Below are 112,494 nucleotides of genomic sequence, written 5' to 3'. Positions count from 1 at the left end.
CATGGCGGTGATGATGGCCAGCGGCCACCAGTTGGCGTCGGCCAGGCCGAGCCAGGCCGTCCACAGCAGGGGGAGCAGGGCGAGCCAGATCACAGGGCCAGCTCCCAGCCGCGGGGGGCGTCCGGGCTCAGGCTACGGATCACGCGCGCCGGGTTGCCCACCGCCACCGAGTCGGCCGGAATGTCGCGGGTGACCACGGCGCCGGCCCCTATGATGGAACGGGGTCCTATGGTGACGCCGGGGCAGATGATGGCGCCGCCGCCGATCCAGCAGTCATCGCCGATCCTCACCGGCTTGTTGTAGGCGGTCCAGTTGCGTCGCTCCAGATAGTCCATGGTGTGGGTGGCGGTGTAGATCTGCACGTTGGGGGCCAGCAGCACATGGCTGCCGATGTGCACCTCGCCCACGTCGAGAATGGTGATGTTGAAGTTGAAGAAGGTCTTCTCGCCGATGTGGATGTTGCGGCCGAATTCGCAGGTGAAGGGAGTGCTGATCCAGCAGGAGTCGGGGCAGTGACCGAACAGCTCACCGCACAGGCGCTGGCGCAGGGCTTGGTCACCGGCCGGGGAGGCGTTGAGTTGTGCCAGCAGCGCCTGACCGCGGATCCGGTCGTTCGCTATCTCCTCGCTCTGGCTGTCCAGGGCGCCGCCCGCCAGAACCTTGTCCCAATCGCTTGCCATGCTACCGCTCCTCTCATGTGCCAAGAGGAGCCAGTATACGCGAGCACTTTGGCGGCGTCAGGCTGTCACTTGCTGCAAGATCAGGCGCCGGGCCAGATCAGCGGCAGGATCAGCAGGGCCGAGACGAAGTAGGGCAACAGCACCCGCAGCCCCAGCCGACGGCCGCCGATCCCCAGGGCCAGCAGCCCCTTCACCAGCGAGTTGACCAGCCCTGCCAGCAGGATGCCGCGGGCCGCCACCTCCAGCGCCAGCTCCTTGTGGGAGAGCTGGGAGAGCGACAAGGTGATGGCGTCCACGTCGGTGATGCCGGAGATCAGCGACAGCAGATAGACCCCGGAGTTGCCCACCTTGTTCTGCAACAGGGTAGCCATGAAGCCGATCAGCGCCAGCAGCAGGCCGAACTTGATGGCGGTGGCGAGATCGAGCGGGTTGCTGGTCTGGGGTTGCACCGGGCCGTCGGTCAGCTCCTCGCGCTGGCGCCAGAACCAGAAGGCGAAGCCGTAGACGGTGGCCGCCAGCAGCAGCAGGGGCGCCGCCAGGCGCATCGCCAGCTCGTTGTGGATGAGCAGCACCAGCACCAGCAGTCGCAGCCACATGGTGGCTCCCGCCAGCAGGATGCCGGTGGCCAGCAGCCGCTCCAGCCCCCCCTGCTCCTTGTTGAGGCGGGCAAACTGCAGGGTAAGGGCGGTGGAGGAGGCGAGCCCGGCCAGCATGCTGGTGAGCACCAGCCCGGCGCGGGTGCCGAGCAGGCGCACCGCGAAGTGACCGCAGAACGAGATGCCGGCGATCACCACCACCATCAGCCAGATCTTGAAGGGGTTGAAGGCATCGAGCGGGCCCATCTCCTCGTTGGGCAGCACTGGCAGCAGCACCAGGGAGATGAGCAAAAAGCGCAGGGTGGCGTGAAATTCGGTCTCGCTCAGAAACAGCATCCCCTGCTGGATCTTGCCCTTGAGCCCCATCAGCAGCGCCGCCAGCACGGCGCAGGCCACCGCCTCGCTCGGACTGAGCAGCACCGACATCAGCCCCAGCAGATAGGTGAGCAGCATGGCCACCGAGCTGGTGAGGCCGAACTCCCCTTGCCAGCGCTGGGCCAGCCAGACCGAGAGGCCGCAACCAATCACCACCGCCAGCAGGCCGAGCAGCGGCAGCCAGGGGCCCAGGGTGGGCAGCAGCAGGGCGCAGACCCCGCCGAGCAGGCCGATGAGGCCGTAGGTCCGCATCCCGGCGATGCGTTGGTTGTCCCCCAGCTGGCGCACCTGCCAGCCCCGCTCCAGCCCGATGATGAGGCCGATGGCCAGCGACACCAGGGCACCATTGACGGGTTCTGCGTTGATCCACATAACGACTTCCTGTTCGTCATCAGCCTGCCTTGTTTCCATGATGGCACAGCCGGCACCGGGCCAGCGCGGCCTGGCTCACAGAGTGCGCGCATGGCGCCTACGGCCTCCTGATATGAGCAAATGAGATAAGCAAAGCGTTATTTCTTGGTTCTCGGCATAACAAGCCCACGGCATGCTGAACTCAACCCAACGAGATATGGAGTATCCCCATGAAACTGCGAACGACCGCCCTGACCCTGCTCTCCCTGCTGGCCCTCGGTCAGGCCAATGCCGCCGAGATCCGCCTGCTCAACGTCTCCTACGATCCGACCCGCGAACTGTTCCAGGAGTACAACGGCGCCTTCGCCAGGGAGTGGAAGGCGAAGACCGGCAACGATGTTGTGGTCAGCCAGTCCCATGGCGGCTCCGGCAAGCAGGCGCGCGCCGTGGTGGACGGGCTGGAGGCGGACGTGGTGTCGCTGGCGCTGGCCTACGACGTCAATGCCGTGGCCAGGCAGGGGCTGATTGGCGCCGACTGGCAGAGCCGGCTGGCCAACAATGCGGCGCCCTACACCTCCACCATCGTGTTCCTGGTGCGCAAGGACAATCCCAAGCAGATCAAGGACTGGGATGATCTGGTGCGCAAGGACGTGGCCATCGTCACCCCCAACCCCAAGACCTCCGGCGGGGCGCGCTGGAACTACCTGGCTGCCTGGGGCTACGCCCTGAAGAAGAGCGGCAGCGAGGAGGGGGCCAGGCAGTTCGTCGGCGATCTCTACAAGAACGTGAAGGTGCTGGACTCCGGCGCCCGTGGCGCCACCACCAGCTTCATCGAGCGCGGCCTCGGCGATGTGCTGCTGGCCTGGGAGAACGAAGCCCTGCTGGTGCTGGGTCAGCCCGGCAATCGCGACAAGTTCGAGCTGGTGGTGCCGTCGGTCTCCATCTTGGCCGAGCCGCCGGTGGCGGTGGTGGACAAGGTGGCCAAGAAGCACGGCACCGAGGCGGTGGCCAAGGCTTACCTCGACTACCTCTACTCCGACGAGGGGCAGCGCATCGTCGCCAAATATCACTATCGCCCCAGCAACCCGGCAATCCTGAAGGAGACCGCGGCCCAGTTCCCGCAGCTGACCCTGTTCACCGTCAAGGATCTGGAAGGGGACTGGGACAAGGCGCAGAAGAAGCACTTCGCCCAGGGCGCCCTGTTTGACCAGATCTATCAGCCGGGTCACTGAGCGGCCGGCCATCGTCAACTGAACTGGCCCCTGTGCCAGCTGATAGGAGCACCAAGATGAACAAGATCCTCCTGGTTCCCGGTCTGCACAACAGCGGGCCGGATCACTGGCAGAGCCGCTGGCACCAACAATTCCCCCACTGGCAGCGGATGGTGGGGCTGCCGTGGGATCGGCCCGACCTCACGGTCTGGAGCGCCAAGCTGGCGAGCAAGCTCAAAAGCAGGCGCGGGCGGGCTCACCTGGTGGCCCACTCCTTCGGCGCGCTGGCGGCCATCACGGCGGCGCGCCGGCAGCCCGACAAGGTGGCCTCGCTGTTTATCGTGGCGCCGGCGGATCCGGCCCGCTTCGGCTTGCCAGACGAGCTGCTGGCAGGCTCGCTCAAGGTGTCGGCCCAGCTGGTGGCCAGCCGCAACGATCCCTGGATGAGCTTCGAGCGGGCCGAATACTGGAGCCGCCAGTGGCAGGTGCCGCTGTTCGATGCCGGCGAGGTGGGCCACCTCAATGCCCAGTCCGGCCACGGCGAGTGGCACCAGGGGCTCAACCTGCTCGGCACCCTCTATCGGCGGGCCGAGATGGTGGTGGAGCCGACGCCGGCGGTGTGGGAGCGGCGGGCAGCCTTGAGTTTTCGCTGAGCGGCGAGCGTTGATCACAGAGGTTTGGAACAGAGAGGGAGGGCAGGCACCCGACACCACGACAGTCTGATTTGGATAGCTTGGTACATTGCACGACGCTCCATTTTTAGGTCTTTTATTTATATAAAAGACCTTTTTTTCATTTTATGGCTCTAAAAGCCTTGTATGTCGTTGTTAGATAAAAAAGTGCTTAGCAAAGGCGTTATTGGTGTTTGTTGCCCCAAACAGGAATGCGCAGAATCGCTGTATCTAATGTTTTTCATAACAAACGGATGCGTTATGCGATTTGGTTCTTACTCCGTGCTGCCGGGCTTCGGCCCGACCCTCGGCTTCAGCCTGCTCTATCTGGGCGTGCTGGTGCTGCTGCCGCTCTCGGCGCTGGTGCTGTTTGCTGTGAACAATCTGACCCTGGCCGAGTTCTGGCAGGTGATAGGTTCGCCGCGGGTGCTCGCCTCCTTTCGTCTGAGCTTCGGGGCCGCCCTGGTGGCGGCGCTGCTCAACGCCCTGTTCGGCCTGATCCTGGCCTGGGTGCTGGTGCGTTATACCTTCCCCGGTCGTCGACTGGTGGATGCCCTGATCGACCTGCCGTTCGCCATGCCTACCGCCGTCTCCGGCATCGCCCTGTGCGCCATCTTCGCCCCGAACGGCTGGATCGGGCAGTGGGTCGCCCCGTTTGGCATCGAGCTCGCCTACAACCCCATCGGCGTGGTCATCGCGCTCACCTTCATCGGGCTGCCGTTCGTGGTGCGCACCCTGCAGCCGGTGCTGCGGGAAGCCGAGACCGAGCAGGAGGAGGCCGCCGCCAGTCTGGGCGCCGATCGCTGGCAGACCTTCATCCGGGTGCTGTGGCCGACCCTGGTGCCGGCCCTGCTGACCGGCTTTGCCCTGGCCTTCGCACGGGCGGTGGGGGAGTACGGCTCCGTCATCTTCATCGCCGGCAACCTGCCGATGGTGTCGGAGATTGCGCCGCTGATGATCATGAGCCACCTGGAGGAGTACGACTACGCCGGCGCCTCCGCCATCGCCGTGGTCATGCTGCTGATCTCTTTCATTTTGTTACTGCTTATCAACAAGTTGCAGGCCTGGAGCTGGGCCCGTATCGGAGGGAGCCGGATATGAACGCATCCAACGCAAGCCTGGCGCTGGCAACGGGCGAGGCTGCGCCGACCACCTCGGTGCGCCAGCCCCCCGTCATCCGCGAGCCGGTCTGGGTCAAGTGGCTGCTGATCACGGTCGGCCTCGGCTGGTTTGCCGCCCTGCTGCTGCTGCCGCTGGCCACCGTCTTTATCCAGGCGCTGAGCCCTGGTTTGGCCTTCTTCTGGCACGCCATCAGCGAGCCGGACGCCCTCAGCGCCCTCGGCCTCACCGCCCTGGTGACCCTCTGCTCGGTACCCCTCAACCTGCTGTTCGGGGTCGCCGCCGCCTGGGCCATCGCCCGCTTCCGCTTCCCGGGCCGGCAACTGCTCATCACCCTCATCGATCTGCCGTTCTCCGTGTCGCCGGTGATCGCAGGGCTGATGTTCGTGCTGATGTTCGGCAGTCGCGGCTGGTTCGGCGAATGGCTGAGCGAGCACGACATCAAGGTGATCTTCGCCACTCCCGGCATCATCCTGGCCACCACCTTCATCACCGTGCCCTTCGTGGTGCGCGAGCTGCTGCCCCAGATGGAGGCGCGCGGCCCGGAAGAGGAGGAGGCGGCCATCATGCTGGGGGCGAGCGGCCTGCAGATGTTCTGGCGGGTCACTCTACCCGGCATCCGCTGGAGCCTGATGTACGGCCTGCTGCTCTGTACCGCCCGGGCGGTGGGGGAGTTCGGCGCCGTGTCGGTGGTCTCCGGCCACATTCGCGGCCAGACCAACACCCTGCCGCTGCACATCGAGATCCTCTACAACGAGTACCAGACCGGCGCCGCCTTCGCGGTAGCCAGCCTGTTGGCCCTGTTCGGGATCTTCACCCTGCTGGGGGAAACCCTGTTGGCCCGGCTGCGTGCCCAGCCCGTTCACTCTCACTGATCACCGAATTCAAGAGGCTGCCATGAGCATTCAGGTACAAGGACTCAACAAGCATTTCAACCAGTACGCGGCGCTGGCCGACATCAACCTCGATTTTCACGACGGTGAGCTGGTGGCGCTGCTCGGCCCCTCCGGCTGCGGCAAGACCACTCTGCTGCGGATCATCGCCGGGCTGGAGCAGGCCGACAGCGGCCACGTCATCATCCGCGGCGAGGATGCCTCGGATCTGCACGTGCGCGAGCGCAACGTCGGCTTCGTGTTCCAGCACTACGCCCTGTTTCGCCACATGACGGTGTTCGAGAACGTGGCGTTTGGCCTTAGGGTCAAGCCACGCAGCGAGCGACCGGCCGAGGCGGCGATCCGCGCCCGGGTCAAGGAGCTGCTGGATCTGGTGCAGCTCAGCCATGTGGCCGCGCGCTATCCGACCCAGCTCTCCGGCGGCCAGCGTCAGCGGGTTGCGCTGGCCCGCGCGCTGGCGGTGCAGCCCAAGGTGCTGCTGTTGGATGAGCCCTTCGGCGCCCTCGACGCCCAGGTGCGCAAGGAGCTGCGCCGCTGGCTGCGCGAGCTGCACGACGAGCTGCACGTCACCAGCCTGTTCGTCACCCACGATCAGGAGGAGGCGCTGGAGGTGGCGGATCGGGTGGTGCTGATGAACGCCGGCAAGGTCGAGCAGATCGGCACCCCGGCCGAGGTCTACGACCAGCCTGCCAGCTCCTTCGTGCACAGCTTCCTCGGCAGTGTGAACCTGTTTCGCGGCCGGGTGGCCGGGCAGGGGCTCGGCATCGGCGAGCAGCTACTGGGCGGGCCCATCAGCTCCCAGCTGGCGGAGGGCAGCGCCGCCGTCGCCTATGTGCGTCCCCACGAGCTGGAGATAGTGCCGGCGGATGCGCCGGGCGGCATCAGCGCCACCATCACCCGATTGCTGCCCATGGGGCCGCGCATCCGGGTGGAACTGCGTGGCAATGGGGATACAAACGGTGCGCACTTCGAGGCCGAGCTGAGCAAGGAGGCGGCCCGCGCCTTCAGCCCGGGCCAGGGGGTGCGGCTGGTGGCCAGACAGGCCCAGCTCTACCCGGATTACCAGATTTAAGTGGCAGGCCCCTGGCGGGCCGCGCAGGCAAGCAGCGTGACCAGGGCGGGGTCTGCCCGCCTGGGTACAACAGGGTCAGTGTGGCGGTCAGAGTTCAGGCTCGGGCAGCCAGACAAGATAACAACAAGGCGGCGGGGAGGGCCCCGACCGGCCGGTCAGCGCAGGAGGCGATGACGTGAATTTTCAGCAGTTGCGAATCATTCGGGAGGCGGCACGGCGGGATTACAACCTGACCGAGGTGGCCAATGCCCTGTTTACCTCCCAGTCCGGGGTCAGCCGTCATATCCGCGAGCTGGAAGAGGAGCTGGGGATCGAGTTGTTCATCCGCTACGGCAAGCGGCTGCTCGGCATGACAGAGCCGGGCAAGGAGCTGCTGGTGATCGCCGAGCGCATCCTCGGGGATGCCGAGAACATCCGCAAGCTGGCCAGCACCTTTGCCAACCGCGACTCGGGCCGGCTGCTGGTGGCGACCACCCACACCCAGGCCCGCTACGCCCTGCCGCGGGTGGTGAAGGCGTTTCGCGAGCAGTTCCCGCTGGTGCAGCTGGAGCTGCGCCAGGGCGGTCCGGAGGAGATAGTGCGGCTGGTGCAGACCGGCGAGGTGGACATCGGCATCAGCAGCGAGCAGCTCGACAAGAGCGAAGGGGTGGTGGCGTTTCCCTACTACCGCTGGCACCACAACATAGTGGTGCCGGAGCAGCATCCGCTCAGTGCCGAGCAGGAGCTGACCCTGGCGGCGCTGGCCCAGTGGCCCATCATCACCTATCAGGCTGGGCTGACCGGGCGGGCGCGGGTGGACGAGGCGTTTGCCGAGGCCGGCATCGCCCCGCAGATCCTGCTGACCGCGCAGGACTCCGACGTCATCAAGACCTATGTCGAGCTGGAGATGGGGGTGGGCATTCTGGCGGACATGGCGTTCGACACCCAGCGCGACAAGGGACTGGTGCAGCTGGACGGCAGCCGGCTGTTTGCGCCCCACACCGCCTGGATCGGTCTCAAGCAGGGGCAGTTCCAGCACAACTTCGCCTGGCAGTTCATCCAGCTCTGCAACCCTGAGCTGGCGCTGGCGGACATTCAGGCCCGCGCCATGGGGGGCGAGCCCGCCATCGACTTCCAGATCTGAGCGGTCACAGCAGAGAAAACGGGGAGCCAGTGGCTCCCCGTTTTGTTGATGGCGTCATGCTGTGCCTGCGGGTCAGTTGACCAGGATCCAGGCATCCTGCCAATTGCTACCGACCCCGGGTTCATACTGGGTGGCGCTGGCCGACCACTGGCTGCACCAGCCGCGATAGGGGAAGGGCTTGCACTGGTAGATCTTGCCGTTCTTGGGCTGCAGCACCCTGGTGCCGTCGGTGTAGGACTTGAGCCCCTCCGGGAAGGTGAACTGGTAGTCACCGCCGGCGGCCGGATCCTTGAGCATCAGGTCCAGGGTCTGCTGCACCGCCTCGCCACCGGCCCTGGGTTTGCCCTCGATCACCAGCTGGTGGTGACCGGCGCTGAGCCCGGTGAGCGGCATGGTGAAGCTGTGGCTGCTGTCCTTGATGTCGGCGCTGGTCTGTCCCTTGGCGGCCCCACCGTGATCATACAGGGTGTTGGTGACGGTCAGATCGCCCTCGGCGGCCACGGTAAAGTTGAGGGTCAGCTTGCCCTCGTCGAGCAGGTAGTCGCTCTCCAGGCCGCTCACGCTGACGCCGTTGCTCACCGGTGGCTGCTGCTGTTCGAGCTGGATCTCGACTCGCTCCAGCGCGCTGCCGGCCTTGAAGTAGACCGGGTTCTGGCCGTAGACGGGGTTGAACTGGCCTTCACCGCTCTGCTGGCCGGCGCGGATCTGGTTCTGCTCTGCATTGATCTTGCTCGCCAGGGCGTGGGTCCAGTTGTTCTTCTGCCCCTGCTCCGGGCTGGCGATGGTCAGCTCGGTCTGCAGATCGGGGCGCACGCCGTTGGCATCGAACACCAGAGTTCTGGCCTTGTCGCCGACCGCCAGCTCGGTGGAGGGGTAGATGGTGCCGCCCTGGCTCCATTCCAGCGGTGGCTGGGTGCCGCCCTTGAAGTTGGCGTCGATCACGTTATAGAAGCTGTTGCTGGTGTCACCCACTTCCCACACCCCCAGGATCACCTGATAGCCGGTGCGCTCGGGCAGGTTGCACTGGTGGGTGACCTGCTTGGGCGGCTGGGTCATGTTGCCGTCCACCACGCAGAAGGGGGTGAGCTCGAAGGAGGCGCGAGTCAGCGGCTGGTTCGGGTTCCAGTCCTGCTTGGTGAGGTAGTAGCGCCAGTTGCGGGTGACGTGGTTGGCGGTGAAGGTCCAGCTGATGGCGAAGGGGCCGGCCTGTACCTCGCGGCGGGTCCAGCGGTCGCTGGTCTGGGCGTTCAGCTCGCCCCAGCTGGCGCTGCCGGCCGAGGCGATCTGGCCGTCGGCAGGGCCACCATTCGGGAAGCCGGAGGGGCCTTCCACGCTCTGGGGTTCCCATTGCACCGCGCCGCACTGGCTGTTGCCGCCGGTCTTGCACAGGTAGTTGCGCGATTCCGGCTGGCTGATGTAGCCGTGGGCGAGCACGCTGCCACTGACCAGCAGGGCCAGGGTTGCAGCGACGTGATTGAGTTGGATTTTTGCTGCCATACATTCCTCTGTTCGACAGATGTGGGCAGTCAAGTTGGCAGGGGCGTTCCCCGAAACACTGTGTGGCAACCCCGCTATCCTGGACGACATGTCTTTAGACCGGAGGCTTTGCGTCCTGGCCTTTCAACCAGTTTGCCAAATGACTACATAAAGGGTCATGGTGTCGCGTTTGGCGACAACTCATCATGACTATTTTTGATTAAATAATTAAGTGTAAATCTTTACAGCTTGACCTCATCGGAGTAGAGCAAACACTTAACTTTATGTTTTTAAATGGCTATTAACTCGGCGCCACGGCATCAAGTTCGTCGAACAGGTCGACAAGATGCAAATATTTGGCATTTTTTCGCAATGAAAAACGCCCCCGCCAGCCGATCTGGCGGGGGCGTGCGCTGCGACAAGCCAGGACGGATCAGTGGCGGATGCGCGGGCGATCCTCCTGCCGCGGCGGTTGCGGCATCCGTGGCTGGGTTGCCGGCTGGTGGCTGGCCGAGCCCAGTTTGAACAGGGCCAGCCGCTCGTCCAGGCTGCGGGAGAGTCCGGCCAGCAGCTCGCTCTCCTGAGCCAGCTGGGAGGCGGACTGGGACATCTCCAGCGCCGAGTCGTTGATGCCGCTGACGTTGCGGTTCATGTCCTCCGCCACCATGCTCTGCTGTTCCGCCGCGGTGGCGATCTGGGTCGCCATGTCGCTGACGTGCTGGATGTGGTTGACGATGAGGGAGAGATCCTGGCCCGCCTTCTCCGACTGGCCGACGCTGCTCTCCGCCAGCTTGCGGCTGGCGTCCATGGCGTCGGCCGCACTCACCGCCCGCTGCTGCAGCTGGGCTATGGTGCTCTGGATCTCCTCGGTGGACTGGCGGGTGCGGCTCGCCAGCTGGCGAACCTCGTCGGCCACCACGGCAAAGCCGCGGCCCTGCTCGCCGGCGCGGGCCGCCTCGATGGCGGCGTTGAGGGCCAGCAGGTTGGTCTGCTCCGAGATGGCGCTGATGACCGCCGTCACCTCGCTTATCTGCATCACCCCCTCCTTGAGCTGGTTGACCTGCAAGGTGGCCTGCTCCACCTCGCTGGCCAGCGCCTGGATGCCGTGCACGCTGGCGTGCACGTCCCGGTTGCCGAGGCCGGCCTCGCTGGTGGCGTCCTGGGTGTCGCGGGCGGTGTTCTCGGCGTGGCCGGCCACGTCGGCGATGGTGGCGCTCATCTCGTTCATGGCGGTGGCGAGCTGGGCCAGCTGATCCCGCTGGCTGTTGACCGCCTGGTTGGTCTGTTCGGCGGAGGCGGCGATGCGCAGGGCGGCATCCGCCACGTTGCCGGCCCCCTGGCTTGCCTCCAGCAGGGCGTGCCGGATGGCGCTGAGTCCCTGGTTGGTGCAGCTGGCGACGGCCCCCAGCTCATCCTTGCCGTGCACCGGGATGCTCACCACCAGATCGCCGGCGGCCACCTGCTGCATGGCCCGGTTGATCTCGGCCAGCGGGTTGACGATGGAGCGGCTGATGGCAAAGCCCAGCAGCCCCATCAGCAGGGTCACCAGCAGGGTGGCGCCCCCCATCAGCTGGTACTGGGACCAGATGGTGGCCTGGATGTCCTGCAGCAGTACGCCGGAGCCGAGGATCCAGCCCCAGGGCTGATAGCCGGCCACCAGCGACAGTTTCTGGGCCGATTCGCCGGAGGGGGAGACCCACTGGTACTCCAGCCGACCCTGCTGACCCCCTCTACCGAGATCCACCATCCGCTGCCAGTGCGCGCCGGCGGTGGCGGATCCGCTCTCACCCATCTGCTGGCCGACCAGCTCGGGCCGGACGGGGTGCACCAGCATCCGACGGTTCTCGTCCAGCACGAACAGGTAGTTGTCACCGTCAAAGCGCATGCTGTTGAGCATGGCCCTGGCCTCGGCCTGCGCCTGTGGGGCGGGCAGGGTGGCGGCCAGCGCCTGGATCCGGCTCATGGCCAGATCCAGCACAGCCTGCAGCCTGGCTTCCCGTTCACTCATCAGATTGCGCTGCAGGGCACTGGCGGAGATGAGCAGCAGTGCGATGAAGCCGACCAGCGCCAGTGAGAGCAACAGCATCAATTTGCGGCTCACGGCAATATCACCGAGCTTGAACATAGTCTCTTCCTTAACTTTCCCATGCGGGTCTGGTGGTGACCAGTCTGTCGGCTGGCCCTGATTATTTTTCATTTAACATTTAATTAACTTTCAAAGGCTTGGCGCGACAGCACGCCAATTGAGAAGTTTGACACCAGTATAGCCAGCAGACAGAAACCCTCGCTTTTGGTAGCGTGTTCGCGCGCATCCCGGCGCACCATTTGCCGGATTATTTGCAGAAAATGTGAATGAGTCGGCATTTCACCAAAAAGGAGTGGGCACCCCGTGCTGCCCCATAACAAGAGGGAATTTATGAGTTCCATTGCCAGGAATTATCTCAACCAGCTCAACGCCGACTACCTGCAGGTGCACAGGCGCAAGGAGGATCTGTTCTGGTCCACCTACATGGGCACCAGTGACGATCAGGCCGGTTTCACCGCCGCCGAGCAGGCCTACAAGGCCTTCTGCGCCGACCCGGCGCGCCTGCCGGTGCTGCGGGAGATGCATGCCATGGCCGAGGAGACCGAGCTCAAGCGCGGTCTGGCAGGCTGGATCGCCTTCTTCGAATGCAACGTCATCGAGGCGCCGGCCGCTGCCGCCCTGATGGACGAGCTGGTGGCCGCCGAGGCGGCGCTGTTCGCCCGCCGTCGGGAGCTGAAGCTGACCTTGCTGGACGAGCAGGGCCGCGAGGTGGCAGGCAGTCTGCCCGCCGCCAGCACGGCACTGGCCGCCAGTAGCAACGAGGCGGTGCGCCAGAGCGCGCTCGCCATGTTCCACACCCTGGAAAACTGGGTGGTCGACAATGGCTACCTGGCCATAGTCGCGCTGCGCAACCGCTTCGCCCGGGCCATGGGGTATCGCGACTACTTCGACTACAAGGTGCACAAGAACGAGCAGATGAGCCCGGCGCAGCTGTTCGCCATCCTCGACGACTTCATCGCCGGCACCGAGCAGCGGCTGCACCAGAGCCTGGCCGAGCTGAAAGCGGTCAAGGGGGAGGCGGCCCTGCTGCCCCACAACCTGCGCTACAGCGTGAGCGGCGACGTGACCCGCCAGCTCGACCCTTATGTGCCCTTCTCGCGGGCGCTGCAGGATTGGGTCGAGAGCTTTCGCCGCCTCGGCATCCAGTACCGCGGCGCCACCCTCACCCTGGATCTGCTGACCCGGGAGGGGAAATACGAGAACGGCTTCTGCCACGGCCCGGTGCCGAGCTTCTGGCAGGAGGGGGAGTGGGTGCCGGCGGTGGTCAACTTCACCAGCCTGGCCGACCCGGCCCAGGTGGGCAGCGGCTGGAGCGGGCTCAACACCCTGTTCCACGAGGGGGGCCATGCGGCGCACTTTGCCAACGTCACCGGCAACGCCCCCTGCTTCTCCCAGGAGTTCCCGCCCACCTCCATGGCCTATGCCGAGACCCAGTCGATGTTCTGTGACAGCCTGCTGGATGACGCGGACTGGCTCAAGCGCTATGCCAGGAACGCGGCGGGGGAGCCGATCCCGGATGCGCTGATCAAGGCGATGATCGAGGCACGCCAGCCGTTTCGCGCCTTCAACGAGCGCCAGATCGCGCTGGTGGCCTACTTCGAGCGTGATCTCTACGCCATGGACGAGGCCGAACGCACCCCGGCCGCCGTGCTGGCGCTGGCCCGCCGCTGGGAGCGCCAGATCCTGGGGGTGGAGAGCCCGCGTCCGCTGCTGGCCATCCCGCACCTGCTCAACCAGGAGTCGGCCTGTGCCTATCACGGCTACCTGCTGGCGCTGATGGCGGTGGAGCAGACCCGCGCCTACTTCCTGAAGCGCGACGGCTACCTCACCGACAACCCGCGTATCGGGCCGGATCTGGCCGCCCACTACTGGGGGCCGGGCAACGGCATGACCCATGACGAGACCCTGCGCAGCCTGACCGGCAAGGGCTTCAGCGCCGGCCCGCTGGCCGCGGTGTGCAACCAGAGCGTGGCCGAGGCGTGGCAACAGGCCGAGGCCTGCATGGCGGCGGCCCGTCAGCGTCCGCCGGCCGGCGAGGGGGCACCGCTCGATGCCCGCATTCGGGTAGTTCACGGCGACCAGCTTATCGCCGACAATAGCGACTCAGAGGAAGCCATGCTGGCCGGCTTCGAACGCTGGATCCGCCACCACTACCAGGAGGCGACCACCAGTCACTGAGGCGCAAGCCGGTGAACATGCGTTATGTCAGACCCCTGCCACGGCAGGGGTCTGTTTTTCATGGGAAGGAGTCGAGGGTGGGAACAAGATCGCGGTGGAGGTGGCTGCTGGCCACGCTGCTGCTGACGGGGTCGCTGGCGCAGCCGGCCCGGGCACTGCAGGCGCTGACCGAGCAGATGCCCCCTTACAACTACCAGCTGGCCGGCCAGCCGGTGAGCGGTTTCTCGGTGGATCTGCTGCACGCCCTGCTGGCGCGCAGCGGTCTGGCGCTGCGCGGCGACATCCAGCTGCTGCCCTGGGCGCGGGCCTATCAGAATGCCCGCTATCGGGCGGGCAGCATCCTCTTCTCGGTGGCGCGCACCCCGGAGCGGGAGCACCAGTTCCAGTGGGTGGGGCCGGTCGGGCCGCGCACCATCAGGGTGTGGCGACTGAGCTCGCGCACCGATATCCAGCCCCGCAGCCTGCAGGAGGCGAGCGACTACCGGATCGCCGTGGTACGCAACTCGGCCTCGGCCCAGCAGCTGATCCGCCAGGGGCTGGCGCCGGTCAGCGTCAACAGCGAGGAGGACAAGTTTCGCATGCTGCTGCGCGGTCGGGTGGAGCTGGTGACGGCGCTGGAGCTGGGGGCGGCCTTCCACATGCACCAGCTGGGGCACGGCTTCGAGGCGCTCACCCCGCTGTTCGTCTATGACGACAGCGAGCAGTACTACTTTGCCCTCAACCTGGCGACGGAGCCGGCCAAGGTGCAGGCCCTGCAGCAGGCCCTCGACCAGATGCGCCAAGATGGCTCGCTGGAGACCCTGCGCCGGCGCTGGCTCAACCTCCATGCGCAGCCCACCGTCTCGCCCGGCGGGGCCGCCCCTTTCTGATCCCCCGTCACCCCGCCGGGTCTAGCCCTGGATCTTCAGCACGCTGACCGGTTTGCCCTTGAGCGCCACCAGCAGCTGCCGGCCCGCCAGCTTGTGGCCGTCGATCATGATGGAGTTGTGGCTGAAGTTGGCCACCAGCCGGCTGCCGTCGGAGAAGCGGGTCTCCTGCACCCGGCCCACCCCGTCACGCCAGCGAAAGCCCACCAGCGCCTTGTCCCACAGCGCCTCGTGCAGCGGGGTGAACTGCTCGCTCAGCCGGGTCAGCTCCGGCAGGCGACTGGCCAGCGTGCTGCGGCTCAGGTTGACCAGCGGCGGGGTGTTGTAGAGCAGGCCGAGCAGGGCGCGCTCCTCCTTGATGCCGGGGAATTTCAGGTTGTCCAGCAGCCAGTGGTGGCTGTTGAGCACGGAGTCGTGGAACACCGCCTGATAGAGGGGCAGCCGATCCGCCGGATTGAACACCGTCTTCAGGTAGCGCGGCTTGAGCCGGGCGGGCTGGAAGAAGACTTGCGGCGCTTCGTCCGGCCACCACTTGCCGAGGTAGTAGGGGGACTTGGCCTGCTTGCGCATGGCGGCATCCTCCCAGCCAAAGCCCCAGCTCTGGATACCGTGGGCAAACAGCAGCGGCTTGCTGGTGAGGGCGTTGCCATCCTCCGAGCCCAGCACCAGGCCGAGGTGCTCCCCCACCCAGCTCATGCGGGCGTTGCGGTCGGCGATCATGGCCTGGCTGCCCTGCTGGTGGGCCGGGTTGTAGTCGTTGGAGGCCATGGCGGTGCCATCCACGTCGAGGAACAGGCTGTTGATGCCGCTGGCCTTGGCCAGCTCGCTCATGCGCCCCTTGGCAAAGGGCAGGGTGCAGCCTGGGTTGAGATAGACCCCCTCGCCGCCAAAGCCCGGCTTGGGCTTGCCATTGGCCTCGACGATGGCGCAGCGCTTGCCGATCGCCAGCGGCAGCTGGGCGGTGAGCCAGCTGTCGTTGGTGCCGGGCGCGATGGCGGTGTCGTAGGAGTCATAACTGCCCACCAGATAGCCCTGGCGCTGGGCGGCGGTGAGGGCATAGCCCTGCTGCAGGGCCGCCGTCCACTGCGGGGTGCCGAGCCACAGCTTGCGCAGTCCCGCCTGCTGCAGCGCCTCGATCACCGGCAGCGACAGCCCCTGGCCCCAGCGCTCCTGAGGCACCAGCAGATCCCCCAGCTGACCCTTGACCCACTGCTGGCGCAGGGCCAGCACCTTGCTCTGGGCCTGCGGGCCCTGCTGGGCAGGCAGCGGCAGTTGGCTGGCAATCAGCCGGTTGAGGCCGGCCATGATCAGGCTCTGCTGCCAGCTCTCGGGATGGGCGTCGGCCAGCGCCTCCCGCTCCTCGGCATTGAAGGTCTGCAGCCACTCCGGCTTTTGCTGCAATCTGGCCTGCAGGGCGGGCCACGCCTTCACGTCCTGCCGATCGAGCAGGGCATCCCCCCACAGGTAGACATGGCTGGCGCCGATCAGTCGCCGGCCGGCCGGGACGCGGGCAATCTTGTCGGCCAGGGATTGCCAGGCCCCCTCGCTCTGCAACCACGCCCGGTAGCGGCGCGCCCCTGCCAGCCAGTCATCCCCCACGCTCAGCCGCACCACCATGGGCGCCTGAGCGTTGAAGCTGCTGAACTCGTGGCTGGCGCTCAGCTGCAGCCGGCCCCCCTGGCGGCTGAACTTGAGCCGGTTGTCGTAGGGGCTCTGCAGGATCCAGCTGTAGGTCTGCTTGCCCGCATCCTGGCTCCAGAGCGGCAGCTTGAGGTCGTAGTGGGTGTTGAGCTCGGCCAGCTCGTCGCCGACATAGCCGAGCCAGTCGCTGTCGCGCACCGAGAAGCGGCTGCCCTCGCCGATGGCGAGGGAGAGGTGGGTCTGGTTTCTCGGCAGGCTGTACCAGGTCAGCTGACGGGGACTGTCGCTGGCAAGCGTCAGCAGCAGGTCGTCGCCATCCAGCCTGACCTCCACCCTGGCCTCCTGGGCGGGCCAGCGCCAGCTGGCCTGCTGGTCATCCTGTTGCAGTTGATCGACCTGGCGGGCGGGCTGGCCCGCGCTGACCGGGATCCGGTTCACCGCAATGGCCAGGGTATCGGGATCAATACTGTAACTTTGAGTCCCGCCCTGCAGGGTCAGAGGGGCGGCGGCGAGCGGCGCCGCCAGCCATGAAATTGCCAGCCAGCCCAGTGCTGGCGCCGTTATCCGCAAACCGTTCATGCAACATCCTTGACCTGATCAATGCCATCAGGGTACGCCGCAGCCCGCCTCCCGGTACAGCCAAATTTGCTTAACCCATATGGGGTGAAGGGAGTCATGCCGGTCGCTTTCACGGACGTTTTACTGCAGCAAAAAAGCATCATTCGAACCCTTCCTCAGCCCCCGCCAGCGCTGGCTTTGTTGACTCAAATGGATGTGGCCAAACACCAGCGTCGATTTTTCAGACGCCCCATATAGGGGGGTGCCAGCCTTGTCGCCAGTTTCTAGCATGCCCCCTCACTTTTAATGCAATTCATTGTTTTATAAGGATTGTTTTTGACTGGAGTATCAGTATGAAGAGAGCGAAATGGGGGCTTGGGCTGGCATTGTGCGCCCTCTTGGCCGGGGTGATCGGCTGGTGGCTGTGGCCGCAGCCGGTGGCGCCCGGAGCAATGACGACAGGGGATGAGGCGCGTGCGGCAGAGTCGGCCCCGCTGGTGGAGCTGACGCCGCTCGCCGCCACGCCGGTACCCGCGCTCAAACCGGCGCCGGTCACGCCCCCCGCCAAGCCGGATCGGCTGCGGGAAGATGGCAGCCAGCAGCTGGAGACCCCCTGGCAGGCGGCCGAGGTGGATGCGGACTTTCCGCTGGCGGAGCCCGGCGATGCGGTCGAGCAACCCCAGCCGATCGCCCTGCAGGGCAGCGATCTGGAGCGGGCCCAGGTGGGTGACAGCGTGGCCCTGCCGCTGCCGGATGGCAGCACCTTGCAGGCCAGGGTGACCAAGGTCGAGTTGCAGCGGGGCGGGGAGCGCAACTGGCAAGGGGAGATTCGGGTCGACGGTGACAGCTATCCGGTCAATTTCACCGTCGGCAAGCAAGCGACTTTCGGGTTCATCGGCACGCCGCAAGGCAGTTACTCCGTCGAGACCCTGGGAGGCAAGGGCTGGGTTTACAAGAACCCGCCGCTGGATCTGGGTCATGGCGGCGATGACGCCCTGATCCCGACTCACCAATAACAACAGAAAAGGAAGATCACATGCAGAAAACTACCTTGGGGATCATGATTGCGGGATTGCTCGGGGCGACCCCGGTGCTGGCGGAAACCATCGACCTGATGGTGCTGCACAGCCCGGGGCTGGCGGCCCGCTATCAGGGGGATGCGCAGACCCGGATCCAGCACATGATCAACGTCACCAACCAGATCTATGCCGCCAGCGGCCTGGATCTGACGGTGCGGAGCGTGCACGACCAGCAGGTCAATTACCCGGATGGCGGCACCGACGAATCCGCGCTCAACGCGGTGACCTACCAGCAGGATCCGGCTTTCAAGCAGGTACCGACCCTGCGCACCCGTTATGGCGCCGACATGGTGGTGCTGATGCGCCCCCAGACCGGTGACCACGGCAGTTGCGGGCTGGCCTGGGTTGGTGGTTCCGCGACCTATAGCGATGGCCGCAAGGCGTATGCCGACGGGGATGTCTCCCAGGATGCCGGCAGCATGTTCAGTCATGTCACGGCCACCGGCTGTGGCGACGTGGTGCTGGCGCACGAGCTGGGTCACAACATGGGGCTCAACCACTCCCGCCTGCAAGATGGCACGGGGGGCACTTACCACTATGCGCTGGGACACGGGGTGCGGGGTTCCTTCGCTACCGTGATGGCCTATCCCTCCAGCTTCGGGGTCTACAGCCACGAGTACAAGTTCTCCAGCCCGGACCTGGTCTGCAAGGGGCAGCCGTGCGGTGTGGATTATCGGGATCAGGCCAACGGGGCCGATGCGGTGCGGGCGCTGAAGGTGACCACGCCGCAGATCGCCGCCTTCTACCCCACCATGGTGACGGAAGCGCTGCCGGATCTGGGCGAGCTGGAACGCTCCCTCGAAACCCGGCGCCAGGACTTGGCGGCGGCCCAGGAGCACTACAGCCAGCAGGTGGCGGCCAGAACCGCCCTGCAGGATCGCCAGCAGACGCTCAAGGGCAACTTTGATCGCTACCAGCGCGAGCTGAACCAGCTGAACCAGCGCAACCGCCAGACGGTGCAGGAGATCAACCGGCTGGTGCGCGAGCACAACAGCTACAGCGGCAGCTACGGCCCGGAAGAGTATCGCCGGATCCGCGCCATCCAGGCGGGCCTGAGCACCCGCATCGATCAGCTGCACGATGAGAACAACGCCATCATTCGCCAGTCCAACGAGATCAGCCAGCGCTACCAGGCCGAGGTGAAGGAGTACAACGGCAGCTGGGATCGCTACAACCAGCTGGTGGCAGCGGTGAAGAGTGCCGACGGCAAGGTGGACGAGGCGCGCCGTGAGCTGGAGCTGGCCGAGCACAGGTATCAGCTGGCGCTGGCCCGCCAGCCGGCCGAGACGCAGCCGGCCTGATGCAACAAGGGCGCCCCGCAACAGGCGGGCGCCCTTGATGTCTGTCATAGGAGTCGACCGGGCAAGCCCGGTCGGCTCCTCTTTTTATGGCGGACTTATCTGGCCGCCGGTAGCTGGGCGAGGGCGGCCTGCACCGCGGCTGCCAGCTGGGGATCGCGCCCCGCCACCATGTCGGCCGGGGTCAGTGCCACCTGCACGTCCGGGATCAGCTCCTGGTTCTCGTACAGGGTGCCGTCGGGGTTGCGCAGCCCCAGGGTCGGGATGCCGTAGGCAAGGCCCGGGATCAGCCTGGAGGTGTGGCCGTACACCATGGTGCCGGTGCCCGGCACCGGCTCACCGACGATGGGGCCCACCTTGAGGGTGCGGTAGTACTGGGGAAAGGCCGAGCCTTCCGAGTAGCTGCCCGCATTGACCAGCACCACCGAGGGCTTGGTCCACTGGCGGGTGGCGGCGTCCGTCTCACCCTTGCCAAGGCGCGGCCAGCTGCTGGCCATGCCCTGGGCGCTGCCGCTGCCGGTCAGGAACTCCACCAGGGTGTTGGCCAGATAGCCCCCCTTGTTGAAGCGCACGTCGACGATCAGCGCCTCGCGGTTGCGCTGGCGACCGAGGGCGTCGGCCACCACCTCCTCATAGACGGCGCTGCTCATCTCCGGCAGATAGACATAGCCGACCCGCCCCTGACTCAACTGTTCCACCTGGCTGCGGCGCTTGGCGATCCAGCCGTCGAGCTGCAGCTGATACTCCTGCTGCTGGTCGATGGCGGTGACCTCCAGCTGGTGCGGCTCCTTGGCCCCCTTGGGCAGCAGGGTGAGGGCCAGCCGCTGGCCGGCCTGATGGTTGAGCAGGGCATCCAGCTCGTTGAGGCTGTGCAGTTCGGTGCCGTTGATGGCCAGCAGGCGGGCGCCTGGCGCCAGATCCGTCTCCTGCTCCAGCGGGCCGCCGGCCAGCAGGGCGGCCAGCTCGACCGCTCCCTGCCGCTCGCGCCAGTAGCCGCCGAGGCTGGCGGTGTCGTCCGGCATGCGCAGGGAGGAGTCGGGGACGCTGCCCCAGGTGTGAGAAACATTGAGCTCGCCGGCCAGCTCCGCCAGCAGGTTGCCGAAGTCACGCTCGTTGCTGATGCCGGGCAGCAGGCGGCGATAGGCGGCCACGTAGCCATCCCAGTCCACCCCGTTCATGTCGGCCCGGTAGAATTCGTCCCGGGTGAGGCGGGTGATCTGGTCGAAGGCGGCGGTCATCCGATCCTGCCAGCTGGCGGTGATCAGCAGATTGAAGGGGTGGCTGCTGGCCTCGCCGGAGCGGGTATCGATGAGGGCTATTTCCCCCTCCCGCACCAGGGTGGCGAGGCTGGCATCCTGGTTGAGGCTGGCCAGTGCCGGCCCCGGCTGCTCGGCAAACAGCAGCTTGGTCTCGCCCTTGCGCAGATCCCGGGCGTAGCCCTTGATCTCGCTCTCGCCGTTGGCCCCGCTGGTCTCCACCAGATAGACCAGGTGATCGTCGACGATGCGGCTGGCGAGGACGGTGCCTTCTGGCTGCAGCTGCAGCGCCTCGCGGTGTGCCAGCCGATCGGTTTCGAAGCCGTAACCCGTCTTGGGTGGCGCCTGTTCGGCAAGGAAATCGCTTCTGGCGGCGCGGCTGCTGTAGAGGCCGAGCAGGCTGCCGCCGAGGGGCTCGCCATCGGCCCCCAGCACGCCGTACTTGGTGGATTGCCAGTAGAGGATGCCGCCATCCTGACTCCAGGCCGGCTCACCATCCCGATAGCCGTTGAGGCTGACGTTGACCGGCTTGGCCTTGGCATCCCGGGTGTCGATGACGGCGATCTCCTGCTGGCTGGAGTCGGGCTGGATGGTCAGCGCCAGGTGGCGCGAGTCGGGGGCAAAGGCCAGCTCCACTGCATGGCGGGAGGGGTTGAACTCGGCGGCGACCAGCTGGCGCTGCTTGCCGCTGGCCAGATCCAGCAGGTGCACGGCCTGGCCATCCACCACGAAGGCGAGCTGTTTGCCGTCGGGGGAGAGGGTCGGCACGCTGATGGCGGCGCCCGGGATGGCCAGCAGCTTCTCTTCTATCAGGGTGCCGGGGGCGCTGAACAGGGTGTCAGGTTGCTCCTTCTTGAGGCGATACAGCGCCGCCGGCCCCTCCTGTTCGGAGAGGTAGATGAGCGTCTGCTCCTTATCGAGATAACGTGGAGCCGACTGCTCGCTGGGGTGGCGGGTGAGCTGGCGTACCCGCTCGCGCCGGGTGTCGACCGCGTAGAGATCCCCCTGGCTGACCAGGATCACCTCTTCTCCGTCCTGGCGGGCGATGGCCTCGTCGATGGGGCCGGGCTGCCAGCTCTGTTCGGCCGGCACCTTGGCGAACAGCGGCTGGATGGCGAGCTTGCGCGGGGTGTCGCTACCGGCATCGAGGCGGTAGAGCTCCCCCTGCCAGGACCAGACCAGATCCCCCTGGCGGGAGGCACTGAGGCCGCGCACCGGGTGACCCTTGAAGCGGGTGAGCTGGCGATCCTGGCCGCTGGCCAGATCCCGTTGCCAGACGTTGAAATCGCCGCTGCGCTCGCTCAGGTAGTAGAGCTGTTTGCCCTGCTCATCCCAGACCGGATCGCTGGCGGCAACCCTGTCTTCGGTCAGCTGGCGATGCTGTTTGCCGTCGAACAGCCACAGACGGGAGACGGCGAACGAGTGCTGGTGCTTGCGAAACGGCTGATCCATGCCCGGCATCTGGTAGGCCAGCTGGTTGCCGTGGGGGCGGGCCAGGGTGGCGGGCAGGGGCTGGGCCGGCGTCAGCGGGCCGCCGGTAACTGGCGTCCAGTAGAGGTTGCTGGCCCGATACCCCTCTGCCACGAAGTGATCGGCGTCGGGGTCGGTCAGGCGCTGGCTGCTCAGCAGCAGCTGTTTGCCATCGGCGCTGAAGGCCTGGGGCAGATCGGGGCGCGAATCGCGGGTCAGCCGCACCATCTCGCCGCCGCGACTCGGCACCACGAACACGTCCTCGTTGCCGTAGAGGTTGGCGGCAAAGGCTATGAGCTTGCCATCCGGCGACCAGAGCGGGCGCTGGCTCAGATAGCTGCCGTCGGTGAGGGGCACGGCGGGGCCACCATCCCCCGCGCTCAGGTAGATGCGACCCTGCCAGGTGAAGGCAAGCTGCTTGCCGTCGGGGGAGAGGGCGGGCTCGCGCAGCCAGAGTGGCTCGGCCGCCTGCAGGGGGGAGCAGATCAGCAAGAGCAGCAGGGATAGTCGGTATCGCATCGTGAGGTTCCTGAGAGGTGAAAAGCGCCTTATCTTCCCCCAATGTCCCGCCCGGGACTATCCCGAGATAGGGGGGTTATCCCGTTGTTTTGGCAGTTAATTGTAACAATCTATAAAAGATGGCGCGGGATATGTTTCTCTGGATATATTGAGTATTGATGGCGATCCAATATGATGGCGCTCGCCCGCCACACCAGGCGGTGCAGTTCAGATGATTTGGTAACAGAAAAGCCCTTACCAGAGGCTTGCCGAGGGATGGAATGAGAGCCGTATTACTGTGTTTGCTGGGGCTGTGGCCCGCATTGAGTTTTGCCACCCTGTCCGCCGATATGGTGGTGGTGAAGAAATCGAGTTATAGCCTGACCCTGATGAAGGATGGCAAGGAGGTCAAACGCTACTGGATCGCTCTGGGTCCGGCTCCCAAGGGGCACAAGCAGCGGGAAGGGGATCAGCGCACGCCGGAAGGCCGTTACATCCTCGACTACAAGAAGACCAACTCCAACTATTACAAGGCCATCCACATCAACTACCCGAATCTGGACGACATCAAGGCGGCCAACGAGATGGGTGTGCGACCGGGCGGCATGATCATGATCCACGGTCAGCGCAACAGCATAGGCAACACCCGTTTGCAGCCGTCCAACTGGACCAATGGCTGCATCGCCATGCTCAACAAGGATCTGGACGAAGTGTGGAACGCCATCGAACCCGGCACCCCCATCATCATTCAGCCCTGATTCTCAGCAGCGCGCCACCTTCGGGTGGCGTTCTGTTTTTTGGCTCCCTCCTTTCTTTACCCGCAGCCTCTTGGTATCCGTCCCCGTGCTGTGCTAGTTTTTCCGGCTCGCCGTGGCCGCAACAAGGATGATCCCATGCCGTCAGCAACCCTCTCTCCACCCGTCGGGGCCGAGAGTACCCGCGCGCTCTGGTGGCGCGCCTCCATCGATATTCTGCCGCTCTCCGTTTCGGTGATCCCCTGGGGGATCCTGTGCGGCGCCCTGGCGCTGCAGGTAGGGCTGAGCCCGCTGCAGGCCCAGCTGATGTCGCTGCTGGTCTATGCCGGCGCCGCCCAGCTCTCGGCCACCACCCTGTTCGGGGCAGGCACGCCGCTGCTGCCCATCATGGGCTCCACCTTCGTCATCACCTCCCAGCACCTGCTCTACGGCTTTACCTTTCGCCGCGACGTGCTGCCGCTCTCCTTGCGCTGGCGCGCCAGTCTCGCCTTCTTCCTGACCGACGAGATGTTCGCGGTGGCGCTCAAAGACAGGGAGCGCAGCGGCCGCTTCGATCCGGCCTACGCGCTCATCGCCGGCTTCGTCTTCTATCTGTTCTGGAATGTGGCGACCCTGCTCGGCATCGCCGCCGGCCAGTACATCGACGGGCTGGATCAGATGGGGCTGGACTTCGCCATCGCCGCCACCTTCATCGCCATGACCATTCCCGCCATGAAGAACCTGCCCATGGTGGCGGCCACCCTGGTGAGCGGGGCCATGGCGCTGCTCACCAAGCCGCTGCTGGCGGAGGTCTACATCATCATCTCGGCGCTCTCCGGCATGCTGGTGGGTTATGTGCTGCACCGGATGAGGAGGTAATCATGAGCTGGCTGATGATAGGCCTGCTGGCCCTGATCACCTTTTTCAACCGCTTCGCCTTCTTCTCGCGGCTGACCCGCTATCAGCCGGGCGCCGAGATGGGGGCCTTCCTCAGCTTCTCGGCCCAGTCGGTGTTGACCGCCATCTGGCTGCCCATCGTCTTCAGCTACCAGCCGGGCGCTGGGCTGAGCTGGGATCCGGACTACCTGGTCGCCACCCTGCTGGTGACGGCGCTGACTCTGCTGCGGCTGCCGACCCTGCTGGTGGTGGTGGTCGGCATGGGGGGCTTCTTCCTGCTGCGCTGGCAGGGGGGCGTGGTACAGCTGCTCCCCTGGCTGGGCTAGGCCCGTGATCCTGCATGGCGGATGTCTTCATTGGATATCCGCCATGTTGTGAATGTCACTTCAAAAAACACCTCTCAAGTGTGAGGATTTAGCTCCCATTCGTCGAGGAGCGAGCCATGTCCTTCACCGAAACCTGCCAGCGCATCGTGCGCGATCCCCTGTTGTCACCGGCCCAGAAGAGCCATGCCCTGGCGCTGGCCGCCGAGAATGCGCTGCCCTATCCCGCGCTGCCCGCCGAGGTGAGCGAGGCGATGGCCAAGGGTTTTGTCTGCGACATGTTCGAGGGGCACGCCCCCTACAAGCCGCGCTATGTGCTGCCGGATTACGAGAAGTTTCTGCGCCAGGGCTCCGCCTGGCTGGAGCTGGCCCCGCCGCAGGATTTTGACGAGGCGCTCGATGCCCTGCGCATCCTCTACCACCACGTGCCCTCCGTCACCGGCATGCCGGTCTGGCTGGGCCGGCTCGACCACCTGCTGCTGCCCTTCGTCGGTGAGCTGGATGACGAGACCCTCTATCGCAAGCTGAAGGGGTTCTGGATCTACCTGGACCGGGTGCTGCCGGATGCCTTCATGCACGTCAATATCGGCCCGGACGACAACCGTCTCTGCCGCCTGATCCTGCGCATCGACGGCGAGCTCAAGCAGGTGGCCCCCAACCTCACCCTGTTCCACGATCCGGCGCAGACCCCGGACAGCCTGCTGCTGCAGGGGGTGCAAAACATAGCAGCTTGCAGCAAGCCCCACATCGCCAACTACCCGCTGCATCGCAACACCTTCGATGAGCGCGGCTTCGGCATCGTCAGCTGCTACAACGCCCTGCCCCAGGCGGGCGGCGCCAACACCCTGGTGCGGGTCTCCCTCAAGCGGGTGGCCGAGCAGGCCCACGGCATCGACGACTTCCTGGGCTGCCTGCTGCCCCACTACTGCCGCCTCGCCTCCCGTCTGATCGAGGCGCGCGCCGCCTTCCTGCACCAGGAGTCCGGCTTCTTCGACAGCTTCCTGGTGCAGGAGGGGCTGTTGGAGGAGGGTCGCTTCGTGCCCATGTTTGGCATCTACGGCATGGCCGAGGCGGTCAACCTTCTGATGGACAAGGAGAATCTGCCGGAACGTTACGGCCGGGACGAAGAGGCGAACCAGCTGGGCTATCGCATCTCGGCCCAGCTCGCCCGCCACGTGAGCGAAACGCCGCAGCGCTACGCCTGGGGCGGCCGCGCCCTGCTCCACTCCCAGGGCGGGCTCAGCGTGGATCGCGGGGTGACCCCCGGGGTGCGCATCCCCTACGGCGAGGAGCCGGATCCCGCCAGCCACGTGCTGGCGCTGGCACCCCACCACGGCTTCTATCACTCCGGGATCAGCGAGATCCTCACCCTGGATCCCACCATCCGCCAGAACCCGCAGGCGTTGCTGCAGCTCTGCAAGGGGGCGCTCGCCATCGGCATGCGCGAGTTCACCGCCAACGTGGCGGACAGCGACCTGGTGCGGGTGACCGGCTACATGATCCGCAAGAGCGACGTGGCCCGCTTCGCGACCGAGGGCTCGCGGCTGCAGACCACCTGCCTCGGCGCCGAGGCGAGCGAGCTGACCGGGATCCGCCAGCGGGCGCCGCGGGTGGTGGGACGCGAGGCGACCCTGTGTGACTACTGAGTGCGACAGGCGGGCAGGGGCGGCGCGCAGCGCAACGGTGAGCCGCTGGCTGCCCTTCTCCTGCGTGGACGGCCCCGGCAACCGGCTGGTGCTGTTTCTGCAGGGCTGCAACTTCGCCTGCCCCGGCTGCCACAATCCGCACACCATAGGGTTGTGTGATCACTGCGGTGACTGCGTGCCCGGCTGTCCGAGCGGGGCGCTGACCCTGCAGGAGGGGCGGGTCAGCTGGCAGGCGGCGCGCTGCACCGATTGCGATGCCTGTCTCGATGCCTGCCCCCGCAGCGCCAGCCCCAAGACCGCCACCATGACGGTGGCCGAGGTGCTGGCTCTGCTGCGTCGCTACGGCCCGCTGCTGACCGGCATCACCGTCTCCGGCGGTGAGGCTACCACCCAGCTGCCGTTTGTGATTGCGCTGTTCACGGCCATCAAGGCCGCGCCGGATCTGGCCCATCTTGGCTGCCTGCTCGACAGCAACGGTTCGCTCGCCGAGGCTGGCTGGCAGCGGCTACTGCCGGTGCTGGACGGCGCCATGATCGACCTCAAGGGGTGGCGCGACTCTGTGCATCACACGCTGACCGGCTATGGCCGCGAGCGGGTGCTGGCCTCGTTGCAACTGCTGGCGCGGGCGGGCAAGCTGGCGGAGGTGCGCCTGCTGCAAGTGCCGGGGCAGAGCGATTATCTCGCCGCCGACGGCACGCTGGATGGCGGGCTCGCCGCCTTCTTGCACTCTCTGGGGCCCGTGCCCATCCGCCTCAACGGTTTTCGCCACCACGGTGTGCGCGGGGCGGCGCAGGGCTGGCCAAAAGCGGCGCGAGAGGAGCTGGAGCAGCTGGCCGCGGCGCTGGTGGCTGCGGGGCTTGGCCCCGTCAGCCTGCCGCCACTGCTCTGAGTAGCTGGATGCTAATCAGCTGATCGCAAAGGGATTTAATACGACAAGGCAAGATTGGGCGGCGAACCGACCGGTTCGGCGTGGCTTTTATGCTGCCTGAGTCTTGAGATGACGTAACTGTGATTGCTGTCTATTTGAGCTGTGCGAGGGGGCGGCTAGAATGGGTCAATCGCCCACCATCAACAGACGAACATGAGTGAATCCAACGCCTTATATCGAGTGCAGTTCATTTGTCACAACGAGCGTTACGAAGTCTATGTCAGGGAAGTGAGCCAGGGTCAGCTGTTCGGCTTTATCGAGATCGCCAACTTCGTGTGGGACAACCACACGGCGCTCATCGTCGACCCCAGCCACGAGAAGTTGAAGAGTGAGTTTGCCGACGTCAATCGCACCATGATCCCCATGCACCACGTGCTGCGGGTCGATCAGGTGCGCAAGCAGGGGGCTGCCCGCATCACCGAGCTGGGCAACAACGTCTCTCCTTTCCCCGGCCCCATCTACACCAAAAAAACCTGAGCACAGTCGTGCCTGGCACTGCCTGTGCCGGGCATGACCCTCATCATGCCAGCTCGCGGGCCAGCTGCAGGATCCGCTGGCGAAACCAGCGCCGCGCCGGCTCCTCTCCGGCGGGGCCGTACCACACCAGACTGTGGGTGACGGCGCCGTAATCAAACGGTACCGGCCGGCTTACCAGATCGTGCGGGGCCGCCTGCTCGGCCCAGCCGTTGACGGCGGTGAGGATCAGATCGCTCTGGCGCAGCAGGGTCGCTGCACTGCCAAAATCGGGCAGGATGGCGGCGATCTGCCGGCGCACCTGCAACTGGGCCAGGCTCTGCTCGAAGAAGGGGTTGGCCAGCTCCTGATCACGAATGGCGATATGGCGCCAGCTCAGGTAGGCATCGAGATCCCAGGGCCGCGCCAGCGCCGGGTGATCCGCGCGCAGCAGGCAGACCAGCTTGTCCTCTCGCAGCGTCTCCCACACCAGCCCTTGCTGGCGGGGTAGCGGTTGGCTCTGATCGTGGGGCAGGATCACGAAGTCGAGCTTGCCCGCCGCCAGGGCCGCCAGCCCCTGCTCATCCTTGTTGCGAATGTCGGGCACCAGGCCCGGCACCTCGCGCATCAGCTGCGCCAGGATGGGCCCCATGGGCCAGACCATGCCGCTCTCACGCAGGGCGAATTTCAGCTGCCCCTGCCAGCTGGCAGGATCGAAGCCGCCCTGGCCGGTGAGGCCGTTGAGCTCGCTCAGCAGCCGGTGCAGGGTGGGGCCGAGCCGCTCGGCGAACGGGGTCAACAACAGCTGGTTGCCCTGGCGGTAGAGCAGCTGATCGCCGAGCAGATCCCGCAACTGGTTGAGGGTCTTGCTGACGGTGGAGGGAGTGGTGCAGAGCCGCTCGGCGGTGCGGGTGACGCTCTGGCTGTCGAGCAGCAGGTGCAGGGTAACCAGGTGGCGGCCGCCGAGGCGGGAGAGGGCGATGAGATCCATAACGGTTCCACGAGCAAACGGGACAAACAAAAAGCCCCGCCTGAGCGGGGCTGCGGGCTTAGCCCTTGAGCACGGCGGCCATGGCGTCGGCCACGTAGTCGACGTTGCGGCTGTTGAGGCCCGCCACGCACATGCGACCGGAGCGCACCAGATAGACGGCGAACTCTTCGCGCAGGCGGTCCACCTGCTCCGGGGTGAAGCCGGTGTAGCTGAACATGCCGCGCTGGTTGATGAAGTAGCCAAAATCGCGGCCCGGCACCTTGGCGCTCAGCACCTCGAACAGCTTCTGGCGCATCCCCTTGATGCGGGTGCGCATCTCGGTCACTTCACCGACCCACATGGCGTGCAGTTCGGGCTGGCTCATCACGGCCGCGGTGATCTGGCCGCCGTGGGTGGGGGGGCTGGAGTAGTTGCGGCGCACGGTGGCCTTCATCTGGCCCAGTACCCGACCCGCCTCTTCGGCATCCTGGCAGATGACCGACAGGCCGCCACAGCGCTCGCCGTAGAAGGAGAGGTTCTTGGAGAAGGAGTTGCTGACGAAGAAGCTGACGCCGGCGGCCACCATGGCGCGAATGGCGTAGGCATCCTCCTCCAGCCCGTCGCCGAAGCCCTGATAGGCGATATCCATAAAGGGGATCAGCTGGCGTTCAACCACGAGTGTGATGACCTGGTCCCACTGGGCGCGGGAGAGATCCACCCCGGTCGGGTTGTGGCAGCAGGGGTGCAGCAGCACGATGCTCTTGGCCGGCAGGCTGCTCAGGCAGTCGATCATGGCGTCGAACTGCACGCCGCCGGTGGCCGCATCGTAGTAGGGGTAGTCGTGCACCTTGATGCCGGCCCCCTCGAACATCGCCTTGTGGTTGTCCCAGGTGGGATTGCTGACCCACACCTCTGAGGTCGGGAAGTAGCGCTTGAGCAGATCGGCGCCGATCTTCAGCGCGCCTGAGCCGCCGATGGTCTGGATGGTGGCGATGCGACCCGCCTTGACCGCTTCGTGGTCGGCACCGAACAGCAGGTGCTGCACCGCGGTACGGTAGTTGGCGGCGCCTTCCATCGGCTGGTAGGGGCGCGGGGCCGGGGCGGCGGCGCGCTGGGCTTCGGCCTGCTGTACCGAGGCCAGCAGCGGAATGCGGCCCTGCTCGTCGTAATAGAGGCCGATCCCCAGGTTCACCTTCTGCTCGCGGGTGTCTTTGTGGAAGGTTTCGACCAGGGTCAGGATGGGGTCGCCAGCATAGGCATCGACGTGTTCAAACATGGGGGGTCCTTGCGAAATGGAATCCAGGGTATGGCGATCAATGATCGGCGGTCATCATGGCGTAAAGCCGGCGAGGGCTCAAGTCTGAAAGGGGCGCGGGCCGTGGGGCCGACGCCGCCCAGCCGTAAACGGGATGATGCGGCCCGCTCCACCGGCCTTACTTCAGATAGGATCGCAACACCCGCACCACCTGATCCAGATCCTCCAGCCGCTCGGCCGGGGTCGCCTCTTCGGCGCCGAGATGCTCGCGCATGTGGCCCTCCAGCACCTCCAGCATCAGGCCGTTGACGGCGCCGCGAATGGCGGCGATCTGCTGCAAGATGGCGGCGCAGTCGCTCTCCTGCTCCAGCGCGCTCTCCAGTGCCCCTGCCTGCCCCTTGATGCGGCGCACCCGCGCCAACAGCTTCTTCTTGCCGTGAATGGTGTGTGACATGCAGGATCCTCTCGATCAATAAAACTATACTGGGGTATAGTATATTGCATCCTCGTCCTCAGGAGAAATCCATGTCATCCCTCGCCTCATCCCACTGCCACCAACCCGTCGTCCACGAAGGGAATCCGCTGGCGGAACAGAAGACCCGCTGGACCGTGCTGCTGACCGTCGTCATGATGGTGGCGGAGATCGGTGGCGGCTGGTTCTACAACTCCATGGCGCTGCTGGCCGACGGCTGGCACATGAGCTCCCATGCGCTGGCGCTCGGCCTCTCGGTGCTGGCCTACCGCGCCGCCCGCCACTTTGCCCGCGACCACAGATTCAGCTTCGGTACCTGGAAGATCGAAGTGCTGGGGGGCTTCACCAGCGCCCTCTTGCTGGTGGGGGTGGCCGGCATGATGCTGTTCGAGTCGGTGTTCCGGCTGCTGGATCCCAGCCCGATCCACTACCAGCAGGCCATCGCCATCGCCATCGTCGGCCTGCTGGTGAACCTGGCCTGTGCCTGGCTGCTCAAGGATGATCACGGTCATCACCATGGCCACGGTCACGACCATCATCATGATCATCACGACCACGGTCACTCACACGATCATCACGGCCATCAGGATCTCAACCTGCGCGCGGCCTACATCCACGTGCTGGCGGATGCGGCCACCTCGGTGCTGGCGATTCTGGCGCTGGTGGGGGGCATGCTGTGGGGGGCCGACTGGCTCGACCCCCTGATGGGCATAGTGGGCGCCGTGCTGGTGGCGGTGTGGGCCTGGGGGCTGCTGCGCGACTCCGGCCGGGTGCTGCTGGATGCCGAGATGGATGCGCCGCTGGTGGCAGAGATCCGCGAGGTGATAGCCGAGCTGCCACAGACCGAGATCCGCGATCTGCACGTCTGGCGGGTGGGCCAGCAGCAGTATGCCTGCGTGCTCTCCCTGCTGATGGCGGTGCCGCTCTCCGCCAGCGAGATCCGCGCGCGGCTCGCCATCCACGAGGAGCTGGTGCACGTCACCATAGAGGTGGGCACCCCCTGATCCTGGCCGGTGGGTCGCCCGCAACAGCAGGAAGGGGCCAGGGCCCCTTCCTGTTTTCTGGCTCAGTGGGGCGGGCCCTGCACATCGTCCGGTTTGTGCTGCCAGATGGCGCCGAGCAGCAGCTTGAGCAGCAGCCCGGGCGGATTGTCCAGCAGCCGGCCCGACTCCAGCTGCAGCTGGCCGTCGGGATGAAAGCCGAGGCTGGCGTGGACGGTGCCATCTTCGCCGCACACCTGGATGAGACCGCTCAAACTGCCGCGCTCCCCCGGCTGGCAGCGCAGCCGCAGCTCCCGTGGCTCCCCCAGCAGGGTGAAGGCGCGGGCGAGGGGCGGGGTATCCTCGTAATCCGGCCAATTGAAGAAGTGGTACTGCTCGGCCAGGGTGCCCGCCTGCTGGCAGAACTGGTCGAACAGCTGGGCAATCCCCTGATACTCCTGATCCAGCCGCCTGGCCTGCTCTTCAATCCGTTTCATCTCCGGTTGCTCCTTTGCTCGCTCTTGTTCACTTATCCATTTGATCGGAAATCTTTTTTTCCGAAATTGGACGCGCCTTCCGCTGGTATGGGCCGAAACGGACGACGGGTCTGTGAGCCCGATCCGATTTTCGTTATGAAAACGTTATCTTGTTGAAAGAGGTTAACTTTTTTGCCTTCCTGCTCACATTTGAAACGATTTCAGCTGATTAATATGGCCCCGCTCGGCAATGACCGGGTACTCGAATATCGAGACTAACTACAGCGGGAATTATAAAAAAATGGATATGAAAAAGACCAAGGTGGCGCTGGTAACAGCCTCACTGCTCGCGCTTTTGTCCGGCTGCAATGACAACAGCACTTCCCCCACCCCGGAACCCTCGGACGGCCCAGTCGCCCGTCTGCCCAATGTACAACCCCCGGCCGAACAGCTGGTGGCCGGGCCCGATCAGGCGGTGATCGCCCTGGTGGATACCCAGACCAGCGCCGCCCGCGGGGTCACTGGCCCCTTCGCCAACTACAGCCTGCACCTGTGGAACAACGACGCCTGCAACGCCACCGCCGAGAGCGGCCTCAACGCGGGCTGGGACGACAAGGCCAACACCCCGGCCGCGGTTGACGGCTTCGGCCCGAGCTGGGTGGTGCCCCTTAGCAAGGTGGAAGGGTGCATCAACTTTATCGCCCGTAACGGCGATCTGGCCAACCTGACCGGCAGCGACATGAAGGTGGTCTTCAGCGATCACCCGGACCGCACCGTGGCCATCGTCGCCGGTAAGAACGAGATCTTCGGCAGCCGGGCCGAGGCCTTCACCGCCGCCTTCGGCGTGGCGGGTGCCAGTGCCCACCTGATCGACGGCAACACCCTGATCTGGCAAGGGGGCAAGGACAAACCCCATGTCCGCCTCTATTACACCGACTCCGGCACCATCAAGGCCAATGCCGAAGGGGTGTTCGACTTCCCCTACATCACCCTTACCCCGACCAGCCTGACCGCCGAGCAGCAGGCCAAGTATCCGCATCTCAAGGATGCCGCCGCCTTCGCCCTGCCGGCCGGGAAAGATCTCAAGCCGCTGCTCAAGGGTGAGCTGGTGGCCATCGGCACCGACGCCGACGGTATTCTGCAGGGGGCGACCCTGGTGCAGAGCGCCGGTGCCCTCGATGCCCTCTACAGCGAGGCGGCCACCAAGCTGACCTATGGCGCCGTGGTGGAGGGGGGCAATGTCACCTTCCGGCTGTGGGCGCCGACCGCAAGATCGGTCAAGCTGGCGCTGTTCGACGAGCAGCACAAGTCGCTTGGCGAGCGCACCATGACCCTGGACGAGGCCAGTGGCAGCTGGAGCGTGCAGGGCGGCAGCGAGCTGGTGGGCAAGTTCTACCGCTACGACATCCAGGTCTATCACCCGGTCAGTCGCAAGCTGGAATCCTATCAGGTGACCGACCCCTACTCCCTGAGCCTGGCGATGAACTCCGAGTTCAGCCAGGTGGTGGATCTCAACGATCCGGCCCTCAAGCCGGAAGGGTGGGACAGCCTGAAGGCGCCCCACAGCCAGCAGAACCCGGCCGACATCACCATCTATGAGGCCCATGTCCGCGATCTGACCGGCAACGACGACTCCACCCCGGCCGAGCACCGCGGCAAGTTCCTCGGTCTGACCGATACCGACACGGCGCCAGTCAAGCACCTGCAGGCGCTGGCCAAGAGCGGCGTCAGCCACCTGCACCTGCTGCCGGTGTTCGACATCGCCACCGTCAACGAAGACCCGGCCAAGGTGGCCAACATTGGCGACGACTTCGGCAAGCTGTGCCAGGTCAACCCCGAGGTACAGAACTCCAAGTTTGCCGGCTACTGCAGCAGCGGCCAGACCATCGAGGCCGTGCTCGGCGATCTGCAAGGGGGCGACAGCAAGGAGAACCCGCAGGTGCAGGAGCTCTACGGCTACCTGCGCGGCGTCGACTCCTTCAACTGGGGTTATGACCCCTACCACTACACCACCCCGGAAGGCTCCTACGCCACCAACGCCGAGGGCAGCCAGCGCATCCTGGAGTTCCGCGAAATGGTCAAGGCCATCAAGCAGAACATCGGCATGAACGTGGTGATGGACGTGGTCTACAACCACACCAACGAGGCGGGCCTGGGGCCCAAGTCGGTGCTCGACAAGATAGTGCCCTGGTACTATCAGCGCCTCAATCCGGAGACCGGCTCGGTGGAGAACTCCACCTGCTGCTCCAACACGGCGCCGGAACACGCCATGTTCGCCAAGCTGATGGATGACTCCCTGGTCACCTGGGCGCGCGACTACAAGATCGACGCCTTCCGCTTCGACCTGATGGGCCACCACCCGAAAGATCAGATGGTGCAGGCGCTGGCCGCGGTGAAGAAGGTCAACCCCGAGATGTACTTCTACGGCGAGGGCTGGAACTTCGGCGAGGTGCAGGATGACAAGCGCTTCGTGCAGGCGACCCAGAAACACCTGGCTGGCACCGGCATCGGCTCCTTCTCCGACCGGCTGCGGGATGCGGTGCGCGGTGGCAGTCCGTTCGACGGCGGCGACACCATTCGCAAGACCCAGGGCTTTGGCAACGGCGCCCTGGTGGATGCCAACGAGATGGACGGCGTCGATCGCGCCACCGCCCTGCATCAGAGCGACCTGGTGCGCCTCGGCATGGCCGGCAACCTGAAGGACTTCATTCTGACCGACAAGGACGGGATGCCGAAGAAGGGGGCCGACATCGACTACAACGGTCAGCCGGCGGGCTATGCCCAGGATCCGACCGAAATCCAGAACTATGTCGACAAGCACGACAACCAGACCCTGTTCGACAACCTGATCTACAAGGCGCCGCAAGGGGCCGATCTGGTGCGGATGCAGGGGGTATCGCTTGCCACCGCCATGCTGGGGCAGGGCATTCCGTTTACCCACGCCGGTGTCGAGCTGCTGCGCTCCAAGTCCATGGAGCGGGACAGCTACGACTCGGGTGACTGGTACAATCGGGTCGACTACACCCTGGCCGACAACAACTTCGACAAGGGGCTGCCGCGCAAGGACAAGGATGGCGACAATTATCCGCTGATCGAGCAGGTGCTCGGCAAGCACGTCAAACCGAGCGGTGCCGACATGGCGACCATGGTGGGCTTCTATCAGGAGCTGGCCGAGCTGCGCCAATCCTCCCGTCTGCTGCGTCTGGGCAGTGGCGCCGAGGTGATCAAGCGGGTCGATTTTCGCAATACCGGCCCGGATCAGGTGCCCGGCCTCATCGTGATGACGGTGGATGACGGCATCAATGCAGGTGCGGATCTGGATCCGGCCATCGACGGCCTGGTGGTGATGATCAACGCCACCAATGCTCCCCAGAGCATCGGCGACTTCCGTGACGGCAACGATCAGCCCATCGACCTGACCAGCCTGCAGCTGAGCCCGGCCCACCACGGCGGCGAGAGCATCGCCCGCGATGCCGCCGTCAATGGCGGTACCCTGACCCTGGGTGCCTGGTCGGCGGCGGTGTTCGTCAAGCCGCAGAGCGGTGCCCAGGGCAGCGGCCTGCCGGTCGGCAAGAAGACTGACCTGAGCACGGTACCGCCGTTCGGTGACACAGCCGTCTATCTGAAGGGGTTCCTCGATGAGTGGGGCAACACCAACCAGATGACCTTCACCAGCAACTTCATGTACGAGTTCACCACCGAGGTGAGCAGCGACAAGCTGGGCACCACCAACGTCAAGATCGCGGATGCCAGCTGGGGTCCCCTCAACTACGGCAGCTGCAACGCCGGTGACAAGCTGGTGGCCGGCACTCCGCTGACCCTCTGCAAGGGTGGCGATACCGGCAACATCGGGCTCGATCTGGCCAAGGCGGGCAGCTACAAGTTCGTGTTTACCGCCATGAACAAGGACAAGCCCACCCTGAGCGTCAGCTTTACCGAGCCGGTGCAGAGCTGCAAGGTGCTGGACACGGTGGCGGGCAATCCGCTCGGCTACAACCTGTTCGTCAAGGGCGAGCTCTCCGGCTGGGCCGCTCAGCCACAGTACCAGTTGAGCTACAAGGGGATGGATGGGGATCTCGCCATCTATCAGGCGGCCTTCAACTACACCGGCAGCACCGAGTTCAAGGTGGCCAACGAGGACTGGAGCAAGGAGTACCTGCTCAACGGTGGCGGTGCGCTGAAGGCGGAGACCGGTTACCCGTTCGCCTTCTCCCAGGCGGGTAGCGCCAACAACAGCATCACCTTGCCGCAAGGGCTGTGGAGCGTGCTGGTGAAGGTTGACCCGGCTGGTGTCAAGGCGGGTACCGCCGTGATCCAGGAGTGCAGCGCCAAGTAGTCATTCCCATCGAGCCCGGGGCTGGCTCGGCAGCCCAGGGTTGAATTCCACCTTGCCAAGGGTGGGATAACACCGAGAGAGTAAGCAAAGCGCGACTGCCGACCGGCAGCCGCGCTTTTTCTTTGCTCGTGGGCGAGGCAATAAAAAAGCCGCCCCGTTGGGGCGGCTGTTGGTTGTGCCGTCAACGGCCGGCTTAGCGCTTGCGCAGCAGACGCAGGGCGTTGGCGGTGACCAGGGCGGTGGCGCCGGTGTCGGCCAGCACCGCAATCCACAGGCCGGTGATGCCGAGCAGGCTGGTGACCAGGAAGATGGCCTTGAGCCCCAGCGCCAGCGCTATGTTCTGGTGGATGTTGGCCAGTGCCGCGCGGGAGAGCCGGATCATGGCGGCGACCCCGCCGAGCTGGTTGTGGGTCAGCGCCGCATCGGCGGTCTCCAGCGCCACGTCGGTGCCGCCCCCCATGGCGATGCCGATGCTGGCCCGTTTCATGGCCGGCGCGTCGTTGATGCCGTCGCCGATCATCGCAACCTTTTGCGTCAGACCGAGCTTGGCGATCTCATCGACCTTGCCCTCCGGCAGCAGGCCGGCGCGCCAGCCCATGCCGAGCTCGCCGGCGATCGCCTCGGCGGCGCGGGGGTTGTCACCGGTCAGCATGATGCTTTGCAGGCCAAGCTCACTCAGCTCGCGCAGGGCCGGGGCCGCCTCGGGGCGGATCTGGTCGCGCAGGGCCAGCAGGGCCGCCGGGGCGGCATCAGGCTGACCGAGCACCACCACCGTCTTGCCTTGCTGCTCCAGGGTGGCGACCCTGGCCTGCATCGCCGCATCCAGGGTGGCGACCCGGCTCGGTGCCAGCAACTGCCAGAGGGTGCCGTTGATACGACCCTCCACCCCCATGCCGGGCAGGGCGCGCAACTCCTGGGCCGCAGCGGGGCTGAGGCCCCGTTCGCCGGCCGCCGTCACCACGGCGCGGGCCAGCGGGTGGTGGGAGCCCTGCTCGATGGCCGCTGCCAGTGCCAGCAGCTCGGCCTCAGGCTGGCCATTGAGGCTCACCAGTTCGGTCAGCTGCGGCTTGCCCAGAGTCAGGGTGCCGGTCTTGTCAAAGGCCAGGGTATCGATGTGGGAGAGGCGCTCCAGCGCGGCGCCCCCCTTGATGAGGGCCCCCTGCCGGGTGGCTGCCGCCAGCGCCGAGGTGACCGCCGCAGGGGTGGAGATGACTAGGGCGCAGGGGCAGCCGATCAGCAGCAGCGCTAGCCCGCGATAGACCCACTCGTCCCAGCTCTGGCCGAAGGCGAGCGGCGGTACCAGCACCACCAGCAGGGCGACCAGCATCATGGCCGGGGTATACCAGCGGCTGAAGCGGTCGATGAAGCGCTCGATGGGGGCGCGCTGGGTCTCGGCCTCTTCGATGAGATGCAGGATGCGGTCGATGGCGTTGTTGCCGGGCTCGGACACCACTTCGAGACGCAGCACCCGATCCGCCGCTAGGCTGCCGGCGGGCACCTTGTCACCCTGACGGCGCTCCACCGGGATGGATTCGCCGGTCAGGGCGCTCTCGTCAAAGGCGCCGAGGGGGTCGAGCAGGCGGGCATCGGCCGGCAGACGGGCGCCCGGGGCGATCTCGATGATGTCGCCTGGACGCAGTTCATCGGCGGCCACCTCTTCCCGCACCTCGCCCTCGGCAGTGGTGCGGATGCGCAGCGCCTTGTCAGGCACCAGCGCCATCAGTGCGGTGACCCCGGCGCGGGCGCGGCCGGCGGCGTAGGCCTCCAGGTGTTCGCCCAGCATGAACAGCAGCAGCACCATGGCCGCTTCGGCGGTTTCACCGAGGAACAGGGCCCCCACGGCGGCGACCGTCATCAGGGTCTCGATGGCGAAGGGGGAGCCGCTCTTGGTCAGTGCCCACGCCTTGCGGGAGATGGGCCACAGCCCCCAGAGGGTGGCCAGGGTAAACAGTGGCTGACCGATCTGGCTCGGCAGCAGGGCCGCCACCAACATCAGGCCGGCCAGCGACAGCGGTTGCCAATATTTGCCAAGCAGGGTCTGCAGCGGGCCGCGTTCGCGGCCGGACTCCGGCTTGGCAGTTCGCTCGCCCTTGAGCTGGAAGCCGGCGGCCAGCACGGCGGCGGTGACGGGATCGGGGGAGAGGCCGGGGGCCAGATCCACCACCAGCTTCTCGGTGGCAAACAGCACGCGGGCCTGCTGCACGCCGCTCACCCGGCCGACGGCCGTCTCTATCTTGCGGGCACAGCTGGGGCAATCCATCCCCAGCACCTGCCAGCTGTGGCGGCGGCTGTTCTGCTCGGGGGCCTCCAGCGGCGGCTCGTCCGCGGCGGAGGCGTGATCGTGCGCATGACCCTGCTCATGGTGATGGCCGTGGTCGTGTTGGGTGTCGGTGCAGCAGCCCCCTCTGGGGGGCTCTTCGTCGCCGGGGACATCGGCGACCCCGCGCGCCTGATGATCGTGGGGGGCCGGGGTGGCCGCGCAACTGGCCGTTGCCGTGTTGTCACAGCAGTGGCTGGTGTGGCTGTGCTCGGCCTGGGAGGCGGCCGCCTTGCTGACGGCCTTGATGGGGGCGGCGTGTTGATGGCTGCAGCAGGATTTGCTCATGGTGCGTTCCTCTTGAGGGACCCCGCCCCTGCGGGATCCTGGATGACTGAGCCGAGTGTAAACCTTGGTGTTAAGTCCAAGGTCAACCCCCTTTCTCTCCGCTCCTCCAGACGGGTGCTTTGGCGATCCTATATCCCTGTGATTGGCGGGTGTTTGTCCCCGCCCGGCGGGCCTATACTGGAGGCCCTGATCCTCCCTCGATAATCAAGGACATAACATGAGCAATACCGTTACTCTGCAAGGCAACCCGGTTTCCGTCGCCGGTCACTTCCCGGTTGCCGGCGAACAGGCCAAGCCCTTCTCCCTGGTGGCCAAGGATCTCTGTGACGTGACCCTGGCGAACTTCGCCGGTCAGCGCAAAATCCTGAACATCTTCCCGAGCGTCGATACCCCGACCTGTGCCACCTCAGTGCGCAAGTTCAACGAGCAGGCAAGCAGCCTGAACAACGCCGTGGTGCTGTGCATCTCCGCCGACCTGCCGTTCGCCCAGGCCCGCTTCTGCGGCGCCGAGGGTCTGGACAAGGTGGTGAACCTGTCCACCCTGCGTGGCGTCTCCTTCCTGCAGGACTACGGCGTGGCCTTCTCCTCCGGCCCGCTGGTGGGTCTGGCTGCCCGCGCCATCGTGGTGCTGGATGAGCACGACAAGGTGCTGCACAGCGAGCTGGTGGCCGAAGTCGCCGACGAGCCGAACTACGCCGCCGCCCTGGCCGTGCTGTAATCGCGTCGGGTCGACAAAAATCCCGCCGGGGCCATGCCCCGGCGGGATTTTTTTATGGGCGGCTGACGTCAGGGGGAGGTGGCGACCGGCTGTGATGAGGGCTTGGGTTGCCACTCCACATAGGGGCGGTGCAACCTGGCGTAGATCTCGGCCAGCTTGCCGGAGGCGGCGAGCCGGTCAATCGCCTCGCCGAGGAAGCGATCCATTTCGTCGCCGGCGGGCCCCTTGGCGATGATGAAGACATCCTCGAAATCCCCCAGATGTTCCCGATGGATGTTGCTGAGCTTGAGCCGGCGCAACATCAGGTCGGCCTCCTCCTGGGCCCAGATGAAGGCATCGATGCGACCGCGGGAGAGCTTGCGCAGAGACTGCTCTATGCTCATCGACCGCTGCAGCGGAATGGGCAGAAAGCCGGGGGTGGCCTCGATCAGCAGATCCCGCTTGGTGGGCACTATGCCGTAGGCCATGTCGGGGGTGATGATGTGGTCGGTATTGCTGTAGAGCACGTGGGTCACCTTGCCGAAACTGCGGGTGCTGAAGCGATAGGGCAGCAGATCGGCATCCTGCAGGTTGCGGATGGCGGGCAGGCTGAAGTCGGCGGTGCCGGCGATCACCCCGGCCATGGCCCGGGCGAGGGGATAGATGGTGATCCGGATGCTGATATCCGGATAGAGATCGTCGATGGCGCGCACCAGATCCACGAAAGGACCCGTCTTGTCGGCATTGATGAGCCCCGGCAACTCGCCGAGGTGGGCGTTGATGATGCGCACCGGTTTGGCGGCAGGGGCGGCCTGGGGATCGGCGCGGGAGAGCCCCAGGCTGGTCAGCCCCAGCAGGGCGAGCAGCAGCAAGAGGGGCAGGGTGGGGGATCGGGTCATGGTCGGGTCGCTCCGCCTTGAGAGGTTTTCTGAAGTGTAGCCAGCGGCACCCTGTCGCGGCGGTACGGCCCGGAACCGGCATCTGGGCGGATTGGGTTTTACTTATGGGCCCCCGCTCACTAGACTTCGCCCTCCCACTTGCTTATCCGTACCGTGCCATGACCTTTGACCAACTCGCCCTTGCCCCCGCCCTGCTGGCGGCTCTGCCAACCAATCTTCAGCACCCGACCCGGGTACAGCAACTGGCCATTCCCGCCGCGCTGGCGGGACGGGATCTGCTGGCGCTGGCCCGCACCGGCAGCGGCAAGACCCTGGCGTTCGGCTTGCCGCTGCTGCAGCGGCTGGATCCCGCCCTGGCAGAGGTGCAGGGGCTGGTGCTGGTACCGACCCGCGAGCTGGCGGTGCAGGTGAGCGAGGCGTTGCAGGGGCCGGCCGCCGGGCTGGGTCTGCGGCTGGTGACCCTGTGCGGCGGGGTGGAACAGGCGCAGCAACAGGCCGAGCTGGCGCTGGGGCCGCAGCTGCTGGTGGCGACCCCGGGGCGGCTGCGGGATCTGCTGGGCCAGCAGTTGCTGACCCTGGCCGGCCTGCGCACTCTGGTGCTGGACGAGGCGGACCGCCTGCTGGAGATGGGGTTCTGGCCCGATATTCAGTGGCTGATGAAGGCGATGCCGGACGCGCGGCAGCAGATGCTCTTCTCCGCCACCCTGCCCGCCGAGCTGGAGGCGCTGGCTACCGGTTTGCTGAAAGAGCCCGCGCGGGTGGAGGCGGATCCTCGCAACAGCGTGGCCGACGACATCGAGGAGCGGCTCTATCTGGTCAACAAGAGCAGCAAGGTACCGGCGCTCATCAGCCTGCTCAAGGCCCACGAGTGGCCGCAGGTGCTGGTCTTCATCAGTGCGCGGGACGACGCCGACGGGGTGGCCCGCAAGCTGGCCAAGGCGGGCATCGCGGTGGCGGCCCTGCACGGCGAGAAGGAGCAGGCGGTGCGCGAACAGGCGCTTGGCGACTTCAAGGCGGGCAAGGTGCGGGTGCTGGTGGCCACCGATCTGATGGCGCGCGGCATTCACGTGGAGGCGCTGCCGCTGGTGATCAACCTGGACTTGCCCGCCAGCGCCCCCGTCTATGTGCACCGCATCGGCCGCACCGCCCGGGCAGGGCGCAGCGGGCTCGCCATCTCGCTCACCTGCCATGGCGAGGCCGACACCCTGGCGGCGATCCGCACCCTCACCGGTCGCAAGCTGCCGCTGGCCGAGCTCACCGGCTTCCCGGTGACCGACAAGCCAGCCAGCGGGGAGGGCAAGCGCGCCCCCCGCGACAAACAGGCCAACCGTCGCACCCAGGCCAAGCGCAGCGTCAAACAGTTCAAGGGCAAGGCGTAGCGACCCCGTCATGACCGGCGTGACAGGCCGGTTCATCGCAGCACCAGACAGTGAAAGGGTCGGGGCCAAACCCTGACCCTTTCTGTTTGCCCACCTGGTCACTATCAAATAGCGGTCGCTTCGCTATGCTCCATGGGTTTCACCATGGAGGGATGACGAATGACCAGTCTGGTAATGGGCCCCCTGCTGGGCCTCGAGTCAGAGACCGAGTACAGCATCTGTTTTATGGCGCAGGCCAGTTGCAAGAGTGCAGCCGTGCGGATCAACGGCGAGCTGCTGGCCGCCAGCAAGCAGGCGGATACCCCGAGAGGCGGCTTCTGGCGGTTGGTCTGGCAGGCCAGTCCCAAGAGCAAGGCCGGCACCCCCGTCGACTACGAGATCCTGCTGGACAACAAGCCGGCGCAGGATCTGGCGGGATACGACAAGTGGCAGTTCCATCTGCCGGGCAAGAAGGAGCCGGTGCGGATAGGCTACGCCTCCTGCAACGGTTTCTCCGACTTCAAGCTGCTCACCTCCACCCCGGCCCCCTACGTCATGTGGGACAAGCTGGCCGCGGAGCACAAGGCCCATCCCTTCTCCCTGTTGCTGATGGGAGGAGATCAGGTCTATGCGGACTCCCTCTGGACGAGCGTGCCGACCCTCAAGGCCTGGAACGAGCTGGACCGGGCGGAGAAGGTCAAGCGCAAGGTGACCCGGGCCATGGTGGAGCAGCTCGACCGCTTCTATTGCGATCTCTACTGCAAACAGTGGGGCCGCCTCGAGGTTGCCTTCATGCTGGCCCGGGTGCCGAGCGCCATGATGTGGGACGACCACGACATCTTCGATGGCTGGGGCAGCTACCCCGAGGATCTGCAGCGCTGCGAGGTCTATCAGGCCATCTATGCCGCCGCCACCAAGTACTTCCGGCTGTTCCAGCTGCGCACTGGCGCCAACGGGGCGTTGCTGGACAAGACGCTGAATCACCACTCCTGGCGGCTCGGTTTTCGGGGCTACCAGATCCTGGCGCTGGACAACCGGGCCAATCGCACCCGCGACCAGGTGATGAGCCCGTCCCAGTGGGAGCAGGTCAACGCCGCGCTGGCGGCCTGCGACACGGGCCACCTGCTGGTGCTGGCGGGGGTGCCCGTGGTCTATCGCGACTTCTCCTTCACCGAGGCGGCGTTCGATGCCACCCCCTTGGAGGAGGAGCTGACCGACGATCTCAAGGATCACTGGCGGGCCAAGGCCCATCAGGGGGAGCGGGCCCGCCTCATCATGCGGCTGCTGGACAACGCCAGGCAGCGGCGCCAGAAGGAGCCTGGCTGCAAGACCCTGATCCTCTCAGGCGACGTGCACGTGGGGTGCCTCGGGGTCATTCAGGACAAGCGGGAGGGGCTCAACGTACATCAGCTGGTCTCCTCCGGCATCGTCCACCCCTGTCCCACCCAGTTTCAGTGGATGGGGATCCTGGCCATGACCAACGACGATCCCGAATACCTCGACGAGAGCCGGCTGATCCGCGCCGAGCTTATCAAGCCGTTCGGCGCCCCCGTCTACCTGCGTACCCGCAACTTCGCCACCCTGCTGATGGGCAGCGACGACAAGCTGTGGGCCAACTGGCATTGCGAGAACGGCGTGGCGGCCAGCTACCCGCTGGCCTGATGGCCAGGAAAATGCGAAGGGCCCCGACGGGCCCTTTTTTCATTGCGTTGGTGTGGCGGTGTCACGGGCGAAGAAGTCGCGCCGGAACTGGCCGAGCACCGCCTCCCTGTGCTGCTGCCAGCTCGCCTCGTCCATGTTGCCCCGGCTGGCTGCCAGCTGCTGTTCGAGCTCGGTCAATTGCTGCTGGTAGCGGCTGCGCTGATCCAGCTGTTGCTGGCGGCTGGCGGCAAACTGCAGGGTCGCCTCGGCCTCTGCAGCCGGCAGGAAGTGGCGAGCCAGGGTGGCGAGCTCCTCGTCCCCCCACAGCTGGCGTGCCTGCTGCAGCCGGGCCGCCGGGTTGAACAACTCAGTCGCCAGATCCGGGTGCTCCACCGCCCACTCATCCTGCAAGCGGCTGAGGGCATCCAGCCGCTCGGCCAGCGGCAGCTGCTCGCTCTCCTGCGCCAGCTGCTCGAGCGCCAGGGCGTAGCGCCCCTGCAGCCGAAACAGACTCTCCCCCTCGCCAAGCCAGCTGGCCTCTGCACCTTCCAGATTGGCCAGCCGCTCGGCCAGCGGCAGATCGCTGTCGCTTACCTCGCTGGCGAGCTGCTGGCTCAGCGCCTCCGGCATGGCCCGCCAGCTGGCGGGAGGTGGCTCGGAGCCGGTCTGTGTGGCGGCAACCGGCGAGGCGAGCGTCGGGGAGCCTGGCAGCTGTGCCTGCACGGGCGCAGCGGCGCCCGATGGGGGCTGGCTGGTGGAGGCCGGGCGCGCCGGCTCCTCCTGTGCGCCCAAGTTGAGCAGCAACAAGGCCAGCAGCGCCAGCGCCAGCAAGCCGTAACGGCGCTTCATCGGCTGATCTCTCCCTTGACCGGGAAGTGATCGGAGAGGTTGCTGGCGGGCCAGAGGCTGCCGTCGCTGCTGCGCGGGATCCAGACACTGTTGAGGTTGTGGCTTGCGGCGCCGTACTCCCGGCTCACCACCAGATAGTCGAGGTACTCCACGTTGGCACCGCCGGAGAGCGGGCCGCCGGCATAGGGGTTGATCCTGGGATCGAAGGTGGCCTCGGTGTAGCCGCCGTAGGCCGGCTCGTCGGCGTTGAGATTGGCCAGCATGCCGGCGTAGTCATCGGCAAACTTGCGCTTGTTGACGTTGAAGTCGCCGCCGTAGATGACGGTGTCGCTGGCGGGAATATTGAGGCTGGCGGCCAGGGTGCGCATCTGGCCGAACTGGATCTGGCGCAGCCGACGCGCCTCGTCGGTGTCGAAGCTGGCGGTGTGGGTGGCGAACAGGTGCCAGGCCTTGCCCCCCTTGATCACCTCCGCATACATCACCCCCTTGTCGGCGAAGCAGTCGGTGCCGGTGCACTGGGGATAGACCAGCTGGGCCTCGCGCACTATGGGGTAGCGGCTGACGATCACCACGCCGCCGTCGTGGATGTTGACCCCCGGCTTGTCGAGCACCTTGGTCTGGTAGGGGTACTCTTTGGCCAGCGCTTGCAGGAAGCCCTCGCGGCGGCCGTCGAACACCTCCTGCAGCAGCAGGGCGTCATAGCCCTTGAGGTGTTCGGGCAGCAGCGCCAGCCGCTCGCCGATGCTGGAGGCGATCACCGGCAGCGCCCAGATGTTGTAGCTGGCCACCTTCAACCTGGTTTCGGCAGGCTCGGGTTGCTCCACCTGTTTGGGCGGGGTCAGCATGTAGTGCAGATCGTCGTAGCGGCCGGTGAACTTGGCGGCGAAGGCCAGCTCCTGAGGCCCGTTCAGGCGGTGGATGGCGCGATCGCTCTGCCAGCCTGAGTTGTCTGCCGGCGTCTCGCCGCCGTGTTGCAGGGTGCTGTTCCACCAGGTGCCCTCCATCTTCTGGTTGAGGCGGTAGGTGTCACCGCCGGGGGTAGTGACCCGGGTTTCGAACAGATAGCTCTTGCCCGCCTTCACCCCCTCGTAGCGGTTGAAGCTGAGCACCATGGCGCTCTCCCAGGGGCCCAGCTCAGTCCTGTGCTGGATCCACTGGCTGCCGGCCTGCAGCTCGCCGGAGCCGCTCTGGCGGATCTCCAGCTGGACCGGCTCCGGGCTGTTGTTGGTGAGGTAGACATCGGTATCGGCCAGCGCCTGCAGCGGAAACTGGCTGGCCAGCAGCAGGGCGGCATAACTGACGGGCTTGTGCATCATGAAGTCCTTTTGGTTGAGACACGCAGGAAAGTGACTGTTATGGCGGGCACAGAGGTCATTTCATTTACATTTTTGTTACAAATAAATGAAAGGCCCCATATGGGGAGGCAGGGCGAGCGGACAGGTTGGCGAAGAGGCGGGGCGTGCCGGTTGGCACGCCCCCGAGGGGCTCAGCGGCTGGCCAGCGGGTAGGTAAAGAGGGCCAGGTGGGCGAAGTTGAACAGGAAGTGGATCGCGATAGCGACGCTGAGGCGCCCGCTCAGCAGGAAGGCCAGGCCATAGCAGGCCCCGGCCAGCGCGGCGAACAGCACCAGCAGCGGGTCACCGGCCAGGTGGGCGGCGCCGAACAGCAGGCTCGCTACCAGCACCCCAAGCCAGCGCCGGCTGCGCTCGGCGATCCCCTGCTGCAGGAAGCCGCGAAACAGTGCCTCTTCCGCCACGCAGGTGAACAGCAGGTTGTTGAGGGCAAACAGCCACCACCAGCCGGGCAGGCCCACCTCGGGCTTGAGGGCTCCCAGCTGCCAGGCGGCGACCAGCAGAGCAGCCAGCGGCACCAGCAGCAATGCCAATCTGCGCCACTGAACGGCGCCGCCCGGGCCCAGCAGGGCGGGCCAAGCCAGCAACAGGCCGAAGAAGACCAGCGGCTTGTCGAGGTTGAGGTACATGTTGAAGGGCACGCTGGCGGGGCCGGCCTGCACCTGATCCAGCACCTTCAGGTTGGTGAAGCCGGGGATGAGGTGCAGCATCAGCGCCACCGCCCACAGCAGCACGGCGCCCAGGGCGACGGCGCGCCAGGGCTGGGGCAGGGTGGGGGTACGCCAGGCCAGCAGCAGGCCCACCGCGCTGGCCAGCAGGGCGACAGGGCTCAGATGGCCGAGGCCGAGAGCCGCCAGCAGGGCGACCGCCAGCATGATAAAGCCGGGCAGACGCTGCCGGGCCAGACAGAGCAAGACGGCCAGCGCCAGTGCTCCCCAGATGAGTGAATCAGGTAGAGGTAACATTGAGTCTCCAGGGCCGATGAAAGTGCCGCACCTTAACAATGGGACATCCCATGAGACAAGGCTCAATAAGCTGGTCGGATCCCCACGCGGCAGGAGAGAGCAGGCGAGCGGCCATAAAAAAACCGGAGCTGGGCTCCGGTTTTGGCAAGGATGCGACGCTATCAGCGGCCGGATTCGGCGATCACCCGGGCGATGATGTCGGCCCGCAGGTTGGCGTCCAGCTCGCCCAGGGCGATCAGGCCGGCCTTGAAGATCACGTTCTTCGGCAGGCTGACGTCGTCCAGGGTGGTGATGGCCTCTACGTGCAGGCCGTTCAGGCGGCTGGCATCGCGCGGGCTCAGGTTGACCTGGGTGTTCAGCACCTGCTTGCCCTTCTTCTTGGGCTGGGCGGGTTTCTTCGGCTGCTCTTCCAGCTCGTCTTCCGGCAGTTCGTCATCAAAATCGTAAATAGACATAGTCAATCCTGTTGGTTGGGCGAGGGGCCGTGAGCCCGACGTGGTTGTTCCGATGGGGTCAATCAGCCCATATCCTCGTTGCGGATAAAGGCGCGCCAGGAGACGAGCACCTGGGCAAAATCTTCCAGCCCGCACATGGCCAGCTGTTCATCATCGTAGTAGGCGAGATCGTCGAGATCCTCATCCTGCTCAATATTGAGGACGTTGGCCTTCACCTCGGCCTCCTCGTGGGTCAGCAGCAGGGAGTAGTCGCCGCCAAGCAGCCGGTATTCGGTGCGGGCCCGGCTGGAGAGCTGATCGATGATGGCGAACAGCTCGTCGAGTTTCTCCTCGTCCTTGCCCACTTCGTCGATCAGCCACTGACCGATGGCCTCGTGGCCCATGGAGAACCGGGCGCGATAACCGCCGAACGGATCGCGGCGAAATTCATAATCCATAGTTCAGTCCATAGCGGAAGGGTGAGTCGTCATGGGCAGGGGAAAATCCTGCTCCATGGCGGGGCGCATATAGCGTAAAGTGGCCTATTCTAGCGAGCCCCCCCTCGCTTGTCTTGAAGATGTGGCATCTTTGCCCCGGTGCAGGCGCTTTGTGGCCGGTCCGGCCCCCGCTTTGGAGATGTGATGCAGCTAAACGATACCCTCGCACGCCAGAGAGTGAGCCGGGCGATACAGATCCTCTCTTCTTCGGTCAAGGTGATGGATGAGCCACAGCGACTCATCATCGCCTCAAGCTATGCCCTGTTCGTTCAGCGGAGTGCCTATGCAGCTCAATGACACCCTCGCACGGCAAATCGTCAGCCGGGCCATGAAGATCCTCTCTTTCTCGGTCAACGTGATGGATGAGCATGGCCTTATCATCGCGTCCGGCAACCCGGAGCGGCTCCATCAGCGTCATGAGGGGGCTGTGCTGGCGCTGACCGAGAACCGGGTGGTGGAGATCAGCGACGCGACCGCCCGCGAGCTCAAGGGGGTGCGCCCCGGCATCAACCTGCCCATCGCCTATCAGGGGGAGCTGCTCGGGGTCATCGGCATCTCGGGCGATCCGGACGAAGTGCGCGCTTACGCCGAGCTGGTGCGCATGACCGCCGAGCTTATTCTGGAGCAGGCGGCGCTCACTGAACAGCTGCAGTGGGACAAGCGCCACAAGGAGGAGCTGGTGCTGCAGCTCATCCGTGGTGAAGGGCGCGAAGATCAGTTGCAGCAGGCGGCCCGCTTCCTCGGGCTGGATCTGGCCCAGCCGCGGGTGGTGGCGGTGCTGGCGCTGGAGGAGGCCGACCCGGCCCGGCTGCGGGAGCTGGTACACCTGCTGGAAAACCCGGAGCGGGACAACTTGGTGGCCATCAACGGCCTGGACGAGATAGTGGTGCTCAAGCCCGCCCAGCTCAGCGACGGCGTCTGGCAGTCAGAGCAGGAGCGCAGTCGCATCAAGCAGTTGCTGGCCCGCATCCCCCACTTTCGGGTGCGCATCGGGGTGGGTGATTACTTCGCTGGCACCGGCGGGCTGGCGCGTTCCTACCAGACGGCGCGGGACACCTTGCGCCGCGGCATGCGGCAGGCGCCGCGCAAGCAGGTCTATTTCTTCGAGGATTACCGGTTGCCGGTGCTGCTCGGCAGTCTGGCGGACTCCTGGCAGGCGGATCAGCTGCGGGCCCCGCTGCACAAGCTGGTGCAGGAGGATACAAAGGGAACACTGCAGAAGACGCTGCGCCAATATTTCTTGCAGGATTGTGATCTGCATCCCTGTGCCGAAGCCCTGTTCATCCACCCCAATACCCTGCGCTATCGGCTGACCCGGATCGAGCAGATAACCGGGTTGAATTTCAACAAGTTAGATGACAAGTTCCTGCTCTATCTCGGGCTCAACCTCGACAGTTGAATTGTTCATATATACAGAAAGTTGCGTTTTTAAAAGCTGATATTTGGTTTTTTGACCAAAGCATTCCGATCCCGGATCACCATAATGGCCACCATTCACTCACTAGAAAGGTGCCCGTCATGACCCCGGTTACAGCCCTTGGCGCCCTCGCGGCGCTCTCCATCGCCATCTTCCTGATCCTGAAGAAGGTGCCACCCGCTTACGGCATGATCGTCGGCGCCCTGGCCGGCGGCCTGATCGGCGGTGCCGATCTGACCCAGACCGTCGCCCTGATGATCGGCGGGGCCCAGGGGATCACCACGGCGGTGATGCGGATCCTGGCGGCGGGCGTACTGGCCGGCGTGCTGATCGAATCGGGCGCCGCCACCACCATCGCCGAGACCATCGTCAAGAAGCTGGGCGAAACCCGCGCCCTGCTGGCGCTGGCGCTGGCCACCCTGATCCTGACCGCGGTCGGCGTGTTCGTGGACGTGGCCGTCATCACGGTCGCCCCCATTGCGCTGGCCATCGCCCGCCGTGCCGATCTCTCCAAGGCGGCCATCCTGCTGGCGATGATCGGTGGTGGCAAGGCGGGCAACGTCATGTCGCCCAACCCCAACGCCATCGCGGCGGCGGACGCCTTCCACCTGCCCCTCACCTCTGTGATGGCGGCCGGCATCATCCCGGGCCTGTTCGGTCTGGTGATGGCCTACTGGCTGGCCAAGCGCCTCAACAACAAGGGCTGCAAGGTCGCCGCCGACGAGGTGGTGAGCTTCGATGGCAGCAAGCTGCCGGGCTTTGCCGCCGCCATCAGTGCGCCGCTGGTGGCCATCCTGCTGCTGGCCCTGCGCCCCATCGCCGGCATAGTGGTGGACCCGCTCATCGCACTGCCTCTCGGTGGCCTGGTCGGTGCCCTGATGATGGGCAAGTTCGGCAAGGTGAACCAGTTTGCCGTCTCGGGCCTAGCCCGCATGGCGCCGGTGGCCATCATGCTGCTGGGTACCGGTACCCTGGCGGGCATCATCGCCAACTCCGGTCTCAAGGATGTGCTGATCAGCGGCCTGACCGCCTCCGGCCTGCCCTCCTACCTGCTGGCCCCCATTTCCGGTGCCCTGATGTCCCTGGCGACCGCCTCGACCACCGCCGGTACCGTGGTAGCCTCCAACGTGTTCAGCTCCACCCTGCTCGAGCTTGGCATCAGCAGCCTGGCGGGGGCCGCCATGATCCACGCCGGTGCCACCGTGTTCGACCACATGCCCCACGGCTCCTTCTTCCATGCCACCGGCGGCAGCGTCCACATGGGCGTGGGTGAGCGGCTCAAGCTCATCCCCTACGAAACCGCGGTCGGTCTGACCATCGCCGTTGTCTCCACCCTGATGTTTGGCGTGTTTGGCCTCGCCTAAGGAATTGATATGAAAATTGTTATCGCCCCCGATTCATTCAAGGAGAGCCTCAGCGCCATGGCGGTGGCCGATGCCATCGAGGCCGGTTTCAAGCAGGTGTTGCCGGATGCCACCTACGTCAAATTGCCGATGGCTGATGGCGGCGAGGGGACGGTGCAGTCCCTGGTGGATGCCACCGGCGGCCGCATTCTGCCCTTCCATGTGACCGCCCCCCTCGGCAACAAGGTAGAGGGCTTCGTCGGTCTGCTGGGGGATGGCGAGCGCGCCGTCATCGAGATGGCGGCGGCCTCCGGCCTGCATCTGGTGGCGCCTGAGCTGCGCAATCCACTGCACACCTCGAGCAGCGGCACCGGTGAGCTGATCCTGGCGGCCCTCGACATGGGGGTGAAGCATCTGATCCTCGGCATCGGCGGCAGCGCCACCAATGACGGCGGTGCCGGCATGATCCAGGCGCTTGGCGGCAAGCTGCTCAAACGCGACGGTACTCCCATCGCGCCGGGCGGCGCCGGTCTGGCCGAGCTGGCCACCATCGATCTGAGCGGGCTGGATTCGCGCCTTGCCAAGATCACCATCGAAGTGGCCTGCGATGTGGACAACCCGCTGTGCGGGCCGAAAGGGGCCTCCGCCGTGTTCGGTCCGCAGAAGGGGGCGACCCCCGAGATGGTGGCGCAGCTGGACGCCAACCTGGCCCACTACGCGGATTGCATCGAGCAGGCCCTCGGCAAGCAGGTGAAGGAGATCCCGGGGGCGGGCGCCGCCGGCGGCATGGGGGCGGCCCTGGTGGGCCTGCTCGGCGCCGAGCTCAAGCCCGGCATCCAGATCGTCATCGAGGCGTTGAAGTTGGCCGAGGCGGTGGCCGACGCGGATCTGGTCATCACCGGCGAGGGGCGCATCGACAGCCAGACCATTCATGGCAAGACGCCAATCGGTGTCGCACGCTGTGCCAAGCAGTTCGGCAAGCCGGTGATCGGTATCGCGGGTTGTCTGACCGACGACTGCGGCGTGGTGCACGAGCACGGGCTGGATGCGGTGTTTGCCGTGGTCAACCGCGCCATGTCCCTGCCGGAGGCGCTGGCCACCGCCACCACCAACCTGCAGCTCACGGCCCGCAACGTGGCGGCGCTCTATCTGCTGCGACCCTGACCCTCTTCTGGCCGGTGCCTGGCGCCGGCCAACCCCGCCCCGTGTCGCGGTGACGACCCACTCAACTGTGGGTCAGCCCGAAACACCTTGCCGATCCGTCGATCGGCTTTTTTCATTATCCCGCTGTATCCCCAGTGCTTTTCTGCGGTTTCTGTATTCTGGCCGCCGACTTTGCGGCATAGTGATCCCCCATAGTACAAGGAGCCACCCATGATCTTGCTGACCCTGGGGGTACTGCTGTTTACCCTGACTCACCTCTACCCCTGCTTCGCGCCCGACCACAGGATCCGGCTGCGCGAGCGGTTGGGGGAGCATCGCTACAAGGGACTCTTCTCGCTGGTGCTGTTTATCGGCATCGCCTGCATCATTGCCGGCTGGCGCACCTCCAGCCCCTTGCCGCTCTATTTTCTGCCCGCCTGGGGCCCGACCCTGATGATGGCGGTGATGCCCATCGCCCTGATCCTGTTCTGCTCCGGTCAGGGCCCCAACCACCTGCGGCGCTGGCTGGTGCATCCCCAGCTGCTCGGCACCCTGCTCTGGGCCGGTGCCCATCTGGCGGTCAACAGCGAGGCTCGCTCCCTGGTGCTGTTTGGCGGCATCGGCCTGTGGGCGCTGGTGAGCATCGTCTGGATTTCGGTGCGGGACTGGCAGCGCCATCCCCGTCCGGCGGCCAACTGGTATGGCACCGGGCTCAGCGTGGGGGCCGGGCTGGCGCTCACCGCCCTGCTGATCTTCTGGGGACACGGCATGCTCACCGGCATCCCCCTCTATTGAGCCGGTGAACCGGCCGGCGTGTTCGCGCGTATGTCACTCATCTGCCTGACAGGAGTCACTCGATGAAAAGGATTGTCTTGTTGCTGACGCTGGCATCCGGCATGGCCGGCGCCGCCTGCCCCGACTACTTCAACGTGGAGATGCGGGAGCTCAACAGCACCCAGCGCCACAACCTCTGCCAGCTGACCGAGGGCAAGGTGGTGCTGGTGGTCAACACCGCCTCTTATTGTGGCTACAGCGGCCAGTTTCGGGATCTGGAGCGGCTCTATCAGGGCTACAAGGAGCAGGGACTGGTGGTGCTGGGCTTCCCCTCCAACGACTTCAGACAGGAGGCGGGCAACGAGAACAAGACCGCCGAGGTGTGCCGGCGCGACTACGGGGTCACCTTCCCCATGTTCAACCGGGTGGCGGTGCGGGGCTCGGATGCGGTACCCCTGTTCAAGGGGCTGGCGGCGGCAGCCGATGGCGATGCCCCCGACTGGAACTTCCACAAATACCTGGTGGGGCGCGACGGCAAACTCATCGGCAGCTACGGTGCCAACCAGAATCCGGCGGACGATCCCCTGCAAAAAGAGGTCAAACGGGCGCTCGGCCTTTAGCGCTACCCCGCGGTGGGCCGCTCTGGAATAATGGGGGCCCGCTCTTCTCTCTGGTAATCCCGTGCTGCAACGTCTGCCCCAAATGGTGATCTTCGATGCCCTGGTCCGTGAACAGGGGATCTCTGCCGCCGCCCGGCGGCTCGGCGTCTCCAAATCCCACATCAGCAAGCAGCTGGCCCAGCTGGAGACCGAACTCGGCGCCCAGCTGGTGCAGCGCACCACCCGCCGCTTCTCCCTCACCGAACTCGGCCAGGAGTATGCCCGCCACTGCCGTGCCCTGGTAGCGGTGGCGCTGGAGGCGGACTCCATGGTGGCGGAGCGGCGCGGTAAGGTGAGTGGCGTGCTCCATCTGGGGGTCGGTCAATCTTTCGGCCGGCTGCACGTGATCCCGCGCCTCAAGGCGTTTCAGGATCGCTACCCCGAGCTGGAGCTGGAAGTCTCCCTGTTCGATCACCGCACCAATCTGGTGGATGAGGGGCTGGATCTCTGGATCACCACCTACGAGGACAAACCCGAGGCCCTGGTGGGGCAGCGGCTGGCGGACATCGGCTTCGTGCTGGTGGCCTCGCCGGACTATCTCTTGAGCCACGGCACCCCGCTGCACCCCAGAGACCTGGCTCAGCACAACTGCATCACCTACCAGAGCCGGGAGCGGCGCTACCACGAGTGGTCGTTTCGCCAGGGCAAGGAGCGCCAGACGGTGCAGGTGGCCGGCAACTACCGGGTGGATCTGGCGGAGGCGGTGCGCGACGCCGCCCTGGCCGGGCTCGGCATCGCCTACGTGGCCAACTACCTGCTAGACAAGGAGCTGCAGTCCGGCCAGCTGATCCCGCTGTTGCCCCAGTGGCGACCAAACCAGAAGATGGCGGTACACGCCGTCTATGCCAGGCGCGAGCACCTGGATCCCAAGATCCGGCTGTTCATCGATTTCCTCAAGGAGGGTTTCGGCCCCCATCCCTACTGGGAACAGCGGCTGGCCCCCTGGCTCGGCGGCAAATTGTCCGGTACAGAGGAATAATCGTTTCCATATAAGAACACTGGCTTTCGCTTGATACCAAAATCGAGCCAAATCAGCCAGTTGCCGCAACCGGTATCGTGAAAACGTTTTTGCTAACAGGGCTGTAACCAATTGGACTTGCAGTGGCGAGGCTGGGAGAGCAGAATCCGCGCCCATCTTTCGCCCCACCTGATGGAGTCCCTATGATTGCCCTGCTCGGCATCCTGAGCATCCTGGCCCTGGCCACGCTCTGCTCTGATAATCGTCGTCGTATCCCGTTGCGAACAGTGGGCCTGGCCCTCTGCCTGCAGATCCTCTTCGCCGGCCTGGTACTCTGGCTGCCCGCCGGTCAGCACGTGCTGAACGGGGTGAGCGAGAGCGTGAGCAGCGTGATCGGTTACGGTCAGGAGGGGATCGCCTTCCTGTTCGGCGATCTGGCCAAGTTCAAGCTGGGCTTCATCTTTGCCTTCAACGTGCTGCCGGTCATCATCTTCTTCTCCGCGGTGATCGCCATCCTCTACCACATCGGCCTGATGCCGAAAGTGATCGCCCTGCTTGGCGGCGGCCTGCAGAAGCTGCTGGGCACCGGCCGCGCCGAGAGCCTCTCCGCCACCGCCAACATCTTCGTCGGCATGGTAGAGGCGCCGCTGGTGGTCAAACCCTATCTCTCCAAGATGTCCGACTCCCAGTTCTTCGCGGTGATGAGCTGCGGCCTCGCCTCCGTGGCGGGAGGTACCCTGGTGGGTTACGCCAGCATCGGGGTCGAGCTGAAATACCTGATCGCGGCGGCCTTCATGTCGGCGCCGGCCGGTCTGGCCATGGCCAAGATCCTGGTGCCGCCTGCCGCCGAAGAAGAGGACCATCATCAGGACGTGGTGATCCCGCGTGCTACCAACGTGATTGAAGCGGCCGCCGATGGCGCCATGTCCGGTCTCAACATCGCGGTCGCCGTGGGGGCCACCCTGCTGGCCTTCGTTGGCGTGATCGCCATGCTCAACGGCCTGCTGGGCTGGGCCGGCGACCTGGTGGGGCTGGAGCTGAGCTTCCAGATCATCCTGGGCTGGCTGTTCGCTCCCATCTCCTGGCTGATCGGCATCCCCTGGGAGCAGGCTCAGGCCGCCGGCGCCCTGATCGGCACCAAGATAGTGGTGAACGAGTTCGTTGCCTTCATCGCCCTGGTGCAGGACCAGACCCTGAGCGAATCGAGCAAGGCCATCGTCACCTTCGCCCTGTGCGGTTTCGCCAACATCTCCTCCATGGCGATCCTGATCGGCGGCCTGGGCGCCATGGTGCCGGAGCGCAAATCCTTCATCGCCCGCTACGGCATGCGCGCCATCCTGGCGGGGGTGCTGGCGAACCTGATGAGCGCCTCGCTGGCCGGCCTGTTCCTCGCCCTCTGATTGACCCCAGAAGTTAGCACCTTCCGGTCAGAGCCCGCTTCGGCGGGCTTTTTTGCGCCCGTCTGCCGGCAAAAAAAAGCGCCTCAGGGAGGCGCGGGGGAAAAAGACAGATTGGAAGCGTCACATGGGTGCCACTTGAATGAGGGATGAGCCATGCCATCCAAGTGTGAAGCCATGATGCCTGAGGCTGTCTGAAGCCCTTCTGAGGCGATTCTTCATGCTATGTTCATTTTGCTAAACGCAATGCGGGCTGGCTGGTCAGTGGCTCAGGGGGTCAGCACAAAGTGATCGGCGGTCTGTTGCTCCAGTGCCAGCAGCCAGCGTTTGATAGGGATGCCGCCGGCATAACCGGTCAGCTCGCCGCTGCGGCCGATCACCCGGTGGCAGGGCACTATGATGCTGAGCGGGTTGCGGCCGTTGGCGGCACCCACCGCCCGCACCGCCTTGGGATTGCCGATGGCCTGGGCTATCTCGAGATAGCTGACTGTCTCACCGTAGGGAATGTCGCCCAGGGCGCGCCATACCGATTGCTGAAAAGGGGTGCCCCGGGCGGCGAGCGGCAGATCGAAGCGGCGCAGGCGACCGGCGAAGTAGGCAGCGAACTGCTTGACGAAAGGGGCGAGCGCCAAGTCGTCCCGCTGCCACTGGTCGGTCGGGGTCACCGGTTGCTCGCCTCGCATGAACTCCACGTAACGCAGCCCGTCCCGATCGATGGCGATGAGCAGGGGGCCATGGGCGTTGTCGCAAAAACTGTATTGCATGTTGTCATCCTCGGGTGTCGGGCCTAGTCCACGACCGGTTTGCCGCGGGTCGATTTGATCTCCCCCTTGCGCTTCTTGGCATCGACCCGCTTGCGCTGGGAGCTGCGGGTCGGCTTGGTGGCATGGCGCGCCTTGGGGCGCCAGGCTGCTTTTTTCAGCAGCTCCACCAGGCGGTTCATCGCCTCCTTGCGGTTCATGTCCTGACTGCGATGGGTCTCGACCCGGATCAGAATGAAGCCGTCGTGAACCCGGCTGTCGCTCAGCTTGTCGAGCCCCTCCTTGTAGAGCGGGGTGAGGCTGGGGGAGCTGCGGTAATCGAAGCGCAACCAGACGGCGGAGTCGGTCTTGTTGACGTGCTGGCCGCCGTTGCCCTGTGCCCGCATGGTCTGGAATTGCAGCTCATGCCAGGGCAGGGTGACGCTGTTGGAGATGACTAACATACTGCTGTGCTCTTGTTTGGTGCAGCGGCGCAGGCTGGTTCAGCTTGGTGCCTCATAATGGGGCGAGCTGCGCTCCCTTGGTGATGTCGGGAGAGTCCTGCTCCAGACGTAAATGCTATCTTTTTGAAATTAAACAATAAAAAGACTTGGCACAAGAATTGATTCCCCATTCATGACATACCATGGATTGGGAGCAACCAGATGAAGCTGATTACTGCGATTATCAAACCCTTCAAGTTGGATGACGTGCGCGAGGCCGTCGCCATCCTGGGGGTCGAGGGTCTGACCGTGTCCGAGGTCAAAGGGTTTGGCCGCCAGAAGGGGCACACCGAATTATACCGGGGAGCCGAGTATCAGGTCGACTTCCTGCCCAAGGTCAAGCTGGAGATCGCCACCGCCGATGACAACGTCGAAGGGGTGATCGAGGCGATCTGCAAGGCCGCCTACACCGGCAAGATAGGTGACGGCAAGATCTTCGTCTACGACCTGCTGCAGGCCGTGCGCATTCGGACCGGCGAGAACGACGACGAGGCGCTCTGACGGCCCTGACGGGGCTGGTGGTCGATGGGGTGTCGCTGATTGACTCCATGGTGGGGCTGGATAGGATTCTATCCGGCCCCTTTGTTTGAACGACGTTTAAATATGTGATCCCGCAACGTCAGGATTTCTTGATCCCGCTGTCGAGCTCAATGCAAAATGCAAACAGCAATGGTTCTCACTCGATATAGCAACTCAAGGAATGGATGATGAAAATGAAGATGTTGGCACTGGCTTTCTCTGCGTTGGCGGCTCAGTCGGCGTTTGCCGCAGGGGAAGTGAATGTCTACTCCAACCGCCAGGATGAGCTGATCAAGCCCATCATCCAGCAGTTCGAGAAAGAGTCTGGCATCAAGGTCAACGTGGTGTTCGCCAAAGAGGGTCTGAACGAGCGTCTGGAGCGGGAAGGCAAGCTCTCCCCGGCGGATCTGATGCTGACCGTCGACATCAGCCGGCTGACCGATCTGGTGGACAAGGGGCTGGTGCAGCCGGTGGACAGCAAGATCCTGCAGGAGAACATCCCCGCCATCTATCGCGATCCGGACAATCGCTGGTTCGCCCTGACCACCCGGGTGCGCGCCATCTATTCCAGCAAGGAGCGCCTCGGCAAGCTGGACACCATCAGCTACGAAGATCTGGCCAAGCCTGAATTCAAAGGAAAAATCTGCACCCGCAGCGGCAAGCATGAGTACAATGTGGCGCTGGTCTCCTCCATGATCGCTCATCACGGCATGGCGGATGCAAAAACCTGGCTGGAAGGGGTCAAGGCCAACCTGGCGCGCAAGCCGCAGGGCAACGACCGGGATCAGGTCAAGGCGATCAAGGATGGTATCTGTGACGTGTCGCTCGGCAACAGCTACTACCTGGGCGCCATGCTGAAGGATCCGGCGCAGAAGTCCTGGGCCGATGCCGTCTACATCAACTTCCCGAACCAGGGGGATCGCGGTGCCCACGTCAACGTGAGCGGCGTGGCCATGACCAAGTATGCCAAGAACAAGGCCGAGGCCCAGAAGCTGATGGAGTTTCTGGCCGGCGACACCGCCCAGCACATGTATGCTGACGTGAATGCCGAGTATCCGGTCAAGGCCGGCGTCGAGCCTTCCGCCATGGTCAAGTCCTGGGGCAGTTTCAAGTCTGACCCCATGCCGGTCAGCGATTACGCCAAGCACCGCAAGGACGCCTTGCAACTGCTGGATGAAGTGAAATTCGACTTGTAATCAGATGGGGCCAACGGCCCCATCAACCTCTGTGGACACATGAAAAATTTTGGATGGATTACCGGCAGCTGGGCCACCGCCCTGCTGCTGGCTTTGCCGGTGCTTGCCCTGGTCTTCTCCGCCTTCTCGGCTGACGGAGATCTGTTTCGCCATCTCGCCGATACGGTGCTTCCCGCTTATCTTGGCAATACCCTGGGGCTGGTTATCGGGGTGGTGCTGCTCAGTCTGCTGTTCGGCGTGCCCACCGCCTGGCTGGTGGCCATGTGTCAGGTGCCGGGGCGCCGTGCCCTGCAGTGGGCCTTGATGCTGCCCATGGCCATGCCCTCCTACATAGTGGCTTATGTCTACACGGATCTGCTCGACTACTCGGGCCCGTTGCAGGCGGGGCTACGCACCCTGTTTGACTGGCAATCCCCCGCCGATTACTGGTTTCCGGGCATCCGCTCCCTCGGCGGCGCCGCCTGGGTGCTGGCGCTGGTGCTGTTTCCCTACGTTTATCTGCTGACCCGCGCCTCCTTTCTGGAGCAGTCGGTCAGCCTCATTCACTCCAGCCGTCTGCTGGGCTGCACCCCCTGGCAGAGTTTTCGCCGCCTCAGCCTGCCGCTGGCGCGCCCGGCCATCATGGTGGCCGTCTCCCTAGTAGCGATGGAGACCCTGGCCGACTTTGCCACCGTCCACTTCTTTGCCATCAACACCCTGACCACGGCGGTCTACGACACTTGGCTCGGCTACGGCAGTTTGGCCACCGCCGCCAAGCTCTCCTGCCTGATGCTGCTGGCGGTAGTGCTGCTGATCGCGATGGAGCGTCGCTCCCGCCAGCGCCAGCAGGTGTTCCAGAAGTCGATGGGTCACGAACAGCCGTTGCGCTACCCGCTCAAGGGGGCGCGACGCTGGTTGGCTGCGCTCTGGTGCTGGGGGCTGGTGCTGGCCGGCTTCGGCCTGCCATTCGTCATCCTGCTGGATTATGGGGTGCGTTATTTCGAACTCTCCTGGACGCCGGAGTTTGTCCGCTTCGCCGGCAACAGTCTGCTCATCTCGGCGCTGACTGCCCTGCTTGCCATGGGGATCGCCCTGTTGCTCGGTTTCTTCCGTCGCCTCGACGGTGGAGTCAAAAGCCTGCTGCCCCTTCGCATCGCCGCCATGGGTTACGCCATGCCGGGTACCGTGCTCGCCATCGGGGTGCTGGTGCCGCTCACCGCTCTCGACTTTGCCATCAACGATCTGGCCGAGTGGCTGGGGCGTCAGGGGCCTGGGCTGCTGCTGACCGGTACCCTCACCGCCATCGTGTTCGGCTATCTGGTGCGCTTCGTGGCCATCGCCATCGGCTCGGTGGAGAGCAGCATGGGCAAGATCTCCCCCAGCCTCGACATGGCGGCCCGCTCCCTGGGGCAGGGAGATGGCGCCATGCTGCGGCGGGTGCACCTGCCGCTGGTACAGCGCGGCCTGTTTGCCGGTGCCATGCTGGTGTTCATCGAATCCATGAAGGAGCTGCCCGCAGCCCTGCTGCTGCGGCCGTTCAACTTCGATACCCTGGCGACCCACGTCTACCAGTTCGTGTCGGACGAGATGCTGGAGCGCGGCGCGCTTGGTGCCATCGTCATCGTGCTGGTGGGGCTGTTGCCGCTGATCTGGGTCAACCGCAACCTGGATGGGGCGGGGCACTGAGCCCGCCAACCTTGAAATGTTGTCCGGCCGCCGGTCGGTTTGGTTCAAAAGAATATGAGGAAGTCAGCCTTGTCCTGTTTGCAGGTTGAAAATGTCAGTTGCCGTTACAACGGCCGCAATGTGCTGGAACAGCTCTCCCTGACGGTGGCTGACAACGAGATTGTCTGCCTGCTGGGGGCGAGTGGCTGCGGCAAGACCACGCTGCTCAAGGCCATCGCCGGCCTGTTGCCGCTGGCGGAGGGCACGATTCGCCTCGGCGATACCCTGCTCGACGGGCCGGGTGCCAGCGTGCCGCCCGAGGAGCGCAACATCGGCATGATCTTTCAGGATTACGCCCTCTTCCCCCACCTGACGGTGGCGGACAACGTCGGTTTCGGTCTGACCCGGCTCGATCGCCGTGTCCGCCAGCAACAGGTGGACGAGGCGCTGGCGTTGGTCAATCTGCAGGGGCTGGGGGATCGCTATCCGCACCAGCTATCCGGTGGCCAGCAACAGCGGGTGGCCATCGCCCGGGCGCTGGTGTGCAAGCCGAGATTGATGCTGCTGGACGAGCCCTTCTCCAACATCGACACCCAGGTACGGATGAAGTTGATCCTCGAGATCCGCGCCCTGCTCAAGCAGCAGGGGATCGGCGCCATCTTCGTCAGCCACAGCAAGGAGGAGGCCTTTGCCTTTGCCGATCGGCTGGCGCTGTTTCGTGCGGGTCACATCGAGCAGGTGGGCCAGCCGGAACAGCTCTATCGCCGCCCCCAGAACCGCTTCGTGGCGGAGTTTCTCGGCGGGGTCAACTACCTGGCAGCCGAGGTGGTGGACAGCCACTGCGTGCGCACGGCGCTCGGGGTCATCTGTGGCAGCGAGCCTCACGGCCGGGCAGTGGGTGAGCTGCTGCAACTGATGCTCAGGCCCCAGCAGCTGTTGCTGGAGAGCGCCGCGGATGGCGAGCTCAAGGTGGTGGAGCAGCAGTTCCTCGGCCACCACTGCCGGGTGCTGTTCGAGAGCGGCGAGCTGCGGCTGGAGGCGAGCATCGGCGAGCCGCTGGAGGGGGCGCGGGCGCGGGTCAGGGTGCCCCCTCACGCGCTGGTGTTGTTTGACCCTTTACCCTGAACGCGTGATATCGTTGTGAAATCAATGAACTGGAACCGCGCTGGTTTATAATCGCGCAACGCTATCCGCCCATATCGCCAATGCCTGTTCAGGGGAGAGATATATGAAAGCCCAAGCCGGGATCTGTGCCGAGCCCAATCTGCACGCCCTCTATCTGATGTTCAACCGCACCGGTGACGCCGCCGAACTGGTGGCCCGTCTGGCCAGGTTGCCGGCCCTGTGGGAGGCGGTGGCCGCCGATTTCCCCGCTGCCGGCTTCAGCGGTCTGGTGGCCGTCGGCGCCGACGCCTGGGATGGCCTCTATCCCGCCGCCCGTCCGCCCCAGTTCCGTGGCTTTATGGCGCAATCCGCCAACGGCCAGGAGGCCCCCAACACCCCGTTCGATCTGTTCGTGCAGCTGCGCGCCGATCGGGTGGATGTGCTGCACCACGCCGGTCAGCGCGTCATGGCCCTGCTGGCCGGGCTGGTGGAGCTGGCGGAAGAGGTGCGCGGTTTTCGCAACCTCGACTGCCGCGACCTGACCGGTTTCGTCGACGGCACCGAGAACCCGCAAGATGAGCACCGCGCCGAAGTGGCGCTGCTGGCCGATGGCGAGTTTGCCGGCGGCTCCTACATCCACGTGCAGCGCTGGGTCCACGCCATGAGCGACTGGGAGAAGCTGGCGCAAAAAGAGCAGGAAGACATCATAGGTCGCACCAAGGTCGACAACATCGAGTACGAGTCGGCCGACAAGCCGCTGACCGCCCACATCAAGCGGGTCAACCTCAAGACCCCGAAGGGGGAGTCCATGGAGATCCTGCGCCAGAGCATGCCCTGGGGCACCATGACCGAGCAGGGGCTCTACTTCATCTCCTGCTGTCGCACTCCGCTGCACTTCAACGCTATGCTGGCCAGCATGTACAAGGGGGAGGGCAGTCACTTCGATCACCTGCTGCGCTTCACCAGTGCGGTGACCGGCGCGGCCTTCTTCGCCCCCTCAGAAGATTTTCTGATAGGGCAGGGCAAATAAGCTCGACCCGCAGATAACAAAAATCCCGGCCTTGGCCGGGATTTTGCGTTTTGGTGCAACCGCCACGGGGCGGTTGCCGCCCTTACGGCGTCTGTTCGAACAGCTCGAGGGCGGAGAGATAGAGCTCCTCGATGTCGGTGTCGCTGGTCGGGGTGATGAAGATGGTGTCGTCACCGGCGATGGTGCCGAGGATCCCTTCGGCCTTGCCGAGGGAGTCGAGCAGGCGGGCGATCAGCTGGGCCGCACCCGGGCTGGTATGGATCACCACCAGAGCGCCGTTGTGGTCGACATCCAGCACCAGATTCTTGAGCGGGCTGGAGGTGGTGGGCACGCCCAGTTCCACCGGCAGGCAGTAAACCATTTCCATCTTGGCATTGCGGGTGCGAACGGCGCCGAAGCGGCTCAGCATGCGCGATACCTTGGACTGGTTGATGTTTTCGAAGCCCATCTCTTGCAGGGCAGTCACTATCTCTGCCTGGGAGCCAAATCGTTCTTCTTTCAGCAAGGCTTTAAAGGCCTTGGCCAGTTTTTCTTGCTTGTCGTTATGCTTCATCTTGGACTCACGAATGAGGAGGTTTGGCTGCCTGTCACGCTCAGGCGGCAGATATGAACAGCGTGCCCATTTTGCATTCATATGCCTATTTTTGCAAGGAAGCGGCGCTTGTTCTGCATATTGATTCAAATATAGCTTGCATCCACCCATGCCAGCGTTAGAATCAGGACGAAATTTTGAAAACTTATTCAATTGGGCTGTATGGGTATTGAATTAATCGGTATCGAAAAATCCTGGCACAAGGTGCCGGTACTGCAACAGGTCAGCTTTCGGACCGCACCCGGTGAAACCCTGGTGCTGCTGGGTCCGAGCGGTGCCGGCAAGAGTTCTCTGCTGCGCATGATGAACCTGCTGGACACCCCGGATGCCGGTGTCCTGCGCATCGGTGAAAGTGAATTTTCTTTCCCCTCCAGCCTCTCCACCGCCGAGTTCAACCGCCAGACCCAGGCGCTGCGCCGCAAGGTGGGCATGGTGTTCCAGCAGTACAACCTGTGGCCCCATCTCACCGTGATGGAGAACCTCATCGAGGCGCCGGTCAAGCTGCTTGGCATGAGCAAGGCGGCGGCCATGGAGAAGGGGGGCTATCTGCTGGCCCAGCTGCAACTGGCCGACAAGCGCGACGCCTGGCCGGCGCGTCTCTCCGGTGGTCAGCAGCAGCGGGTGGCCATCGCCCGTACCCTGATGATGGACCCCCAGGTGCTGCTGTTTGACGAGCCGACCGCGGCCCTCGACCCCGAGATCACCAAGGAAGTGGCGGAGATCATCCGCAACCTGGGCCAGACCGGCATCACCCAGGTGGTGGTGACCCACGAGGTAGAGTTCGCTCGCAAGGTGGCCAGCCAGGTGATCTATCTGGAGAAGGGGCGGATCATCGAAGCGGGCTCCGCCGCCATTTTCCAAGCCCCGCAAACCAGCCGGTTTGCCGAATTCTTGATGCATTGATATTCAAATCGATAAGGAAGCTGTCATGAAAAAGAGTCTGTTGCTGATCGCGGCCATGGGCCTGCTGAGCACCCAGGTGCTGGCAAAAGAGATCAAGTTCGCCACCGAGGCCACCTACGCACCGTTCGAATACCTGGACGACAAGAACGAGTTCCAGGGGTTTGATATCGACCTGGCCCGCGCCATATGTGAACAGGCCAAGCTGGAGTGCAGCTTCCACAACCAGGCTTTTGACAGCCTGATCCCCAGCCTGAAATTCCGTCGCTACGACGCCGCCATCGCCGCCATGGACGTGACCCCGGAGCGGGCCGCCCAGGTCGACTTCTCCGACATCTATTACCAGAACTCCGCCGTGTTCGTGACCAAGAAGGGTGACTTCAAGGGGCCGGAAGATCTGGTGGACAAGACTGTTGGCGTGCAGAACGGCAGCTCCCACCAGTCCTATCTGGTGGACAACTGGGTGAGCAAGGGGCTGCTGACCGTGCCCTATGCCAGCTACCAGAGCGCCTTCCTCGACATGATGAACGGCCGCACCGACGGCGTGTTTGCCGATACCGCGGTCGCCGCCGACTGGCTCAAGCAGCACAAGGAGTACAGCGTGATCGGCGCACCTGTGACCGACGCCAAGTACTTCGGTACCGGTTTTGGCATCGCGGTGGCCAAGGGCAATCAGGAACTGCTGACCCAGCTGAACAAGGGGCTGGCCGACATCAAGGCCAACGGCACCTATCAGAAGATCTACGACAAATATTTCGCGCACTAAGCCATGTTGAGCCTGTTGTTGGATGCAGCTTGGATGACCCTCGGGCTGGCCCTGGCCTCCCTGGTCGGGGGCATGGTGCTGGCGCTGGCGTTTAGCGCCGCCGAGCTGAGCAAGCAGCGGTGGCTGGTGTGGCCGGTAGCCACCCTCACCACGCTTATTCGCGGGTTGCCCGAGCTGCTGGTGGTGCTGTTCATCTACTTCGGCTCGACCCAGGTGCTGTTCCTCATCACTGGCGAGTACGTGGAGTTCAGCCCGTTCGCCTGCGGCGTGCTGGCGCTCTCCCTGCTGTTCGCCAGCTACGCCACCCAGACCCTGCGGGCCGCCCTCAATGCGGTGCCCGCCGGGCAGCGGCTGGCGGCGCTGGCGCTGGGCCTTGGCAAGCGCCACATCTTCTTTCGCATCGTGCTGCCCCAGGCCTGGCGGCACGCCCTGCCGGGACTCGGCAACCAGTGGCTGGTGCTGCTCAAGGACACTGCACTGGTGTCGCTTATCGGGGTGAACGAGATGATGCGCCAGGCCCAGATGGCCTCGGCCAGTACCTATCAACCCTTCACCTGGTATGCCGCGGCGGCCCTCATCTACCTGGCCATCAGCCTGGTGAGTGAGTTCGGCTTGAAGCAGGCAGCCCGCTATACCCGCCGTTACGGAGGCTGATCATGCAGGATTACCTGATGACCCTGCTGGGTGGCCTGGCGATTACTCTGCAACTGACCGCCGGCAGTCTGCTGCTGGGCGTGCTGATGGCGGCAGCCATGACCTGGGTGCTGGAGCGCCGCATCCCGGTGGCGACCCAGCTGGTGCAGCTGTGGGTGCTGGTCTTCACCGGCACGCCGCTGCTGATCCAGATCTTCCTCATCTACTACGGGCCGGGCCAGTTTGCCTGGCTCAAAGAGGGGCCGCTCTGGCCGTTGCTCAAGCAGCCCTGGTTCTGCGCCGTGCTGGCGCTCGGCTTCAACACCGCCGCCTACTCCACCCGCTTGTTCAAGGGGGCGCTCGATGCCATCCCGGCCGGTGAGGTAGAGGCCTGCCGCGCGCTCGGCTTCTCCGCCGGCCAAACTCTGTGGATGAAGGTGCGTCACGCCGCCCGGCGACTGGTACCCGCCTACTCCAACGAGGTGATCCTGGTGCTCAAGGGGAGTTCGCTCGCCAGTACCATCACCATCATGGATGTGATGGGGCTGGCCCAGCGCCTCAATGCCCAGACCTATGACACCCTGGCGGTGTTCACCGTGGCCGGTGCCCTCTACCTGACCATGAACGGATTGTTAACAATTGGTTTTCGTTGGTGTGAACGCAGGGCGTTGGCCTTCCAGGGCTGAAGTCGGCAGATCTACCTATTAATGGTGAGGGGAAGTGCAGGAAATCTGTGCTTCCCCTCCAATTTTTTGCATTTTCCCCCATTTTTATTCGCCGCCTGTTTATTGGCTCACAGAACCTGTGATTACAACTGTTATCAGATTGTTTTTTAGGGGGGGATCCTTTAAGGTTGGGCGCACAACAAGAAACAACCTTAAACCTACGCTTAAACATGGAGTTGATCATGAAAGTTGCCGTTCTGGGTGCCGCCGGTGGCATCGGCCAAGCCCTCGCTCTGCTGTTGAAAAACCGTCTGCCTGCTGGTTCCGAATTGAGCCTGTATGACATCGCTCCGGTGACCCCGGGCGTGGCGGTCGATCTGAGCCATATCCCGACTGACGTGAAAGTAAAAGGTTTCTGCGGTGAAGACCCGAGCCCGGCTCTGGTCGGCGCCGATGTCGTGCTGATCTCCGCCGGCGTGGCGCGCAAGCCCGGCATGGATCGTTCCGACCTGTTCAACATCAACGCCGGCATCGTCAAGAATCTGGTGGAAAAGTGCGCCGCCTCCTGCCCGAAAGCGCTGATCGGCATCATCACCAACCCGGTCAACACCACGGTCGCCATCGCCGCCGAAGTGCTGAAGAAAGCCGGTGTCTATGACAAGCGTCGCCTGTTCGGCGTCACCACCCTGGACGTGATCCGTGCCGAGACCTTCGTGGCCGAGGCCAAGGGTCTGAACGTCGACAAGGTGCGCGTCAACGTGATCGGTGGCCACAGTGGCGTGACCATTCTGCCGCTGCTCTCCCAGATTGAAGGTGCCAGCTTCACCGCCGACGAAGTGGCCGCCATGACCAAGCGTATCCAGAACGCCGGTACCGAAGTGGTGGAAGCCAAGGCCGGTGGCGGTTCCGCCACTCTCTCCATGGGCCAGGCTGCCTGCCGTTTCGGTCTGTCGCTGATCAAGGGTCTGCAGGGTGAAGCCAACGTCATCGAGTGCGCCTACGTGGAAGGCGACGGCAAGCACGCCACCTTCTTCGCGCAGCCCATCCTGCTTGGCAAGAACGGCGTCGAAACCGTGCTGGACTACGGCAAGCTGAGCGCCTTCGAACAAGAGGCGATGGATGGCATGCTGGCCACCCTGAAAGCCGATATCCAGCTGGGTGTCGACTTCGTCAAGTAAGGCGTCCGGATGGACAGCAAGGGGAGCTTCGGCTCCCCTTTGTCGTTATGGGCAGGTGGTGCCGGACTAAGGGGATGTCGCCGGCTGCCGATAACAGGGTGCTGCAGGAGATCCTTATGATGAAACCCATTACCCTTGTCGGCCTGCTCTGTTTGCTGACGCCCCCATTGCTGACGGGCCAGGCGCAGGGGGCCGAGCCTTCCACCTCTGCCGCCACCGCGACGAGCGGGGCCACGCCGGCGGCCAGTGCGCCGGCGCAGCCGGAGGTTGCCGCCCCGTCCTCTGCTGAGGCTCCCGCACCGGCGGCCGTGCAAACTACGGCAACGCCATCCGCCAACCCCTCTGCACCGGTTGCGGCAACGAGTACAACACCCGCCGCTGCGCCAGCGGCAGCCCCCATTCCCGCGCCTGTCGCTGCAGAGGGCGACCGTTCGCCGAACAATCGTCCCATGACCAGCACCCCGGCCAGCGGCCTGACCGTGGACAGCGGCGCGCTGCAGGCGGTGCCGCTCTATCGCCAGGACGAGCTGCTCAACTGGATTGAGCAGGGCCGCCACCTGCAGCAGGTCAAGCAGGACAGGTGCCAGCTCACCCAGGATATCGAGGTGCGGGCCGAGGTGATGAAGATCCCCTCTTATCAGTTTCTGTGGGGGGACATGCTGGCCTGGGGGGTCTGCATCAAGCCCAATGCGGAGCTGGGGGTGAAATTCATGTGGGATGCGGCCAATCAAGGGCTGGCGCCGGCGCTGGAGCAACTGGGTCGCTACTACTGGAAGGGCACCCTGGTGCAAAAGGACCTGCTCAAGGCCGAGACCCTGATGCGGGAGGCCGCCAGCCTGGGCTTCCAGCGGGCGCAGATCGAGTGGGTGGAGATGCTGTTGCAGGGCATGGGAAGCCCACTGGACTACGAGGAGGCGTATCACTGGCTGCACGGCGCCGTCATCGGTGACAAGGCCACCCACCAGAAGGCGGCGAGCCTGCTCAGCCGGCTCGGCAATCGCATGCCCGCCAACGCCATCGCCCGTGCCAAGGCGATGCACTGATCCCAAAAAATGACCCACGGATCTGCATCCGTGGGCCGGGAGGGGCCAGCCGCCGTGCCGTGACAGGCTGGCCCCTCATCAAGTTATAGTGATCCGCCCGCCTTACAGATCTTGGTGGGGACCAAAAACTTCGTAATGGAGCTGGCCGGCCGGAATACCCGACGCGATCAGCTGCTGCTTGACGGCCTGCATGAAGCCAAGAGGGCCACAGAAGTAGTAGTGGGCCTGCGGCGTGATGCGCTCCTGCACGGCACTCAGATCCATGGTGCCGGCATGATGGTACTCTTCGCCCTGCACGTCACTGGCCTGCGGCTCCCGATACCAGACCCGGCTCAACAGGTTGGCGTGCTGGCGGGATTTTTGCTGAATATCCTCCCTGAAGGCATGCACGGCACCCTGTTCGCAGGCGTGCAGCCAGGTGATGTCGGCCTGATGGCTGCTCGTCAGCAGCTGGTTGAGCATGCTCATCATCGGCGTGACACCCACACCGGCCGAGAGCAGTACTACCGGGGTATGGCCATCGGCTTTCAGGTAGAAATCGCCGGTGGGCGGCATCAGCTCCACTTGATCGCCCTCCTGCAGATGATCGTGCAGCAGGTTGGAGACCTGGCCGTGCGGCTCGCGCTTGACGCTGATGCGGTAGTGCTGGCCATTGGGGGCATCGGAGAGGGAGTACTGGCGGATCTCCTGATACTCGAGCTCGGGATGGACCAGCTTGATGCTGAGGTACTGGCCCGGTTTGAAGTCCAGCACCGGCTTGCCATCCACCGGCGCCAGCAGGAAGGAGGTGATGAGCTCGCTCTCGACCCGCTTCTCCTTGATCAGGAAGGGGCGGGGGCCTTGCCAGCCACCGATCTCGTTCGCCTTCTCCTGATAAATCTCGCTCTCGCGGCCGATGAAGATGCTGGCGAGCACGCCGTAAGCCTTGCCCCAGGCATCCAGCACCTCGTCGGTGACCGCACTTCCACCCAATTCTTTGAGCGTGGCCAAGAGATGACTACCTACAATGTGATATTGTTCTGGCTGGATCAGGAAACCCGTGTGCTTGTGGGCGATGCGTTCCACGGCACCGGCCAGTGCCCCCAGGTTGTCGATGTTCTTGGCGTAGGCCGCCACCGCATTGAACAGCGCCAGCGGCTGACCGCCGCTGCGCTGGTGCGCCAGGTTGAAAATGTCCTTCAGCTCCGGGTTATGGCTGAACATGCGCTGGTAGAAGTGCTGGGTGAGCGCGGGGCCCGCTGATTCGAGCAAAGGGATGGTGCTTTTGATGACGGCGATGGTGGCTTGGTCTAACATAGGGGTTCCTTGCTAATTGAACATCTAGAATGTCACTTAATAAGCTGCATCCTAGATGTTTATTTGATCTGAATCAATAATCAATTTCCGCGTGATGCGACACAGGCACTATGAGACTAACTAGCTATACCGATTTTGGATTGAGAGCCCTGCTCTATCTGGCGACCCTGCCGGAGGGCGAATTGTCTAGCGTGGCCAAGGTCTCCGCCTTGTATGACGTCTCCCGCAACCACATGGTGAAGGTGGTGAACCAGCTGGTGAAACTGGGTTACCTGCAGTCCCAGCGCGGCAAGAATGGCGGCATTCGCATGGCCTGCGCGCCGGAGAGCATCAACATCGGCCAGGTGATCCGGGCGCTGGAAGGGAACCTGGACGGCATCGACTGCAACTCGCCGGCTTGCCACATCGTCTCTGTCTGTCTGCTGAAGAGTGCCCTGAAAGAGGCGATGAATGCGTTTCTGGCGGTGATGGACAGCTACACGCTGCAGGATCTGCTGGCCAATCGCGACGAGCTGCAGCAGGTCTTCGGCGAGTTGATCCCGACCCTGGTGCTGGAGCCTGGCGACGAAGATGAGTGAGCCGATCGCCGGCCAATGACGCAATAGAAAAAGGCTGCCATCGGCAGCCTTTTTTCAATCTTCCAGTCCCGACTCGTTTCGGTACAACGCCGGCATGATCCGCGCCATCTTCACCATGTTGTTCTCCACTTCCAGGATCTCGATGGGGTAGCCGGCCAGCCGCAGGCTGATGTTGGGTTGGGGGATCTCCTCCAGATATTCGAGGATGACGCCGTTAAGGGTACGGGGCCCGTCGATGGGCAGCTGCCAGTTCATCTCCTTGTTGAGCTCGCGGATGCTGGCCGAGCCCTCCACCAGGAAGGAGCCATCCGGCTGGGGATGGATCTCGTCGCTGGGCGCCGGGGTCATGGAGGTGGTGAAGTCGCCCACTATCTCTTCCAGGATGTCGTCCAGGGTGATCAGCCCCTGAATGTCGCCATACTCGTCGACGATGAGGCCGATCCGCTCCTTGTTGCGCTGGAACTTGGCTAGTTGCACGTTGAGGGGCGTCCCTTCCGGAATGAAGTAAATTTCGTCCACTTCCCGCAGCAGGCTCGACTTGTTGAACTGATCCTTGGCCATCAGGCGCAGCGCGTCGCGGGCGTGCAGAAAACCCACCACGTCGTCGATGTTGTCGCGATAGAGCAGGATCTTGGTGTGGGCGCAGTGGGCCAGCTGACGCAGTATGGTCTTCCAGTCATCGTTGATGTCGATGGCGTAGATCTCGCTGCGCGGCACCATGATGTGTTCCACCGTCATCTTGTCCAGATCCAGGATGCTGAGCAGCATCTCCTGATGGCGCTGGGGGATCAGACTGCCCGCCTCGTTGACGATGGTGCGCAGCTCCTCGGTATTGAGGGAGTCATCCTTGTTCGGATTGATCTTCAGCAGCTTGAGCAGACCGCTGGTGATGCCATTGATCATCCAGACGAAGGGGGCAAGCGGCACCATCAGCCCCTTGAGCACCCAAGATGCTGGATAGGCGACTTTCTCCGGGAACATGGCCGCCAGGGTCTTGGGAGTCACTTCACCAAACACCAGCACGATCAGGGTCAGGCCGAAAGTGGCGATGGCCACCCCCAGATCCCCGAATAGACGAATACAGACGATGGTGGCGATGGCTGACGCCAGGATGTTGACCAGGTTGTTGCCGATCAGGATCAGCCCCAGCAGGCGGTCGGGCCGGGAGAGCAGTTTCTCCACCCGACGGGCAGCCTTGTGCTTGGTCTGGGCCAGATGCCGCAGCTTGTAACGGTTGAGCGACATCATGCCGGTTTCAGAACTTGAGAAGAAGGCAGACATGAGGATCAAGATAACGAGAACAATCAGCAATGTACTCGTTGAGATACTGTCCAAGAAGGGCTCCTGTGGGACTGTGTGATGAAGAAGTAGTGGGCGTTCAGCTCAGCAGCACTTCTTTGACGAAGCGGCTGCCGAAGTAGGCCAGGGTCAGAATGAAGCTGCCGATCAGGCTCAGGGTGATCACCTTGCGACCACGCCAGCCACGGGTATGGTGGCCCCACAGCAGCAGCACGTAGACGCACCAGGCCAGGATCGAGAGGATGGCCTTGTGGGATTTGCCCTGGGCGAACATGTCTTCGAGGAAGAAGAGGCCGGAGGCAATGGAGAGGGTCAGCAACAGGACGCCGGCCGAGATGAGCTGGAACAGCCGCTTCTCGACCGTCATCAGGGGCGGCATGGCCGGCAGCTGGCTGATCTTGCGCGTCTTCAGTTGCCGGTCCAGACAGGCGAGCTGCAGCGCAAACAGGCAGGCGATCATCAATACCGAGTAGGCCATCAGCGCGAGGCCGATATGCAGCAGCAGCTGGGGATGGGCCTCCAGGTGGGTGATATAGCGACCGGGAATGAGGGCGCTGGCGGCCAGCAACAGGGCCGAGAAGCTGTAGACCACCGGCAGCAGGATCCAGCCGTTGAAGCGGCGGGTGACGCAGGTCATGAAGCAGCTGATGATGAGACTGACCAGCGAGGCCACGTTGAGCATGCTCAGATTCTGCCCTGAGTGGGTTACCAGCACCTCGCCGGAGAGGGCGGCGCCATGGGCGATCAGGGCCAGTCCGATGCAGGCAAACAGGGGGGCTTGTCCCACTGGTTTGGCACTGAGCAGCAGGTGCAGAGAGGCGATGATGGCCAGCAGATAGAACGCCAGGGCCAGAACAGAGATCACGATCATAACCGGGTCGTTGTCGAGCAAGCGATTGGGAACAGGAAGGGCAGTATACCTTGCACAAGATGTGCTCGCCAGTTGTGCTGCCGCCGATCTGCCCATATATAGGCAGCATGTTGGGCCAGCCGCACAGGGCTGACCTCAGCCGAGTGCGGCGAATAATCGTCCTCATCGTGCGAGTGAGGTATAATGCCTCCCATTTGTTACGCCAAGAACCGGAATGCGTCATGTTTGAGAATTTGACTGAACGACTCTCGCGCACCCTGCGCAACGTCAGCGGCCGTGGCCGCCTGACCGAAGAGAACATCAAGGATACCTTGCGCGAAGTTCGCATGGCGCTGCTCGAGGCGGACGTCGCCCTGCCGGTGGTGCGTGACTTCGTCGCGCGCGTCAAGGAGCGGGCGGTGGGCCAGGAAGTGGCCAAGTCCCTGAGCCCGGGCCAGGCCTTCATCAAGATTGTGCACGGCGAACTGGTCTCCGTGATGGGGGAGGCCAACGAGCAGCTCAATCTGGCGGCCCAGCCGCCGGCCATCATCCTGATGGCGGGTCTGCAGGGTGCCGGTAAGACCACCACGGTCGGCAAACTGGCCAAGCTGCTCAAGGAACGCAACAAGAAGAAGGTGCTGGTGGTCAGTGCGGACGTCTACCGCCCGGCGGCCATCAAGCAGCTGGAGACCCTGGCCGGCGACATCGGCGTCGACTTCTTCCCGAGCGATGCCAGCCAGAAGCCGGTGGACATCGCCAACGCGGCCATCGATCAGGCACGCAAGAAGTTCTATGACGTGGTGATCGTCGATACCGCCGGTCGTCTGCACGTCGATGGCGAGATGATGGAGGAGATCAAACACCTTCACGCCACCATCAAGCCGGTGGAGACCCTGTTCGTGGTCGACGCCATGACGGGTCAGGATGCCGCCAACACCGCCAAGGCGTTCAACGAGGCGCTGCCGCTCACCGGCGTGATCCTCACCAAGGCGGACGGCGATGCCCGTGGCGGTGCCGCCCTGTCGGTGCGCCACATCACCGGCAAGCCGGTCAAGTTCATCGGTATGGGCGAGAAGACCGACGCGCTGGAGCCGTTCCACCCGGATCGTCTCGCCTCCCGCATCCTCGGCATGGGCGATGTGCTCTCTCTCATCGAGGAGGTGGAGCGCACCGTCGATAAAGAGAAGGCAGCCAAGCTGGCCAGCAAGGTCAAGAGTGGCAAGGGCTTCGATCTGGAAGACTTCCGCGAGCAGCTGGCCCAGATGCGCAACATGGGCGGCATGATGGGGATGCTCGACAAGCTGCCCGGCATGTCCGGCCTGCCGGACAACGTCAAGGATCAGATGGATGACAAGCTCACCGTGCGGATGGAGGCCATCATCAGCTCCATGACACCCAAGGAGCGTGCCCATCCCGACCTCATCAAGGGCTCCCGCAAGCGCCGTATCGCCGCGGGCTCCGGCATGCAGGTGCAGGACGTCAACAAGCTGCTCAAGCAGTTCACCGAGATGCAGCGCATGATGAAGAAGATGTCCGGCAAGGGTGGCATGCGCAAGATGATGAGCCAGATGAAGAACATGCTGCCTCCCGGCTTCGGTGGCGGCCGCGGTCCGTTCTGATTATTCGGGCTGACGTTGAGTGCGAGGGTCTGCCAGCGGCAGGCCCTTTTCATTGCGGCTCTGCGCAAAAAATGGCTGGCTTGGTTGCAATTATTACGAATCCAAGTAGAATTATGCGGCTTATTTTAAGCTAGGGTCCGCGTGTTTGCGGGCCTTGTTCATTAGATGTTAATGAGGACGATATGGTAACCATTCGTTTACAACGTGGTGGCGCGAAAAAGCGTCCGTTCTACCAGGTAGTAGTTGCTGACAGCCGTAACGCCCGCGACGGTCGTTTCATTGAGCGCGTTGGTTTCTTCAACCCGGTTGCTTCTGGTAACGCTGAAAAGCTGAACCTGGACCTGGCTCGTATCGAGCATTGGGTTGCTACTGGTGCCGCTGTTTCTGACCGCGTTGCCAAGCTGATCAAAGACGCTGCCAAAGCTGCTTAATCAGCCAAACGGTAAGGAGTTAAGGTGGAAAAACCTGTAGTTCTGGGCACCCTGGGTACCGTTTACGGCATCAAGGGCTGGCTTAAAGTGAACTCCTTCACCGATGTTGCCGAAGCGATTTTCGATTACAACCCCTGGCTGATCAATCAGAACGGGGTGTGGCGTGAAATTCAGGTTTCATCCTGGAAGCGTCACAACAAGGGTCTGATCTGCAAACTCGATGGTATCGACGTGCGCGAGGATGCCCTGGCATTGACCAATGTCGAGATTGGCGTAGCCGCCGATCTGTTGCCTGCGTTGCCTGAGGGCGAGTTCTACTGGCGTGACCTGATTGGTTGCTCGGTAGTGACCACCAAGGGATACGACATGGGCAAGGTGACCGAATTGATGGAAACCGGCTCCAACGATGTGTTGGTGGTTGAGGCCAATGTAAAAGATGCCTTTGGTGCGAAGGAGCGGTTGATTCCGTTCCTGGAAGAGCAGGTGATCAAGAATATTGATCTGACTGCTCGAACAATCGAAGTTGATTGGGATCCTGGTTTCTAGTTTCCCGCGCTAACACGGGTGCCGGAGGTTTCTTATGTGGATTGGGGTGATTAGCCTCTTCCCTGAAATGTTCCGAGCCATTACCGAGCACGGGGTAACGGGTCGGGCCGTCAAGAGTGGCCTGCTGCAGATTGAGTGCTGGAACCCCCGGGACTTTACCCACGACAAACACCGTACGGTCGATGATCGTCCTTATGGTGGTGGGCCCGGCATGCTAATGATGGTTCAGCCGCTGCGTGACGCGATTCATGCAGCCAAGCAAGCGGCGGGAGACGGGGCGAAAGTCATCTATCTCTCTCCTCAGGGACGCAAGCTGACTCAAGCGGGCGTGACCGAGTTGGCGACGAATCAGAAACTGATTCTGGTAGCCGGTCGATACGAAGGTATCGATGAACGCGTGATACAAACCGAAGTCGACGAAGAGTGGTCTATCGGGGATTACGTGTTAAGTGGTGGCGAGTTGCCTGCCATGACCCTGATCGATGCGGTTTCGCGTCTGGTCCCAGGGGTTTTGGGTGATCAGGCCAGTGCCGAGCAGGACTCCTTTACGGACGGTCTGCTGGATCATCCCCACTATACTCGGCCGGAGGTGTTGGATGGGCTGGCGGTGCCCGAGGCGCTGACAAGCGGCAATCACGAAGTGATTCGACGCTGGCGTCTCAAGCAATCGCTCGGACGAACCTGGCAAAGAAGGCCGGAACTTATTAACAACCTAGCTCTGACTGACGAGCAAGAATCACTTCTTGCCGAGTATGTCCGCGAAGTGCGTGACAGCGTTAAGTAGAGTTTTCAGTTTATCCTAGGTAAGGAAAGACAATGAGCAAGATTATTCAGCAGCTTGAACAAGAGCAAATGCGTACCGACATCCCGGCTTTTGCCCAGGGCGACACCGTACGTGTTCAAGTTCGTGTTAAAGAAGGTGGTAAAGAGCGTCTGCAGGCTTTCGAAGGCATCGTGATTGCCAAGCGTAACCGCGGTCTGCACTCTGCTTTCACCGTTCGCAAGATCTCCAACGGCGAAGGTGTTGAGCGTGTATTCCAGACTCACTCTCCGCTGATCCACAGTGTAGAACTGAAGCGTCGTGGTGATGTTCGCCGCGCCAAACTGTACTACCTGCGCAACCTGTCCGGTAAAGCTGCTCGTATCAAAGAGAAGCTCAACTAATTCGATTCGAATTGGTGTCGATATGTCGGCGAAATGCTCGACAGGTAGTGAAAAGGCTCGCCAATGGCGAGCCTTTTTTGTATCCACTTTCGGGTGTGCCGGCTCAACCTGGCTGGCTGACCCGCACCACTGAGTTGTCTCGCCCGAAGGGGCCGGGTACGTAGTCATCCGCCGCCCAGTCGTTGTCGTAGCGGGTCTCCCCGTTCGGCTGAACCAGCTGATAGCAGTATTCGAAATGGCTGGGGCCATCGGTCGGCAGGTTGAGGGTGGTCTTGAACTCACCGCTCTTCATCCGCTTGAGCTCGATGGGTTGCCACTGGCTGAACTCTCCCAGCAACAACACCTGCTCGGCCTCTCCCGCGGCCTCTCTTTCCACCGCAAAGGTCACCTTGACCTCGGGGCGGGACTTGAGAAATTGCTTGTTGATCGGCATGACGCCTCCTTGTCCTGATTGCGAAAAATAGCGACTGTCTATTTTTATATCACTTTATGACAAGGATGTTGATAACAGAGATCAAGCGGGCAGGGCAAAGTGGCGCTGCAGCAGGCCGTGGGTGAAACCTATCTTGAGGTAAAAACCGCGGGGCAGGGTCAGGATCGGCTGGCCATTGCGACCGATGGCCCGGGTCAGCGCCTTGTTGTTGGCCGCCTTGGGACGCAGTTGCAGCACCTGGCCGTGGCGGGCGCTGATCTGCTCCACCTCTCCCAGCACTATCATGTCCATCAGCTCTTCCCAGTCCTGGCGCAGCAGCATCTCCTCCTCTTCATTCGGACTCCACAGCAGCGGCATGCCGATCCGGCGCTCGCCGATGGGGATCTCTCGGCTGCCCTCCACCGGGATCCAGAGCACGCGGGAGAGCTTGTTGCGCACGTTGGACTCCTCCCAGTGCTGGCCGCTGACACCGATCAGCGGTGCCACGCAGACGAAGGTGGTTTCCAGCGGCTTGCCCTGAGGATCGATGGGGATCGTCTTGAGCTCGATGCCGAGATCCGGGAAGTCCTGCTCCGGCTTGCTGCCGGCGCTCGCTCCCAGCTGCCACTCGATTAGCTGGCCGACCCAGCCCTTGTCCCGACGCAGATCCGCCGGCACGGCGATGTTGGCGTCGGCGGCCAGCTGGGCCAGGGTGAAGCCGGCCATGGCGTAGGCGCGGGCCAGCAGTTCCTGTTCGGAGCGGGGGTTGGCGGGCATGAGTGACTCCTGCAAAGAGGGATTATTCTAGCAACTCTGATCCTCCCTGAGGATCGCTGTTTTTATAACCGATCCTGGCAGGGGTATGCACAGGGGGAGCAGTTTTGTGTGTAAGTGTTTATCGTAATGATTTTAAAGGAATTTGTCTCCAATTTATCGATGGGCGTAGCGCTGGATCCTGCCTTGAAATAGTTGTCCAAGGGTTTGCTCGCGCTGTTTCACACAGTTATCCACAGAAATCTTGGATAACTGCTTAAAAGTAGGAATAGTCACCCTGTTGTTACAAAAAAATGTGAAACGGCACCGATTTTTGCGGCGATATCGGGGCAGATAGTGTGCCACTCCTGTGGATAAAATAGCCGTGGTGGATCTTTGAACAGTCGAACTTGTTCACAATCCGGATCCCGGATCGCCGGCGGTAAAAGACATGGATCTTGATCCAGCATTCTTTGTTTAACACCATGTATTTAAATACATATTTTGTTTTATATTGCATCCTGTATGCTGTGGGGCAGTTTGGAGCAGATAAATAAAACTACTGTATATACCCGCTTGCTCACAGGCTTATGCACAGTCTGGGTGGGCAAATTGTAGGATCTGATCCTTTAATTTGTTTATAAGTTTGCTTGAAATCGAAAGTTATTCATGAATGGGGGATTGCAGTCCTTGTTTGCTGCCACGAGGTGAATGTGGAACAATCCCCTTATAGATTCAGCCTTTATAAGGTGATCACGTGATAGATGGCGATGGGTTTCGTCCCAATGTCGGAATCGTGATCTGTAACCGTGACGGACAAGTATTGTGGGCCAAGCGTTATGGGCAGCACTCCTGGCAGTTTCCGCAGGGAGGAGTTGATGACGGTGAGACGCCAGAGCAGGCCATGTATCGTGAGCTGTATGAGGAGATAGGCCTCAAGCCCGAGGATGTGACCATCATGGCGACCAGTCGCAACTGGTTGAAGTATCGCTTGCCAAAACGCCTCGTTCGTTGGGACAGTTCACCGGTCTGTATTGGCCAAAAACAAAAATGGTTCCTGCTGCAGCTGGATCCGGGCAGGGAGTCCAGGATCCAGTTCGGTTGTCATGGTCATCCGGAGTTTGATGACTGGCGTTGGGTCAGCTTCTGGTACCCGGTGCGTCAGGTGGTTTCCTTCAAGCGGGAAGTCTATCGCCGGGTGATGAAGGAGTTTGCCCCGCTGGCGATGCCGGTGCCGGCAGTGCAGGTCAACAAGAAGGATGGGCGGCGTAATCGCGCCCGCTAAGGAGCACAGATTAGTTGTTAACGGAACTCAGACGCATCGTCGAAAGCATGGCCGAAGCCAATACCCTCGAGCTGGCCTTGCAGGCATTGGTCAGCCAGACCCGGCTGGCCATGTCGGTGGACTGCTGTTCCGTTTACGTCTCCGAACCTGAAATGCGCCGCTACCGGCTGGCTGCGACCGACGGTCTGGCCGAGTCGGCGGTGGGCAAGGCCACTCTGCCGTTCGAGCAGGGTATCGTCGGCCTGGTAGGTCAACGCGAAGAGCTGATCAACCTGGCCGATGCCCCCTCCCACCCCAGTTTCAAATTCCTGCCCGATGTGGCCGAAGAGGCGTTTCGCTCCTTCCTCGGCGCTCCCATCATGCATCAGCGCCAGGTGGTGGGCATTCTGGTGGTGCAGCAGAAGGAGAGCCGCCTCTTCGATGAGGGGGAGGAGTCCTTCATGGTCACCCTGGCGGCCCAGCTGGCGGCGCGAATCGCCCAGGCTCAGGCCAAGGGGTGGCTGCAGAAGACCGACTGGAGCAAGCCGCTGCGCGGCATTGCCGGGGCCAGCGGCATCGCCATGGCCAAGGCCTGGGTGTGGCGGCCACGCAAGGAGCTGCGCTCCATCACCCCGCGCAAGGATGAGGATCACGCCAGCCAGCTGGCGCGGCTGAACGTGGCGGTGGAAGAGGTGCGCCACGACCTGGAGAGTCTGGCCCTGCGTTTTCGCGAGAGTTACAGCCAGGACTCGGTGGCGATCTTCGATATCTACCTGCATCTGCTGGACGATCCCGGCTACATCAAGCCGATCCGCAACAAGGTGAGCAAGGAGCACTGGACGGCGGTCTCGGCGGTCAAGCTCATCAGCGATCGTCTCATCGAGCAGTTCAAGGGGATGAAGGATCCCTATCTGCAGGAGCGCTCCACCGATGTGAAGGACATCGCTCAGCGGCTCATCAGTCGGCTGGTGCAAAACGAGCCCGAGCACATCGCCATCGGCGAGCCGGTGGTGCTGGTTGCCGATGAGGTGACGGCCACCATCCTCGCCGAGGTGCCCCGCGAGTTCCTGACCGGGGTGGTGTCCCTCAAGGGGGGCACCAACTCCCACGCCGCCATCCTGGCCCGCGCCATGGGGGTGGCGGCCATCATGGGGGTGGATCTGCCGCTCGGCGACATCGGTGGTCGCATGTTGGTGGTCGATGGCTACAGCGGCGATCTCTTCATCGAGCCCAATCAGGTGATCCTGACCGAGTATCGTCAGCTGCTGAGCGAAGAGCGGGCGCTCGATACCCTGGTGCGCAGCGTCGACAACCAGCCCTCCGAGACTGCCGATGGCGTGCCTGTCTCTCTGCTGCTCAACGCCGGCCTCAGCGCCGACACCGAGATCTCTCTCAATCAGCTGGCGGACGGGGTCGGCCTCTATCGCACCGAGATCCCCTTCATGCTGCAGGACAGCTTCCCCTCCGAGTGGGAGCAGACCGCCCGCTATCGCGGCATTCTGGAGACCTATCGCAACCGGCCGGTCTGCATGCGGACCCTGGATGTGGGGGGTGACAAGCAGTTGCCCTATTTCCCCATCGTCGAGGAAAATCCCTTCCTTGGCTGGCGGGGGATCCGGCTCACCCTGGATCACCCCGAACTGTTCCTGGTGCAGCTCAAGGCAATGCTGCGGGCCAGCGAAGGGCTGGACAATCTGGCCATCATGCTGCCGATGATCAGCAGCGTCAGTGAAATCAAGGCCTCTCGCCGCCTGCTGGATCAGGCCTGGCGCGAAGTGTCGGAAGAGGCGGCCAGCCGTGAGGCGGTGATCCGCTACCCGAGCCTCGGGGTGATGATCGAGGTGCCTTCCGCCCTCTACATCCTGCCCGAGATGGCGCCGCTCATCGACTTCTGGTCGGTGGGCAGCAACGACCTGACCCAGTACCTGCTGGCGGTGGATCGCAACAACGCCCGGGTCGCCAACATCTACGACGCCTTCCATCCGGCGGTGATCCGTGCCCTGCAGCTGCTGGTCGATGCCTCCCGTCGCTACCAAAAACCGGTCTCGGTCTGTGGCGAGCTGGCCGGTGATCCGGTCGGGGTGTTGCTGCTGCTGGCCATGGGCTATCGTCGCTTCAGCATGAACACCCACAACATCGCACGCATCAAGTACGTACTGCGCCAGGCCAACCTGAGCGAGCTGACTGTGCTGCTGACCGACGGCCTCAAGCACGACAATCCCCATGTGCTGCGCGGCCTGTTTGCCCGCTATCTGGAAGAGCACGGTCTGGGCGGTTTGCTGCGTGCCGGTCACAAAACGAAACAGTCTGATTGATAATCATGCCTTGTCCCTGCTGACGAATGATCGGAAAATGCGGCTTTTCTTATGACTGGGGCCGCTTATGCAGCACGATGGATATTGGGTTTTCTCGCAGATTGATCCCGTAGCATTCAGTTTGGGACCACTATCGGTACGCTGGTATGGTCTCATGTACCTGTTTGGCTTCGCCTTTGCCATGTGGCTGGCGGGGCGTCGCGCCGATGCGCCGAACAGCGGCTGGACCCGCAACGAGGTGTCCGACCTGCTGTTTTACGGCTTCCTCGGGGTGATCCTGGGTGGTCGGGTCGGTTACGTGCTGTTCTACAACTTCGACATGTTCCTGGCCGATCCTCTCTACCTGTTCAAGATCTGGACCGGTGGCATGTCGTTCCACGGCGGCCTGATCGGGGTCATCACCGCCATGGTCTGGTTTGCCCACAAGACCAAGCGCCACTTCTTTACCGTGGCCGATTTCGTGGCACCGCTCATTCCGTTTGGCCTCGGCGTCGGCCGCATCGGCAACTTCCTCAACGGCGAGCTGTGGGGTCGGGTCACCGATGTGCCCTGGGCCATCATCTTCCCGGAGGCGGGCCCCGAGCCGCGCCACCCCTCCCAGCTCTACCAGTTCGCACTGGAAGGGGTGGTACTGTTCATCATCCTCAACCTGTTCTGGCGCAAGAACCCGCCGCGCGGCGCCATCTCCGGCATGTTCCTGCTGTTCTACGGCCTGTTCCGCTTCCTGGTGGAATTCGTACGCCAGCCTGACAGCCAGCTGGGGCTCTACTTCAACGAGATCAGCATGGGCCAGATCCTCTCTACTCCGATGATCCTCATCGGTGCCCTGATGATCTGGGCCGCCTACAAGCGCCCGCAGCTGTTCGGCAACGCCGTGAAGGAGGCAAAACAATGAGAGCCTATCTCGACCTGATGCAGAAGATCCTGGATGAGGGGACCGTCAAGTCCGACCGTACCGGCACCGGCACCGTCTCCCTGTTCGGCCATCAGATGCGCTTCAACCTGGCCGAAGGCTTCCCGCTGGTGACCACCAAGAAGTGCCACCTGCGCTCCATCATTCACGAGCTGCTCTGGTTCCTCAACGGCGACACCAATACCGCCTATCTGAAAGAAAATGGTGTCAGTATCTGGGACGAGTGGGCCGACGAGAACGGCGATCTTGGCCCGGTCTACGGCGCCCAGTGGCGCTCCTGGCCGGCGGCTGACGGGTCTGTCATCGACCAGATCCAGAAGGCGGTGGACGACATCAAGCACAACCCGGATTCCCGTCGCATCATCGTCTCCGCCTGGAACGTGGGCGAGCTGGACAAGATGGCGCTGGCTCCCTGCCACGCCTTCTTCCAGTTCTACGTGGCGGACGGCAAACTCTCCTGCCAGCTCTACCAGCGCAGCTGTGACGTCTTCCTCGGCCTGCCGTTCAACATCGCCAGCTATGCTTTGCTGACCCACATGATGGCCCAGCAGTGCGACCTGGAGGTGGGGGACTTCGTCTGGACCGGTGGTGACGTGCACCTCTACTCCAACCACATGGAGCAGACCGCGCTGCAGCTCTCCCGCGAGCCGCGCCCGCTGCCGACCCTGCTGATCAAACGCAAGCCGGACTCCATCTTCGACTACCGGTTCGAGGATTTCGAGATCGAGGGTTACGACCCCCATCCCGGCATCAAGGCGCCCGTCGCCATCTGATGTGAAAGGCGCCCATGAGGCGCCTTTTTTATGCATAAAAACCACAGAATATTCATTCTTATGGGGGAGTTTCGAGTGATATCCGCCCGAGAAAAAACCTGCTTATAGCAGGCATGTTTGATTTTGCCTTCGGTTTTTTCGTTGTATTTCGCAGTAAGAAACGATTTTTCACGGATTGTTATCGGATATAGACTCAAATCAAAGTAAGACTGTGGATATTTTAACCATGAGCGACGTAATCAAGAAGTTCCTCAAACTGGAGGCCGCCTCCGGAATAATTCTGATCATGGCAGCCATGCTGGCCATGATTCTGGCCAACAGCGGCCTGGCCGGCAGCTATCAGGCTTTCCTCGATACCCAGGTGCAGGTGCGCATTGCCGCCCTCGACATCAACAAGCCGCTGCTGCTCTGGATCAACGACGGCTTCATGGCTGTCTTCTTCCTGCTGGTCGGCCTCGAGGTGAAGCGCGAGATGCTGGAGGGGGCCCTCTCTTCCCGGGTGCAGGCCACCTTCCCGGCCATCGCGGCGGTGGGCGGCATGCTGGCGCCAGCCCTGATCTATGCCTTCTTCAACTACTCGGACGAAGTGGCGCGTGCCGGCTGGGCCATTCCCGCCGCCACCGACATCGCCTTTGCCCTCGGGGTGATGGCGCTGCTGGGCAAGCGGGTGCCGGTGAGTCTCAAGGTGTTTCTGCTGGCGCTGGCCATCATGGATGACCTGGGGGTCATCATCATCATCGCGCTGTTCTACACCCAGCAGTTGTCGCTGACGGCGCTGGCGATCGGCATCCTGGCGACCCTGACCCTGCTGTGGATGAATCGCCGCGGCGAGGATCGGATCAGCCTCTACATGCTGGTCGGGCTGGTGCTCTGGGTGGCGGTGCTGAAGTCGGGCGTCCATGCGACCCTGGCCGGCGTGGTGGTGGGCTTCATGATCCCGCTCAACGGCAAGCGTTATGAGTCGCCACTCAAGCATCTGGAGCATGCCCTGCACCCCTGGAGTGCCTACCTGATCCTGCCGCTGTTCGCCTTTGCCAACGCCGGGGTGTCGCTGGAGGGGATAGGTCTCTCCTCCCTGCTGAGCCCGGTGCCCATGGGCATCATGCTGGGGCTGTTCATCGGCAAGCCGCTCGGGGTGTTCACCATCAGCTGGCTGTCGGTCAAGCTGGGCATTGCCCAACTGCCACCTGGGGTCAACTTCAGACAGATCTTTGCGGTCAGCATTCTGTGCGGCATCGGCTTTACCATGTCGATGTTCATTGCCTCGCTGGCCTTCGAGCACGGCGGATTGGATTACGGCAGCTACTCTCGCCTCGGGATCCTGGTGGGATCCACCCTGGCGGCGATCGTCGGTTATCTCGCCCTGCGCATGGCGCTCCCGAACCGGGAGGCCGATCAAAGCACGGAGGGGTTATGAAAAGAGTAGGATGGTGGGCCATGCTGGCGCTGAGCCAGGCGGCCTGGGCCGGCAGTCTGCAGGATTGCCAGCAGGATGCAGCCTCGGCCAGCTGCTCGGCCTACCTCAGCGGCGTGGTCGACAGCGCCCTGCTGCTGGGGGACAAGCAGGCCAAGGCGCAGTTTGGTGAGACCTTCGCCGAGCGGGCACTGAGCAGCCGGGCCGGCGAGCGGGTCAAGCAGTCCAACAAGCGCTACTGCGGGGAACGGATGCCGGATCCGGTCAGCCTCAAGGCCCACCTGCAGGAGCAGTTCGGCGCGAACAAGGTTGACTCGATCAGCGACATGTATGACATTCTGGCGGCTGAACTCAGTTGCTACCGGAGCCCGCGCCAGGCGGGAACCCCATCGGATGTCACACCTTAACTACAACCATCTCTATTATTTTTGGATGACCCAGAAGAAGGGCTCCGTCACGCAAGCGGCGGAAGCCCTCTTCTTGACGCCGCAGACCGTCACCGGCCAGATCAAGCTGCTGGAGCAGCGCCTCGGCGGCAAATTGCTGATAAGAAAGGGGCGCTCCCTGGAGGCTACCGAGCTGGGCCAGCTGGTATTCCGCTATGCCGACAAGATGTTCAGCCTCTCCTACGAGATGCTGGATATCGTCAACTACCGCAAGGAGAGCCAGATCCTGTTCGACGTCGGCATCGCCGACGCCCTCTCCAAACGCCTAGCCAGCCGGGTGCTGCTCTCCGTCATCCCCAATGATGGCTCCATCCATCTGCGCTGCTTCGAATCGACCCACGAGTTGTTGCTGGAGCAGCTGAGCGAACACAAGCTCGACATGATCCTCTCCGACTGCCCGGTGGACTCCAGCCAGCACGCCGGCCTGCTCTCCAAGCGACTTGGTGGTTGCGGGGTCAGCTTCTTCTGCAAGGCGCCGCTGCCATCGCTGCCGTTTCCCGCCTGTCTGGAGGAGCGCAAGCTGCTGATCCCCGGCCGGCGTACCGCCATGGGTCGTCAGCTGACCCAGTGGTTCGAGCAGCAGGGGGTCTCCCCCAGCATTCTCGGCGAGTTTGACGATGCGGCCCTGATGAAGGCGTTCGGCTTCTTCAACCAGGGCATCTTCATGGCACCCACCATCTACCGGGAGGAGATCCTGGAAGGGGAGGGGGTGATGCTGCTGGGCGAGACCCAGGATCTGATGGAGGAGTACTACGTCATCTTCGCCGAGCGGATGATCCAGCACCCGGCGGTAAAACGGGTGTGCGAGAGTGATTTCTCCTTCCTGTTTGCCGGCCAGGAGGACTTTGCCATGATTCAACCGGCAACCCTGTCATTTTAAATTGACGGGCCACAGAGTATGATTCTTGCCTCGAACGAGAGGGAATGAGATGCAACTGGAAGAGATGGAGGCCAATGCGAGCCGGGCGGTGGCACTGCTCAAGGCGCTGGCCAATGAACGGCGGCTGTTTATCCTGTGTCAGCTGCTGGAGCGGGAGCTGTCGGTGGGGGAGCTCAACGAGCGGCTTGGTCTGAGTCAGTCGGCGTTGTCACAACACCTGGCCGTGCTGCGGCGGGATGAACTGGTGGAGACGCGCAAGGAGGCCCAGACGGTCTACTATTCGCTGCGCAGCTACGAGGTGCGCGAGATGATAGGGTTGCTGCACAAGTTGTACTGCAGCGAACAGAAATAAAAAACCGGCACAAAGGCCGGTTTTTTCAGCTTTATCAGCAGACGCTGATTAAGCCATAGCTTTGATCTGGGCAGACAGGCGGCTCTTGTGACGAGCAGCTTTGTTCTTGTGGATCAGGCCTTTGGTCGCCATACGATCCATGATCGGCTGAGCAACAGCGAAAGCGGCAGTCGCAGCAGCCTTGTCGCCGGAGGCGATGGCAGCGATGACTTTCTTCAGGTAGGTACGGGTCATGGAACGACGGCTGGCGTTGTGCTGACGACGTTTCTCTGACTGAAGAGCGCGCTTCTTAGCAGATTTGATGTTAGCCAAGGTAAAACTCCTAAAACTGTCTTAGCGAGTGTATTGAAAAGGCCCGGAAATATGCCTTCTCAACCACATATTGTCAAATGATTTGTGCAAATAAACACCGCCCCCCGGTGGTGTGTCAGGTGGGAGACGGTTAAACTGTCGGCCGATTCTATCAGCATTCTTTTCATTCCGACAGTTCCAGAGGCCTCGTCTTGAGTAAGAAATTGATCAAATCCGGCATGATAGTGTCCGGAATGACGTTGGCGTCCCGCGTGATGGGCTTGGTTCGCGATGTGGTCATCGCCAATCTGCTTGGCGCCGGGGTGGCCGCAGACGTCTTCTTCTTTGCCAACCGCATTCCCAACTTTCTGCGCCGCCTGTTCGCCGAAGGTGCCTTCAACCAGGCCTTTGTTCCCGTGATGACGGAGTACAAGAAAAAGGGCGACGAGAGCGAAGTGCGCGAGTTGCTGGCTGCGGTGGCGGGCACCCTGGGGGGGATCGTTACCGTGGTCACCCTGCTCGGGGTGCTGGGGTCAGGCGTGCTGACCGCCCTGTTTGGTTGGGGCTGGTTCTGGGACTGGCTGCACGGCGGGCCGGCGGCCGAGAAGTTCGAGATGGCCAGCCTGATGCTCAAGATCACCTTCCCCTACCTCTGGTTCATCACCTTCACCGCCATGGCGGGGGCCATTCTCAACACCTTCGGTCGCTTCGGGGTCTCCTCCTTTACCCCTATCTTTCTCAACATCACCATGATTGCCGCCGCCTGGTGGATTTCACCCTGGCTCGACAACCCCGAGCTGGCGCTGGCCATCGGTGTCTTCCTCGGCGGTCTGGTGCAGTTCCTGTTCCAGTTCCCCTTCCTGCGCCAGCTCAACATGCTGGTGTGGCCCAAGTGGGGTTGGCACCACCCGGGGGTGGTGAAGATCCGTACCCTGATGATCCCGGCCCTGTTCGGGGTCTCGGTCAGCCAGATCAACCTGCTGGTCAACACCATGCTCGCCTCCTTCCTGGCGACCGGTGCCATCAGCTACCTCTATTACTCGGATCGGCTGCTGGAGTTCCCGCTCGGCATGTTCGGCGTCGCCATCAGCACCGTCATTCTGCCGGCGCTGGCCAAGAAGCACGTGGATGCCGACCCGGCCGACTTCTCCCGTACCATGGACTGGGGGGTGCGGATGGTGATGCTGCTCGGCCTGCCGGCCATGGTGGGCATCGCCGTGCTGCGCGAGCCCATCCTGCGGGTGCTGTTCATGCGCGGCGAGTTCGGCCTGCACGAAGTGAGCATGTCGAGCGCCAGTTTGCTGGCATCGACCACGGGCTTGCTGTCGCTGATGCTGATCAAGGTGCTGGCGCCGGGCTACTACGCCCGCCAGGATACCCGCACGCCGGTGCGGATCGGGATGATCTCGATGGCGGCCAACATGGTCTGCAACCTGCTCTTCATCTATCCGCTCGGCTACGTGGGGCTGGCCCTCTCGACCGCCTGCTCGGGCACGCTGAACGCGGCTTTGCTGTTCAGGGGGCTCCATCAGCAGAGCGTCTACCGCCCGTCCCGTCACACCGGGGTATTCTGTCTCAAACTGCTGACCGCCAGCCTGCTGATGGGGGGCGTGCTCTTGTACCTCTCGCCGGATCTGGCCCAGTGGGGCGCCTGGCACATGAGCAAGGCGACCATGCAGCTGGCCATGCTGCTGGTCGTGGGGGGGGCCATCTATGCCGGTGTCCTGCTGGCGCTTGGGATCCGGCCAAGAGATCTGAGAGCGGGGCGGGACGACTGAGTCAGCCCCTGCGGCGAGATAGCCCCGCCTGAACCTGTTGTCGGGGCGGAGCGGCTGAAATCGGGTCAGCAACAGGGCTGACCCGGCGTGCCGCCTGATATATAATCCGGCGATTTTCATAGCAGCAAAGCACAAGGCACTGATGGAGCTTATCCGCGGTATTCACAATATCAAGCCCCGTCACCGGGGGTGTGTATTGACCATTGGCAACTTTGATGGGGTCCATCAGGGTCATCATGCCGTGCTGGCTCGCTTGCAGGAAAAGGCCGCCCAGCTCGGCCTGCCGGCCTGCGTCATGCTGTTCGAACCCCAGCCGCTGGAGCTGTTTGCCGGCGCTGCGGCGCCGGCCCGCCTCAGCCGCCTGCGGGAGAAGTACGAGGCGCTCAAGGGGATGCAGATCGATCGCATGCTCTGCGTGCGCTTCAACCACCGCTTTGCCGAGCAGTCCGCCACCACCTTCATCGAGCAGCTGCTGGTGGAGAAACTCGGCGTGCACTATCTGGTGGTCGGCGACGATTTTCGCTTCGGCAAGGGGCGGGAAGGGGACTTCCACCTGCTGGAGGAGGCCGGCCGGCGCTTCGGCTTCGAGGTGATCAGCACCCAGAGCTTCCAGTTGTCCCGTCAGCGGGTGAGTAGCACGCTGGTGCGCGAGGCCCTCGCGGCTGGCCGGATGGCGGAGGTGGAGCTGATGCTCGGCCGTCCCTATACCATCAGCGGTCGGGTGGCTCACGGTGAAAAGCTGGGCCGCACCATAGGTTTTCCCACCGCCAATCTGGCCCTCAAGCGTCAGGTGATCCCGGTCGGTGGCGTGTTCGCGGTGGAAGTGATATGTTCCGGCAAGACCTTCCCCGGTGTCGCCAATGTGGGTGTACGGCCGACCTTGAGCGGTACACAAGCCAGATTGGAAGTACATCTATTTGATTTTTCTGGCGACCTTTATGGTCAACAGGTCAAGGTGCTGCTTCGCCACAAGCTGCGCGAAGAGCAGAAGTTTGCCTCTTTCACCGCCTTGAAAGAGCAGATCGAACGAGATGCCCTGGCGGCCCGAGCCTGGTTCGGGCTGCCACAATTTCATTTACCCAGCACTCTTTTAGAAAAGAAGGGAACCCAGGACTGATGAGCGACTATAAACACACCCTGAATCTTCCGGAAACCGAGTTTCCGATGCGTGGCGATCTGGCCAAACGCGAACCCAACATGCTGAAACGTTGGTACGATCAGGATCTTTACGGCGCCATTCGCCGCGCCAAAGCGGGCAAGCCTTCGTTCATTCTGCACGATGGCCCCCCCTATGCGAACGGCAGCATTCACATCGGTCACTCGGTCAACAAGATCCTCAAAGACATCATCATCAAGTCCAAGGGCCTCTCCGGCTTCGACTCCCCCTATGTGCCAGGCTGGGACTGCCACGGTCTGCCCATCGAGCTGAAAGTGGAAGGCATGGTCGGCAAGCCGGGCGAGAAGGTTTCCGCCGCCGAGTTCCGCGCCGAGTGCCGCAAATACGCCAAGACCCAGATCGAAGCGCAGAAGACCGACTTCATCCGTCTGGGCGTGCTGGGTGACTGGGAACACCCCTACCTGACCATGGATTTTGGCACCGAAGCCAACATCATCCGCTCCATGGCCAAGATCGTTGAAAACGGCCACCTGCACAAAGGCTCCAAGCCGGTGCACTGGTGTACCGATTGCGGCTCCGCGCTGGCTGAAGCCGAGGTGGAGTACTACGACAAGAACTCCCCCTCCATCGACGTGCGCTTCAAGGCCGTCGACGAGGCTGCCGTGGCCGCCAAGTTTGACTGCGCCGAAGGCCACACCGGCAAGGGACCCCTCTCTGCCGTGATCTGGACCACCACCCCGTGGACCCTGCCGGCCAACCGCGCCATCGCCATGCACGCCGATCTCGACTATGCGCTGGTGCAGGTCGAGAGTGACAATCCCGAGCGTCTGATCCTGGCCGCCGAGCTGGTGAAGGACGTGATGGATCGCGCCGGCATCGAGCACTTCCACAACCTGGGCTACGCCAAGGGCGCGGCGCTCGAGCTGCTGCGCTTCAACCACCCCTTCTACAGCTTCGACGTGCCTGTGGTGCTGGGTGATCACGTCACCCTGGACGCCGGTACCGGTGCGGTGCACACCGCCCCTGGCCACGGTCAGGAAGACTTCGTGGTCGGTCAGAAGTACGGTCTGGAAGTGGCCAACCCGGTTGGCAGCAACGGCGTCTATCTGCCGGATACCGAACTGTTTGCCGGCCAGCACGTGTTCAAGGCCAATGCGGCCGTGGTCGAGGTGCTGACCGAGCGTGGCGCCCTGCTGCACCACAAGGTGTTCAACCACTCCTACCCGCACTGCTGGCGTCACAAGACCCCGATCATCTTCCGTGCCACCCCCCAGTGGTTCATCAGCATGGAGCAGAAGGGTCTGCGCAAGCGCGCCCTGGAAGAGATCGAGCGTATCGAGACTCAGGGCATCGCCGAACACGGCCAGAGCGGTTGGGTCCCGGCCTGGGGCAAGAATCGCATCCAGGCGATGGTCGAGAACCGTCCTGACTGGTGCATCTCCCGTCAGCGTACCTGGGGCGTGCCCATCTCCCTGTTCGTCCACAAGGATACCCAGGCGCTGCACCCGGATTCCGTGCGCCTGATGGAAGAGGTGGCCAAGCGGGTCGAGCAGTCCGGCATCCAGGCCTGGTGGGATCTGGACAAGGCCGAGCTGCTGGGCGCGGACGCCGACAACTACGAGAAAGTGCCCGATACCCTGGACGTCTGGTTTGACTCCGGCTCTACCCACGCCTCCGTGGTCGACGCCCGTCCCGAGTTCAACGGCAAGCCGGCCGACATGTATCTGGAAGGCTCTGACCAGCACCGTGGCTGGTTCATGTCCTCCCTGATGATCGGCGTTGCCATGAAGGACAAGGCCCCCTACAACCAGGTGCTGACTCACGGCTTCACCGTGGACGGTCAGGGCCGCAAGATGTCCAAGTCCATCGGCAACGTGGTGAGCCCGCAGGACGTGATGAACAAGCTGGGTGCCGACATCCTGCGTCTGTGGGTCGCCAGCACCGACTACACCGGCGAGATGACCGTCTCCGACGAGATCCTCAAGCGCTCCGCCGACGCCTATCGTCGTATTCGCAACACCGCCCGCTTCCTGCTGGCCAACCTGAACGGCTTCAATCCGGCGACCGACATGGTGGCACCGGCCGACATGGTAGTGGTGGATCGTTGGGCCGTAGGCCGTGCCAAGGCGGTACAGGCCGAGATCATGGCCGCGTTCGACGAGTACAACTTCCACGGCGTGACCCAGAAGCTGATGCAGTTCTGCTCCATCGAGATGGGCTCCTTCTATCTGGACGTCATCAAGGATCGTCAGTACACCGCCAAGGCCGACAGCCTGGCCCGTCGCTCCTGCCAGACCGCCCTCTATCACATCGCCGAAGCCATGGTGCGCTGGATGGCGCCCATCATGAGTTTCACCGCCGACGAGATCTGGGCCCTGCTGCCGGGCGAGCGCGGCGAGTTCGTGTTCACCGAGGAGTGGTACGACGGCCTGTTCGGGCTGGAAGCGGGCGAAGTGCTGAACGACGAGTTCTGGGCCGAGATCCTCACCGTGCGCGGTGAAGTGAACAAGGCGCTGGAAGTGGCCCGTGGCGAGAAGCGCATCGGCGGTTCTCTGCAGGCCGAGCTGACTCTGTTCGCCAAGCCTGAGCTGGCTGCGCGTCTGAACGCCCTGGCCGATGAGCTGCGCTTCGTGCTGCTCACCTCCAAGGCCAAGGTGGTCAGCGTCGATGCCGCACCGGCTGAGGCCGTGGCAACCGAGCGCGATGACCTGTGGCTGAGCGTGGCCCAGTCTGCCGCCGCCAAGTGCGACCGCTGCTGGCACCATGTGGAAGACGTGGGCACCATCGCGGGCCACGAAGAGATCTGTGGCCGCTGCGTCACCAACGTCGAGGGTGACGGCGAAACTCGTCAATTTGCCTGATGAACATGACTCAACATAAAAGCGGCCTGCGTTGGCTGTGGCTGGCGGTGCTGGCCTTCGTACTGGACCAGGCGAGCAAGCTCGCCGTGGTCAAGCTGCTGCCGTTTGGCTATCCGGGGGTGGAGATCACCCCCTTCTTCAACCTGGTCCACGTCTACAACAAGGGGGCTGCTTTCAGCTTCCTGGCGGATCAAGGCGGCTGGCAGCGCTGGTTCTTCGCCGTGCTGGCGTTCGCCATCTGCGGCCTGCTGATCCACTGGCTGCGCAAGCAATCCGTCACCCAGCGCTGGAGCGGCATCGCCTACTCGCTGATCATCGGCGGGGCGCTCGGCAACGTGTTTGACCGGCTGGTGCTGGGTCATGTGGTCGACTTCCTCGACTTCTACTGGCAGCGCGCCCATTGGCCGGCGTTCAATCTGGCCGACAGCTTCATCTTCATCGGTGCCGCCATGATCGTGCTGGACGGCTTGCGTGGCGAGAAAAAACAGGACGCAAACTCATGAGTCAGCTGATTGCTGCGGACAGCAGCGTACTGTTCCATTTCGCCATCAAGCTGGAAGACGGCTCGGTGGCCGACAGCACGGCGCTGCACGGCAAGCCGGCCCGTCTGCGGATGGGCGACGGCAGTCTGACGCCGAGCTTCGAGCAGTGCCTGCTGGGGCTGCGCGAAGGGGAGAGCAAGAGCTTCACCCTGGCGCCGGAAGAGGCCTTTGGCCTCTCCAACCCCGACAACATCTACCATCTGGACCGCGCCAAGTTCGGCGCCGATGTGGAGCCGAAAGTCGGCACCATCATACTGTTCGACCAGCCCAACGGCAGCGAGCTGCCGGGTATCGTCCGGGCGGTGGCAGGGATGTCGGTGACGGTCGATTTCAACCACCCCTTGGCCGGTCACACCGTCACCTTCGAGGTGGAGATCCTGGGGGTTGATGACGAGGAGAAGGTGCTCTGATGGATATCCTGCTCGCAAATCCCCGCGGCTTCTGTGCCGGTGTCGACCGCGCCATCAGCATCGTCGAGAGTGCGCTGGAGAAGTTCGGTGCCCCCATCTATGTCCGTCATGAAGTGGTGCACAACCGCTACGTGGTGAACAAGCTCAAGGAGGCGGGCGCCGTCTTCGTCGAGGAGCTGGATGAGGTGCCGGACGACAGCATCGTCATCTTCTCCGCCCACGGCGTCTCCAAGGCGGTACGCGAGATGGCCAAGTCCCGCGCGCTCAAGGTGTTCGATGCCACCTGTCCGCTGGTGACCAAGGTGCACATGGAGGTCCATCGCGCCAGCCGCAAGGGCTCCGAAGCCGTGCTCATCGGCCACGCCGGCCACCCTGAGGTGATCGGTACCATGGGGCAGTACGAGAATCGCGAGGGCGGCATGTATCTGGTGGAGACGCCGGCAGACGTGGCCAAACTCAAGGTGAAGAACCCGGACGATCTCTGCTTCGTGACCCAGACCACCCTCAGCGTGGATGAGACCTCGGACGTGATCGATGCATTGCGGGCTCACTTCCCCAAGATCCAGGGGCCGCGCAAGGATGACATCTGCTACGCCACCCAGAACCGCCAGGATGCGGTGCGGGAGATGGCCGGGCTGGTGGACGCCATGCTGGTGGTGGGGTCGCGCAACTCCTCCAACTCCAACCGCTTGCGGGAGCTGGCCGAGAAGGTGGGCGCCAAGGCCTACCTCATCGACGACGCCTCCATGATCGAGGCCGGTTGGCTGGCGGGAGTCAAGGCGATCGGTGTCACCGCCGGTGCCTCCGCGCCCGAGGTGCTGGTGCAGTCCGTCATCACCCGTCTGCGCGAGCTGGGCGGCAAGGTGGTGGCCGAACACCCCGGTCGTGAAGAGAACGTGGTGTTTGAAGTGCCGCCGGAACTGCGCATCCTGTGAGCGATGCGTCCCCTGCGGGACTACACCGTCTCTGATTGAGCCACCTCCAGCGAGGTGGCTTTTTCATGGGTGATTCTTATGGCTCTTGTTGGCCGCTTTGCCGTGAGATCGCAGCGAAATTTGATGATGTATGTCCAAGATTTGAGTAGATTGAATTGCAAGCGAAGGTTCGCGGCCTAGACTGCTGATGAACTTATCACCGGCTTGATGGCAGATGGATGTGCAGCCGGCCCCCCGACAAAATCAGAGCGAAACAGGATGTTTTTGCGTTCAGGTTTTAGCCTCATCGAGCTGATGGTCACCATTGCGCTCGTCTCTATCCTGCTGACGCTGGGAGTCCCCTCCTTCAGCGCGATAATGCGCAACATGACGTTGACCAGCCAGGCCAACAACTTCGTGGCCGCCATCAACCTTGCCCGCTCCGAAGCCATTCGCCGCAATACGGCGGTCACCCTCTCCGCCTCCACCAGCAATCTGACCCAGAACCACTGGGAATCGGGTTGGCAGATCTGGGTCGACAGCAACGGCAACGGCACTCTGGACAACGGCGAGTTGCTGCGACTCTTTCCCGACATGGGGGCAGGCACCCTGGTCGGCAATACGTCGCTGGTACGTTTCAGTGGCAATGGCTTTCTCGATGGTCGCGCCCAGGCGGCGCTGGTGTTTTCCCTGCAGCCGCCCGACTGCGCGCAGGAGGCATCGCGCGACATCACGATCACCCCGGCCGGCCGCCCTTCAATCACGGAGACCAGCTGCATATGAAGCACCAGCAAGGCGTCTCGCTGCTTGAAATCATGATCGCCGTGCTGGTGTTGTCGATCGGCATCCTCGGCATGGCGACCCTGCAGTTGCAGGCACTCAAGAGCAACCAGTCGGCCCTGACCCGGACCGAGGCGACCCAGTTTGCCTACATGATCACCGACATGATGCGGGCCAACCGCAGCGCGGCTCTGCTCGGCCAGTACAACGTCGGCCTGGGGGAGGCGGTCTCCGGCAGCTCGATGGCGATACAGGATGTGCAGTACTGGAAACAGGCGCTCGGCGGCCTGCCCGGCGGTGATGGGGCCATTGCCGTGAGTGCCGGACAGGCGACCATCACCATCCAGTGGGATGCCAGCCGGCTGGCCACCGAGCCTGCGCTGCGCAGCATGACCCTGAGGACGGATCTGTGAACGGGCGGCGCACCTTGCTGCGCCAGGCCGGTGTCGGTCTGGTGGAGGTGATGATCGCCCTGCTGCTGTCGCTGCTGACAGTCGGGATCATCATTCAGGTGCTGCTTGGCAACCACAAAACCTACCTGACCGGTGAGGCCATCGCCCGGGTGCAGGAGGACAGCCGGTTTGCCGTCAACCTGCTGCAACAAGAGCTGCGGATGGTGGGTTACCAGGGCTGCCTCAGCAAGCAGGGGGTCAACATCACCAATACCCTCAACGGGGCGACGGCACTGCCCTACAACTTCACCGTCTATCTGCGCGGCTATGACAATGTCACGGCGACGCTGCCTGCGCCGTTGTCGGCCCTGTTTACCTCGGCAGAGCCCAAACCCAAGCCGGGAACCGACGTGCTGCTGGTGCAGGGGCCTACCGGCAGCGGTGTGCCGGTGACCCGCAACAACAGTGCGGCCCAGCTGTTCGTGCAGCAACTCTCCAGCAAGGCCAACTACTGCGGCACTGGCAAACAGGGCTACAGCGACCTGTGCGAGGGGGACATCGTCATGGTCTCCGACTGCCAGAAGGCGCGGATCTTCCAGATCACCCAGACCCAGGTGGTGGGGGGGGGCAGCGAGGTCAACATCGGCCACTCCAACGACAACAAATACACCCCGGGCAATGCCGTCAGCTCCTGGGGCGGGGCCAGCAGCCCGGTCGAAGAGCGCTTCGGCGCCGGTTCGGTATTGAGCCGGATGGAAACCCGGGTCTATTACATCGCCCGTCCCTCGGCCGGCGCGCCCTATGCCCTCTATCGCAAGAGCGGGCTGGGGGCGGGCATGCCGCTGGTGGACGGGGTCACCGACATCCAGCTGACCTTCGGTGAGGATCAGAACCGGGATCGGGCGGCGGATCGTTACGTGAGTGCCGCCAGCAACCCGAACTGGGACAATGTGCTGGGGATCGGCGTTCAGCTGTTGATGCGCAGCAACCAGGGCAATGTGGTGTCGGATCCGCAGGCCATCAGCTTCGCCGGCGCGACCTTCCAGGCAACCGACAGCCACTGGTACTGGGTGGCCGAAACCACGGTCGCCTTGCGCAACCGGCTGCCATGAGGAGGGAGGCATGATGGGGCGACAAGGGGGAATGGCACTGGTGATCAGCCTGATTTTTCTCGCGGTAGTGAGCCTGCTGGCGATGGCCAGCATGCAGAGCGCCCTGCTGCAGGAGAAGATGGCGGGCAACCAGAAGGAGTCGCAACAGGCGCTGCAGGCGGCAGAGGCGGCACTGCGCGCTGCCGAGCGCTATCTGGAGGCAGGCAACTCAGGCCCCTACGACAACAGCGCCGGCCTCTATGAGTTCGTCAGCGTGGCGGTGGATCCCGCTTCTCCCTCCACGGCCTGGCGTACCTATGCCAATAGCGGGCTGGCGGGACGGGCCCCAGAGTACTTCATCGAGCGGCTGCCCTACACCCAGAGCAGCAACGAGAGCCTGGCGGTGGACGAACCCATCAGCGAGCGCCGTCTTTATCGCATCACGGCTCGGGGATTCGGCCTCTCGGACGAGAGCCGGGTGCTGTTGCAATCGACCTACAGCCGCTAGGAGGGAACCATGCGTGCATCTGGCTACGGATTTTGTGCCCTGTTGCTCTGCACCCAGGTGCAGGCGGCGCTCGACATCGCCCAGGTTCCCCTCTATCTCGGCACCCGGGCCGAACCCAACATCATGTTCAGTCTGGATGACTCCGGCTCGATGCACTTCGAGCTGATGCCGGAGGATTTGATCGAAAACAGCGCTCGCTACGTCTATCCCCGTGCCGACAACGTCTATGGCAGCGAGGACTATGACAACCGGACCGTGACCTTCACCAGCAACAACGATCGCAACGCCTACACCCGCTCGAGCAACAACAACAAGCTCTACTACAACCCCTTGCTGAGCTACCGCCCCTGGGCCAAGGCGGACGGTACCCTGATGGCGAATGCCAGCATCAGCTGCGCGCCGCACAACCCCTTCAACATCGCCGCCGGCTGTCGCGACCTGACCAAGAACAACCGCTCGAAGTCGTTGCGCTACTACACCGGGTTCTCCTCCAGCGACTACAACGATGACGAGACCTTCTGGCCCGCCGTCTATTTCGCCTACAAGGGCAGCGGTGACGTAAAGAGGGCGAGCAGTTATACCCGGGTCGAGATAAAGTCGGGCAGCACCTATGGCGGGCGTCCCAATCGCAGCGACTGCAAGAGTGCTCCTGTCTGTACCTATGAGGAGGAGATTCAGAACTTCGCCAACTGGTACACCTACTATCGCTCCCGAATCCTGGCGGCCCGGGCCGGGGTCGGTCGTGCCTTCGCCAGTCAGGGACAGGCCCTGCGGGTGGGGTTTGCCACCATCAATGCCAGCGGCAGCGTGATCCGCGGGGTGGCGCCCTTCTCCGGCACCGATCGCAGCGCCTTTTTCAGCGACCTCTACAGCCGCGACATTCCGGCCGCCGGCACGCCGCTGCGCACCAGCCTGAAGGATGTGGGGGAGTATTTCTCCCGCACCGACAACAATGGCCCCTGGGCGGCCAGCGCCGGCAGCACCTTGCCCCACCTAACTTGCCGGCAGAGCTACAACATCCTGATGACCGATGGCTACTGGAACGGGGATACCCCCTCTGTGGGGGATCTGGACAAGGATGGCTACAGCAATACCCTGGCCGACGTGGCCTACAAGTACTGGAAAACAGACCTGCGTGCCGATCTGGCCGACAAGGTGCCGACCAGCACGGCAGATCCCGCCAACTGGCAGCATCTGGTCAACTTTACCGTTGGGCTCGGGGTCAACGGGTCGCTCAATCCGGCCAACGGCATCCCGAACAGCTGGCCCAATCCCCATGATCCGGATGACAAGGAGTACAAGAACGCGACCTACATTCCGGAGTACAAGATAGATGACCTGTGGCACGCGGCGCTCAACAGCAAGGGCAGCTTCTTCAGCGCGGGTGACCCCGACGTCTTTGCCGCGGCCCTGAGCAGTACCCTGGCCCAGATCGCGGCCCGCAACAGCTCCGCCAGTTCGGTGACCGCAAACGCCACCCGGCTGGACAGCAATACCCACATCTATCAGGCCCGCTACAACAGTGGCGACTGGTCCGGGCAGCTCATCTCCATTCCGCTCAACAGCGACGGCTCGCTGGGCAACATGGCCTGGGATGCCGCAACCCAGATCCCTGCCCATACCGCCCGCAGCCTCTTCACTCGCCAGAACGGGGTCGGCATTCCTTTCACCTGGGCCGATCTCAACGCCACCAATCGCGCCCTGTTCAACCTCGCCGGTGACAACCAGGGGGAAAACCGGGTCGCCTACTTGCGCGGTGATCGCAGCCGTGAGCAGAGCAATGGCGGCCTGTTCCGCAGTCGCAGCGACCTGCTGGGGGACATCATCAACTCGGATCCCGTCTATGTCGGCAACCGGGACTACGGCTATGGCAGCGCCACCGGCCTGACCCAGGCCGAGCGGGAGGGCTACCAGAGTTTCCTTGGCTCGACGGCCATCAGTCGCCGCACTCCCATGCTCTACGTGGGGGCCAATGACGGCATGCTGCACGGTTTTCGGGTCGCCAACGGGGTGGAGACGCTGGGCTACATCCCGGCCAGCCTGCTGGGGGATCTGAGCCTGCTGACCAAGCCGGATTACAGCCACCGCTACTATGTGGACGGTACGCCCAAAGTGGGGGATGCCTATCTTGGCAGCAGCTGGAAAACCGTGCTGCTGGGGTCGACCGGCGCCGGAGGCAAGGCGGTCTTTGCCATCGACGTAACGGCCCCCGACAACTTCACCGCCGACAAGATGTTGTGGGAGTTTACCAACGCCGAGATGGGGGTAGCGCTGGCTGCGCCGACCCTGGTCCGGGTGAAGTCCGGCAACAAATGGGTGGCGCTGGTGGCCAACGGCTACAACAGCACCAGCCAGACCGCCCGGCTGTTTGTGCTGGATCTGGCGACCGGCGCCGTGATCAAGGAAATCGATACCCAGGCGGGCTCGGCCAGCGAACCCAATGGCCTCTCATCCCCCCTGCCGGTAGACGAGGACGGCGATCGGGTGGCGGACTATGTCTATGCCGGCGATCTGCAGGGCAATCTGTGGAAATTCGACCTGACCGACAACAACAGCGCCCAGTGGGGGAGCGCCTTCAAGACCGGCAACAAGCCAAAACCGCTGTTTCAAGCGTGCAACGGGACCTGCTCTGCCAGCACGCGCCAGCCCATCACCATGCGCCCGCTGGCCATCCGCCATCCCAAGGGGGGCATCATGGTGCTGATGGGAACCGGCAGCTATTTCACCAATGACGACAAGCTGTTGCCGGCAACCCCCAGGCTGGAGGCCGTCTACGGCATCTGGGATGCGGGGGCGACCGTGCTCGCCAGCCAGTTGCAGCAGCAGAGCATCACTCACGAATACTCCGCCAATGGCACCACCATCAAGTTCAACGTGAGGGTGGTCTCCAACACGGCAGTCAACTACACCAGTCAGAAAGGGTGGTATCTGGTACTGAAGTCCCCTGCGTTGAGCAAGGGGGTAGGGGAGAGAGCCGTTTCGGAGATGCTCTACCGCAACAAACGGCTGATCTTCAATACCCTGATCCCCTCGGCGGATGCCTGTGACTTTGGTGGACGCTCCTGGCTGATGGAGCTGGATCCTGTCTCGGGGGCGCGTCTGAGCTACTCGGTGTTCGACGTCAATGGCGATGGGGCCGTCAACGATGACGACTATGTGGGGATCAAGGACGGCAGCGGCAACGACATCAAGGTGCCGGTCAGCGGCAAGCAGTTTGACGAGCTCACCACGACGCCGAGCGTGGTGGAGGATGCCGACATGGAGCGCAAGTACATCAGCGGTTCCAGCGGCAATATCTCGGTCACGCTGGAAGAGGGGGCGGGTGACCTTGGGGGTCGCCAGTCCTGGTTGCAACTGAAGTAGAGGTGGAGATGGCGCGTGGATTTTCCCTGCTGGAGCTGATGATTGCGGTAGCCGTGATGGCGATTCTGACCCTGATTGCCTACCCCAGCTACAACAGCTACATGGCGTCGGCCAAGCGGGCCGAGGCCAAGGCGGCGCTACTCGAGGCGGCGCAATACATGGAGCGGCAGTTTACCGCCGATGGCAACTATGATGGTGGCAACCTGGCCTCAGCCGGACTGGCCACCTTGCCCAGGGATGGCGGGGCTGCCTATTACAATCTGGCGCTCAATGCCAGCGGCGCCCGCTATACCCTGACGGCGATCCCGACCGGAGTGATGAACGGCGACCCCTGCGGTTTGCTGACTCTGGATCAGGGGGGACAGCAGGGGGTGTCGATGGCCAGCATGACGGCCGCCGAGTGCTGGTAATGCGTTACCAGCAGGCGGCCGGGGTCTTGATGTCAGCCTTGTTGAGGGTGAGGGTATCGCAGGCGGTGCTGCCGCTCTTGTCACCCACCTGCGCTCCCTTGCTGGTGGCGATCAGGGTGTAGGTGGTTGCGGTCGCCCCGGAGATGGTGAAGTCGTAGTAGCTGCTGGTGGGGTTGCCCACCTGGGACGGGGTCGTGCCGTAGCTGGTGTTGGAGACTCTGAACTCTTCCTGTTTCAGCTGCATGCTGAGCAGGCCCTTGAACGCCTCGGCTCGACGGGATTTGCGCAAACCGTCGCTGAAACTGGGGTAGGCGATGGATGCAATGATGGCGACGATGGCGACTGCAACGAGCAGTTCCAGCAGCGTGATTCCGGACTGTTTGGCTTTCATGGGGCGGCATGCTTCGTGAAACAGGTTGATACTATAGGATAGTACTGACGGTGTGCTCTACTGGCATGTGCAAAAAGAAAGGAGTCTTGAACGATGGAAAGCAGAAAGGGCAGATCCGCCGGTTTTACCCTGATAGAGCTGATGGTCGCCCTGTCTCTGGTCGCTCTGCTGCTGACCGTTGCGATTCCCAGTTATCAATCACTGCGCCAGGAGCAGATGGTCAAGGCCGCCACCCAGGCGGTGTATACGGATGTGATGTTGCTGAAGTCCGAGGCCATCAAGCGTAATCGCACCCTGCAATTCATCATCTTCAACAGCGGCACCAGCAATTGGTGTTACCGCATTTTTATCGATGGCAGCTGCAACAGTTGCAGCGATCACTGTTCCAGCATTGAGGGGCGCAAAGGGGGCGATGCCAGTGAATATCCCGGTATCAGCCTGGTTGCCAGCTACAGTGAATCGTCAAGCAACATCAGGCCCCTGAGTATCTCTCCCAGAAGGTCCTCCCTGACGGCGGGGAATATTGCCATCTCATCCGGTACCTACTCCATGCAGGTCAAGACCAACAATGTCGGACGTGTGCGTACCTGCGGAGTCAGCAATGTCAGTGGGGTGCCTGCATGTTGAGAGCACCAAGGGGATTCAATGTGGTGGAGCTGATGGTTGCCATGGTCGCAGGCCTGCTGCTGGTCGCCGCGGTGACATCCTTGTTCGCCACCATCCTCAGGGTCAATCAAACCTCCATGCAGGTGAGCCGCCTCAATCAGGAGCTGCAGAGCGTCACCGACATGATTGCCCGTGACGTGCAGCGCACCGGTTATGATCAGGGGGCGACAGCCTTTCTCGGCGCGGCATCGGGAGCCAGATCTCCTTTCTATTTCGATACCAGCAGCGATCTGATGAATGAGACGGTCACAGGCTCCAAGATTTATCGCTGCATCAGGCTGAAATACGATGATGATAACAACGGCTCTCTTGGGGCTGATGAAACTTATATCTACAGCTACGACAGTGCCGACAAAGGGGTGCAGCTTGGCACCAGTTGCAGCACCGGCAGCCTGCTGAGTACCGACAATACCATCGAAATTACGGATCTCACCTTCTCGCTGTTGAGTGGCAGCGTCTCGTCAGGTGCACGGACGGTGCGGCTGAACATATCAGGCCAGTTCAAGGCCAATACCGCACTCAAACTCACTCTGCAGCGTGATATCAAGCTGCGCAACGACGGGTATTGATGTCATGCAACGTCATCTTGGTTTTACCACCTTCACCGTTACCTTGCTGCTTACTGTGATGTTGCTGAGCATCTCGTTGCTGGTGGGCAAGCTGATGGTGTCTGACCGCCGTGTCAGCCTCAACGAAGTGCAGTATCGACAGGCGCTGGCCCTGGCCGAACTGGGTTTATCCGACGGGGTCGGCCGTTTGGCACAGGACGCAAGTTGGCGTAGCGCCAGCAGTGGCGTGTCGGTCACTGTGTCGGCCGGTACCTATACCCTGTTTGCGCTGGACGACACAGCCGTGACCGTGGGTGGGGCGAGCGTGACGCCGGTCAGGGTGCGAGCCCAGGCTACCCTGGTTGACAGTACTGCCAATGCCGATGTGGAGATAAAGACCATCAAGGTCAGCGTATTGGCTGGCACCCCGGCTGCCCCCCTGACGGTTGCCGGTGGTATGGCCGTTTCCGGCAACTTTACCGTGGTGGCCAATCCCAACGGGGGCGGGCCTGGGGTGCCGCTCTCCATCTGGACCAACGGTAATGTGGATCTGACCAATGGCTCCGGTCAGACCTGCCATCAGGGGGATTACAGCGGAGGGTGCAGTGCCTACATCAGCCAGAAGGGGGACAAGCAGTCGGACATCAAGGACAACGATACCGCCTTCCCAAGCGATCTGGTCTGGTATCTGTTCAACGAGAATGACGATGCAACAGGATGGGCCAATCTGGAGTCGCGGGCAGTGCAGATGCTGACCAATTGCGATTCGTTGTCGACCGCCTCCCGTGGACTCATCATCGTCGATGGGGACTGCAAGCCGGGCGGTTCGATCGGTTCGGTTGCCGCACCTGTGGTACTTATCGTGCGCAACGGGGATCTGATGGTCAACGGCAACGCCACCCTCTATGGGCTGGTGTTCGCCTACTCCTCCACACCCGCCACGACTACCAACGATATCAGCCTGAAGGGGGGCGCCATCGTCAATGGCGCTGTGGTTGCCAACTACCAACTGGGCAAGACCGCCAACGGGACCTTCGACGCCAAGTACGACCAAGCGGTGCTGAGCAATATCGAGAATGGAGCCGCATTTCAGATCATTAACCTAGTGCCCGGTAGCTGGCGGGACTGGTAGGAGCGAACATGAAACCGCACAAGGGATTCGGGCTGTTGGAGATCTTGATCACCCTGGTTCTGCTCGGGGTGGGGGTGGCCGGGTTGGTGGCCATGTCGCGCGGGATCCTCGGGGCCTCCCAGGACGGTCGGCGCTATGAGGTGGCGATGCGGCTGGCCGAGTCGAAACTCGATGATTTTCGTACCTTCAACGGCGTAGTGAGTGCCGTCTCTCCGCTCACGGCCTATAACAGCATTGCGGCGGGCACCAGTACGGTCACCCCCGCCGACGGCGGCGGGACCTATACCCTGAGCTGGACCGTCAACAACCAGTACTGGAATGGTACGGCCTGGCAGACGACGGCCCCGGCGGGATACCTGCAGTCCTACCCGGGTCGCAAGGTCGTCAACGTAACCGTCAGCTGGAGCGACAATGACGGGAATCCAGTCTCGTTGTTATTGGCCGGTGCAGTGTCGCCGGCAGAGTCACTGGCCCAGAACCAGTTGAATGGCGGGCTCGATACCAGTCGCGAGCCACCCCAGGTGGTCTATACCCCGGGGGTGGCGCCGGACGTCATCTCCATCCAAATCGATCAGGAAGGGCGCAAGCAGGAGACCAGCAAACCGCTGCCGACGGTGACCTCCAAGGATGGCACCGTCGGCAAGCTGGTGCAGTTCGAGACGGTCACCTACAAGCCCGACAACGGCGGCAACACCCAGCAGGTGCTGCAGGATCTGGCCTCGGTCTCCTGCTCTTGCAGTTACGGCTCGAGCGTCAATGCCTACCTGCCGGGCCAGGCGATCCTGACCGACAGCAATCTTCTCTACTGGAGCGTGGGCTCCCAGGTCACCAAGCAGACCGGCATCCTCAACAGCAGCGTCAAGGATCAACCCACTCTCTGCACCAGTTGCTGCAAGAACCACTTCGATGGCAGCGGCAGCAGCTTTGATCAGTTCTACTCCCCGCTGCACACCAACAGGCAGCGCTATAACAGCTCGCTCACCTCGGTCAACAGTGGCGACTATGTGGATGCCTGCCGCTTCGTCCGGCTCGATGGCTATTATCGCCCTCTGCCCGAGTGGAACCTGATCAAAGTCATAGTGACCAGCGCCGACTTCCTCGCCAAGACGGCCAATCAGACCAGCTACCAGAATTACATCAAGTACGTGGTCACCACCTACATCACCTGGCAGAAGAACACCCTCAACTGGACCGCGAACCCCACCGCCACGCCACCGACCATCACCGAGTTTGCCGACTGGTTGCCTGCCAACGCGGCGGCGGGGGGAGACACCACGACCAAGGTCACCATGAGCACGGGCACGGCCCAGCTGATCGCGCGCGGCATCTATGTGGATGTGCTCTCGCCCACCTATCTGGCCGCACTCGACCTGACCTCGCAGGATCTGCTGGCCAGGGTGCCATTCCAGGATATCAACCTGACCATGCTGGCCGAGTGGAGTCTGGTGCCCTTGAGTGGCCAGTTGACCGGCAGTGTCTCCGACTATGTGGGGGTGACCAACGAGACGGTCAAGACGGTGGTCGATCTCAACAACTACTACTTCGGCAGCTACAGTCGCGGCTACCTGTCTGCCAAGAAGAGCACCAAGGATGCCTCCAACGTGTTGCAGAGCGCGTCGATCAAGGTGACCGCCTATCAAGGCAACTCGGGGATCACCGCCTCGCTCATCTCTCCCGTGGATCAGAGTGAAGCCAAGAGCGCCAGCATGCCGGTGGCGATCGATACCAGCGCTCAAACCGTACCGACCCTGACCGTGTCGGGGCGGATCGAGTGTCTGGAGAAGGTCAGCAACAAGGACCCATCCCCCACGGCGTGCAACAAGAACACCTTCAACGGGTTGAGCGTGACCACCACCACCACGGGGGCCACCTGCCGTATCGACAAGCCCCAGGCCAACAACCAGCCGGCCACCTATGTCTGCACGGCGGCACAAAACAGCAGCCTGGTGGTGAGTTTCTCCTACAGTGCCCAGGGCAACACCACCTATCTGCTGAAGCCGGCATCGTTGAGCATCGCCATGACACCGCCCGCCAGCGGTCAGGTGATCACCGGGCCCTGTGGCCTGCTGGTGGACAACGGCGTGACCAACGCGAGCAGCCTGACTTGTACCCCCTGAGTCTTGGGCGCTGGCACAGCCAGCGCCTTTTCTTTATCATTCCCCATCATTTTCGAATTCAAGATGCATCGCCATGGCAAAAGCCCTCTCTCTGATGCTTGCCCAGTTGAATCTGACGGTAGGCGCCATCGAAGATAACTGTGACAAGGTGCTGGCGGCAGCCGCCGAAGCCGATCGGCAAGGCGCCGATCTGCTGGTCTGCTCCGAACTGGCCCTGACCGGCTACCCGCCGGAAGATCTGCTGCTGCGCGCCGATCTGATGATCCGGGTGGAGGCCGCGCTGACCCGCATCGCGGCATGGCAGGGGGCTTGCGCCATTCTGGTGGGTCACCCCTGGCGTGAAGGGGAGGCGCTCTACAACGCCGCCTCCCTCTATGAACAGGGGCAGCTGGTCGCACGCTACTTCAAGCAGGATCTGCCCAACTACGGGGTCTTCGACGAGAAGCGCTACTTCACCGCGGCAACCGAGACCTGCGTGGTCCCCTTCCGTGGTCATCAGCTGGGCTTGCTCATCTGCGAAGATCTCTGGCAGCCGGGGCCGGCGTTGGCCGCCAAGGCCGCTGGAGCCGAGCTGCTGCTCACCATCAATGCCTCGCCCTACGATCAGGAAAAACCCTGGATCCGCCGTGAGCTGATGGCCGAGCGCTGCGATCAGACCGGTTTGCCGCTCATCTACCTCAACCAGGTATGCGGTCAGGACGAGCTGATCTTCGACGGCTGCTCCAAGGTGTTCAACAGCCAGGGCGAGCTGACCCACAAGCTGGCCCCCTTTGCCGAAGAGCTGGCGCTGGTGCACTTTGCCGATGGTCAGCCGGTGAAGGAGCGGGAACCCGCCGCACCACTGGAACCCTTGGCCGAGACCTATCAGGCACTGGTACTGGCGGTGCGCGACTACGTCACCAAGAACGGCTTCCACGGCGCCGTGCTGGGCCTCTCCGGCGGCATCGACTCGGCGCTGACCTTGGCCATCGCGGCCGATGCCATCGGCGCCGACAAGGTGCAGGCGGTGATGATGCCATTCCGCTACACCGCCCAGATGAGCGTGGAAGATGCCAAGGAGCAGGCCGAACGGATGGGGGTGGAGTTCAACATCATTTCCATCGAGCCAATGTTCGAAGGCTTTATGGCCCAGCTGGCGCCGCTGTTTGAAGGGACCGCCCGCGACACCACCGAAGAGAACCTGCAGGCTCGCTGCCGTGGTGTGTTGTTGATGGCGCTCTCCAACAAGCGTCGTCGCATCGTGCTGACCACCGGCAACAAGAGCGAGATGGCGGTGGGCTATGCCACCCTGTACGGCGACATGGCCGGCGGTTTCGACGTGCTCAAGGACGTTCCCAAGACGCTGGTCTTCAAGCTGTGCGAATACCGCAATTCCGTCGATTATGTGATCCCGCAGCGGGTCATCGACCGTCCTCCTTCGGCAGAATTGTCACCGGACCAGGTGGATCAGGACAGCCTGCCCCCCTATGACATCCTGGATGCCATCCTCAAGCGCTATGTGGAAGAAGATGCCTCCGTGGCCGACATGGTGGCGGAAGGCTTCGAGGAGGCGGTGGTGCGCAAGGTGATCCGTCTCGTGGATCTCAACGAATACAAGCGCCGTCAGGCGGCGGTCGGGCCCCGCATCACGGCCCGCAACTTTGGTAAGGATCGCCGTTACCCCATCACGTCCGGGTTTGGCAAACAGAACTGGTAAGGAGTCACCATGAAGAAGATTGAAGCCATCATCAAACCGTTCAAGCTGGACGATGTGCGCGAGGCCCTGGCCGAGATCGGCATCAACGGCATGACGGTATCCGAGGTCAAGGGCTTCGGCCGCCAGAAGGGCCACACCGAGCTCTATCGCGGCGCCGAGTACATGGTCGACTTCCTGCCCAAGGTGAAGGTGGAGCTGGTGGTGCAGGACGAGGATCTCGATGCCTGCCTGGAAGCGATCCAGAACACCGCCCGCACCGGCAAGATTGGTGACGGCAAGATCTTCGTCTGCGAGGTGGAGCGGGTCATCCGCATCCGTACCGGCGAAGAGAACGAAGACGCCATCTGACGGATGGCTGAGCCTTGTGATGAGCCAACGAATGGAGACTCGAGCCCGCTGATGTCCTGGATGCGCCTCGTTGCGGTGGCCGGCCTGCTGGCCGGTCTGACCGCCTGCAGTACCCGGCCGCCGGCCCAGCCGGAAAACCTGTGCCAGATCTTTCGCGAGAAGCCGGACTGGCACGAGGCGGCGCTCAAGATGAACGAGAAGTGGGGAACGCCTGTGCAGGTGGTGATGGCCATGATGTATCAGGAGTCCTCCTTCGTGCACGATGCCCAGCCGCCGATGCAGTATTTCCTCTTCATTCCGACCGGGCGGGCCAGCTCGGCTTATGGCTACGCTCAGGTGAAAGACGAGACTTGGGCCGACTATCAGCGAGAGACCGGCAACAGCTGGAGCGATCGCGATGACTTTGCCGACGCCATCGACTTCATGGGCTGGTACACTCACAAGGCCCAGCGGCTGAACGGCACCTCCAAGTGGGATGCGTATGGCCAGTATCTCAACTATCACGAAGGGTGGGGTGGCTATCGGCGTGGCAGCTACCGCAGCAAGGGATGGCTGATGAAGACATCCCGCAAGGTGGAGGCTCGCGCCCAGCGCTACGGCGCCCAGTATCGACAATGCAAGGATCAGCTCTCCAGCGGGGGCTGGTTCTGGTAACCAAATCAGGAGTCAGAAATGCCGTTATTGGACAGTTTTACCGTTGACCACACTCGCATGGCCGCGCCGGCGGTACGTGTGGCCAAGACCATGCAGACCCCGAACAAGGACACCATTACCGTGTTCGATCTGCGTTTCTGTGTGCCGAACCAGGAGATCCTCTCCGAGCGTGGCATCCACACCCTCGAGCACCTGTTTGCCGGCTTTATGCGTGACCATCTCAATGGGGATGGGGTTGAGATCATCGACATCTCTCCCATGGGCTGCCGCACCGGCTTCTACATGAGCCTGATCGGTGCGCCGGACGAAGCCCGGGTTGGCGCTGCCTGGCAGGCCGCCATGAGCGACGTGCTGACCGTGCAGGAGCAGGGCAAGATCCCCGAGCTGAACGAATACCAGTGCGGTACCTACAGCATGCACTCGCTGGAAGAGGCCCATGCCATCGCCCGCCACGTGCTGGAGCGCGGCATCGGCGTCAACCGCAATGACGAACTGGCCCTGCCGGAAGAGAAGCTGAAAAGCCTCTGATCCCGGGATGGCAAACATGAAAAAGGCCGGTCAATGACCGGCCTTTTTGCGTTTGGCGAGTTCAGGATGGCAGCGGCATCACCCGGTTGCGGCCCAGCTCCTTGGCCTTGTAGAGCAGCTTGTCGGTGCGCTCGACCAGGCTGTCGCCCGTCTCCTGACCATTGTATTCGCCCACCCCGAACGAGGCGGTGATGTGGTCGATGCGCCGGCCCGACTTGCGATCCAGGATCGACATCTTCTCGATGGCCCGGCGCAGGCTCTCCGCCATCTGGCGGCTCAGCGCCAGGTTGCGCATGGGAAGCAGCAGGGCAAACTCTTCGCCGCCGAGGCGGTAGGCGGTGACGCCCTCCTTGCAGGTCTCCCGCAGTCGCTTGCTGAAGGCGCGCAGCACCTGATCTCCCAGCAGGTGGCCATATTCGTCGTTGAAACTCTTGAAGCGGTCGATATCGGCGAGGATCAGCGAGAAGGGCTGCTTGCTGCGCAGCAGGCTATCTATCTCCAGATCGAAGGCGCGCCGGTTGAGCAGGCTGGTGAGGGCATCCTCGTTGGCCAGCTTGCGGGTCTCGTTGAGCGCCTCGCGCAGCTCCTTGATCTCCTTCTCGGCGCTGCTGAGCTGGTTGCGAAAGTGCATGGTCGACATGCGCACGTCCCGCGACTCGCGCACCAGATCCCGCAGGATCCCCATGGTGTCCTCCAGGCTCAGCCCCTCGTCATCGATAAGGCTCAGCCGGTCGAAACTCTTGTCGAGCATCTCCTGGAACATGCCGGTATCCGAGATGGCATCCTGCATGGTGTGGCCGAGCTCGTTGGCCATGGCGGCCAGGTTGAGCTTCATCGCCTCCATCTGCTGCTCATCCTGGGCGGCGAGGTGCTGGTGATAGAGGCGTTCGCAGGTGGTGAGAGAGCAGTTGCCCTGCAACTTGATGGCCTGATCGATGGCCTGATTGAGCTCGGGCATGCTGGCCGCCACATAGTTATACCAAAGGGTGTAATTATCCGGCGTGGTGGGGATTTGATACTTGATCATCAGGGGAACCGCCTGCTTGAGATAGGCGGCGGATTGGGCGAACGAATCCTTGCTCATGAGTTCCATGTCTCATCATGACTGCAAACTGTGCATAGTATGACAGAGAGATTGGCCAAAAGGCAGTCGATGGATGCCATTCGCCCCCCCCTCCGATATAATGTCGCCGTTACCACCTACCCTAAGGCCTGCTTATGTCTCAAAAAGATCCTTTCCTCGAACGCGAGGCCGAAAAATACGAGAATCCGATCGCCAGTCGCGAGCTGCTCCTCGACCTCATCAAGGGCCATGAAAAGCCCATGTCCCGTGAAGAGTTGGCCAAGGTCCTCAAGCTGACCGAAGAAGAGCCGCTGGAAGCCTTGCGTCGTCGTCTGCGCGCCATGGAGCGCGACGGTCAACTGGTCTTCACCCGCAACCAGTGTTACGCCCTGCCGGATCGCCTGAATCTGGTCAAAGGCTATGTGCTCGGCCACAAGGATGGCTTCGGTTTCCTGCGTCCCGAGGGTGGTGGCCCGGATCTGTTCCTGAACAACCGCGAGATGCAGCGCCTGATGCACGGCGACTATGCCCTGGTGCAGCCGACCGAGATCGACCGCAAGGGTCGCCAGGAGGCGCGTCTGGTGCGCCTGCTCAAGGCCCGCGAGGCGGACATCGTCGGTCGCTATTTCGTCGAGAACGGCGTCGGTTTCGTGGTACCCGACGACAGCCGTATCGGCCAGGACATCATCATCCCGGAAGGGGAGAACAAGGGGGCTCGCCAGAGCCAGGTGGTGGTCGTGCGCATCAACCAGCGCGCCACCGCCCGCTTCAACGCGGTCGGCACCGTATTGGAAGTGCTGGGTGAAAACATGGCTCCCGGCATGGAGATCGAGATTGCCCTGCGTACCCACGGCATCCCGCACACCTGGCCCGAGGAGGTGACCAAGGAGGTTGCTGGTCTGGGCGAGCAGGTGCCGGAGAAGGCCAAAGAGGGTCGCATCGACCTGCGTGCCCTGCCGCTGGTCACCATCGACGGGGAAGATGCCCGCGACTTCGATGACGCCGTCTTCTGTGAAGCCAAGCGCGGCGGCGGCTGGCGCCTGTGGGTCGCCATTGCCGACGTCTCCGCCTACGTGAAGCCGGGCACCGCCCTCGACACCGAGGCCTATCAGCGCGGCAACTCGGTCTACTTCCCCGAATTCGTGGTGCCCATGCTGCCGGAGGTGCTCTCCAACGGCCTCTGCTCGCTCAACCCGCAGGTTGACCGCCTCTGCATGGTGTGCGAGATGACCATCTCCGCCGCCGGCCGCATGTCCGGCTACAAGTTCTACGAAGCGGTGATGAACTCCCACGCCCGCATGACCTACACCAAGGTGGCGGCAATCCTGGATGGCGATCCCAAGTTGCGCCAGCAGTACGAGCCGCTAGTGGGCCACATCGAGGAGCTCAACAACCTCTACAAGGCGCTCAAGCATGCCCGCCATCAGCGCGGTGCGGTGGAGTTCGAGAGCGAAGAGACCCGCTTCATCTTCAACGCCCAGCGCAAGATCGACCGCATCGTGCCGCTGGTGCGCAACGACGCCCACAAGATCATCGAAGAGTGCATGATCCAGGCGAACGTGGCCGCTGCCCGTTACATCGAGAAGAACGAGGCTGCCGCCCTGTTCCGGGTGCACGACCGTCCGGGCGAAGAGCGTCTGACCGGCTTCCGTGACTTCCTGGCCGAGCTGGGCCTGGAGCTCAAGGGGGGCCTCGAGCCCGAGCCGAAAGACTTTGCCGACCTGGCCGCCAAGTTTGAAGGGCGCCCGGATGCGGAGCTGCTTTCCACCATGTTGCTGCGCTCCATGCGTCAGGCCATCTATCAGGCCGACAACATCGGCCACTTCGGTCTGGCGCTGAAGTCCTACGCTCACTTCACCTCGCCGATCCGTCGTTACCCAGACCTCATCCTGCACCGGGCGATCAAGTATCAGACCGCCAAGGAGCAGCAGGGCAACCTGCGCCACAAGTGGACTCCGAGCGGTGGCTACCACTACCAGCTGGAAGAAGTGGATCCGATGGGCGAGCACTGCTCCATGACCGAGCGCCGCGCCGATGACGCCACCCGCGACGTGGCCGACTGGCTCAAGTGCGAGTACATGCTGGATCACGTGGGTGACGAGTTCGACGGCGTCATCGCCAGCGTCACCGGCTTTGGCTTCTTCGTGCGTCTGGCCGAGATCCACATCGACGGTCTGGTGCACGTCAGCACCCTCACCAACGACTACTACCAGTTCGACCCGTTGCACCAGCAGCTGATCGGCGAGAACTTCCGCCGCCGCTACCGTCTGGGTGACAAGGTGCGGGTCAAGGTGATGGGCGTGAACCTGGACGATCGCAAGATCGACTTTGTGATGGTGGAAGAGCCCCTCAAGATCACCGGCAAGAACGCCAAGCAGGCGGCGCGCAAGATGGCCGAGATCAAGAAGGAGAAGGCCAAGAGCGCCGAGCGTCACGACAAACGCAAAGAGAAAGAGGGCAAGGACCACGGTAAATCAGCCAAGGGCGGCCGTGCCAAACCCAGCAACAGACGACCGAGCAAAAAAGCGCGCGACAAGGCCAAGGGGTAAACCCTCGGCCCATGCTTGGAGCCGGCGACCCGGTCTGAGGTCGTAAGGGGCTGATGGCCCCGGGGTATCTACTACAGCGCCCGATAGTCCCGGAGACGAAAAAAATCCGAACCCTGTTACCGGGGTTCGGATTTTTTTATGGTCATCGAAGTGGGGGAGGGGCTGCCACTACTGTTTATGTACTCTTCCTGTGTAGCGTTTTCTCACCTCCGCCACGTTTTTTTATGCGGTGGTTTTGGCATAGGCAGCGGCCTTTAGCTCTAAGTATTTAGCGACCACCGCTACCAGCGGTATCCAATTCTTATTTGGCTGGCAATCTGAATACTTGTAGTGATCTCGGGTCTCTAACATTTTTAGGTCGGTATTGGCGAGCGCACTCAGACCACCGATGAAACCAATATACTGGTAACCCGCTTCCAGCAATGTAGGTGCTTTTGCTACGAGCGCTTGAATGGTTGGTTCACGGCCTGTTTCGGTTGCTGATGTGTTGGCTTCGCTGGTGCTCCGTTCAATGGCTGCCCGTATGGTGGACAGGGCATAGTGTTTATCTGTGCTCGGTGGCTCGGTTACCACTGGCTCTATGGTGTGTAGCATATCGGTCCATGTCATTCGACGATAGTTTGAAGGCCAATCACCAATGTTATCCAAGGGAAGGACGGTCAGTGCCAAGTAATGGAATTGGCACGTCCCATAAACAGTATTCGGCAGGGCGCGTCGAATTGCGATCTCTTGTTCCTGCAACTGTTCGGCAAGTGCGCTACTAGAGGGATGTGTAAAGAATTTTGCCTCTATCACTAGTGCGGTGTCACCGTGTCGAAAAAAGAGATCTGGCACAACAGCCCTTGCCTTTTGAGCTGATTCAATATCATCTGCCCAGCCAGGCTGGTTTGGTTTAACCACATCTCGAATCGGGTTCAGTTCGGCAACAGCCTCAGTATCGCTTAATCGTTTCGATGCACACCAAGGTAGACCCAGTTGTTTAAAAAGGGCTCCTAAGCCAGCAAAATCATCTGCCATAAGCAAGTGTGGTAACAACATTGTCGCGTATTGGCGTTCACTGCGGGCTGTATCCGAGAAGAAGTAAGGCATCTTGTGATCCTGTGACGGGATGAAGCGGGAGTTAGGGGGACAACATAGTGCCTATCCGCTTCAGGTGGTCAATCGTCGAGTTGTTGACTCCTACATGGCACTCAAAATGATGGCTATCTCTCTAGACTGCAGTGTCAGGGTGTTTTTCCATATTTTCGATCAGAGATATGGTTAATACCATCAGATGTGGGTACTTCTCCAAGAGCAAATGGATTGACACCTTCAAGGCAGCCGACGTTGTAGGCGAAAACGCTTGGATCGGAGCGACGCTGATGGTGGGTATATATGCCGCAGACTTTGCAGAAATAGTGTTTGGCCGTATGTGTATTGAATTGATACAGGGTGAGCAACTCTTCACCTTGAAGGATGCGCAGACTGGCGACAGGAACAGAAGAGCAAATGGCACGGTAATCCCCCCGAAAAACTGAGGTGCTCATAAGTAGAATTTTCTCGTATCTTGAACGCAGGAGGTTCTACATGAAA

Annotated in this window: 104 protein-coding genes, 1 pseudogene and 1 riboswitch (1 of these 106 only partly in view); of the genes and pseudogenes, 74 read left to right on the top strand and 31 right to left on the bottom strand. The window is 63.1% G+C overall.

Translation table 11 applies throughout. The features are described 5' to 3' along the window. The 3 genes from PG897_RS11345 to PG897_RS11335 all read right to left on the bottom strand — a co-directional run. On the bottom strand, positions 1-93 hold the start of the coding sequence (locus tag PG897_RS11345; RefSeq protein WP_043169348.1) for a DUF1294 domain-containing protein. 249 nt of this gene lie to the left of the window's left edge; the window shows 93 of its 342 coding nt (coding positions 1-93); its start codon is at positions 91-93; its stop codon lies off the left edge, out of view. Then, positions 90-680, bottom strand: a complete 591-nt coding sequence (locus PG897_RS11340; RefSeq protein ID WP_010635198.1) for a sugar O-acetyltransferase — start codon at positions 678-680, stop codon at positions 90-92. The genes PG897_RS11345 and PG897_RS11340 overlap by 4 nt, the downstream gene beginning before the upstream one ends. Before the next feature lie 80 nt (positions 681-760). Next, positions 761-2,023 carry an MgtC/SapB family protein gene (locus tag PG897_RS11335; protein WP_043169346.1) on the bottom strand — a complete coding sequence of 421 codons (1,263 nt, stop codon included), beginning with the start codon at positions 2,021-2,023 and terminating at the stop codon, positions 761-763. A 209-nt stretch (positions 2,024-2,232) separates the two neighbouring features. On the opposite strand from PG897_RS11335, the gene PG897_RS11330 reads away from it, so the two are divergent. The 6 genes from PG897_RS11330 (at position 2,233) to cbl (ending at position 8,091) form a co-directional block, all read left to right on the top strand. After that, entirely contained in the window at positions 2,233-3,234 is a 1,002-nt protein-coding gene (locus PG897_RS11330; protein ID WP_201881925.1) for a sulfate ABC transporter substrate-binding protein, read from the top strand. A gap of 56 nt (positions 3,235-3,290) precedes the next feature. After that, entirely contained in the window at positions 3,291-3,866 is a 576-nt protein-coding gene (locus PG897_RS11325) for an RBBP9/YdeN family alpha/beta hydrolase (protein WP_094697073.1), read from the top strand. Positions 3,867-4,145: 279 nt separating this feature from the next. Continuing rightward, the gene (gene cysT, locus PG897_RS11320) at positions 4,146-4,985 is read left to right on the top strand and encodes a sulfate ABC transporter permease subunit CysT (RefSeq protein WP_005308571.1); all 840 of its coding nucleotides are present in this window, start codon (positions 4,146-4,148) and stop codon (positions 4,983-4,985) included. Then, the gene (gene cysW, locus PG897_RS11315) at positions 4,982-5,878 is read left to right on the top strand and encodes a sulfate ABC transporter permease subunit CysW (RefSeq protein ID WP_201881927.1); all 897 of its coding nucleotides are present in this window, start codon (positions 4,982-4,984) and stop codon (positions 5,876-5,878) included. Before cysT ends, cysW begins: the two co-directional genes overlap by 4 nt. A 22-nt stretch (positions 5,879-5,900) precedes the next feature. After that, entirely contained in the window at positions 5,901-6,968 is a 1,068-nt protein-coding gene (locus PG897_RS11310; RefSeq protein WP_201881929.1) for a sulfate/molybdate ABC transporter ATP-binding protein, read from the top strand. A gap of 175 nt (positions 6,969-7,143) precedes the next feature. Beyond that, entirely contained in the window at positions 7,144-8,091 is a 948-nt protein-coding gene (cbl, locus tag PG897_RS11305; RefSeq protein ID WP_005308577.1) for an HTH-type transcriptional regulator Cbl, read from the top strand. Between the two features lie 72 nt (positions 8,092-8,163). Here cbl and gbpA read toward each other — a convergent pair whose 3' ends face one another. Together gbpA and PG897_RS11295 are read right to left on the bottom strand one after the other, a co-directional pair. Continuing rightward, complete coding sequence (gene gbpA / locus PG897_RS11300; protein WP_201885211.1) at positions 8,164-9,588, bottom strand: N-acetylglucosamine-binding protein GbpA; 1,425 nt, start codon at positions 9,586-9,588, stop codon at positions 8,164-8,166. Positions 9,589-9,649: 61 nt separating this feature from the next. Next, a riboswitch (cyclic di-GMP riboswitch) is annotated at positions 9,650-9,735 on the bottom strand. Positions 9,736-10,000: 265 nt separating this feature from the next. Beyond that, positions 10,001-11,692 (bottom strand): methyl-accepting chemotaxis protein, encoded by a 1,692-nt coding sequence (locus PG897_RS11295; RefSeq protein WP_017784626.1) that lies wholly within the window; start codon positions 11,690-11,692, stop codon positions 10,001-10,003. Positions 11,693-11,983: 291 nt separating this feature from the next. On the opposite strand from PG897_RS11295, the gene PG897_RS11290 reads away from it, so the two are divergent. Both PG897_RS11290 and PG897_RS11285 read left to right on the top strand, forming a co-directional pair. Continuing rightward, positions 11,984-13,831, top strand: coding sequence for a M3 family metallopeptidase (locus PG897_RS11290; RefSeq protein WP_201885210.1), 1,848 nt, complete (start codon positions 11,984-11,986; stop codon positions 13,829-13,831). Positions 13,832-13,908: 77 nt separating this feature from the next. After that, positions 13,909-14,700, top strand: coding sequence for a substrate-binding periplasmic protein (locus PG897_RS11285; RefSeq protein ID WP_201885209.1), 792 nt, complete (start codon positions 13,909-13,911; stop codon positions 14,698-14,700). A gap of 21 nt (positions 14,701-14,721) precedes the next feature. Here PG897_RS11285 and PG897_RS11280 read toward each other — a convergent pair whose 3' ends face one another. Next, complete coding sequence (locus PG897_RS11280) at positions 14,722-16,917, bottom strand: glycoside hydrolase (protein WP_201885208.1); 2,196 nt, start codon at positions 16,915-16,917, stop codon at positions 14,722-14,724. A gap of 332 nt (positions 16,918-17,249) precedes the next feature. Here PG897_RS11280 and PG897_RS11275 point away from each other — a divergent pair, with 332 nt between their 5' ends. Next, complete coding sequence (locus PG897_RS11275; protein WP_201885207.1) at positions 17,250-17,912, top strand: hypothetical protein; 663 nt, start codon at positions 17,250-17,252, stop codon at positions 17,910-17,912. Positions 17,913-17,932: 20 nt separating this feature from the next. Then, positions 17,933-19,276 carry a zinc-dependent metalloprotease gene (locus tag PG897_RS11270; RefSeq protein ID WP_054544039.1) on the top strand — a complete coding sequence of 448 codons (1,344 nt, stop codon included), beginning with the start codon at positions 17,933-17,935 and terminating at the stop codon, positions 19,274-19,276. A gap of 95 nt (positions 19,277-19,371) precedes the next feature. On the opposite strand, the gene PG897_RS11265 is transcribed toward PG897_RS11270, so the two are convergent. After that, a complete protein-coding gene (locus PG897_RS11265; protein WP_201885206.1) occupies positions 19,372-22,518 on the bottom strand; it encodes a S41 family peptidase in 3,147 nt (1,048 codons plus the stop codon). 260 nt (positions 22,519-22,778) lie between these two features. Between PG897_RS11265 and PG897_RS11260 the strand changes: the two genes are divergently transcribed. From PG897_RS11260 to PG897_RS11235, 6 genes are all read left to right on the top strand, one after another. Beyond that, positions 22,779-23,255 (top strand): L,D-transpeptidase family protein, encoded by a 477-nt coding sequence (locus PG897_RS11260; protein WP_005308598.1) that lies wholly within the window; start codon positions 22,779-22,781, stop codon positions 23,253-23,255. Between the two features lie 135 nt (positions 23,256-23,390). After that, complete coding sequence (locus tag PG897_RS11255) at positions 23,391-24,110, top strand: AzlC family ABC transporter permease (protein ID WP_201885205.1); 720 nt, start codon at positions 23,391-23,393, stop codon at positions 24,108-24,110. Positions 24,111-24,112: 2 nt separating this feature from the next. Continuing rightward, a complete protein-coding gene (locus PG897_RS11250) occupies positions 24,113-24,454 on the top strand; it encodes an AzlD domain-containing protein (protein WP_201885204.1) in 342 nt (113 codons plus the stop codon). Positions 24,455-24,570: 116 nt separating this feature from the next. Further along, entirely contained in the window at positions 24,571-26,097 is a 1,527-nt protein-coding gene (locus tag PG897_RS11245) for a YjjI family glycine radical enzyme (protein ID WP_201885203.1), read from the top strand. A gap of 37 nt (positions 26,098-26,134) precedes the next feature. Further along, the gene (locus PG897_RS11240; RefSeq protein ID WP_201885235.1) at positions 26,135-26,986 is read left to right on the top strand and encodes a YjjW family glycine radical enzyme activase; all 852 of its coding nucleotides are present in this window, start codon (positions 26,135-26,137) and stop codon (positions 26,984-26,986) included. A gap of 192 nt (positions 26,987-27,178) precedes the next feature. Then, entirely contained in the window at positions 27,179-27,502 is a 324-nt protein-coding gene (locus tag PG897_RS11235; RefSeq protein ID WP_201885202.1) for a DUF1820 family protein, read from the top strand. A 43-nt stretch (positions 27,503-27,545) separates the two neighbouring features. Here PG897_RS11235 and PG897_RS11230 read toward each other — a convergent pair whose 3' ends face one another. The 3 genes from PG897_RS11230 to PG897_RS11220 form a co-directional block, all read right to left on the bottom strand. Beyond that, positions 27,546-28,469, bottom strand: coding sequence for a LysR family transcriptional regulator (locus PG897_RS11230; RefSeq protein ID WP_010635177.1), 924 nt, complete (start codon positions 28,467-28,469; stop codon positions 27,546-27,548). Between the two features lie 58 nt (positions 28,470-28,527). Further along, positions 28,528-29,724: an amino acid aminotransferase gene (locus PG897_RS11225; protein ID WP_201881951.1), complete on the bottom strand. Its 1,197-nt coding sequence runs from the start codon at positions 29,722-29,724 to the stop codon at positions 28,528-28,530. 157 nt (positions 29,725-29,881) lie between these two features. Next, the gene (locus PG897_RS11220) at positions 29,882-30,157 is read right to left on the bottom strand and encodes a metal/formaldehyde-sensitive transcriptional repressor (RefSeq protein WP_005308614.1); all 276 of its coding nucleotides are present in this window, start codon (positions 30,155-30,157) and stop codon (positions 29,882-29,884) included. 71 nt (positions 30,158-30,228) lie between these two features. Here PG897_RS11220 and dmeF point away from each other — a divergent pair, with 71 nt between their 5' ends. Next, on the top strand, positions 30,229-31,179 hold the full coding sequence (gene dmeF / locus PG897_RS11215; protein ID WP_201881956.1) for a CDF family Co(II)/Ni(II) efflux transporter DmeF: 951 nt from the start codon (positions 30,229-30,231) through the stop codon (positions 31,177-31,179). 62 nt (positions 31,180-31,241) lie between these two features. Here dmeF and PG897_RS11210 read toward each other — a convergent pair whose 3' ends face one another. Next, the gene (locus PG897_RS11210) at positions 31,242-31,652 is read right to left on the bottom strand and encodes a hypothetical protein (RefSeq protein WP_005308618.1); all 411 of its coding nucleotides are present in this window, start codon (positions 31,650-31,652) and stop codon (positions 31,242-31,244) included. Between the two features lie 280 nt (positions 31,653-31,932). Between PG897_RS11210 and pulA the strand changes: the two genes are divergently transcribed. Beyond that, entirely contained in the window at positions 31,933-35,967 is a 4,035-nt protein-coding gene (pulA, locus tag PG897_RS11205; protein ID WP_201881958.1) for a pullulanase-type alpha-1,6-glucosidase, read from the top strand. A 193-nt stretch (positions 35,968-36,160) separates the two neighbouring features. Here the strand turns inward: pulA and PG897_RS11200 are convergent, their stop codons facing one another. Then, a complete protein-coding gene (locus PG897_RS11200) occupies positions 36,161-38,572 on the bottom strand; it encodes a zinc/cadmium/mercury/lead-transporting ATPase (protein WP_201881960.1) in 2,412 nt (803 codons plus the stop codon). A 217-nt stretch (positions 38,573-38,789) separates the two neighbouring features. Between PG897_RS11200 and tpx the strand changes: the two genes are divergently transcribed. Then, on the top strand, positions 38,790-39,290 hold the full coding sequence (tpx, locus tag PG897_RS11195) for a thiol peroxidase (RefSeq protein ID WP_005308624.1): 501 nt from the start codon (positions 38,790-38,792) through the stop codon (positions 39,288-39,290). A gap of 68 nt (positions 39,291-39,358) precedes the next feature. Here tpx and PG897_RS11190 read toward each other — a convergent pair whose 3' ends face one another. After that, positions 39,359-40,168 (bottom strand): transporter substrate-binding domain-containing protein, encoded by an 810-nt coding sequence (locus tag PG897_RS11190; RefSeq protein WP_017780438.1) that lies wholly within the window; start codon positions 40,166-40,168, stop codon positions 39,359-39,361. Between the two features lie 158 nt (positions 40,169-40,326). Here PG897_RS11190 and PG897_RS11185 point away from each other — a divergent pair, with 158 nt between their 5' ends. Both PG897_RS11185 and PG897_RS11180 read left to right on the top strand, forming a co-directional pair. Beyond that, entirely contained in the window at positions 40,327-41,547 is a 1,221-nt protein-coding gene (locus PG897_RS11185; RefSeq protein WP_124249386.1) for a DEAD/DEAH box helicase, read from the top strand. 159 nt (positions 41,548-41,706) lie between these two features. Continuing rightward, positions 41,707-43,188 (top strand): alkaline phosphatase D family protein, encoded by a 1,482-nt coding sequence (locus PG897_RS11180; RefSeq protein ID WP_201881962.1) that lies wholly within the window; start codon positions 41,707-41,709, stop codon positions 43,186-43,188. A gap of 39 nt (positions 43,189-43,227) precedes the next feature. Here PG897_RS11180 and PG897_RS11175 read toward each other — a convergent pair whose 3' ends face one another. The 5 genes from PG897_RS11175 to PG897_RS11155 all read right to left on the bottom strand — a co-directional run bounded on the left by PG897_RS11175 (position 43,228) and on the right by PG897_RS11155 (position 47,225). After that, a complete protein-coding gene (locus PG897_RS11175) occupies positions 43,228-44,016 on the bottom strand; it encodes a hypothetical protein (RefSeq protein ID WP_201881964.1) in 789 nt (262 codons plus the stop codon). Further along, positions 44,013-45,329 (bottom strand): sphingomyelin phosphodiesterase, encoded by a 1,317-nt coding sequence (locus PG897_RS11170; protein ID WP_201881966.1) that lies wholly within the window; start codon positions 45,327-45,329, stop codon positions 44,013-44,015. Before PG897_RS11170 ends, PG897_RS11175 begins: the two co-directional genes overlap by 4 nt. A gap of 173 nt (positions 45,330-45,502) precedes the next feature. Further along, complete coding sequence (locus PG897_RS11165; protein ID WP_201881968.1) at positions 45,503-46,333, bottom strand: CPBP family intramembrane glutamic endopeptidase; 831 nt, start codon at positions 46,331-46,333, stop codon at positions 45,503-45,505. 161 nt (positions 46,334-46,494) lie between these two features. Next, the gene (locus PG897_RS11160) at positions 46,495-46,788 is read right to left on the bottom strand and encodes a hypothetical protein (RefSeq protein ID WP_005308637.1); all 294 of its coding nucleotides are present in this window, start codon (positions 46,786-46,788) and stop codon (positions 46,495-46,497) included. Between the two features lie 62 nt (positions 46,789-46,850). After that, positions 46,851-47,225: a YacL family protein gene (locus PG897_RS11155; RefSeq protein ID WP_005308639.1), complete on the bottom strand. Its 375-nt coding sequence runs from the start codon at positions 47,223-47,225 to the stop codon at positions 46,851-46,853. Positions 47,226-47,547: 322 nt separating this feature from the next. Here PG897_RS11155 and PG897_RS11150 point away from each other — a divergent pair, with 322 nt between their 5' ends. The 7 genes from PG897_RS11150 to PG897_RS11120 all read left to right on the top strand — a co-directional run bounded on the left by PG897_RS11150 (position 47,548) and on the right by PG897_RS11120 (position 54,958). Next, positions 47,548-48,663: a sugar diacid recognition domain-containing protein gene (locus PG897_RS11150; protein ID WP_201881969.1), complete on the top strand. Its 1,116-nt coding sequence runs from the start codon at positions 47,548-47,550 to the stop codon at positions 48,661-48,663. Positions 48,664-48,782: 119 nt separating this feature from the next. Further along, positions 48,783-50,045 carry a GntP family permease gene (locus PG897_RS11145; RefSeq protein WP_201881971.1) on the top strand — a complete coding sequence of 421 codons (1,263 nt, stop codon included), beginning with the start codon at positions 48,783-48,785 and terminating at the stop codon, positions 50,043-50,045. Between the two features lie 9 nt (positions 50,046-50,054). Further along, positions 50,055-51,188 (top strand): glycerate kinase, encoded by a 1,134-nt coding sequence (locus PG897_RS11140; RefSeq protein WP_139396731.1) that lies wholly within the window; start codon positions 50,055-50,057, stop codon positions 51,186-51,188. 210 nt (positions 51,189-51,398) lie between these two features. Continuing rightward, the gene (locus tag PG897_RS11135; RefSeq protein ID WP_010635161.1) at positions 51,399-51,962 is read left to right on the top strand and encodes an NnrU family protein; all 564 of its coding nucleotides are present in this window, start codon (positions 51,399-51,401) and stop codon (positions 51,960-51,962) included. Between the two features lie 62 nt (positions 51,963-52,024). Continuing rightward, positions 52,025-52,561: a glutathione peroxidase gene (locus PG897_RS11130; RefSeq protein WP_139431186.1), complete on the top strand. Its 537-nt coding sequence runs from the start codon at positions 52,025-52,027 to the stop codon at positions 52,559-52,561. A gap of 82 nt (positions 52,562-52,643) precedes the next feature. Beyond that, a complete protein-coding gene (locus PG897_RS11125; RefSeq protein ID WP_043169442.1) occupies positions 52,644-53,579 on the top strand; it encodes a LysR family transcriptional regulator in 936 nt (311 codons plus the stop codon). A 182-nt stretch (positions 53,580-53,761) separates the two neighbouring features. Further along, complete coding sequence (locus tag PG897_RS11120; protein WP_201881972.1) at positions 53,762-54,958, top strand: NupC/NupG family nucleoside CNT transporter; 1,197 nt, start codon at positions 53,762-53,764, stop codon at positions 54,956-54,958. 266 nt (positions 54,959-55,224) lie between these two features. On the opposite strand, the gene PG897_RS11115 is transcribed toward PG897_RS11120, so the two are convergent. Together PG897_RS11115 and arfB are read right to left on the bottom strand one after the other, a co-directional pair. Then, positions 55,225-55,719 (bottom strand): methylated-DNA--[protein]-cysteine S-methyltransferase, encoded by a 495-nt coding sequence (locus PG897_RS11115; RefSeq protein ID WP_270828998.1) that lies wholly within the window; start codon positions 55,717-55,719, stop codon positions 55,225-55,227. Between the two features lie 23 nt (positions 55,720-55,742). After that, positions 55,743-56,159 carry an alternative ribosome rescue aminoacyl-tRNA hydrolase ArfB gene (arfB, locus tag PG897_RS11110; protein ID WP_005308653.1) on the bottom strand — a complete coding sequence of 139 codons (417 nt, stop codon included), beginning with the start codon at positions 56,157-56,159 and terminating at the stop codon, positions 55,743-55,745. Between the two features lie 201 nt (positions 56,160-56,360). Between arfB and glnK the strand changes: the two genes are divergently transcribed. The 5 genes from glnK (at position 56,361) to PG897_RS11085 (ending at position 61,691) form a co-directional block, all read left to right on the top strand. Further along, on the top strand, positions 56,361-56,699 hold the full coding sequence (glnK, locus tag PG897_RS11105; RefSeq protein ID WP_005308655.1) for a P-II family nitrogen regulator: 339 nt from the start codon (positions 56,361-56,363) through the stop codon (positions 56,697-56,699). A 206-nt stretch (positions 56,700-56,905) separates the two neighbouring features. Next, on the top strand, positions 56,906-57,913 hold the full coding sequence (locus PG897_RS11100) for a Fe(3+) ABC transporter substrate-binding protein (RefSeq protein WP_201881974.1): 1,008 nt from the start codon (positions 56,906-56,908) through the stop codon (positions 57,911-57,913). 39 nt (positions 57,914-57,952) lie between these two features. Next, positions 57,953-59,578 (top strand): ABC transporter permease, encoded by a 1,626-nt coding sequence (locus PG897_RS11095; RefSeq protein ID WP_201881975.1) that lies wholly within the window; start codon positions 57,953-57,955, stop codon positions 59,576-59,578. 69 nt (positions 59,579-59,647) lie between these two features. Continuing rightward, positions 59,648-60,682: an ABC transporter ATP-binding protein gene (locus PG897_RS11090; protein ID WP_201881976.1), complete on the top strand. Its 1,035-nt coding sequence runs from the start codon at positions 59,648-59,650 to the stop codon at positions 60,680-60,682. Positions 60,683-60,785: 103 nt separating this feature from the next. Then, the gene (locus PG897_RS11085; protein WP_201881977.1) at positions 60,786-61,691 is read left to right on the top strand and encodes a Dyp-type peroxidase; all 906 of its coding nucleotides are present in this window, start codon (positions 60,786-60,788) and stop codon (positions 61,689-61,691) included. A gap of 82 nt (positions 61,692-61,773) precedes the next feature. On the opposite strand, the gene argR is transcribed toward PG897_RS11085, so the two are convergent. Then, positions 61,774-62,244 (bottom strand): transcriptional regulator ArgR, encoded by a 471-nt coding sequence (argR, locus tag PG897_RS11080; protein ID WP_005308670.1) that lies wholly within the window; start codon positions 62,242-62,244, stop codon positions 61,774-61,776. A 201-nt stretch (positions 62,245-62,445) separates the two neighbouring features. Here argR and PG897_RS11075 point away from each other — a divergent pair, with 201 nt between their 5' ends. The 6 genes from PG897_RS11075 (at position 62,446) to PG897_RS11050 (ending at position 67,468) form a co-directional block, all read left to right on the top strand. Then, entirely contained in the window at positions 62,446-63,186 is a 741-nt protein-coding gene (locus PG897_RS11075; protein ID WP_005308671.1) for an ATP-binding cassette domain-containing protein, read from the top strand. A 25-nt stretch (positions 63,187-63,211) separates the two neighbouring features. Further along, positions 63,212-63,949 carry a transporter substrate-binding domain-containing protein gene (locus PG897_RS11070; protein ID WP_010635152.1) on the top strand — a complete coding sequence of 246 codons (738 nt, stop codon included), beginning with the start codon at positions 63,212-63,214 and terminating at the stop codon, positions 63,947-63,949. Positions 63,950-63,952: 3 nt separating this feature from the next. Then, on the top strand, positions 63,953-64,603 hold the full coding sequence (gene artQ, locus PG897_RS11065; RefSeq protein ID WP_017765288.1) for an arginine ABC transporter permease ArtQ: 651 nt from the start codon (positions 63,953-63,955) through the stop codon (positions 64,601-64,603). Positions 64,604-64,605: 2 nt separating this feature from the next. After that, a complete protein-coding gene (gene artM, locus PG897_RS11060; protein ID WP_017780274.1) occupies positions 64,606-65,268 on the top strand; it encodes an arginine ABC transporter permease ArtM in 663 nt (220 codons plus the stop codon). Positions 65,269-65,489: 221 nt separating this feature from the next. Beyond that, on the top strand, positions 65,490-66,425 hold the full coding sequence (gene mdh / locus PG897_RS11055) for a malate dehydrogenase (RefSeq protein WP_005308680.1): 936 nt from the start codon (positions 65,490-65,492) through the stop codon (positions 66,423-66,425). Between the two features lie 449 nt (positions 66,426-66,874). Then, positions 66,875-67,468 (top strand): tetratricopeptide repeat protein, encoded by a 594-nt coding sequence (locus PG897_RS11050; RefSeq protein WP_010635149.1) that lies wholly within the window; start codon positions 66,875-66,877, stop codon positions 67,466-67,468. Between the two features lie 102 nt (positions 67,469-67,570). On the opposite strand, the gene hmpA is transcribed toward PG897_RS11050, so the two are convergent. After that, positions 67,571-68,764 carry an NO-inducible flavohemoprotein gene (gene hmpA / locus PG897_RS11045; protein WP_201881978.1) on the bottom strand — a complete coding sequence of 398 codons (1,194 nt, stop codon included), beginning with the start codon at positions 68,762-68,764 and terminating at the stop codon, positions 67,571-67,573. A gap of 110 nt (positions 68,765-68,874) precedes the next feature. On the opposite strand from hmpA, the gene PG897_RS11040 reads away from it, so the two are divergent. Continuing rightward, entirely contained in the window at positions 68,875-69,342 is a 468-nt protein-coding gene (locus PG897_RS11040) for an Rrf2 family transcriptional regulator (protein WP_005308686.1), read from the top strand. 54 nt (positions 69,343-69,396) lie between these two features. Here PG897_RS11040 and PG897_RS11035 read toward each other — a convergent pair whose 3' ends face one another. Then, positions 69,397-70,677 carry an HlyC/CorC family transporter gene (locus PG897_RS11035; protein ID WP_005308688.1) on the bottom strand — a complete coding sequence of 427 codons (1,281 nt, stop codon included), beginning with the start codon at positions 70,675-70,677 and terminating at the stop codon, positions 69,397-69,399. 43 nt (positions 70,678-70,720) lie between these two features. Beyond that, positions 70,721-71,512: a cytochrome C assembly family protein gene (locus PG897_RS11030; RefSeq protein ID WP_005308690.1), complete on the bottom strand. Its 792-nt coding sequence runs from the start codon at positions 71,510-71,512 to the stop codon at positions 70,721-70,723. A gap of 221 nt (positions 71,513-71,733) precedes the next feature. On the opposite strand from PG897_RS11030, the gene ffh reads away from it, so the two are divergent. The 5 genes from ffh (at position 71,734) to rplS (ending at position 75,251) form a co-directional block, all read left to right on the top strand. After that, positions 71,734-73,110 carry a signal recognition particle protein gene (ffh, locus tag PG897_RS11025; RefSeq protein WP_005308693.1) on the top strand — a complete coding sequence of 459 codons (1,377 nt, stop codon included), beginning with the start codon at positions 71,734-71,736 and terminating at the stop codon, positions 73,108-73,110. Between the two features lie 182 nt (positions 73,111-73,292). Beyond that, on the top strand, positions 73,293-73,541 hold the full coding sequence (gene rpsP / locus PG897_RS11020; protein ID WP_005308695.1) for a 30S ribosomal protein S16: 249 nt from the start codon (positions 73,293-73,295) through the stop codon (positions 73,539-73,541). Positions 73,542-73,565: 24 nt separating this feature from the next. Then, complete coding sequence (gene rimM / locus PG897_RS11015) at positions 73,566-74,087, top strand: ribosome maturation factor RimM (RefSeq protein WP_005308697.1); 522 nt, start codon at positions 73,566-73,568, stop codon at positions 74,085-74,087. Between the two features lie 34 nt (positions 74,088-74,121). Next, on the top strand, positions 74,122-74,871 hold the full coding sequence (trmD, locus tag PG897_RS11010) for a tRNA (guanosine(37)-N1)-methyltransferase TrmD (protein WP_005308699.1): 750 nt from the start codon (positions 74,122-74,124) through the stop codon (positions 74,869-74,871). 32 nt (positions 74,872-74,903) lie between these two features. After that, complete coding sequence (gene rplS / locus PG897_RS11005) at positions 74,904-75,251, top strand: 50S ribosomal protein L19 (protein WP_005308701.1); 348 nt, start codon at positions 74,904-74,906, stop codon at positions 75,249-75,251. A 103-nt stretch (positions 75,252-75,354) separates the two neighbouring features. On the opposite strand, the gene PG897_RS11000 is transcribed toward rplS, so the two are convergent. Both PG897_RS11000 and mutH read right to left on the bottom strand, forming a co-directional pair. Continuing rightward, a complete protein-coding gene (locus PG897_RS11000; RefSeq protein ID WP_005308703.1) occupies positions 75,355-75,684 on the bottom strand; it encodes an isoamylase early set domain-containing protein in 330 nt (109 codons plus the stop codon). An 81-nt stretch (positions 75,685-75,765) separates the two neighbouring features. Further along, on the bottom strand, positions 75,766-76,440 hold the full coding sequence (gene mutH, locus PG897_RS10995; protein WP_201881980.1) for a DNA mismatch repair endonuclease MutH: 675 nt from the start codon (positions 76,438-76,440) through the stop codon (positions 75,766-75,768). A 733-nt stretch (positions 76,441-77,173) separates the two neighbouring features. On the opposite strand from mutH, the gene rppH reads away from it, so the two are divergent. The 8 genes from rppH to PG897_RS10955 all read left to right on the top strand — a co-directional run bounded on the left by rppH (position 77,174) and on the right by PG897_RS10955 (position 84,773). Beyond that, the gene (gene rppH / locus PG897_RS10990) at positions 77,174-77,701 is read left to right on the top strand and encodes an RNA pyrophosphohydrolase (protein WP_005308708.1); all 528 of its coding nucleotides are present in this window, start codon (positions 77,174-77,176) and stop codon (positions 77,699-77,701) included. Between the two features lie 14 nt (positions 77,702-77,715). Then, a complete protein-coding gene (ptsP, locus tag PG897_RS10985; protein ID WP_043169270.1) occupies positions 77,716-79,995 on the top strand; it encodes a phosphoenolpyruvate--protein phosphotransferase in 2,280 nt (759 codons plus the stop codon). Between the two features lie 67 nt (positions 79,996-80,062). Further along, positions 80,063-80,890, top strand: a complete 828-nt coding sequence (gene lgt / locus PG897_RS10980; RefSeq protein WP_017765294.1) for a prolipoprotein diacylglyceryl transferase — start codon at positions 80,063-80,065, stop codon at positions 80,888-80,890. Beyond that, complete coding sequence (thyA, locus tag PG897_RS10975; protein ID WP_042008720.1) at positions 80,887-81,681, top strand: thymidylate synthase; 795 nt, start codon at positions 80,887-80,889, stop codon at positions 81,679-81,681. Before lgt ends, thyA begins: the two co-directional genes overlap by 4 nt. 226 nt (positions 81,682-81,907) lie before the next feature. Continuing rightward, entirely contained in the window at positions 81,908-83,098 is a 1,191-nt protein-coding gene (gene nhaA / locus PG897_RS10970; RefSeq protein ID WP_005308714.1) for a Na+/H+ antiporter NhaA, read from the top strand. Between the two features lie 20 nt (positions 83,099-83,118). After that, complete coding sequence (locus tag PG897_RS10965) at positions 83,119-83,502, top strand: hypothetical protein (RefSeq protein WP_005308716.1); 384 nt, start codon at positions 83,119-83,121, stop codon at positions 83,500-83,502. Beyond that, positions 83,489-84,421 carry a transcriptional activator NhaR gene (nhaR, locus tag PG897_RS10960; protein ID WP_005308802.1) on the top strand — a complete coding sequence of 311 codons (933 nt, stop codon included), beginning with the start codon at positions 83,489-83,491 and terminating at the stop codon, positions 84,419-84,421. The genes PG897_RS10965 and nhaR overlap by 14 nt, the downstream gene beginning before the upstream one ends. A gap of 49 nt (positions 84,422-84,470) precedes the next feature. Beyond that, a complete protein-coding gene (locus PG897_RS10955) occupies positions 84,471-84,773 on the top strand; it encodes an ArsR/SmtB family transcription factor (RefSeq protein ID WP_005308804.1) in 303 nt (100 codons plus the stop codon). Positions 84,774-84,821: 48 nt separating this feature from the next. On the opposite strand, the gene rpsT is transcribed toward PG897_RS10955, so the two are convergent. Beyond that, positions 84,822-85,085, bottom strand: coding sequence for a 30S ribosomal protein S20 (rpsT, locus tag PG897_RS10950; RefSeq protein WP_005308808.1), 264 nt, complete (start codon positions 85,083-85,085; stop codon positions 84,822-84,824). 191 nt (positions 85,086-85,276) lie between these two features. Between rpsT and murJ the strand changes: the two genes are divergently transcribed. The 12 genes from murJ (at position 85,277) to tppA (ending at position 99,230) form a co-directional block, all read left to right on the top strand. Then, positions 85,277-86,842, top strand: a complete 1,566-nt coding sequence (gene murJ, locus PG897_RS10945) for a murein biosynthesis integral membrane protein MurJ (RefSeq protein WP_010635140.1) — start codon at positions 85,277-85,279, stop codon at positions 86,840-86,842. A gap of 142 nt (positions 86,843-86,984) precedes the next feature. Further along, a complete protein-coding gene (ribF, locus tag PG897_RS10940; RefSeq protein WP_005308812.1) occupies positions 86,985-87,959 on the top strand; it encodes a bifunctional riboflavin kinase/FAD synthetase in 975 nt (324 codons plus the stop codon). Next, entirely contained in the window at positions 87,959-90,820 is a 2,862-nt protein-coding gene (gene ileS, locus PG897_RS10935; protein WP_043169261.1) for an isoleucine--tRNA ligase, read from the top strand. The genes ribF and ileS overlap by 1 nt, the downstream gene beginning before the upstream one ends. Then, complete coding sequence (gene lspA, locus PG897_RS10930; RefSeq protein ID WP_017763995.1) at positions 90,820-91,323, top strand: signal peptidase II; 504 nt, start codon at positions 90,820-90,822, stop codon at positions 91,321-91,323. The genes ileS and lspA overlap by 1 nt, the downstream gene beginning before the upstream one ends. Next, positions 91,320-91,772: an FKBP-type peptidyl-prolyl cis-trans isomerase gene (gene fkpB / locus PG897_RS10925; protein ID WP_043169257.1), complete on the top strand. Its 453-nt coding sequence runs from the start codon at positions 91,320-91,322 to the stop codon at positions 91,770-91,772. Before lspA ends, fkpB begins: the two co-directional genes overlap by 4 nt. Further along, positions 91,772-92,707, top strand: a complete 936-nt coding sequence (ispH, locus tag PG897_RS10920; protein ID WP_024942017.1) for a 4-hydroxy-3-methylbut-2-enyl diphosphate reductase — start codon at positions 91,772-91,774, stop codon at positions 92,705-92,707. The genes fkpB and ispH overlap by 1 nt, the downstream gene beginning before the upstream one ends. Positions 92,708-92,965: 258 nt before the next feature. After that, positions 92,966-93,469: a type IVa pilus pseudopilin TppE gene (gene tppE / locus PG897_RS10915; protein WP_043169253.1), complete on the top strand. Its 504-nt coding sequence runs from the start codon at positions 92,966-92,968 to the stop codon at positions 93,467-93,469. Next, complete coding sequence (gene tppB / locus PG897_RS10910; RefSeq protein ID WP_005308826.1) at positions 93,466-93,879, top strand: type IVa pilus pseudopilin TppB; 414 nt, start codon at positions 93,466-93,468, stop codon at positions 93,877-93,879. The genes tppE and tppB overlap by 4 nt, the downstream gene beginning before the upstream one ends. Then, the gene (locus tag PG897_RS10905) at positions 93,876-94,970 is read left to right on the top strand and encodes a PilW family protein (RefSeq protein ID WP_043169251.1); all 1,095 of its coding nucleotides are present in this window, start codon (positions 93,876-93,878) and stop codon (positions 94,968-94,970) included. The genes tppB and PG897_RS10905 overlap by 4 nt, the downstream gene beginning before the upstream one ends. Positions 94,971-94,980: 10 nt before the next feature. After that, positions 94,981-95,457 carry a pilus assembly PilX family protein gene (locus PG897_RS10900; RefSeq protein WP_005308830.1) on the top strand — a complete coding sequence of 159 codons (477 nt, stop codon included), beginning with the start codon at positions 94,981-94,983 and terminating at the stop codon, positions 95,455-95,457. 9 nt (positions 95,458-95,466) lie between these two features. Then, positions 95,467-98,820 carry a pilus assembly protein gene (locus PG897_RS10895; RefSeq protein WP_201881982.1) on the top strand — a complete coding sequence of 1,118 codons (3,354 nt, stop codon included), beginning with the start codon at positions 95,467-95,469 and terminating at the stop codon, positions 98,818-98,820. 8 nt (positions 98,821-98,828) lie between these two features. Further along, positions 98,829-99,230, top strand: a complete 402-nt coding sequence (gene tppA / locus PG897_RS10890) for a type IVa pilus pseudopilin TppA (RefSeq protein ID WP_010635132.1) — start codon at positions 98,829-98,831, stop codon at positions 99,228-99,230. A 4-nt stretch (positions 99,231-99,234) separates the two neighbouring features. On the opposite strand, the gene PG897_RS10885 is transcribed toward tppA, so the two are convergent. Continuing rightward, on the bottom strand, positions 99,235-99,621 hold the full coding sequence (locus PG897_RS10885) for a type IV pilin protein (protein ID WP_005308836.1): 387 nt from the start codon (positions 99,619-99,621) through the stop codon (positions 99,235-99,237). Positions 99,622-99,714: 93 nt separating this feature from the next. Between PG897_RS10885 and PG897_RS10880 the strand changes: the two genes are divergently transcribed. From PG897_RS10880 to luxS, 8 genes are all read left to right on the top strand, one after another. Next, entirely contained in the window at positions 99,715-100,248 is a 534-nt protein-coding gene (locus PG897_RS10880) for a GspH/FimT family pseudopilin (RefSeq protein ID WP_201889483.1), read from the top strand. A gap of 20 nt (positions 100,249-100,268) precedes the next feature. Then, a complete protein-coding gene (locus PG897_RS10875; protein WP_005308840.1) occupies positions 100,269-100,856 on the top strand; it encodes a PilW family protein in 588 nt (195 codons plus the stop codon). Positions 100,857-100,860: 4 nt separating this feature from the next. Then, positions 100,861-101,967, top strand: a complete 1,107-nt coding sequence (locus tag PG897_RS10870; RefSeq protein ID WP_005308842.1) for a hypothetical protein — start codon at positions 100,861-100,863, stop codon at positions 101,965-101,967. An 8-nt stretch (positions 101,968-101,975) separates the two neighbouring features. Then, positions 101,976-104,084 carry a type IV pilus modification PilV family protein gene (locus PG897_RS10865; protein WP_017782211.1) on the top strand — a complete coding sequence of 703 codons (2,109 nt, stop codon included), beginning with the start codon at positions 101,976-101,978 and terminating at the stop codon, positions 104,082-104,084. A 73-nt stretch (positions 104,085-104,157) separates the two neighbouring features. Then, the gene (locus PG897_RS10860) at positions 104,158-105,780 is read left to right on the top strand and encodes an NAD+ synthase (protein WP_201889482.1); all 1,623 of its coding nucleotides are present in this window, start codon (positions 104,158-104,160) and stop codon (positions 105,778-105,780) included. Between the two features lie 9 nt (positions 105,781-105,789). Continuing rightward, positions 105,790-106,128 carry a nitrogen regulatory protein P-II gene (gene glnB / locus PG897_RS10855; protein ID WP_005308848.1) on the top strand — a complete coding sequence of 113 codons (339 nt, stop codon included), beginning with the start codon at positions 105,790-105,792 and terminating at the stop codon, positions 106,126-106,128. Positions 106,129-106,188: 60 nt separating this feature from the next. Continuing rightward, complete coding sequence (locus PG897_RS10850; protein ID WP_275056027.1) at positions 106,189-106,782, top strand: transglycosylase SLT domain-containing protein; 594 nt, start codon at positions 106,189-106,191, stop codon at positions 106,780-106,782. Positions 106,783-106,800: 18 nt separating this feature from the next. Continuing rightward, positions 106,801-107,310 (top strand): S-ribosylhomocysteine lyase, encoded by a 510-nt coding sequence (gene luxS / locus PG897_RS10845; protein ID WP_005308851.1) that lies wholly within the window; start codon positions 106,801-106,803, stop codon positions 107,308-107,310. Between the two features lie 61 nt (positions 107,311-107,371). Here luxS and PG897_RS10840 read toward each other — a convergent pair whose 3' ends face one another. Further along, positions 107,372-108,394 carry a GGDEF domain-containing protein gene (locus tag PG897_RS10840; RefSeq protein WP_270829032.1) on the bottom strand — a complete coding sequence of 341 codons (1,023 nt, stop codon included), beginning with the start codon at positions 108,392-108,394 and terminating at the stop codon, positions 107,372-107,374. 134 nt (positions 108,395-108,528) lie between these two features. Between PG897_RS10840 and rnr the strand changes: the two genes are divergently transcribed. Further along, entirely contained in the window at positions 108,529-110,922 is a 2,394-nt protein-coding gene (gene rnr / locus PG897_RS10835; RefSeq protein WP_270828993.1) for a ribonuclease R, read from the top strand. A gap of 222 nt (positions 110,923-111,144) precedes the next feature. On the opposite strand, the gene PG897_RS10830 is transcribed toward rnr, so the two are convergent. Then, positions 111,145-112,011 (bottom strand): hypothetical protein, encoded by an 867-nt coding sequence (locus tag PG897_RS10830; RefSeq protein WP_005308857.1) that lies wholly within the window; start codon positions 112,009-112,011, stop codon positions 111,145-111,147. 134 nt (positions 112,012-112,145) lie between these two features. Then, a pseudogene (locus PG897_RS10825) lies at positions 112,146-112,415 on the bottom strand (GFA family protein); the annotation flags it as partial. Positions 112,416-112,494: the final 79 nt, after the last annotated feature.

Source organism: Aeromonas sp. QDB20 (genome assembly GCF_027707805.1).
In the GTDB taxonomy this organism is placed as follows: domain Bacteria; phylum Pseudomonadota; class Gammaproteobacteria; order Enterobacterales; family Aeromonadaceae; genus Aeromonas; species Aeromonas dhakensis.
The sequence above is the reverse complement of the archived record's forward strand: the minus strand, read 5'-3'. Positions and strand labels throughout refer to the sequence as shown.

What these genes read in the sequence shown, in the direction of transcription:
- PG897_RS11255 (WP_201885205.1), top strand. Translation starts at nt 23,391, where the DNA reads ATGCCGTCAGCAACCCTCTCTCCACCCGTCGGGGCCGAGAGTACCCGC.
- mdh (WP_005308680.1), top strand. Translation starts at nt 65,490, where the DNA reads ATGAAAGTTGCCGTTCTGGGTGCCGCCGGTGGCATCGGCCAAGCCCTC.
- PG897_RS11295 (WP_017784626.1), bottom strand. Translation starts at nt 11,692, where the DNA reads ATGTTCAAGCTCGGTGATATTGCCGTGAGCCGCAAATTGATGCTGTTG.
- argR (WP_005308670.1), bottom strand. Translation starts at nt 62,244, where the DNA reads ATGAAGCATAACGACAAGCAAGAAAAACTGGCCAAGGCCTTTAAAGCC.
- PG897_RS11280 (WP_201885208.1), bottom strand. Translation starts at nt 16,917, where the DNA reads ATGAACGGTTTGCGGATAACGGCGCCAGCACTGGGCTGGCTGGCAATT.
- rplS (WP_005308701.1), top strand. Translation starts at nt 74,904, where the DNA reads ATGAGCAAGATTATTCAGCAGCTTGAACAAGAGCAAATGCGTACCGAC.
- PG897_RS11230 (WP_010635177.1), bottom strand. Translation starts at nt 28,469, where the DNA reads ATGGATCTCATCGCCCTCTCCCGCCTCGGCGGCCGCCACCTGGTTACC.
- PG897_RS11000 (WP_005308703.1), bottom strand. Translation starts at nt 75,684, where the DNA reads ATGCCGATCAACAAGCAATTTCTCAAGTCCCGCCCCGAGGTCAAGGTG.
- PG897_RS10955 (WP_005308804.1), top strand. Translation starts at nt 84,471, where the DNA reads ATGCAACTGGAAGAGATGGAGGCCAATGCGAGCCGGGCGGTGGCACTG.
- PG897_RS11030 (WP_005308690.1), bottom strand. Translation starts at nt 71,512, where the DNA reads ATGATCGTGATCTCTGTTCTGGCCCTGGCGTTCTATCTGCTGGCCATC.
- thyA (WP_042008720.1), top strand. Translation starts at nt 80,887, where the DNA reads ATGAGAGCCTATCTCGACCTGATGCAGAAGATCCTGGATGAGGGGACC.
- PG897_RS11180 (WP_201881962.1), top strand. Translation starts at nt 41,707, where the DNA reads ATGACCAGTCTGGTAATGGGCCCCCTGCTGGGCCTCGAGTCAGAGACC.
- rpsP (WP_005308695.1), top strand. Translation starts at nt 73,293, where the DNA reads ATGGTAACCATTCGTTTACAACGTGGTGGCGCGAAAAAGCGTCCGTTC.
- PG897_RS11145 (WP_201881971.1), top strand. Translation starts at nt 48,783, where the DNA reads ATGACCCCGGTTACAGCCCTTGGCGCCCTCGCGGCGCTCTCCATCGCC.
- PG897_RS11200 (WP_201881960.1), bottom strand. Translation starts at nt 38,572, where the DNA reads ATGAGCAAATCCTGCTGCAGCCATCAACACGCCGCCCCCATCAAGGCC.
- PG897_RS11340 (WP_010635198.1), bottom strand. Translation starts at nt 680, where the DNA reads ATGGCAAGCGATTGGGACAAGGTTCTGGCGGGCGGCGCCCTGGACAGC.
- PG897_RS10830 (WP_005308857.1), bottom strand. Translation starts at nt 112,011, where the DNA reads ATGCCTTACTTCTTCTCGGATACAGCCCGCAGTGAACGCCAATACGCG.
- dmeF (WP_201881956.1), top strand. Translation starts at nt 30,229, where the DNA reads ATGTCATCCCTCGCCTCATCCCACTGCCACCAACCCGTCGTCCACGAA.
- PG897_RS11160 (WP_005308637.1), bottom strand. Translation starts at nt 46,788, where the DNA reads ATGTCTATTTACGATTTTGATGACGAACTGCCGGAAGACGAGCTGGAA.
- PG897_RS11175 (WP_201881964.1), bottom strand. Translation starts at nt 44,016, where the DNA reads ATGAAGCGCCGTTACGGCTTGCTGGCGCTGGCGCTGCTGGCCTTGTTG.
- PG897_RS10870 (WP_005308842.1), top strand. Translation starts at nt 100,861, where the DNA reads ATGCAACGTCATCTTGGTTTTACCACCTTCACCGTTACCTTGCTGCTT.
- trmD (WP_005308699.1), top strand. Translation starts at nt 74,122, where the DNA reads ATGTGGATTGGGGTGATTAGCCTCTTCCCTGAAATGTTCCGAGCCATT.
- tpx (WP_005308624.1), top strand. Translation starts at nt 38,790, where the DNA reads ATGAGCAATACCGTTACTCTGCAAGGCAACCCGGTTTCCGTCGCCGGT.
- fkpB (WP_043169257.1), top strand. Translation starts at nt 91,320, where the DNA reads ATGAGTCAGCTGATTGCTGCGGACAGCAGCGTACTGTTCCATTTCGCC.
- PG897_RS11265 (WP_201885206.1), bottom strand. Translation starts at nt 22,518, where the DNA reads ATGCGATACCGACTATCCCTGCTGCTCTTGCTGATCTGCTCCCCCCTG.
- PG897_RS10900 (WP_005308830.1), top strand. Translation starts at nt 94,981, where the DNA reads ATGATGGGGCGACAAGGGGGAATGGCACTGGTGATCAGCCTGATTTTT.
- PG897_RS10885 (WP_005308836.1), bottom strand. Translation starts at nt 99,621, where the DNA reads ATGAAAGCCAAACAGTCCGGAATCACGCTGCTGGAACTGCTCGTTGCA.
- PG897_RS11170 (WP_201881966.1), bottom strand. Translation starts at nt 45,329, where the DNA reads ATGCACAAGCCCGTCAGTTATGCCGCCCTGCTGCTGGCCAGCCAGTTT.
- tppE (WP_043169253.1), top strand. Translation starts at nt 92,966, where the DNA reads ATGTTTTTGCGTTCAGGTTTTAGCCTCATCGAGCTGATGGTCACCATT.
- nhaR (WP_005308802.1), top strand. Translation starts at nt 83,489, where the DNA reads ATGTCACACCTTAACTACAACCATCTCTATTATTTTTGGATGACCCAG.
- PG897_RS11235 (WP_201885202.1), top strand. Translation starts at nt 27,179, where the DNA reads ATGAGTGAATCCAACGCCTTATATCGAGTGCAGTTCATTTGTCACAAC.
- PG897_RS11190 (WP_017780438.1), bottom strand. Translation starts at nt 40,168, where the DNA reads ATGACCCGATCCCCCACCCTGCCCCTCTTGCTGCTGCTCGCCCTGCTG.
- cysW (WP_201881927.1), top strand. Translation starts at nt 4,982, where the DNA reads ATGAACGCATCCAACGCAAGCCTGGCGCTGGCAACGGGCGAGGCTGCG.
- ribF (WP_005308812.1), top strand. Translation starts at nt 86,985, where the DNA reads ATGGAGCTTATCCGCGGTATTCACAATATCAAGCCCCGTCACCGGGGG.
- PG897_RS11070 (WP_010635152.1), top strand. Translation starts at nt 63,212, where the DNA reads ATGAAAAAGAGTCTGTTGCTGATCGCGGCCATGGGCCTGCTGAGCACC.
- PG897_RS11330 (WP_201881925.1), top strand. Translation starts at nt 2,233, where the DNA reads ATGAAACTGCGAACGACCGCCCTGACCCTGCTCTCCCTGCTGGCCCTC.
- tppB (WP_005308826.1), top strand. Translation starts at nt 93,466, where the DNA reads ATGAAGCACCAGCAAGGCGTCTCGCTGCTTGAAATCATGATCGCCGTG.
- PG897_RS10895 (WP_201881982.1), top strand. Translation starts at nt 95,467, where the DNA reads ATGCGTGCATCTGGCTACGGATTTTGTGCCCTGTTGCTCTGCACCCAG.
- PG897_RS11130 (WP_139431186.1), top strand. Translation starts at nt 52,025, where the DNA reads ATGAAAAGGATTGTCTTGTTGCTGACGCTGGCATCCGGCATGGCCGGC.
- glnK (WP_005308655.1), top strand. Translation starts at nt 56,361, where the DNA reads ATGAAGCTGATTACTGCGATTATCAAACCCTTCAAGTTGGATGACGTG.
- hmpA (WP_201881978.1), bottom strand. Translation starts at nt 68,764, where the DNA reads ATGTTAGACCAAGCCACCATCGCCGTCATCAAAAGCACCATCCCTTTG.
- PG897_RS11075 (WP_005308671.1), top strand. Translation starts at nt 62,446, where the DNA reads ATGGGTATTGAATTAATCGGTATCGAAAAATCCTGGCACAAGGTGCCG.
- PG897_RS11275 (WP_201885207.1), top strand. Translation starts at nt 17,250, where the DNA reads ATGAAGAGAGCGAAATGGGGGCTTGGGCTGGCATTGTGCGCCCTCTTG.
- mutH (WP_201881980.1), bottom strand. Translation starts at nt 76,440, where the DNA reads ATGCCCGCCAACCCCCGCTCCGAACAGGAACTGCTGGCCCGCGCCTAC.
- ffh (WP_005308693.1), top strand. Translation starts at nt 71,734, where the DNA reads ATGTTTGAGAATTTGACTGAACGACTCTCGCGCACCCTGCGCAACGTC.
- PG897_RS10850 (WP_275056027.1), top strand. Translation starts at nt 106,189, where the DNA reads ATGCGCCTCGTTGCGGTGGCCGGCCTGCTGGCCGGTCTGACCGCCTGC.
- arfB (WP_005308653.1), bottom strand. Translation starts at nt 56,159, where the DNA reads ATGTTAGTCATCTCCAACAGCGTCACCCTGCCCTGGCATGAGCTGCAA.
- pulA (WP_201881958.1), top strand. Translation starts at nt 31,933, where the DNA reads ATGGATATGAAAAAGACCAAGGTGGCGCTGGTAACAGCCTCACTGCTC.
- PG897_RS11125 (WP_043169442.1), top strand. Translation starts at nt 52,644, where the DNA reads ATGGTGATCTTCGATGCCCTGGTCCGTGAACAGGGGATCTCTGCCGCC.
- PG897_RS11155 (WP_005308639.1), bottom strand. Translation starts at nt 47,225, where the DNA reads ATGGATTATGAATTTCGCCGCGATCCGTTCGGCGGTTATCGCGCCCGG.
- PG897_RS10840 (WP_270829032.1), bottom strand. Translation starts at nt 108,394, where the DNA reads ATGAGCAAGGATTCGTTCGCCCAATCCGCCGCCTATCTCAAGCAGGCG.
- PG897_RS11095 (WP_201881975.1), top strand. Translation starts at nt 57,953, where the DNA reads ATGAAAAATTTTGGATGGATTACCGGCAGCTGGGCCACCGCCCTGCTG.
- PG897_RS11150 (WP_201881969.1), top strand. Translation starts at nt 47,548, where the DNA reads ATGCAGCTCAATGACACCCTCGCACGGCAAATCGTCAGCCGGGCCATG.
- PG897_RS11135 (WP_010635161.1), top strand. Translation starts at nt 51,399, where the DNA reads ATGATCTTGCTGACCCTGGGGGTACTGCTGTTTACCCTGACTCACCTC.
- PG897_RS11260 (WP_005308598.1), top strand. Translation starts at nt 22,779, where the DNA reads ATGAGAGCCGTATTACTGTGTTTGCTGGGGCTGTGGCCCGCATTGAGT.
- PG897_RS11245 (WP_201885203.1), top strand. Translation starts at nt 24,571, where the DNA reads ATGTCCTTCACCGAAACCTGCCAGCGCATCGTGCGCGATCCCCTGTTG.
- PG897_RS11225 (WP_201881951.1), bottom strand. Translation starts at nt 29,724, where the DNA reads ATGTTTGAACACGTCGATGCCTATGCTGGCGACCCCATCCTGACCCTG.
- PG897_RS11120 (WP_201881972.1), top strand. Translation starts at nt 53,762, where the DNA reads ATGATTGCCCTGCTCGGCATCCTGAGCATCCTGGCCCTGGCCACGCTC.
- rnr (WP_270828993.1), top strand. Translation starts at nt 108,529, where the DNA reads ATGTCTCAAAAAGATCCTTTCCTCGAACGCGAGGCCGAAAAATACGAG.
- luxS (WP_005308851.1), top strand. Translation starts at nt 106,801, where the DNA reads ATGCCGTTATTGGACAGTTTTACCGTTGACCACACTCGCATGGCCGCG.
- artM (WP_017780274.1), top strand. Translation starts at nt 64,606, where the DNA reads ATGCAGGATTACCTGATGACCCTGCTGGGTGGCCTGGCGATTACTCTG.
- PG897_RS11100 (WP_201881974.1), top strand. Translation starts at nt 56,906, where the DNA reads ATGAAAATGAAGATGTTGGCACTGGCTTTCTCTGCGTTGGCGGCTCAG.
- PG897_RS11250 (WP_201885204.1), top strand. Translation starts at nt 24,113, where the DNA reads ATGAGCTGGCTGATGATAGGCCTGCTGGCCCTGATCACCTTTTTCAAC.
- PG897_RS11310 (WP_201881929.1), top strand. Translation starts at nt 5,901, where the DNA reads ATGAGCATTCAGGTACAAGGACTCAACAAGCATTTCAACCAGTACGCG.
- PG897_RS11325 (WP_094697073.1), top strand. Translation starts at nt 3,291, where the DNA reads ATGAACAAGATCCTCCTGGTTCCCGGTCTGCACAACAGCGGGCCGGAT.
- nhaA (WP_005308714.1), top strand. Translation starts at nt 81,908, where the DNA reads ATGAGCGACGTAATCAAGAAGTTCCTCAAACTGGAGGCCGCCTCCGGA.
- PG897_RS10880 (WP_201889483.1), top strand. Translation starts at nt 99,715, where the DNA reads ATGGAAAGCAGAAAGGGCAGATCCGCCGGTTTTACCCTGATAGAGCTG.
- PG897_RS10865 (WP_017782211.1), top strand. Translation starts at nt 101,976, where the DNA reads ATGAAACCGCACAAGGGATTCGGGCTGTTGGAGATCTTGATCACCCTG.
- PG897_RS11185 (WP_124249386.1), top strand. Translation starts at nt 40,327, where the DNA reads ATGACCTTTGACCAACTCGCCCTTGCCCCCGCCCTGCTGGCGGCTCTG.
- cysT (WP_005308571.1), top strand. Translation starts at nt 4,146, where the DNA reads ATGCGATTTGGTTCTTACTCCGTGCTGCCGGGCTTCGGCCCGACCCTC.
- PG897_RS11210 (WP_005308618.1), bottom strand. Translation starts at nt 31,652, where the DNA reads ATGAAACGGATTGAAGAGCAGGCCAGGCGGCTGGATCAGGAGTATCAG.
- PG897_RS11220 (WP_005308614.1), bottom strand. Translation starts at nt 30,157, where the DNA reads ATGTCACACACCATTCACGGCAAGAAGAAGCTGTTGGCGCGGGTGCGC.
- PG897_RS10860 (WP_201889482.1), top strand. Translation starts at nt 104,158, where the DNA reads ATGGCAAAAGCCCTCTCTCTGATGCTTGCCCAGTTGAATCTGACGGTA.
- ispH (WP_024942017.1), top strand. Translation starts at nt 91,772, where the DNA reads ATGGATATCCTGCTCGCAAATCCCCGCGGCTTCTGTGCCGGTGTCGAC.
- glnB (WP_005308848.1), top strand. Translation starts at nt 105,790, where the DNA reads ATGAAGAAGATTGAAGCCATCATCAAACCGTTCAAGCTGGACGATGTG.
- PG897_RS11165 (WP_201881968.1), bottom strand. Translation starts at nt 46,333, where the DNA reads ATGTTACCTCTACCTGATTCACTCATCTGGGGAGCACTGGCGCTGGCC.
- ileS (WP_043169261.1), top strand. Translation starts at nt 87,959, where the DNA reads ATGAGCGACTATAAACACACCCTGAATCTTCCGGAAACCGAGTTTCCG.
- lspA (WP_017763995.1), top strand. Translation starts at nt 90,820, where the DNA reads ATGAACATGACTCAACATAAAAGCGGCCTGCGTTGGCTGTGGCTGGCG.
- PG897_RS11270 (WP_054544039.1), top strand. Translation starts at nt 17,933, where the DNA reads ATGCAGAAAACTACCTTGGGGATCATGATTGCGGGATTGCTCGGGGCG.
- PG897_RS11115 (WP_270828998.1), bottom strand. Translation starts at nt 55,719, where the DNA reads ATGCAATACAGTTTTTGCGACAACGCCCATGGCCCCCTGCTCATCGCC.
- PG897_RS11140 (WP_139396731.1), top strand. Translation starts at nt 50,055, where the DNA reads ATGAAAATTGTTATCGCCCCCGATTCATTCAAGGAGAGCCTCAGCGCC.
- PG897_RS10965 (WP_005308716.1), top strand. Translation starts at nt 83,119, where the DNA reads ATGCTGGCGCTGAGCCAGGCGGCCTGGGCCGGCAGTCTGCAGGATTGC.
- PG897_RS11050 (WP_010635149.1), top strand. Translation starts at nt 66,875, where the DNA reads ATGACCAGCACCCCGGCCAGCGGCCTGACCGTGGACAGCGGCGCGCTG.
- PG897_RS11335 (WP_043169346.1), bottom strand. Translation starts at nt 2,023, where the DNA reads ATGTGGATCAACGCAGAACCCGTCAATGGTGCCCTGGTGTCGCTGGCC.
- PG897_RS11085 (WP_201881977.1), top strand. Translation starts at nt 60,786, where the DNA reads ATGAAAGCCCAAGCCGGGATCTGTGCCGAGCCCAATCTGCACGCCCTC.
- gbpA (WP_201885211.1), bottom strand. Translation starts at nt 9,588, where the DNA reads ATGGCAGCAAAAATCCAACTCAATCACGTCGCTGCAACCCTGGCCCTG.
- PG897_RS11290 (WP_201885210.1), top strand. Translation starts at nt 11,984, where the DNA reads ATGAGTTCCATTGCCAGGAATTATCTCAACCAGCTCAACGCCGACTAC.
- PG897_RS11040 (WP_005308686.1), top strand. Translation starts at nt 68,875, where the DNA reads ATGAGACTAACTAGCTATACCGATTTTGGATTGAGAGCCCTGCTCTAT.
- artQ (WP_017765288.1), top strand. Translation starts at nt 63,953, where the DNA reads ATGTTGAGCCTGTTGTTGGATGCAGCTTGGATGACCCTCGGGCTGGCC.
- lgt (WP_017765294.1), top strand. Translation starts at nt 80,063, where the DNA reads ATGCAGCACGATGGATATTGGGTTTTCTCGCAGATTGATCCCGTAGCA.
- tppA (WP_010635132.1), top strand. Translation starts at nt 98,829, where the DNA reads ATGGCGCGTGGATTTTCCCTGCTGGAGCTGATGATTGCGGTAGCCGTG.